The organism is Pantoea sp. RSPAM1 (genome assembly GCF_038816185.1).
In the GTDB taxonomy this organism is placed as follows: domain Bacteria; phylum Pseudomonadota; class Gammaproteobacteria; order Enterobacterales; family Enterobacteriaceae; genus Pantoea; species Pantoea ananatis.
Genome location: NZ_CP046137.1, coordinates 4,141,564 through 4,253,840, shown reverse-complemented (window position 1 = coordinate 4,253,840; position 112,277 = coordinate 4,141,564). Strand labels below are relative to the sequence as shown.

General features: G+C 53.0%; 117 protein-coding genes, 1 tRNA gene, 4 pseudogenes and 1 riboswitch (2 of these 123 only partly in view). Of the genes and pseudogenes, 85 read left to right on the top strand and 37 right to left on the bottom strand.

Annotated elements, in window-relative coordinates:
* A protein-coding gene (locus GKC68_RS20470) for a hypothetical protein (protein WP_033777875.1) crosses the window boundary here: on the bottom strand, positions 1-38 show its 5' portion. 211 nt of this gene lie to the left of the window's left edge; the window shows 38 of its 249 coding nt (coding positions 1-38); the start codon lies at positions 36-38; its stop codon lies beyond the left edge, outside the window.
* Positions 39-443: 405 nt separating this feature from the next.
* On the opposite strand from GKC68_RS20470, the gene GKC68_RS20465 reads away from it, so the two are divergent.
* A complete protein-coding gene (locus GKC68_RS20465; RefSeq protein ID WP_029990737.1) occupies positions 444-845 on the top strand; it encodes a VOC family protein in 402 nt (133 codons plus the stop codon).
* 112 nt (positions 846-957) lie between these two features.
* Here GKC68_RS20465 and GKC68_RS20460 read toward each other — a convergent pair whose 3' ends face one another.
* Together GKC68_RS20460 and GKC68_RS20455 are read right to left on the bottom strand one after the other, a co-directional pair.
* Positions 958-1,374, bottom strand: a complete 417-nt coding sequence (locus GKC68_RS20460; RefSeq protein WP_028722765.1) for a GNAT family N-acetyltransferase — start codon at positions 1,372-1,374, stop codon at positions 958-960.
* 678 nt (positions 1,375-2,052) lie between these two features.
* Positions 2,053-3,990: a methyl-accepting chemotaxis protein gene (locus GKC68_RS20455; protein WP_014606782.1), complete on the bottom strand. Its 1,938-nt coding sequence runs from the start codon at positions 3,988-3,990 to the stop codon at positions 2,053-2,055.
* A gap of 631 nt (positions 3,991-4,621) precedes the next feature.
* Here GKC68_RS20455 and GKC68_RS20450 point away from each other — a divergent pair.
* From GKC68_RS20450 to GKC68_RS20410, 9 genes and pseudogenes are all read left to right on the top strand, one after another.
* Positions 4,622-5,101: a hypothetical protein gene (locus GKC68_RS20450; RefSeq protein WP_028722759.1), complete on the top strand. Its 480-nt coding sequence runs from the start codon at positions 4,622-4,624 to the stop codon at positions 5,099-5,101.
* Between the two features lie 332 nt (positions 5,102-5,433).
* On the top strand, positions 5,434-5,904 hold the full coding sequence (gene tnpA / locus GKC68_RS20445; RefSeq protein WP_104933049.1) for an IS66-like element accessory protein TnpA: 471 nt from the start codon (positions 5,434-5,436) through the stop codon (positions 5,902-5,904).
* A gap of 21 nt (positions 5,905-5,925) precedes the next feature.
* Positions 5,926-6,060 (top strand): annotated as a pseudogene (locus GKC68_RS20440) (hypothetical protein); the annotation flags it as partial.
* 78 nt (positions 6,061-6,138) lie between these two features.
* On the top strand, positions 6,139-6,861 hold the full coding sequence (locus GKC68_RS20435) for a PFL_4669 family integrating conjugative element protein (RefSeq protein ID WP_028724190.1): 723 nt from the start codon (positions 6,139-6,141) through the stop codon (positions 6,859-6,861).
* 11 nt (positions 6,862-6,872) lie between these two features.
* Positions 6,873-8,891 (top strand): DNA topoisomerase III, encoded by a 2,019-nt coding sequence (locus GKC68_RS20430; protein ID WP_104933050.1) that lies wholly within the window; start codon positions 6,873-6,875, stop codon positions 8,889-8,891.
* A gap of 631 nt (positions 8,892-9,522) precedes the next feature.
* Complete coding sequence (locus tag GKC68_RS20425; protein WP_028724188.1) at positions 9,523-10,032, top strand: STY4534 family ICE replication protein; 510 nt, start codon at positions 9,523-9,525, stop codon at positions 10,030-10,032.
* Between the two features lie 75 nt (positions 10,033-10,107).
* Positions 10,108-10,662 carry a single-stranded DNA-binding protein gene (locus GKC68_RS20420; protein ID WP_028724187.1) on the top strand — a complete coding sequence of 185 codons (555 nt, stop codon included), beginning with the start codon at positions 10,108-10,110 and terminating at the stop codon, positions 10,660-10,662.
* Between the two features lie 90 nt (positions 10,663-10,752).
* On the top strand, positions 10,753-10,995 hold the full coding sequence (locus GKC68_RS20415) for a DUF4160 domain-containing protein (protein WP_024472137.1): 243 nt from the start codon (positions 10,753-10,755) through the stop codon (positions 10,993-10,995).
* Entirely contained in the window at positions 10,979-11,227 is a 249-nt protein-coding gene (locus GKC68_RS20410) for a DUF2442 domain-containing protein (protein WP_024472138.1), read from the top strand. The genes GKC68_RS20415 and GKC68_RS20410 overlap by 17 nt, the downstream gene beginning before the upstream one ends.
* Before the next feature lie 305 nt (positions 11,228-11,532).
* Here the strand turns inward: GKC68_RS20410 and iraP are convergent, their stop codons facing one another.
* Both iraP and GKC68_RS20400 read right to left on the bottom strand, forming a co-directional pair.
* On the bottom strand, positions 11,533-11,877 hold the full coding sequence (iraP, locus tag GKC68_RS20405) for an anti-adapter protein IraP (RefSeq protein WP_022622171.1): 345 nt from the start codon (positions 11,875-11,877) through the stop codon (positions 11,533-11,535).
* A 177-nt stretch (positions 11,878-12,054) separates the two neighbouring features.
* A complete protein-coding gene (locus GKC68_RS20400; protein WP_028724186.1) occupies positions 12,055-12,549 on the bottom strand; it encodes a MarR family transcriptional regulator in 495 nt (164 codons plus the stop codon).
* Between the two features lie 253 nt (positions 12,550-12,802).
* Here GKC68_RS20400 and GKC68_RS20395 point away from each other — a divergent pair, with 253 nt between their 5' ends.
* Together GKC68_RS20395 and GKC68_RS20390 are read left to right on the top strand one after the other, a co-directional pair.
* The gene (locus GKC68_RS20395) at positions 12,803-14,347 is read left to right on the top strand and encodes a methyl-accepting chemotaxis protein (RefSeq protein ID WP_028724185.1); all 1,545 of its coding nucleotides are present in this window, start codon (positions 12,803-12,805) and stop codon (positions 14,345-14,347) included.
* 35 nt (positions 14,348-14,382) lie between these two features.
* Complete coding sequence (locus GKC68_RS20390) at positions 14,383-14,613, top strand: hypothetical protein (protein WP_146109139.1); 231 nt, start codon at positions 14,383-14,385, stop codon at positions 14,611-14,613.
* 450 nt (positions 14,614-15,063) lie between these two features.
* Here GKC68_RS20390 and GKC68_RS20385 read toward each other — a convergent pair whose 3' ends face one another.
* Positions 15,064-15,585 carry a hypothetical protein gene (locus tag GKC68_RS20385; protein WP_239642699.1) on the bottom strand — a complete coding sequence of 174 codons (522 nt, stop codon included), beginning with the start codon at positions 15,583-15,585 and terminating at the stop codon, positions 15,064-15,066.
* Positions 15,586-15,893: 308 nt separating this feature from the next.
* Between GKC68_RS20385 and GKC68_RS20380 the strand changes: the two genes are divergently transcribed.
* Genes GKC68_RS20380 through pilV form a run of 11 tightly spaced genes read left to right on the top strand, consistent with a single transcriptional unit; the run spans position 15,894 to position 26,981 of the window.
* Positions 15,894-17,189 (top strand): TcpQ domain-containing protein, encoded by a 1,296-nt coding sequence (locus tag GKC68_RS20380; RefSeq protein ID WP_028724182.1) that lies wholly within the window; start codon positions 15,894-15,896, stop codon positions 17,187-17,189.
* Position 17,190: 1 nt separating this feature from the next.
* Positions 17,191-17,634 (top strand): type IV pilus biogenesis protein PilM, encoded by a 444-nt coding sequence (gene pilM / locus GKC68_RS20375; RefSeq protein ID WP_028724181.1) that lies wholly within the window; start codon positions 17,191-17,193, stop codon positions 17,632-17,634.
* A gap of 10 nt (positions 17,635-17,644) precedes the next feature.
* Positions 17,645-19,318, top strand: a complete 1,674-nt coding sequence (locus tag GKC68_RS20370) for a PilN family type IVB pilus formation outer membrane protein (protein WP_028724180.1) — start codon at positions 17,645-17,647, stop codon at positions 19,316-19,318.
* 2 nt (positions 19,319-19,320) lie between these two features.
* On the top strand, positions 19,321-20,610 hold the full coding sequence (gene pilO2 / locus GKC68_RS20365) for a type 4b pilus protein PilO2 (protein WP_028724179.1): 1,290 nt from the start codon (positions 19,321-19,323) through the stop codon (positions 20,608-20,610).
* Positions 20,597-21,100: a type IV pilus biogenesis protein PilP gene (gene pilP / locus GKC68_RS20360; protein ID WP_064372658.1), complete on the top strand. Its 504-nt coding sequence runs from the start codon at positions 20,597-20,599 to the stop codon at positions 21,098-21,100. Before pilO2 ends, pilP begins: the two co-directional genes overlap by 14 nt.
* A gap of 7 nt (positions 21,101-21,107) precedes the next feature.
* Positions 21,108-22,670, top strand: a complete 1,563-nt coding sequence (locus GKC68_RS20355) for an ATPase, T2SS/T4P/T4SS family (RefSeq protein ID WP_028724177.1) — start codon at positions 21,108-21,110, stop codon at positions 22,668-22,670.
* A complete protein-coding gene (locus GKC68_RS20350; RefSeq protein WP_028724176.1) occupies positions 22,660-23,775 on the top strand; it encodes a type II secretion system F family protein in 1,116 nt (371 codons plus the stop codon). The genes GKC68_RS20355 and GKC68_RS20350 overlap by 11 nt, the downstream gene beginning before the upstream one ends.
* A gap of 9 nt (positions 23,776-23,784) precedes the next feature.
* Positions 23,785-24,369 (top strand): type 4 pilus major pilin, encoded by a 585-nt coding sequence (locus tag GKC68_RS20345; protein WP_028724175.1) that lies wholly within the window; start codon positions 23,785-23,787, stop codon positions 24,367-24,369.
* A 4-nt stretch (positions 24,370-24,373) separates the two neighbouring features.
* On the top strand, positions 24,374-24,859 hold the full coding sequence (locus tag GKC68_RS20340; protein WP_028724174.1) for a lytic transglycosylase domain-containing protein: 486 nt from the start codon (positions 24,374-24,376) through the stop codon (positions 24,857-24,859).
* Positions 24,856-25,542, top strand: coding sequence for a potassium transporter TrkH (locus tag GKC68_RS20335; RefSeq protein WP_028724173.1), 687 nt, complete (start codon positions 24,856-24,858; stop codon positions 25,540-25,542). The genes GKC68_RS20340 and GKC68_RS20335 overlap by 4 nt, the downstream gene beginning before the upstream one ends.
* 5 nt (positions 25,543-25,547) lie before the next feature.
* The gene (gene pilV / locus GKC68_RS20330; protein ID WP_028724172.1) at positions 25,548-26,981 is read left to right on the top strand and encodes a shufflon system plasmid conjugative transfer pilus tip adhesin PilV; all 1,434 of its coding nucleotides are present in this window, start codon (positions 25,548-25,550) and stop codon (positions 26,979-26,981) included.
* Between the two features lie 55 nt (positions 26,982-27,036).
* On the opposite strand, the gene GKC68_RS20325 is transcribed toward pilV, so the two are convergent.
* Positions 27,037-27,234: a hypothetical protein gene (locus tag GKC68_RS20325; RefSeq protein WP_022622188.1), complete on the bottom strand. Its 198-nt coding sequence runs from the start codon at positions 27,232-27,234 to the stop codon at positions 27,037-27,039.
* 202 nt (positions 27,235-27,436) lie between these two features.
* Between GKC68_RS20325 and GKC68_RS20320 the strand changes: the two genes are divergently transcribed.
* The 10 genes from GKC68_RS20320 (at position 27,437) to GKC68_RS20275 (ending at position 36,117) form a co-directional block, all read left to right on the top strand.
* Positions 27,437-28,276, top strand: coding sequence for a hypothetical protein (locus GKC68_RS20320; protein ID WP_028724171.1), 840 nt, complete (start codon positions 27,437-27,439; stop codon positions 28,274-28,276).
* Between the two features lie 11 nt (positions 28,277-28,287).
* Positions 28,288-29,001, top strand: coding sequence for a TIGR03759 family integrating conjugative element protein (locus tag GKC68_RS20315; RefSeq protein WP_105091862.1), 714 nt, complete (start codon positions 28,288-28,290; stop codon positions 28,999-29,001).
* Positions 28,980-29,597 carry a transglycosylase SLT domain-containing protein gene (locus GKC68_RS20310; protein ID WP_105082903.1) on the top strand — a complete coding sequence of 206 codons (618 nt, stop codon included), beginning with the start codon at positions 28,980-28,982 and terminating at the stop codon, positions 29,595-29,597. The genes GKC68_RS20315 and GKC68_RS20310 overlap by 22 nt, the downstream gene beginning before the upstream one ends.
* A complete protein-coding gene (locus GKC68_RS20305; protein ID WP_110021569.1) occupies positions 29,594-30,124 on the top strand; it encodes an integrating conjugative element protein in 531 nt (176 codons plus the stop codon). Before GKC68_RS20310 ends, GKC68_RS20305 begins: the two co-directional genes overlap by 4 nt.
* Positions 30,124-30,756, top strand: a complete 633-nt coding sequence (locus GKC68_RS20300) for a restriction endonuclease (RefSeq protein WP_210499851.1) — start codon at positions 30,124-30,126, stop codon at positions 30,754-30,756. The genes GKC68_RS20305 and GKC68_RS20300 overlap by 1 nt, the downstream gene beginning before the upstream one ends.
* A gap of 11 nt (positions 30,757-30,767) precedes the next feature.
* The gene (locus GKC68_RS20295) at positions 30,768-31,232 is read left to right on the top strand and encodes a hypothetical protein (protein WP_028724166.1); all 465 of its coding nucleotides are present in this window, start codon (positions 30,768-30,770) and stop codon (positions 31,230-31,232) included.
* On the top strand, positions 31,229-32,023 hold the full coding sequence (locus GKC68_RS20290) for a hypothetical protein (protein WP_028724165.1): 795 nt from the start codon (positions 31,229-31,231) through the stop codon (positions 32,021-32,023). Before GKC68_RS20295 ends, GKC68_RS20290 begins: the two co-directional genes overlap by 4 nt.
* A complete protein-coding gene (traD, locus tag GKC68_RS20285) occupies positions 32,020-34,134 on the top strand; it encodes a type IV conjugative transfer system coupling protein TraD (protein WP_110021769.1) in 2,115 nt (704 codons plus the stop codon). The genes GKC68_RS20290 and traD overlap by 4 nt, the downstream gene beginning before the upstream one ends.
* Positions 34,121-34,882: a TIGR03747 family integrating conjugative element membrane protein gene (locus GKC68_RS20280; RefSeq protein WP_028724163.1), complete on the top strand. Its 762-nt coding sequence runs from the start codon at positions 34,121-34,123 to the stop codon at positions 34,880-34,882. The genes traD and GKC68_RS20280 overlap by 14 nt, the downstream gene beginning before the upstream one ends.
* Before the next feature lie 443 nt (positions 34,883-35,325).
* Entirely contained in the window at positions 35,326-36,117 is a 792-nt protein-coding gene (locus tag GKC68_RS20275) for a hypothetical protein (protein ID WP_146207570.1), read from the top strand.
* Between the two features lie 198 nt (positions 36,118-36,315).
* Here the strand turns inward: GKC68_RS20275 and GKC68_RS20270 are convergent, their stop codons facing one another.
* Entirely contained in the window at positions 36,316-36,648 is a 333-nt protein-coding gene (locus tag GKC68_RS20270; protein WP_239642698.1) for a DUF1493 family protein, read from the bottom strand.
* Entirely contained in the window at positions 36,633-37,094 is a 462-nt protein-coding gene (locus tag GKC68_RS20265; RefSeq protein ID WP_028724160.1) for a hypothetical protein, read from the bottom strand. The genes GKC68_RS20270 and GKC68_RS20265 overlap by 16 nt, the downstream gene beginning before the upstream one ends.
* A 173-nt stretch (positions 37,095-37,267) precedes the next feature.
* Between GKC68_RS20265 and GKC68_RS20260 the strand changes: the two genes are divergently transcribed.
* The 13 genes from GKC68_RS20260 (at position 37,268) to GKC68_RS20200 (ending at position 48,371) form a co-directional block, all read left to right on the top strand.
* Entirely contained in the window at positions 37,268-37,585 is a 318-nt protein-coding gene (locus GKC68_RS20260; protein WP_104933055.1) for an RAQPRD family integrative conjugative element protein, read from the top strand.
* Complete coding sequence (locus GKC68_RS20255; RefSeq protein ID WP_014606832.1) at positions 37,582-37,821, top strand: TIGR03758 family integrating conjugative element protein; 240 nt, start codon at positions 37,582-37,584, stop codon at positions 37,819-37,821. The genes GKC68_RS20260 and GKC68_RS20255 overlap by 4 nt, the downstream gene beginning before the upstream one ends.
* A 12-nt stretch (positions 37,822-37,833) precedes the next feature.
* Complete coding sequence (locus GKC68_RS20250; protein WP_104933056.1) at positions 37,834-38,199, top strand: TIGR03745 family integrating conjugative element membrane protein; 366 nt, start codon at positions 37,834-37,836, stop codon at positions 38,197-38,199.
* A gap of 9 nt (positions 38,200-38,208) precedes the next feature.
* Entirely contained in the window at positions 38,209-38,583 is a 375-nt protein-coding gene (locus GKC68_RS20245) for a TIGR03750 family conjugal transfer protein (RefSeq protein ID WP_104933057.1), read from the top strand.
* A complete protein-coding gene (locus GKC68_RS20240) occupies positions 38,580-39,239 on the top strand; it encodes a PFL_4703 family integrating conjugative element protein (RefSeq protein WP_014606829.1) in 660 nt (219 codons plus the stop codon). Before GKC68_RS20245 ends, GKC68_RS20240 begins: the two co-directional genes overlap by 4 nt.
* Positions 39,239-40,126 (top strand): TIGR03749 family integrating conjugative element protein, encoded by an 888-nt coding sequence (locus GKC68_RS20235; protein WP_104933058.1) that lies wholly within the window; start codon positions 39,239-39,241, stop codon positions 40,124-40,126. The genes GKC68_RS20240 and GKC68_RS20235 overlap by 1 nt, the downstream gene beginning before the upstream one ends.
* Positions 40,123-41,646: a TIGR03752 family integrating conjugative element protein gene (locus tag GKC68_RS20230; protein ID WP_210456540.1), complete on the top strand. Its 1,524-nt coding sequence runs from the start codon at positions 40,123-40,125 to the stop codon at positions 41,644-41,646. The genes GKC68_RS20235 and GKC68_RS20230 overlap by 4 nt, the downstream gene beginning before the upstream one ends.
* Entirely contained in the window at positions 41,646-41,918 is a 273-nt protein-coding gene (locus GKC68_RS20225) for a hypothetical protein (RefSeq protein ID WP_210456539.1), read from the top strand. The genes GKC68_RS20230 and GKC68_RS20225 overlap by 1 nt, the downstream gene beginning before the upstream one ends.
* The gene (locus tag GKC68_RS20220) at positions 41,908-42,321 is read left to right on the top strand and encodes a TIGR03751 family conjugal transfer lipoprotein (RefSeq protein ID WP_210456553.1); all 414 of its coding nucleotides are present in this window, start codon (positions 41,908-41,910) and stop codon (positions 42,319-42,321) included. Before GKC68_RS20225 ends, GKC68_RS20220 begins: the two co-directional genes overlap by 11 nt.
* Positions 42,322-45,138 carry a conjugative transfer ATPase gene (locus tag GKC68_RS20215; RefSeq protein ID WP_342656454.1) on the top strand — a complete coding sequence of 939 codons (2,817 nt, stop codon included), beginning with the start codon at positions 42,322-42,324 and terminating at the stop codon, positions 45,136-45,138.
* 11 nt (positions 45,139-45,149) lie between these two features.
* Complete coding sequence (locus GKC68_RS20210; RefSeq protein WP_342656453.1) at positions 45,150-45,554, top strand: hypothetical protein; 405 nt, start codon at positions 45,150-45,152, stop codon at positions 45,552-45,554.
* A 1,047-nt stretch (positions 45,555-46,601) separates the two neighbouring features.
* On the top strand, positions 46,602-47,708 hold the full coding sequence (locus tag GKC68_RS20205) for an AAA family ATPase (RefSeq protein ID WP_210456536.1): 1,107 nt from the start codon (positions 46,602-46,604) through the stop codon (positions 47,706-47,708).
* 6 nt (positions 47,709-47,714) lie between these two features.
* Positions 47,715-48,371 (top strand): RelA/SpoT domain-containing protein, encoded by a 657-nt coding sequence (locus tag GKC68_RS20200; RefSeq protein WP_210456535.1) that lies wholly within the window; start codon positions 47,715-47,717, stop codon positions 48,369-48,371.
* A 252-nt stretch (positions 48,372-48,623) separates the two neighbouring features.
* On the opposite strand, the gene GKC68_RS20195 is transcribed toward GKC68_RS20200, so the two are convergent.
* Positions 48,624-48,917 carry a PerC family transcriptional regulator gene (locus GKC68_RS20195; RefSeq protein ID WP_323176028.1) on the bottom strand — a complete coding sequence of 98 codons (294 nt, stop codon included), beginning with the start codon at positions 48,915-48,917 and terminating at the stop codon, positions 48,624-48,626.
* Positions 48,918-49,045: 128 nt separating this feature from the next.
* On the opposite strand from GKC68_RS20195, the pseudogene GKC68_RS20190 reads away from it, so the two are divergent.
* Positions 49,046-49,363, top strand: a pseudogene (locus tag GKC68_RS20190) (ATP-binding protein); the annotation flags it as partial.
* Positions 49,364-49,751: 388 nt separating this feature from the next.
* Complete coding sequence (locus GKC68_RS20185) at positions 49,752-50,003, top strand: CRISPR-associated endonuclease Cas2 (protein WP_210456534.1); 252 nt, start codon at positions 49,752-49,754, stop codon at positions 50,001-50,003.
* Between the two features lie 148 nt (positions 50,004-50,151).
* On the opposite strand, the gene GKC68_RS20180 is transcribed toward GKC68_RS20185, so the two are convergent.
* The gene (locus GKC68_RS20180; RefSeq protein ID WP_210456552.1) at positions 50,152-50,478 is read right to left on the bottom strand and encodes an NIPSNAP family protein; all 327 of its coding nucleotides are present in this window, start codon (positions 50,476-50,478) and stop codon (positions 50,152-50,154) included.
* A 300-nt stretch (positions 50,479-50,778) separates the two neighbouring features.
* Between GKC68_RS20180 and GKC68_RS20175 the strand changes: the two genes are divergently transcribed.
* The 7 genes from GKC68_RS20175 (at position 50,779) to GKC68_RS20145 (ending at position 60,545) form a co-directional block, all read left to right on the top strand.
* Entirely contained in the window at positions 50,779-53,214 is a 2,436-nt protein-coding gene (locus GKC68_RS20175) for an ATP-binding protein (protein WP_210456533.1), read from the top strand.
* Between the two features lie 306 nt (positions 53,215-53,520).
* Positions 53,521-55,506: an acyltransferase family protein gene (locus GKC68_RS20170; RefSeq protein ID WP_210456532.1), complete on the top strand. Its 1,986-nt coding sequence runs from the start codon at positions 53,521-53,523 to the stop codon at positions 55,504-55,506.
* A 335-nt stretch (positions 55,507-55,841) separates the two neighbouring features.
* Complete coding sequence (locus GKC68_RS20165) at positions 55,842-56,249, top strand: TIGR03757 family integrating conjugative element protein (protein ID WP_104933069.1); 408 nt, start codon at positions 55,842-55,844, stop codon at positions 56,247-56,249.
* Entirely contained in the window at positions 56,246-57,214 is a 969-nt protein-coding gene (locus GKC68_RS20160; protein WP_104933070.1) for a TIGR03756 family integrating conjugative element protein, read from the top strand. Before GKC68_RS20165 ends, GKC68_RS20160 begins: the two co-directional genes overlap by 4 nt.
* Before the next feature lie 14 nt (positions 57,215-57,228).
* A complete protein-coding gene (locus GKC68_RS20155) occupies positions 57,229-58,644 on the top strand; it encodes an integrating conjugative element protein (RefSeq protein WP_104933071.1) in 1,416 nt (471 codons plus the stop codon).
* A 1-nt stretch (position 58,645) separates the two neighbouring features.
* Positions 58,646-58,993, top strand: coding sequence for a hypothetical protein (locus GKC68_RS20150; RefSeq protein WP_104933072.1), 348 nt, complete (start codon positions 58,646-58,648; stop codon positions 58,991-58,993).
* 1 nt (position 58,994) lies between these two features.
* A complete protein-coding gene (locus GKC68_RS20145) occupies positions 58,995-60,545 on the top strand; it encodes a conjugal transfer protein TraG N-terminal domain-containing protein (RefSeq protein ID WP_323176027.1) in 1,551 nt (516 codons plus the stop codon).
* A 29-nt stretch (positions 60,546-60,574) separates the two neighbouring features.
* Here the strand turns inward: GKC68_RS20145 and GKC68_RS20140 are convergent, their stop codons facing one another.
* Complete coding sequence (locus GKC68_RS20140; protein WP_210456530.1) at positions 60,575-60,850, bottom strand: hypothetical protein; 276 nt, start codon at positions 60,848-60,850, stop codon at positions 60,575-60,577.
* 417 nt (positions 60,851-61,267) lie between these two features.
* Here GKC68_RS20140 and GKC68_RS20135 point away from each other — a divergent pair, with 417 nt between their 5' ends.
* Together GKC68_RS20135 and GKC68_RS20130 are read left to right on the top strand one after the other, a co-directional pair.
* Entirely contained in the window at positions 61,268-61,873 is a 606-nt protein-coding gene (locus GKC68_RS20135; protein WP_210456529.1) for an ATP-dependent Clp protease proteolytic subunit, read from the top strand.
* Between the two features lie 999 nt (positions 61,874-62,872).
* A complete protein-coding gene (locus GKC68_RS20130) occupies positions 62,873-63,757 on the top strand; it encodes an integrase domain-containing protein (RefSeq protein ID WP_323176026.1) in 885 nt (294 codons plus the stop codon).
* Positions 63,758-63,839: 82 nt separating this feature from the next.
* On the opposite strand, the gene GKC68_RS20125 is transcribed toward GKC68_RS20130, so the two are convergent.
* Positions 63,840-64,754: a toll/interleukin-1 receptor domain-containing protein gene (locus tag GKC68_RS20125; RefSeq protein ID WP_342656452.1), complete on the bottom strand. Its 915-nt coding sequence runs from the start codon at positions 64,752-64,754 to the stop codon at positions 63,840-63,842.
* A gap of 511 nt (positions 64,755-65,265) precedes the next feature.
* Here GKC68_RS20125 and GKC68_RS20120 point away from each other — a divergent pair.
* From GKC68_RS20120 to GKC68_RS20065, 12 genes and pseudogenes are all read left to right on the top strand, one after another.
* Positions 65,266-65,682, top strand: coding sequence for a hypothetical protein (locus tag GKC68_RS20120; RefSeq protein WP_323176024.1), 417 nt, complete (start codon positions 65,266-65,268; stop codon positions 65,680-65,682).
* Positions 65,683-65,770: 88 nt separating this feature from the next.
* Entirely contained in the window at positions 65,771-66,145 is a 375-nt protein-coding gene (locus GKC68_RS20115) for a hypothetical protein (RefSeq protein WP_323176023.1), read from the top strand.
* A gap of 81 nt (positions 66,146-66,226) precedes the next feature.
* Positions 66,227-66,541: a hypothetical protein gene (locus GKC68_RS20110; protein WP_323176148.1), complete on the top strand. Its 315-nt coding sequence runs from the start codon at positions 66,227-66,229 to the stop codon at positions 66,539-66,541.
* Between the two features lie 110 nt (positions 66,542-66,651).
* Entirely contained in the window at positions 66,652-66,960 is a 309-nt protein-coding gene (locus GKC68_RS20105) for a hypothetical protein (protein WP_323176022.1), read from the top strand.
* A 71-nt stretch (positions 66,961-67,031) separates the two neighbouring features.
* Complete coding sequence (locus GKC68_RS20100; protein WP_323176021.1) at positions 67,032-67,643, top strand: hypothetical protein; 612 nt, start codon at positions 67,032-67,034, stop codon at positions 67,641-67,643.
* A 132-nt stretch (positions 67,644-67,775) separates the two neighbouring features.
* Complete coding sequence (locus tag GKC68_RS20095) at positions 67,776-68,723, top strand: DUF1281 domain-containing protein (RefSeq protein WP_323176020.1); 948 nt, start codon at positions 67,776-67,778, stop codon at positions 68,721-68,723.
* 136 nt (positions 68,724-68,859) lie between these two features.
* A complete protein-coding gene (locus GKC68_RS20090) occupies positions 68,860-69,564 on the top strand; it encodes an SAM-dependent DNA methyltransferase (RefSeq protein ID WP_323176019.1) in 705 nt (234 codons plus the stop codon).
* A 768-nt stretch (positions 69,565-70,332) separates the two neighbouring features.
* Positions 70,333-70,758 carry a translesion error-prone DNA polymerase V autoproteolytic subunit gene (gene umuD, locus GKC68_RS20085; RefSeq protein ID WP_022622231.1) on the top strand — a complete coding sequence of 142 codons (426 nt, stop codon included), beginning with the start codon at positions 70,333-70,335 and terminating at the stop codon, positions 70,756-70,758.
* A pseudogene (locus tag GKC68_RS20080) lies at positions 70,758-70,982 on the top strand (DNA polymerase V subunit UmuC); the annotation flags it as partial. The gene umuD and the pseudogene GKC68_RS20080, both read left to right, overlap by 1 nt.
* A gap of 73 nt (positions 70,983-71,055) precedes the next feature.
* Positions 71,056-72,039: a tyrosine-type recombinase/integrase gene (locus GKC68_RS20075; protein WP_014594566.1), complete on the top strand. Its 984-nt coding sequence runs from the start codon at positions 71,056-71,058 to the stop codon at positions 72,037-72,039.
* Position 72,040: 1 nt separating this feature from the next.
* Positions 72,041-74,158 (top strand): tyrosine-type recombinase/integrase, encoded by a 2,118-nt coding sequence (locus tag GKC68_RS20070; RefSeq protein WP_014606796.1) that lies wholly within the window; start codon positions 72,041-72,043, stop codon positions 74,156-74,158.
* Between the two features lie 125 nt (positions 74,159-74,283).
* Entirely contained in the window at positions 74,284-74,685 is a 402-nt protein-coding gene (locus tag GKC68_RS20065) for a VOC family protein (protein WP_014606795.1), read from the top strand.
* Between the two features lie 166 nt (positions 74,686-74,851).
* Here GKC68_RS20065 and crcB read toward each other — a convergent pair whose 3' ends face one another.
* The 8 genes from crcB to GKC68_RS20025 all read right to left on the bottom strand — a co-directional run bounded on the left by crcB (position 74,852) and on the right by GKC68_RS20025 (position 81,719).
* On the bottom strand, positions 74,852-75,232 hold the full coding sequence (crcB, locus tag GKC68_RS20060) for a fluoride efflux transporter CrcB (RefSeq protein WP_014606794.1): 381 nt from the start codon (positions 75,230-75,232) through the stop codon (positions 74,852-74,854).
* Complete coding sequence (locus GKC68_RS20055; protein ID WP_019105545.1) at positions 75,229-75,936, bottom strand: 2,3-bisphosphoglycerate-dependent phosphoglycerate mutase; 708 nt, start codon at positions 75,934-75,936, stop codon at positions 75,229-75,231. Before GKC68_RS20055 ends, crcB begins: the two co-directional genes overlap by 4 nt.
* Before the next feature lie 43 nt (positions 75,937-75,979).
* Positions 75,980-77,269 (bottom strand): phosphopyruvate hydratase, encoded by a 1,290-nt coding sequence (gene eno, locus GKC68_RS20050; protein ID WP_014606792.1) that lies wholly within the window; start codon positions 77,267-77,269, stop codon positions 75,980-75,982.
* 15 nt (positions 77,270-77,284) lie between these two features.
* Positions 77,285-77,710 carry a universal stress protein gene (locus tag GKC68_RS20045; protein ID WP_014606791.1) on the bottom strand — a complete coding sequence of 142 codons (426 nt, stop codon included), beginning with the start codon at positions 77,708-77,710 and terminating at the stop codon, positions 77,285-77,287.
* Positions 77,707-78,615: a DHHA2 domain-containing protein gene (locus GKC68_RS20040; RefSeq protein ID WP_014606790.1), complete on the bottom strand. Its 909-nt coding sequence runs from the start codon at positions 78,613-78,615 to the stop codon at positions 77,707-77,709. Before GKC68_RS20040 ends, GKC68_RS20045 begins: the two co-directional genes overlap by 4 nt.
* 78 nt (positions 78,616-78,693) lie before the next feature.
* A riboswitch (Fluoride riboswitch) is annotated at positions 78,694-78,763 on the bottom strand.
* Positions 78,764-78,812: 49 nt separating this feature from the next.
* Positions 78,813-79,412 carry a uracil-DNA glycosylase family protein gene (locus tag GKC68_RS20035; protein WP_014606789.1) on the bottom strand — a complete coding sequence of 200 codons (600 nt, stop codon included), beginning with the start codon at positions 79,410-79,412 and terminating at the stop codon, positions 78,813-78,815.
* Positions 79,409-80,569 (bottom strand): TDT family transporter, encoded by a 1,161-nt coding sequence (locus tag GKC68_RS20030; protein ID WP_014606788.1) that lies wholly within the window; start codon positions 80,567-80,569, stop codon positions 79,409-79,411. The genes GKC68_RS20035 and GKC68_RS20030 overlap by 4 nt, the downstream gene beginning before the upstream one ends.
* Before the next feature lie 151 nt (positions 80,570-80,720).
* Positions 80,721-81,719 (bottom strand): beta-propeller fold lactonase family protein, encoded by a 999-nt coding sequence (locus GKC68_RS20025; RefSeq protein ID WP_014606787.1) that lies wholly within the window; start codon positions 81,717-81,719, stop codon positions 80,721-80,723.
* A gap of 246 nt (positions 81,720-81,965) precedes the next feature.
* Between GKC68_RS20025 and umuC the strand changes: the two are divergent.
* Both umuC and GKC68_RS20015 read left to right on the top strand, forming a co-directional pair.
* Positions 81,966-83,000: pseudogene (umuC, locus tag GKC68_RS20020) on the top strand (translesion error-prone DNA polymerase V subunit UmuC); the annotation flags it as partial.
* Between the two features lie 45 nt (positions 83,001-83,045).
* On the top strand, positions 83,046-84,209 hold the full coding sequence (locus tag GKC68_RS20015; RefSeq protein WP_323176017.1) for a lysogenic conversion protein: 1,164 nt from the start codon (positions 83,046-83,048) through the stop codon (positions 84,207-84,209).
* Positions 84,210-84,370: 161 nt separating this feature from the next.
* On the opposite strand, the gene GKC68_RS20010 is transcribed toward GKC68_RS20015, so the two are convergent.
* A complete protein-coding gene (locus GKC68_RS20010) occupies positions 84,371-84,613 on the bottom strand; it encodes a DNA polymerase III subunit theta (RefSeq protein ID WP_323176016.1) in 243 nt (80 codons plus the stop codon).
* A gap of 487 nt (positions 84,614-85,100) precedes the next feature.
* On the opposite strand from GKC68_RS20010, the gene GKC68_RS20005 reads away from it, so the two are divergent.
* Positions 85,101-86,402 (top strand): hypothetical protein, encoded by a 1,302-nt coding sequence (locus GKC68_RS20005; RefSeq protein ID WP_110015043.1) that lies wholly within the window; start codon positions 85,101-85,103, stop codon positions 86,400-86,402.
* A complete protein-coding gene (locus GKC68_RS20000; RefSeq protein ID WP_110015042.1) occupies positions 86,399-87,037 on the top strand; it encodes a LysE family transporter in 639 nt (212 codons plus the stop codon). Before GKC68_RS20005 ends, GKC68_RS20000 begins: the two co-directional genes overlap by 4 nt.
* Here GKC68_RS20000 and GKC68_RS19995 read toward each other — a convergent pair.
* Complete coding sequence (locus GKC68_RS19995; RefSeq protein ID WP_024471103.1) at positions 87,008-87,826, bottom strand: AraC family transcriptional regulator; 819 nt, start codon at positions 87,824-87,826, stop codon at positions 87,008-87,010. The genes GKC68_RS20000 and GKC68_RS19995 overlap by 30 nt on opposite strands.
* A gap of 484 nt (positions 87,827-88,310) precedes the next feature.
* Here GKC68_RS19995 and GKC68_RS19990 point away from each other — a divergent pair, with 484 nt between their 5' ends.
* Together GKC68_RS19990 and GKC68_RS19985 are read left to right on the top strand one after the other, a co-directional pair.
* A complete protein-coding gene (locus tag GKC68_RS19990) occupies positions 88,311-89,192 on the top strand; it encodes a hypothetical protein (protein WP_110021594.1) in 882 nt (293 codons plus the stop codon).
* 388 nt (positions 89,193-89,580) lie between these two features.
* On the top strand, positions 89,581-90,462 hold the full coding sequence (locus GKC68_RS19985) for a DUF6602 domain-containing protein (protein WP_110021593.1): 882 nt from the start codon (positions 89,581-89,583) through the stop codon (positions 90,460-90,462).
* A gap of 196 nt (positions 90,463-90,658) precedes the next feature.
* Here GKC68_RS19985 and GKC68_RS19980 read toward each other — a convergent pair whose 3' ends face one another.
* The 5 genes from GKC68_RS19980 to GKC68_RS19960 all read right to left on the bottom strand — a co-directional run bounded on the left by GKC68_RS19980 (position 90,659) and on the right by GKC68_RS19960 (position 95,744).
* On the bottom strand, positions 90,659-91,546 hold the full coding sequence (locus GKC68_RS19980; RefSeq protein WP_028722767.1) for a GNAT family N-acetyltransferase: 888 nt from the start codon (positions 91,544-91,546) through the stop codon (positions 90,659-90,661).
* Between the two features lie 578 nt (positions 91,547-92,124).
* Positions 92,125-92,679 (bottom strand): hypothetical protein, encoded by a 555-nt coding sequence (locus tag GKC68_RS19975; protein WP_323176015.1) that lies wholly within the window; start codon positions 92,677-92,679, stop codon positions 92,125-92,127.
* 53 nt (positions 92,680-92,732) lie between these two features.
* Positions 92,733-93,938 carry a conjugal transfer protein TraF gene (locus tag GKC68_RS19970; RefSeq protein WP_323176014.1) on the bottom strand — a complete coding sequence of 402 codons (1,206 nt, stop codon included), beginning with the start codon at positions 93,936-93,938 and terminating at the stop codon, positions 92,733-92,735.
* Between the two features lie 94 nt (positions 93,939-94,032).
* Positions 94,033-95,022, bottom strand: a complete 990-nt coding sequence (locus tag GKC68_RS19965; protein ID WP_323176013.1) for a conjugal transfer protein TraE — start codon at positions 95,020-95,022, stop codon at positions 94,033-94,035.
* A 173-nt stretch (positions 95,023-95,195) separates the two neighbouring features.
* Entirely contained in the window at positions 95,196-95,744 is a 549-nt protein-coding gene (locus tag GKC68_RS19960; protein WP_323176012.1) for a pili assembly chaperone, read from the bottom strand.
* 193 nt (positions 95,745-95,937) lie between these two features.
* On the opposite strand from GKC68_RS19960, the gene GKC68_RS19955 reads away from it, so the two are divergent.
* Positions 95,938-97,497: a TraI domain-containing protein gene (locus tag GKC68_RS19955; protein WP_342656451.1), complete on the top strand. Its 1,560-nt coding sequence runs from the start codon at positions 95,938-95,940 to the stop codon at positions 97,495-97,497.
* Positions 97,498-97,525: 28 nt separating this feature from the next.
* Positions 97,526-98,485, top strand: a complete 960-nt coding sequence (locus tag GKC68_RS19950) for a tyrosine-type recombinase/integrase (protein ID WP_323176010.1) — start codon at positions 97,526-97,528, stop codon at positions 98,483-98,485.
* Between the two features lie 283 nt (positions 98,486-98,768).
* Here GKC68_RS19950 and GKC68_RS19945 read toward each other — a convergent pair.
* The 6 genes from GKC68_RS19945 to aspA all read right to left on the bottom strand — a co-directional run bounded on the left by GKC68_RS19945 (position 98,769) and on the right by aspA (position 104,488).
* Positions 98,769-98,844 (bottom strand) — tRNA-Phe (locus GKC68_RS19945).
* 106 nt (positions 98,845-98,950) lie between these two features.
* Positions 98,951-99,529, bottom strand: a complete 579-nt coding sequence (locus GKC68_RS19940; protein ID WP_342656450.1) for a transcriptional regulator — start codon at positions 99,527-99,529, stop codon at positions 98,951-98,953.
* Positions 99,530-99,593: 64 nt separating this feature from the next.
* Positions 99,594-101,288 (bottom strand): protein-disulfide reductase DsbD, encoded by a 1,695-nt coding sequence (locus GKC68_RS19935; RefSeq protein ID WP_342656449.1) that lies wholly within the window; start codon positions 101,286-101,288, stop codon positions 99,594-99,596.
* Positions 101,264-101,587: a divalent cation tolerance protein CutA gene (gene cutA / locus GKC68_RS19930; RefSeq protein ID WP_230624314.1), complete on the bottom strand. Its 324-nt coding sequence runs from the start codon at positions 101,585-101,587 to the stop codon at positions 101,264-101,266. The genes GKC68_RS19935 and cutA overlap by 25 nt, the downstream gene beginning before the upstream one ends.
* 48 nt (positions 101,588-101,635) lie before the next feature.
* Positions 101,636-102,937, bottom strand: a complete 1,302-nt coding sequence (locus GKC68_RS19925; protein WP_272843963.1) for an anaerobic C4-dicarboxylate transporter — start codon at positions 102,935-102,937, stop codon at positions 101,636-101,638.
* A 114-nt stretch (positions 102,938-103,051) separates the two neighbouring features.
* A complete protein-coding gene (gene aspA / locus GKC68_RS19920; RefSeq protein WP_028723613.1) occupies positions 103,052-104,488 on the bottom strand; it encodes an aspartate ammonia-lyase in 1,437 nt (478 codons plus the stop codon).
* A 328-nt stretch (positions 104,489-104,816) separates the two neighbouring features.
* Between aspA and GKC68_RS19915 the strand changes: the two genes are divergently transcribed.
* The 4 genes from GKC68_RS19915 (at position 104,817) to GKC68_RS19900 (ending at position 108,042) form a co-directional block, all read left to right on the top strand.
* The gene (locus tag GKC68_RS19915) at positions 104,817-105,278 is read left to right on the top strand and encodes an FxsA family protein (protein WP_033778050.1); all 462 of its coding nucleotides are present in this window, start codon (positions 104,817-104,819) and stop codon (positions 105,276-105,278) included.
* A 229-nt stretch (positions 105,279-105,507) separates the two neighbouring features.
* Positions 105,508-105,801 (top strand): co-chaperone GroES, encoded by a 294-nt coding sequence (locus GKC68_RS19910; RefSeq protein WP_006121709.1) that lies wholly within the window; start codon positions 105,508-105,510, stop codon positions 105,799-105,801.
* Between the two features lie 48 nt (positions 105,802-105,849).
* Positions 105,850-107,499, top strand: a complete 1,650-nt coding sequence (gene groL, locus GKC68_RS19905; RefSeq protein WP_028723615.1) for a chaperonin GroEL — start codon at positions 105,850-105,852, stop codon at positions 107,497-107,499.
* Between the two features lie 192 nt (positions 107,500-107,691).
* On the top strand, positions 107,692-108,042 hold the full coding sequence (locus tag GKC68_RS19900) for a DUF4156 domain-containing protein (RefSeq protein WP_342656448.1): 351 nt from the start codon (positions 107,692-107,694) through the stop codon (positions 108,040-108,042).
* A 161-nt stretch (positions 108,043-108,203) separates the two neighbouring features.
* Here the strand turns inward: GKC68_RS19900 and epmB are convergent, their stop codons facing one another.
* Complete coding sequence (epmB, locus tag GKC68_RS19895; protein WP_028723616.1) at positions 108,204-109,232, bottom strand: EF-P beta-lysylation protein EpmB; 1,029 nt, start codon at positions 109,230-109,232, stop codon at positions 108,204-108,206.
* A gap of 40 nt (positions 109,233-109,272) precedes the next feature.
* On the opposite strand from epmB, the gene efp reads away from it, so the two are divergent.
* The 3 genes from efp to GKC68_RS19880 all read left to right on the top strand — a co-directional run bounded on the left by efp (position 109,273) and on the right by GKC68_RS19880 (position 110,264).
* Positions 109,273-109,839, top strand: coding sequence for an elongation factor P (gene efp, locus GKC68_RS19890; protein WP_047714758.1), 567 nt, complete (start codon positions 109,273-109,275; stop codon positions 109,837-109,839).
* Between the two features lie 52 nt (positions 109,840-109,891).
* The gene (locus GKC68_RS19885) at positions 109,892-110,023 is read left to right on the top strand and encodes an entericidin A/B family lipoprotein (RefSeq protein ID WP_006121714.1); all 132 of its coding nucleotides are present in this window, start codon (positions 109,892-109,894) and stop codon (positions 110,021-110,023) included.
* A gap of 106 nt (positions 110,024-110,129) precedes the next feature.
* On the top strand, positions 110,130-110,264 hold the full coding sequence (locus GKC68_RS19880; protein WP_006121715.1) for an entericidin A/B family lipoprotein: 135 nt from the start codon (positions 110,130-110,132) through the stop codon (positions 110,262-110,264).
* Between the two features lie 47 nt (positions 110,265-110,311).
* On the opposite strand, the gene GKC68_RS19875 is transcribed toward GKC68_RS19880, so the two are convergent.
* Positions 110,312-110,842 carry a lipocalin family protein gene (locus GKC68_RS19875; protein ID WP_064366285.1) on the bottom strand — a complete coding sequence of 177 codons (531 nt, stop codon included), beginning with the start codon at positions 110,840-110,842 and terminating at the stop codon, positions 110,312-110,314.
* 134 nt (positions 110,843-110,976) lie between these two features.
* Between GKC68_RS19875 and epmA the strand changes: the two genes are divergently transcribed.
* Positions 110,977-111,954 (top strand): elongation factor P--(R)-beta-lysine ligase, encoded by a 978-nt coding sequence (epmA, locus tag GKC68_RS19870; protein ID WP_028723619.1) that lies wholly within the window; start codon positions 110,977-110,979, stop codon positions 111,952-111,954.
* Between the two features lie 116 nt (positions 111,955-112,070).
* Here epmA and degS read toward each other — a convergent pair whose 3' ends face one another.
* On the bottom strand, positions 112,071-112,277 hold the 3' portion of the coding sequence (degS, locus tag GKC68_RS19865) for an outer membrane-stress sensor serine endopeptidase DegS (protein WP_247101236.1). 855 nt of this gene lie beyond the right edge of the window; only the last 207 of its 1,062 coding nucleotides appear in the window; the start codon falls outside the window, past its right edge — the gene reads right to left on this strand; it ends in the stop codon at positions 112,071-112,073.

Below are 112,277 nucleotides of genomic sequence, written 5' to 3'. Positions count from 1 at the left end.
GTATATTCGGCTGTAATTAGTTTTTGTAGTTTACGCATATGATCAATATACCTTTAGGGATGGATAGGATGGCAGAAGTTATAATATTTAATAATGCTTCCAAAAGAGGGCTAAGAGAATAGTCAAATACTTAACTTCCGCTTGTCGCTCATAGCGGACCCTGACCTGCCGTCAGTCCGCTTTGTGCCAGAAGCGGACGTTTCCAACATCTGCATGCACTAATCCCTAGAGTACAGATTTCACTGCATAACCATGCAGAAGCGCAGAAATCATCATGAGCGTTTTTCGGGGTTCCGGGCAGGGAAAAGTGACGGAAATGGCCCTCAGGCCGCAGAAGAGAGCATTGCATAGCGTTTTCCAGTAGCTGCACTCGGATCGCAACAGCACTTTTATGTTAAAAGAGAGTGTCCGGGCTGTTGTGCCTGAAACCTGACGGAGCAGAAATGAGAACGCAAAAGCGATGCATGGGATACGTGGCGATCGTGGTCGACGACTACGACCGCGCGATCGAGTACTACACCGACAAGCTGGGCTTTACCCTGGTTGAGGACACACCGCAGCCTGGCAAACGCTGGGTTGTAGTGACGCCGAACCCGGAAAGCGACTGTAATCTTCTCCTGGCCCGCGCTTCAAACGAGCGGCAGGAAGGCTTTATCGGCAACCAGTGTGGCGGGCGGGTATTCCTGTTCCTGCAGACCGACGACTTCTGGCGCGACTACAACGCCATGAAAGAAAAGGGCGTCCACTTCTGCCAGGAGCCGCGGGAGGAGGAGTACGGGATGGTGGTTGTGTTTGAGGACATCTACGGCAATCGCTGGGATCTCTACCAGAATGCGCAGCCCTGACAGCTATGAGGCTGCGCACGTCCGGTGCGTGGCCGAACTCTTATGTTAAATCAGAGTGCCCGGGCATTATTGATCGCAACCCTGTAAACGCCCAGGAACAGGCTCTTTGGTTTTATCGGAGAGGCTTTTTCATTGAAGGTGAAGTGTGAGCCGCAAAACCATTACGTTCATAAAATGGTATCGCCTGCTGTCGGGCATCGAGGAACACGAAGTTCATATCCCTGCTTTCTGATTCAGTGGTGGCAAAATCCAGCAGTTTTTTCCCTATACCCGCACTTCTTGATGCCTCATCTACGACCAAATCATCAATATGGAGATGTGATCCTCTAGCCAGAGTATGAACGGGGCGGAAGCCCATCAGGCCAAGCATTTTTTCATCGCCAAATGCGCCAACAAGCTCATAACCGTTCATGGTCTGAATTCTGACGCTTTCGATAAATTTCTCTTTGGAAATATTCCGTAGCTGTGAAATCAGACTGTAAGCATGATCCCATTCAACCGGCAGTAATTTTCTGATCGCGATGTCCATAGTGCTCTCATCTCCACATAGGTTTCTGATTTTATAAGCGTATGAGACATGATTCGCAACAGGGTTGTTATGTTTAATGTGGCAGAGCTTCCCTGTGACCACCATTTGATGTCCGCTCCTCGCTCATAGCGGACCTCATGCTCAGTCAGCCTGTCCGCTTTGTGCCAAAAGCGGACGTTGCTTGCATCATGGAATGTTAGTTTACCGGGAGCAGGTCAGCGCCTCTATGCAGCTAACCCCGCATCTAATGATTTTCTGCATATCGCCATTTTCAAATTTGAAGTCTGATTTATGAAACTGCGTAGTAAGAGATTTGACTGAATGGCCGGATGGCGCGGGTGCAGAACAGCGCCCCAGGGGGAAGGTGTAACGCGCCGTCCGGCACGAGAGGAATTATGAAGGCCATCTGCAATAGAAACAACTTTAAAGAGGAACGCGTTGCAGGTTGCATAACGGATGTTATGAGCGTAGCTCATATGGGCAATTGGGGGGTAATGCCAAATATTTCAACAGGCGTTTAATTAGTCCACCGGGCCTTTAAGTGCAAAAGTATAGCTTTATCATGGTTTTAAATGAGATAAGCCATCCCTGAAGATGGCTTATCAAATGCAAATACAGACGCAGTTTTGTAAAAATGTTGCCGCATTAAATGGCACACAACCAAAGTATTTGAACCAATTATACAGCGTTTGTGCGGAATACGCTGACAGCATCCCTCAGGCTTGCGGCCCGGCTTGCAAGTTCATCAGCAGATGATGCAGACTCTTCAACCAGTACGGCATTCTGCTGCGTAACCTGATCCATCTGTGTCACCGCAATATTTATCTGAGATATGCCCGCACTTTGTTCTTCAGAAGAAGATGCAATCTCTCTGACTAATTGAGATGTTTGCTCAATAGCTTCCACGCTTTGCTTAACTTTTTCACCGGCATCCCGGGCCATCGAAATTCCCTGTTCGGCATGCTCAACTGACTGCTCAATCAGTCCTTTGATCTCCTTCGCCGCTCCAGCCGATCGCTGTGCCAGTGCCCTGACTTCAGATGCAACAACAGCAAAGCCCTTGCCGTGCTCACCTGCCCGGGCAGCTTCAACGGCTGCATTTAAAGCAAGAATATTCGTCTGAAACGCTATCCCGTCAATAACGGAGATGATTTCTTTAATCTGCCCCGCACTGTTGCTTATTTTTTCCATTGAATCCAGTACTGACTCCATCGCCTCACCGCCTCTTAAGGCCGCACTGGTAGCGGAGTTGGCCATTTCAGCAGCATGGCGCGTGTTATCTGCATTATTGCCGATAATTGACGATAACTGCTCCATACTGGCCGCAGTCTCAGCCAGAGAGGCTGCCTGTTGTTCAGTTCGCGCAGAAAGATCACCATTTCCGCGAGCAATTTCTTCAGATGAGGTAGCGATAGTGGCAGCGTTGCTTTTGATGTTTTCAACCGTAAGTGTAAGTCTTTGACTCATTTGCAGTAATGCCTTGAGCAGCCCGGCAGTTTCATTACGTCCTGTCACCGTAAATGTTGACGTAAGGTCACCACCTGCGACTTCAAGCGCCAGCTTTGATGCTACATTGACAGGTCTGGTAACGGAGCGAATGATAACCAGAGCGAAAATTACTGCCAACAGGACGATAAAAACAAGAACGGTCAGTAGTGCATATTGTGCATACCGGTGTTCCTTAATCTGCCCATTCAGCATTTCATTCAGTTCATTACCTCCGGCAATGGCGTAGTCGCTGAATTTGTTAATAGCGTGCGTAAAGAGCGCTGCATAGTCCTTCGGGTTCTGATTCGTCATGCTCCGGTTAATGAAAATCGCTTCAGCGGTTTTGAGAGCACTTTTTGCCTCCTCAACGGCTGCATCTGCATTTGCGCTAAATTTTTGCTTAAGTGTGTTATCAGATAAAAATAGTTTTTCAGAATCCTGAGCAAATAAATTCAGGTTATACGAACCATTACTGATTAAAGACTCCATACGGACAGAGTCTGCTTCACTTATGGTTTCATTTCGGGCAAGAAGTGACGTGCCGAATGCACGTATTTTCCCAAGGCTTTCGGTTAGCTCAGGCAATGATGAAAAATTACTCGTAATTAAACGGTACGTGTTGATATCTGAATCAAGTGAAAGGCCGTAAAAATCCAGCACATCACGGTTCGCGTTCAAAAGGTTGCGGATGAGGAGGGCATGCGCATCAAGGCTGGCTGTCAGAGTCAGTTGTGAAGAATCGATTCTCTGCTGTAGCTGGCTCCACTGTGTGCGCACATCATTGATTTTGCTGATTATGGCAGCGCTGCCTTCTGTCTTGGCCATATCTTTGGTAATAACATCAGTGATGTTTTCAATTTCATCTCTGACCTGAACGCGGGACGGTGTTGCTGGATTTTTGGTTGCAATGGCAAGGGCGGTTTCTGCACGATGGCGCTGTATCAAATTGAGCAGGGCTAAAATCTTATTTTCTACGGGTACACCTGTTACCTCTCGTTGCTTATCCTGAATGTATTTATTACCTTCGGACACAAAAAGCATGGTAGGAACTGAGAACAGAACAAGGGAAAACAGGCCCAGAATGGCAAATTTGGCGGTAAGACTTATATTGTTTAGAATCTTATTCATTTATAATTCCTGGTGAATTAGTTCGTTATAGTGACAATTGCAAAAGATACATTTGCAAAGCACCTTAACCTTTTTATCGGTTATTCCTTCATTAACTTTATACCGCATTGTTGATTTACTGCTTTACGGAATAAACTTTTAGTAACGTTAAATAAAGCACTTAAGCTAAATAATCATTTTTTCTCGGGATGAAGTTCTGTTCGCAGCGGCATTAGCCATTGCTGGATTTTCATCTGAGAATTTTTACTGAGATTTGAATGAGTCGGCTGAACTAAATGCGGTTCGCGCACATGTATTATTAATATGTCGCCGAAGGACGTTGTCTCGGGGGTGTAAGGTGAAGCAAAACTATCTGACCTGGCAGGCGCTTTGATCGCTGCGAGTGACCTGCTCCCCGTTGATTCACTCATAACGCTATTAGCAATGTCCGCTTCTCGCTCATAGCGGACCTTCAGCGCCGTCCGTCCGCCTTGTGCCAGGAGCGGCCCTTTGGTAGTTGTCAGTAGGACGATATTTGAGCAGAATGAGACAACCTTTAAGTATGAACGTTTTTTATACAACCACACACTATTGAATCCAGGTCCAAAAGGGGCTACTGACCCACAAATGAAAGGATGCACGAGATCGAGCTATGCGTATTCATCAACAGAATAAGTCCCGTAAACTGTATCGCAGCGTCAATACGACTACGCGGCACCATTCTAATAATCCAGGTGCAGAGTATCGCTGGGAACGCAATCGTAAAAAAGTCGGAGATGAGCTACTGGTAAAACGCGAGACAATGCATGGCAGACAGAAGCGTGGCCGAGACTATACCCCATTGTTTTATTTTCTGATCAAGCAGATTGGCAAACCGTGGGATGAAATATTCAGCGAAGTATGTGGACGTCTTGATACCACCGAGCCTGTATTCTGGTTGGTCGCGCTACATGAGCATCAGCGAAGGGATTTAGTCTGCATTGGCGAAAGCAGTTTTTATCCGGGTTTATTTGTTGATGAGAATGGAATTCTGCAACAGGTAAACCCTTCAATTACGAGAAAGGACGTTAAAGTGACTTGCCGCTGCTGTACGCACACTTATATCGGTGAGCCTGTACCCTGGATAGATTGAGTGACACCACCTATCTTATCTTGGCTGCGGTCATTGTCAGCAGTAAGAGTGCTTGCAAACATCCGTTACTTACTGACTGCGGGCCGTTAGCCCTTCCGCTCTGTGCCAGAAGCGGACGTTATTATTCAGGCCTCATCTATGCAGTTAGTAGAGTTAGATTGTGTTAACTAGTTGTTTCAAAAAAGCCATACCTGAACCCTGATGAAGCAAAAATGAGAACGCAAGAACGATGCATGGGTTATGTGGCCAGTAAGCGTCTCATATAGACCGTCTGTCCGTTTCCCTCCGGCCCCGTGACAATAATGTCCATCATTTATAATGGACATTAGAGTATGAAACACCGGACCTGGCTACTTGCCCCCCTGCATCTGCACTTCGACGAGAATTTAGCCCGGGTCGAGGCCGGAGGCCGTCTGGGAATTTTCAAAACGACCGTTTGCGATCTTTTTGTTCGATTACGGAAAGCCGGGCTTTCATGGCCTTTGCCCCCCGCCTTGTCGGAGCAAAAACTGGATGAGTGTCTTTACCGCCCTCTCTCCAGCGCACCGCCAGTCCCTGTGGTTACCGTTACGGACGAAAAGCCGATCGCCAGAAAGCGCATCCGCAGACCAAACTGCCCGCGCGCGTTCAAAACCGCCCTGGTCGAGAAATCACTACAGCTAGGCACTAATGTGGCCCAGCTTGCACGCGAAAACGGCATTAACGATAACCTGCTCTTCAACTGGCGCTGCCTTTATCGGAAAGGCTTGTTGCTTCCACACAACAGTGAGCTGGCACTACTTCCTGTCATCCGCAATGCCTGACCGAATCTTAGATCACTCACACGTTGTACATATAAAAGGAGAAAGCTATCGACTGAAGCAAAAGCCAAAGCAGGACTAACAACTGGTCAAAAAATGCTCTTGCTGCGGGGCGCAGCAAGTTCAAAAATTGAACAACCTGTAATTAGAGAATCGTGATTATGAGTTTCAGGCTGTTGTGAAACCTGTGCTTTCCGGATGATGCCGGTTCATCTTAACTGAATGCAGGTATTAACGATGGCAGAGAAGAAAAACAGGGCCGGTGCGCTTCAGTCTGAACTACGAATTGAACTGCACACTAATTATGCGATTGGTTTATGGGAAGGCCGCAAAGCGGAGAAGCGTGAAGACGGTAAAAAGGGAAAGCAGCCTATTATGGGAATGCCCCAGTTTCTTCATCGTGCCACACAGATCAACCGAGATTCTCAGCAAAACGAACCCTGGGCTGATATGGCCATGCTGACCCTTGAAGAAAAGATTGAGCATGCCAGTCAGCAGATGAATGAACTTATCGCGTCCCTTGATAAGCAGATGAGTTTCGTGCCTGCTGGCGTCAGTATTACGGATGCACAGGCAGCTGAAACGCTGGATCTGACGGTATTCAGTGGCACCCCCCTTGGTTACCGGTGCGTATTTTTACTGATGGGTTTTGATCAGTATGCAAAAAGGGTTTTGCAGGCTGCCCATTACGGTGTCATCTCCCGAAGTCAGCGTTATGACATGCTGGGCAGCGGAAGCCGTCTGCTCAGAGAGATTTATGGTTCTGTTCTACGCTATCGCAAAGTAGGCGCAACCCGTCTTGACGCTGCTGAAGATAACGAGACATGGCGCACTGCATGTGAGGCGGCCGGTGAACCTGATCGCGCTGTCCTTCTCGGAGAAAAGCGCTCGGCGTTTTCCCCGCCGGTTAATGAAGCGAGCGTAAGCCTTCTGCGCCTCCGTTATAAAGCCGGTCAATAGCGGGGCCGGTGATGCGGTTATTTTTGTGTGAGAAGCCTTCTCAGGGTCGTGACCTCGCCGCTGTGCTGGGGGCGAGCCGGCGCGGTGACGGTTTTATGACGGGTAATGGCGTGACGGTCACCTGGGCGGTAGGCCATCTGCTGGAGACCGCACCGCCAGAGGTCTACGGCCAGCAGTACGGAAAGCCCTGGTCTCTGTCTGCACTGCCAATTCTCCCTTCAAGGTGGCAGGTTGTCGTTAAAAAGGACACGCAGGATCAGTTTAAGGTCATTGAGAAACTGCTCAGACAGGCTGATGAGGTGGTCATCGCCACCGACGCCGATCGTGAAGGTGAAGTCATCGCCCGCGAACTGCTGGACTACTGCGGCTGGGAGGGGAGGATTCTGCGCCTCTGGTTTTCGGCTTTGGACGAGCTCAGCGTCCGGGCTGCTCTGAGCGACCTGCGTCCGGGACAGGCTTCGGTCGGGATGTACCATGCCGGGCTGGGGCGTTCACGCGCGGACTGGTTGGTCGGCATGAACCTGTCCCGACTGTATACCCTCCGGGCGGCCGAAGCCGGTTTTGAGGGCGTGGTCTCAGTCGGGCGGGTACAGACGCCCACGCTGGCACTGGTTGTTCGTCGCGACCGCGAGATTGCCGCATTCGTGCCGAAGCCCTACTGGCAGGTTAAGGCTGTGCTCAGTGCTTCAGGTGTCAGTTTTCAGGCATCGTGGGTGCCTGCCGCCGTCTATGCTGATGTGGAAAAGCGCTGTATTCACCAGAATATTGCTCAGCAGGTGGCGCAGCTCTGCCGTCAGGCGGGTGTTGCAACCGTGACGGAGTACGAAACAAAACGGGAGAAAGAAGCCGCCCCGCTGGCCTTTTCACTGGGAACGCTGCAGCGGGCCTGTGGCAAGATGTGGAATATGTCGCCACAGCAGGTGCTGGACACTGCTCAGAGTCTGTATGAAAAGCACAAGGCCACGACCTATCCCCGCACAAACTGCGGCTGGCTGCCGGAGTCAATGCGGGAAGAAATCCCGGCCGTGTTTGATGCCATGGCGCGTACTGACCCCTCACCTGAGTTCGCATCTCTGCTTTCACAACTGGACAGAGGGTTTGCTTCCCGCATCTGGAACGATAAAGAAATCACGGCGCATCACGGCATTATCCCCACGCGCAACGCCGTTCAGCTGTCCAGCCTGACTGAGACAGAGCGCCAGGTCTACCTGCTTATCCGTCGCAACTACCTGGCCCAGTTCCTGCCGCTCTGCGAGTCAGATGCGACGCGCATTTCCTTTGACATTGGTGGCCAGTTGTTCCGCACAACTGGCCGAACTGAAGTCTTAAAGGGCTGGAAAGTGCTGTTTACGAAGGACGAAGAAGATAAGGACACTGCTGAGGAAGACAGCGCAGGTTCCCTGCCACCGCTCAACAAAGGGGCACAGTGCGGCGTTACTGGCGCAGAAGTTAAGCAACTGATGACCCAGCCGCCTGCACACTACACCTTTGACACGCTGATTGGTGCCATGATGAACGCCGCTGCGTACGTCACCGACCTTCAGCTGCGTAAAATCCTCAAAGAAAACGCCGGGCTCGGCACTGAAGCAACGCGGGCTGGCATCATCGAGCAGCTGCTGAGCCGCCGTTTCATCACGCTCAAAGGCAGTAAACTTCTGGCAACAGACCTGGGGGCGGACGTCATTGATGCCCTGCCACCGCAGCTGACCGACCCGGGTATGACTGCGCTCTGGGAGCAGGCGCTTGACGAAGTGGCTGCCGGCCGTATGAACCTGAGTGACTTTCTGCAGCGTCAGACCGCCTGGACCTCGACGCTGGTCAGCCAGGGAATGCAGCAGCGCATCAGCATCCGGGTGCCGCCTTCGCCTCCGTGCCCGCTCTGCGGCAGCAAAACCGCCCTGCGCAGGAGCCCTAAAGGAGAATTCCGCAGCTGTACTCGCTACCCGGAATGCAAAGGCATCATCAGTCTGGATACTGGCAGGCGTAAAAGCTCAGGCAGAGCTAAGTCGCCAAAAACAAAAAAGAATTAACCCGTGTTATCCGATTGCGGGCGGGTAGCGCCTTTGTTATTGTGACGCCGGCTCTGAAGCCGCACCCCGTGACTGCGGGCTCCGTCAGCATCTAATGCATGTGCTGCCGGAATACAGTCTGGCCGCCCCCTACTACCTGTGCGGGAGGCGGCAAGGCACGAAAACTCCGTGAAACCCGTGCCGGGAGCTGAACACGCCAGCGGAGCAACTGCCTCAGGCAGATTAACTTAAGGTCGATGGTGCAGACCCCGATGGCGGTGCCGAGAGGTGCCGCTTTTTATTATCCGCGCACTGATGAATTTTTATACGTAGCCAGATTGACAAGCGCTGCGTGTACGTGAAAGATAAAGAGGCTAAACGTTGTCCTTCCGACAACTGCCAATGTTCCGGTGATTTGAGAGGAACGCCTTCGGGTAATCACATGCCAATGCCATCATAACCTGAGAGATGGCGCTTTCGGGCGGTTCAAACCTGTTAACCTTTGCAAACAGGGACCTGTATACCAGGTTAAGGTCCACTTCACTAATACAGCCTGTCGGCAATTACTTGCTGACCCCATGCGGGAAACTCTCTCCCGCACGGGACTGATGTTTCTCCGCACCCTGTTTCGTGTTACTCCGGAGATCACATCATGACTGCAACTGCAAACACCCCTGCTTCAAACAACACTGACTCTGCTGGCTCTGCCACTACCGGCAACAACCAGAAAGAGTATTTCAACCTTAACGTCAGTGGTATCGGCTACCTCAGTTCGATTCGTCGTCTTGAGGGGCAAAAAGGTGAATTTACCTGCGCCGTTATCAATGCCCTGACCGGACCAACTGACAGTGCATCCTATACCCGCTTCGACATTACCGTTGCAGGTAAAGAGCAGACCTCACTTATTAACCGCTGTCAGAAAGCCGTTGATGAAGAGGAAAAAGTCCTGATTGGATTTGTACTCAGTGGTCTTAAAGCCGACGTTTTTACCCTGCAAAGCGGTGAGCATGCCGGTGAATCCCGCCCCTCACTGAAGGCTCGCCTGATAAAGGTTGAGTTCATCAAAAAGGGACAGGTCGTTGTTTACAAGGCTCCTAACGCTTCCCAGACGCCAGAAACCGGTCCAGCCGCTCAAAAGGCTTACGATCCGGAATCTTTCTAAGCGTCACGGACACACCGCCGGAACACATCCCGGCGGGTGTGTTCCTCTCAACACCATTTCTAAGAGGAATTCATTATGTCCGCACGCGGCGTCAACAAAGTTATCCTGGTCGGCAATCTCGGTCAGGACCCCGAAGTTCGTTACATGCCAAACGGAACTGCAGTGACCAGTCTTTCTCTGGCCACCTCAGAAACATGGCGTGACAAACAGACCGGTGAAAACCGGGAAAAAACCGAATGGCATCGCGTCGTGCTGTTTGGAAAGCTGGCTGAAATAGCCGGTGAATACCTGCGTAAGGGTTCACAGGTTTATATCGAAGGCAAACTCAGAACACGTGAATGGCAGGATAGCGAAGGTACTAAACGCTATACGACCGAAATCGTGGTTGATGTAAATGGAACGATGCAGATGCTGGGCGGGGCTAAAAACAGCACCAACACCAGTGGAAACAATAAGCCTTCAGGCCAGCAAGATGGATGGGGTAAGCCACAACAGCCTCAGCCTTCTCAGGCACAACAGTCGGCTCCGAGTAATCCGGCGAACGAGCCGCCAATGGACTTTGACGATGACATACCGTTCCTCGGACACGGTTATGGCGTCTGTCGTAAGGCCATTTACGCAATTTCGTAAAGGATTCATTAAGTTATACCATCAGGAGCGCCAGTTTGACTGGCGCTTTTTTATTCACCATAATCGAGCCATGCACGGGGTAAAACGTTTATGCCCGTTATACTCAGAGTACGCGGATTCAAATTTTTCTTTTATTCAAACGAAGGTAACCCCCTCGAACCTGCTCATATCCATGTTCGCAGTGCTGAGGGCGAAGCCAAATTCTGGACGCAGGGTGAAGTCCGGCTGAGCACTAATGATGGATTCGATTCCATAACGCTCAGAGAGTTAACAAAGCTGGTTAAAGTTAACCAGACGCTTTTTGTGGAGGCCTGGAATGACTATTTCAGCTAAAACGGTAAGGTTCGACGAAAGTACCATGTGGGTTGAGCTGAGCGATGGCAGAACGATGGGAGTGCCACTTGTCTGGTTTCCAAAACTTCTCAACGCATCAGAACGAGACAGAAACGACTTTGAGCTGAGTAAGCGTGGCATTCACTGGGATGTGCTCAATGAGGATATATCAGTGGATGGCCTGCTGGCTGGCCGGGGTGACGTAACCCATACCCCTCATCATGTTGCATAATAATTCAAAAACCAGAACGCCAGCTGATGCTGGCGTTTTAATTTAAGTCTTAAAACACAAATTCTTTTAAATTAGTTTAATGGCAGTCAGAAATAAAATACGCAGGCTGTTCCCCCTGAAATAAAACCATCCCGATGGCAGTAAAGTCTTTATGAATAAAAGGAGAAGTTTTATTTAGCATGACCCTCCGACTAAGGCCTGTGAATGTCAGCCCTTCTGAAAAGCATATTTTCACCCGAACCTCCGGTTTTCCGCTGGAGCTCAACATTTGCTTTGTGAGCAATCAGACCAGCGGACATGCATGCTTAATCAACAGGTTTAAATGCACGGTTAAGTTCAGCAATACCTTGATGATTAATTTCTTCATCTGCTTCATCAACAGCCCTCGAAATGGTCAGCAGGCTCTGAAATTCACTGAGCAGGAGCGCGGCATCAGACTTCAGCAGGTCATCGCATTCGGCAGAGTCAATAACCGTATTAATCGCCTTATTGGCGCTTTCAATCATTTCGGTCACGCCACCTTCTTTACTGACAGCAAGAACAAGCGCGCTAATGAGAAGAGACTGCGCCTCAACGCGGGCTGTTAACTGCTTCATACCTGCATCGATGTGCGATATTTTAGCCAGCATGCTGAGTACAACGTTTTTCATTATATCCTCCTTAAAGTGAAGATTAGCTTTTTAAAATGAGCTGTTCAGCACTCTGCTGTTCAGGCGAGACCGCCATGTTCAGTCCGCAATGACCAGTACAATCGGGCTGAACGCGTCAATTGAGTCTTTTTAACGGAAGCCCGACTGCCTCGATGCGCAGGAAACGGTCACAGAACATCAGGCTTTATGATTCCCCTGTGAGGGCAAAGCCTGAACGATTTTCTCCTGAACATGCCTTATACCGTCACGCAGACTGGCGAGCGTTTCAAACGGAATGCCCATTTCACAAATCATCGCAGCAGGCACCCCGGCGGCCCGGCTTTCCAGTTCACGGCCTGCTCCGGTCAGGCGGATAATCACCCTGCGTTCATCATGACCGGTGTCGCGCATGCGGCTGATGAAGCCTGCCTGTTCGAGTCGCTTCAGCAGGTGGCTTAGCGTACCCGTGTCCAGCTGCACGCGCTGACCTACCTCAGATACCGTGATACCGTCCTTTTCCCACAGTACCAGCAGCGCCAGATACTGCGGATAGGTCAATCCGAGGGGCTTCAGATGCGGCTGGTAAAGCTTTGTCATGGCCAGCGAGGCTGAGTAAAGCGCAAAGCAGAGAAACTGCTCCAGATTCTGGGGCTGAGTGTTATTACTTTCACTTTCGCCACTGAGGTTTGTCATGCCGGTGCTCCTGATGAGGTTGAAGTCCGGCAAGCGTTCGGTAAATCGTATGATGCGAAAGACGCAGGAAAGCCGGAAAAAAACAGAATATCACGGGCAGGTACCGGCACCTTAAACCGTTGCCAGACTAATCGTGACTGCAATATTATCGACATCAATTAAGTTGCGTTCAATTTATTTTGTAAAGCCTGTGGAGTCTACCCCTGTTGCAGCCGATAGAACCTGACAGTGACAATCACACCCAGGGAAAATAATGAAGGTTTCAACACGTCTTGCTACAGGCTTTGGTTTACTTGTTCTGCTTCTGGTTATCTGTACCGGGACCGCCCTGCACGCGCTGACCGAGGCGCAGCGCGGCATGAATGATGCGATAAACAATAAAATGAAACGGTTTGCGATTGTTCTGGATATGCGCGGCGACATTCGTGACATGGCGATTGCTGCGCGCAACCTCGCGCTGCTGACCGATGAGAAAGAATCCCGTCCGGAGTGGGAGCGCATGACGACCCAGCGGCAGAAATATATTCAGGAGCGTGAGCACCTTGTTGACAGCATGGCCCACAACGTCAGTGAGCAGGGCAAAAACGCGCTGGCTGAAATACTGGCGGCAGAAGATGCTGCTCTGCAGACGCTGATGACGGCCGGCAAAATGGGGCTGGAGAACCGTCAGCAGGAAGCGACCGCTTACCTGATGAAGACTGCGCGACCGGCGCAGCAGAAGTTACTGAAAGCCCTTAACCAGCTGACCGACATTCAGAGAACACTGACGGTAAATACGGTCAGTGAAACCAGCGAGACCGTGTCCCGGACCCGGGCGCTACTGGTTATTCTGACACTGCTGTCTGTACTGACCGCCGTGGCGGGTTGCCTGATTGTCAGCCGCAGCCTGATGCGACAGTTGGGCGGTGAGCCGGTTCAGGCTCAGGCGCTGGCCGCCGCTATCGCTGCCGGCGACCTGACAGGACCGGTTACGCTGCGCCGTAACGACACAACCAGCCTTCTGGCTTCACTGGATGGTATGCAGGCGAACCTTCGCGGCCTGGTGTCGCAGATTAAAGATTCGTCCGCCTCCGTGGCGCTGGCCGCCGATGAAATTTCACAGGGCAACACGGAGCTGTCATCACGCACTGAGCAACAGGCTGCCGCCCTGCAGGAAACGGCTGCCAGCATGGAGCAGCTCTCAGCTACTGTGAAAAGTAACGCGGCCGGCGCCCGGCAGACGGCAGATTCGGCCCGCGAGACCGCGCAACTGGCCCGCAGCGGCGAAACCGACGTGAAGCGCATGTCAGACACCATGCATGATATCTCAGTGAGTGCAGCGAAGGTGCGCGACATCACCTCCGTGATTGAGAGCATCGCGTTCCAGACCAATATTCTGGCCCTGAACGCCGCGGTCGAAGCGGCGCGTGCAGGTGAAGACGGACGCGGCTTTGCAGTGGTTGCCGGAGAGGTCAGGACGCTCGCGCAGCGCAGCGCTACGGCCGCGAAAGACATTAAAACCCTGATAGAGCAGGCCGTCACGCAGGTGGAGAGCGGCGTCACAGTGGCCTCGTCAACCGGGCAGAGCATCCTGAAAATTGTCGGTATGGTAGGCGAGCTGGCCGAATCCATGGATGAACTGTCGCTGGCGTCCTCGGAGCAGATGCAGGGTATCTCACAGGTCAGCATTGCCGTGAGCCAGATGGATGGCGTCACTCAGAATAACGCGGCGCTGGTCGAGGAGTCTTCTTCCGCTTCACAGTCCCTTTCAGAGCAGGCCCACACCCTGCGCAACATGGTGGAGACGTTTAAGGTATGAGTCACGGCACAGACAACGAACGGGAAGCCGTACAGATGTACGAGACACTTAGCGCCATGAAGGAGCGGGTGGACTTCATGGTAAACCAGCTTATTCGGGGAAATTACCTCACGTCGTCAACATTTGCCAACAACCTGCTTCACCTGAACCGGGCCTTTGAGCCGATACATGCCCAAATGGCGGTGCCGGGTGTTATGGAGCTACTCCTCCGGGAAGACGTCCTGCTTGCTGCTGACATGATTGCCACGGGCGCGCAATTGCGATGATGAATAATTTTCTCGTCTGCGTCACTGGTCAGGGTGGGGACGGACTGCCAGGCAAAACTAAAGTAATACTTTAAGCATTCCAGCCTTCCCGATTCAGCCTGCACAGGCTTTAACGCCAGAAACGGCCCGACAGGCACTGCCGGGCCATTTCGCTCAGGGTACTATACTTTAAGGACATTCGCTTTACGGAGGCTTCATGGGTTCCAGAGTGGATACTAGGGAAAAGGCATTTGAACTGACGGGCATCGTTACCTCGCAACTGCTCAGCATAAAAGTCGGCGTAATGAGAGAAGACATTATTTCCGCGCTGAACCGCCTCAGTCAGGAAACCAGTGACTGGGCGGTGCGGGCAGGCTGCGTAAAGGCCGTTAAGATGATGAGAAGCAGGGGGAACTGACTCATCCTGAAGCACCACCTGCAGTGTGTGTATGAGCGAAGGGTCTATCGTTATCAGTGGGAGATGAACAGTCCTGAGGTTCCTCTGCCATAAGCAGTTTTTCCTTTAACCGCGTCATATTGCCCGTCCCCCGCACTGTGCAGGAATCCCCCGGTCTGTCTGATTGCATCCTGAATGGCCTGCCGACGGGCATCGCTGGTTTCAGTTTTAAGCATCCTTTTTAGCTGAGCCGACAGCGTTTCTGTACTGACTTCAGCGTCATCATCAAGCAGTGCTAACAGGGCTTCTCCAATGACAATGTTGATGCTCTCTTCTTCAATTCTGAACATATAAACCTTCCTTTTTCCTGGCTGTAAAAGTCCATTTAGGCGGACAAGTGGCATTGCTGTGGAGCGGTATTTCTTTTGTTTGAATTTTAATCTACACCCCAGCTCCCGAAAGTTATAATTAAAAATGGCCCTGAATGTATCCAGAAATGCTGTTGAGTCGCTAAGACTCAAGGGTGATGGCATTGCACTAAGAATACTGGTTGGCTGTAATCCACTAATCAGCCTTAAACCCTCAGGTGATAACATTGTCCTGCCATGAAATTGCTGTTATGGCATTACGTAGCAGGCCGCAGAGATATATCAGTAAAGGGTGAAAACCGAATGTCCCAAAAAGATGCCTCAGGCGGTTGGTTCCCCTTTTACATTGTACAGAGCGCTCTTTGCGGAGAACGCCATTAACCTGGTTATTCTCACAAAGGTATGAAAGAGCAAGCGGCTAATCTCTCCCTCCGAAAATTTTTTGTTCAGTTCACGATCAGAGTTTTGAATTGTCCGGTTTCACGCTACGGCCAGAATAACAGTCCTGATTAAGACTATTCCTGGGGTGGAACCTGATGGCAGTACCTTCCGGACAGGCCGCTAAACGTGCCGGCATCATTGCCTGCACTGTGATGCTGGCAGGCTGTGTGAATACAGCCGCGACAGACACCGCGTCGGTGTATTCCCGCAGCCGCACGCCGGCCCGGTTTGATGATATCTACCGCAACCGCTCGCCTGAGGTGGTGCGCTACGATCGCTATACCCTTGTCAGCACCCGCCCTGCCGATGCGCAACTGGACCCGCTGAATCAGGTTGTCGATATCACTATGCCGGCGCAGCTGGTCAGCACGGTCGGTGAAGGATTCCGCTATCTGCTGCTGGAGTCAGGCTATTCACTGTGTTCAGCAACGAGCGCTGCGTTTTCCGAACTGCTCAGCCGTCCGCTGCCCGCTGTTCAGCGCACCATCGGCCCGCTGAAGCTCAGCGAAGCGCTTCAGGTTGTCGCGGGTCCCGCCTGGCGTCTGAAAGTGGACGAAGTAAACCGTGAGGTCTGCTTCGAACTGCGCGACCAGTACCGCAGTTTTTCAGCGCCGGCTGTCAGCCTTCCGGCCATTCGCCCAGCGGTCAGCGCCCCGGTATCTAAGTCCTATACAGCCCCGGTTATGCAGACTAAAGCCGTATCAGTTCCGACACCTGCATCCGGGCTTTCCAGAAACCCTTTCACCGGCGATGTGGTCACACCATCAGGGCTTAAACCGCAGAGCCTCAGCGTTCCCTCGCCGGTACTGCAGCAGAGTCAGTCGTCAGTAACCTCAGGCAGTTTACCGGCCTCTTCACAGAAGCCGGCCTCTTTAGCTTCAGGGGGAACCGCAGCTGCTGCGCATACCCCGGCTCAGCAGAATCACGGCGTCATCACGCCGGCAGCCGTTAAAACCAAAACTGCCCCCCTGACTACAGTGAATGCCACGCCGAAAGCGTCTTCAGTCGTGCATCAGCAGCCGTCCACGGCTGTCACACCGGCACCCGCTGCGGACAGCCGCATCGTACCCACTTATTCGACGGGCACGCCGGTAACGCCGCCTGCCACGGGGCAGACCTGGCGGGCTGAGCCGGGCACCACGCTTAAAGAAGCGCTCACCGCCTGGACGGCAAAAGCGCCCTGCGCCAATGGCGGCAACTGGGTCCTGATCTGGCCCGTCACTCTGGATTACCGCATCGATGCCCCTCTGGTGTTTCACGGCAATTTCGAGTCGGTTCTGGTGCAGGTATTTGACCTGTACCGCCAAGCTGAAAAGCCGCTGTTTGCCGAAGCCAACCGCATTCAGTGCCTGGTGTCCGTCAGCGACACCCCCACGCCCGGAGGGCGCTGAAATGGGTTTTGCCATGCCGGTTATCGCGCTGGCCATGTTCTTCTGGCTGATGGCCAGTGACGCCCAGCGCCGTAACTCTGACGTTGTCACGCAGTCAGTGACCGTGGCCGCGCCCGCCCGGCTTGCCACCGACATGCTGCGTACGGCTGATGCGGTGAACGACTGGCGGCATGGCCGCTCAGTGGGTGACGGACCGGTTTCGCCGGCAGCGACCGGCATGATGCCGCCCCCTGATTCACGGGTTCAGAGTGTCATCCAGAACGGCAGGCTGTGGGTGTGGGTCGCTGATACGCCGGGCGTTTATGCCGCGCTCCGTAATCAGTCGACATCCTCTGCGCTGGCGCTGACCGTTTCGGGAGGCCGTCTTCGTATGTATGACGGCACCGACATGAATCTTTCCCTTCCGTCCGGCGTGACGGAGGGGAGCATTGTTTACCTTAACTGAGGAGCAGCGGATGTCGCGCACCCCATTAAAAATGACGCTGCTGGCCATGGCCGTGCTGCTCTCTGCGTGCTCGGTCAGAGATGTGGCCACCATTGAAAAAGACAACAATACGCAGGGCGACACGGCGCAGCGGATACTGCAGAGCCGCCTGGATATGTCGCAGCCGGCTGTCGTGTGGGCGGACAAGCCCTGGGTGAACCTGAAACCCATACAGTCAGCTATCGCGGCGCCGGACGACGTCAGAATGCCACCCTGTCCGGTGTATTTTAACAGTCCCGAAGGGCTGACGCTGCCGCAGATAGCCAGCCGCATTAATGCCCTCTGTGGCTTCCGGGTTTACATCTCGCCGGAGGTGTCCGCTGCGCTGCTGCAGTCCGCCGGTGGCAGCGTCGTCACGTCACAGATGAGCGGCCGCCTCCCGGCACCGGACGACAACGGTCGGGTGCCGCTGTCACAGATGGGTATGCCGGCGCAGCCCGCTGTCATGTCAACGTCTGAACCTGTCCTGTTCCAGGGAACGCGGTTTCAGGGCGATGCGCAGGAAGCCCTGAACATTGCCGCCAGTACGCTGGGCCTCTCCGTTCGCCGCACAACGGGGCGTGTGGATTTCTTTATTCAGGACACGCGCACCTTTCAGCTCGCCATACTCAATACCAAAGTCGACAGCTCCGCGTCTATCACCTCCGGGGCGGGTGCTCAGCTGGGCAACCAGAGCGGAACAGGCGGCACCAAAGGCGACGTCAGTTCGAATCAGAAAACCAACTACGGCATGAACAGCGACCTCTATAACGATATCCGCAAAACGGTCGAGCAGATACTCACGCCAAAAAGCGGCCGCTACTGGCTGTCTGACGCTACCGGCACGCTCAGCGTGACTGACACGCCTGACGTACTGGACAGGGTCGGCCGTTACATTGATTACCAGAATCAGGTCCTGCACCGTCAGGTACAGCTGACACTGCAGATAGTCCGTTTCACCCAGACCAAAAATGTCGACAGGGGGCTGGACTGGGGGCTGGTTGCCAGAACGGTTTCCGGCCTGGGCGCGAGTATCGGCAGCACCTTTACCGGTGCCCCGGCCAATGCGGGGAGCTTTGGTCTGTCCATCCTGAACAGCGCAACCGGCGGGGCTGAGAAATTTTCCGGCTCACAACTCATGATCAGAGCGCTTGAGCAGCAGGGTACGGTCACGATGGCCCTTAACCAGACCGACCCGACGGCTAACCTGACACCGGTGGCCTACCAGTTATCCAACAATACCGGGATGCTCAACAGCTCAAGCTCCACGGCGGTGGCCAACGTAGGGGTGACGTCCAGTCAGAGCGTATCCAGTATTACCACCGGCCTCTTCATTACCATGCTGCCTTTTGTGCAGGCAAATGGCGATATCCAGCTGCAGTTCGCCTACAGCTACACCACGCCGCCCGATATCAAGAGTTTTATCAGCAAGGACGGCAATACCCGTAACGACGTCGCCAATACCGCAACCGAAGGACTTGCGCGCAAGGTCAACCTTCGAGCGGGTCAGACGCTGGTACTTACCGGCTCAGATCAACAGAACGCATCCTCAGATAAGCAGGGCACCTTTTCGCCTGAAAATTATCTTCTGGGCGGCGGTCAGAGCGGCGCGAAGAGCCGTTCCACGCTCATCATTATGATTACGCCGGTTTTGCTGGGACAATAACGATGAAAATCAAAAAGAAAGTGTCAATTCATCTCAGATCCGGCGTAACGGTCAGAGACAGAAAAAACCGCCGCGAATGGGTGGCCGGCATGGAGTGGGAGGAGGCACAGTCCGGTATTCAGTGGCTTCGCCACGGCAGCCGTGCTGCGGACACGCACTACCGGATTCAGGGAGCTCGTCCGCATGCTCTGGTGGGTAATGTTTCCCCGGGCCGGACCCGTAGCGGCCTGTACTCTCTGGCTCTGGCGTTTCAGCTAAAAGAAAGCGGCAATGCCTGGGGCATATACCGGCTGAGCCGTGAGCATGACAGCTGGGTGTTTCTTGCCATAAGCAACGGACATCTTTCGGTCATGGGCGACTTCACAGGCACCCGTGCTGATGCAGAGTCCGCCGCCAGAAACTTCCTGCATTTTAACGATTCCGAATCGGGTGAATTCCGTTGTGTTGCAGCAGCGGATGAGAATACTGATGTTCTGTCTGTTACCTCAGGCCTCACACGCGCTCAGCTTAAACGCTGCCGTCTCCGCCGTCGCCTGAGCCCGGCGGAAGTCGCACTCCCTTCACTGTTGCTGATGGTGTTGCTTTATGCCGGCTGGTATGCCAAAGACACCCTCAGCGAACGGGCGAGACAGGCCGCCGATGAAGCCGCGTTCCGCGCAAGGATGGCCATGACGCCGGCAAAACCTGTGCTGCCTGCCTCAGCGCCGCATCCGTGGGCGCATCAGCTGCCGGTGCCTGTGATGCTCAGCTTCTGCTGGCTGACGCGTGAACCGCTGTACGCCTCTGTTGCCGGCTGGCGCGTTTCAGATGCGGAATGCATTCCGAAGGGCATCCGCCTGCGCTACACCGCCACGCCGGGCGCCACGGTGAGCGATTTTGCCAGACGCGTCAAGGAGTTGTTCGGCCTTGATGCGGTTTTCAACCTTCAGGAAGGCGGCAAAAACGGGGATGTGTTTATCCCTGCCAGGGTTAGCCCTGCGGAGTTTGAAGACGAAAAGCTGCCGGGTACTGATGTGCTTCTGATGCGCTTCATCTCTCACCTGCAGCGGCGAAACATTGATGTGAAGTTTGATGAAGTTAAGCCGCCTGTTCTCGCCCCCGGGCAGGAAATGAAAACAGCACCGCAGGACTGGCGGGAATTCACCTTCATCATTAACTCCCGCCTGCAGCCCGAGCTGCTGTTTCAGGGGCTGGATGCGACGGGGATTCGTCTGACGAGCGTGGCCATCACCATGAACGAGCAGGCGAAGTTCAATTACACCATTAAGGGGAGCGTTTATGCGCAGAAATAGCCCTGCCGTTATCTGTCTGCTGCTGTCATGGACGCTGATGCATCACGCTCAGGCAGCAGACAGCGGCTCTCTTCCGCCCAACGTCACACTGGGTGAGCTGGAATCCGCTCAGGCGCAAAACCTGCTGCTTGAGCAGAGGGTTCAGACGGCGCGACTGCAGCAGCAACTGCGGGAGAGCCAGACGCCCGTCGCGTCTGCGCCAGCGCTGTCAGCCGTCGTTCCGCCGCTCTCCTCTTATCCGCAGGCGGGGCAGATGCCGTCATCATCCTCACAGGTAAAAGAGAGCAGCTCAGCGAACACTAAGTCTGCCGGCATCCGGCTGGTCGAGATTTACGGCAAGCCCGGCCAGCTCCGCGCCCGCCTGCTGTTGCCGAGCGGCGGTATCGCCGAGGTGGTGAAGGGCGACCAGATCCCCGGTACGGCAAAGCGTGTCACGGCCGTGACCGAAACGCTCGTGCGTCTCAGTGACGACACCGAACTTTCATTCTGAGGTGACCATGAAACCGGCTAAAGAAATTGCTGACTTTGTGTTTGCAGAACAACACCCGATCCAGGGCGTCACACTGCTGATTGATAAAAACCGCCGTCAGGACCCGGCCATACAGCGCTGGGCCATGGATATGGCTAAACAGCACCCCGGGGCAAAAACGGAATTCGTTACACTCAGTGAACTCAGCCAGCGCCGTGAAAGCGCCGTTGCTCAGGGGCTGGTTGTCACTGAAAACGACCTCGACAAAAAAGACGTGAGTCGCTCCCAGGATAAGGTGCTGAGTTATTTCAGCCTCGCGTATGAACTTCATTCCTCAGATATTCATTTTGAGATTAGTGCAGACCGCAAACTCACCATTATCAGGATGCGCATCCACGGTGAGCTTGAGGTGATTGATGAGCTCACCGATGAGGAAGGAATTACCCTCGTCTCAACGGTATACATTTCCATGTGCGATGTCCGCGAACAGTCTTTTTACATGGGGCGTGAGCAGTCGGGCCGTGTTGACGCGAAGTTTGCACGTCAGGCCGGGTTATACGGGGCACGTTATGAGCATCGCGCCACGCCTGACGGGCTGTTTGTCGTCATGCGTATGATCCCAGATGACAGCAAAAATATGCCAACGCTGCCTCAGCTTGGCTTCCTGCCCGGGCAAATCGGGATTGTAATGCAGATGCTCCGCCTGCCCTCGGGTATGGTGCTTCTTACGGGGCCAACCGGCTCAGGCAAGAGTGCCAGCATGCGCTCGTTCTGTGATCTGTGGATGAAACTGACGGGCGGCAAAAAGCTGCTGCTCACTCTTGAGAACCCGACCGAAGGCCTGATGCCCGGCGCCATTCAGACGCAGGTTATGCCCGATGACAATAGTCCCGAAGCCATCAGCCGGGCGTGGAATAACGGCAATGCCTCTTCGCTCCGACTCGATCCGGATGCGCTGGGAACGGGTGAAATGCGTGACCTCTATTCCATCCTTGCAGCAATTTATGCCTGCGAGACAGGCCACCTTTTTTTCTCAACGCTGCATACCAAAACCCCAATCGGTGCCCTCCGGCGCATGGAGCTCTTCGGCATTGATCGCCGTCTTCTGGCTGACCCTTCCCTCATCGTCGGGCTGATAGGTCAGCGACTGGTGCCCCTGCTCTGCGAGAACTGCAAAATCTCCTGGTCCGATAAAATGCCTGAGCTCAACATGGAGACCCGTGAGCGACTGAAGAAATACTGCAACGTTGAAGGCGTCTGCACGGCACAGCAGCTTTTCTTTCGTAACCCTGAAGGTTGTGAATGCTGCAGAAAGGTCATTCCGTTCAATGGCCGGGTGGTCAGTAAAGGTGTAACCGGGCGCGCCGCAGTGGCAGAGGTCATGCGCACTGATGCCAGAATGATGAAAATCTGGCTGTCAGACGGGCCTGATGCCGCGCGTCTGGACTGGATCAAACGGGGGGGAATCTCACGCCTGATGCACCTCATGCGCTACCTTGCCGAAGGCAGGGTCGATCCGCTGGAAGCTGACCTGATTTGCCCCCTGGATGAAGACGAACACCTGCACAGCGAGGCGTCTCATGTCGCGTAATCTGCGTTTCAGGACAGAGCGGGGCATGTCCCTTTTTGAACGATGCCGTTATCACGCCGTGAGACTGACCTTCACCGGCGCACACCGTCAGGTGTTTTACGAGAACATGCGTTTTCTGCTGGAAAACCGCAAGCCGCTGGATATTTCCCTGAAAATGATTGGCGATGTACACACCAGTTTTGGTGAGAAGTGGCATCCCTATCGGGAACTGATCGAAGACTGTCTCGAAGGGCTCAGCGATAACACCCCGGGGCGGTCGCTCAGCGACGTGCTGGCCATATGGGTGCCTTACGAAGAAGCCGCGCTAATCACTGCGGGAATACGGACAGGGAGGATTCCTGTCTCCCTGTTACAGGCAGACAAACTCATCAGAGCCCGCCAGCGCATCCTTAATCAGGTGGTTTTTGCTTCTGTCTATCCGCTGGTCCTGGTTGTACTGGGTGGCAGTCTGCTGGGCGTCAATAACCTCGCGCTTGTTCCGATGCTGAGTAACATCAGCGACCCGGCAGGCTGGACGGGGGCTCTGGGCTTCATGAAAGATCTTTCGGACTGGACAGCTCAGTGGGGACCTGCAGCGGCATTTTCCACTGCCGCTTTGCTTGTGGCCAGCCTGTGGTCCCTTCCCCGTTGGCGCGGCAGACTGCGCCGCATCGCCGATAACTTTCTGCCCTGGTCTTTGTATAAGGATCTTCAGGGAGCGGTGTTTCTGATGAACACCGGTGCGCTTCTGGGTGCCGGGGTCCCTGAGCTTGAGGCACTGGAGCTTCTCAACGGTTTTGCTCCCCCCTGGCTGCAGGAACGCATAGAGGCCGCCATGGACGCCATGAGCGAAGGGAATTCTCTCGGCATGGCGCTGCGTGAGTGCGGCTATGACTTCCCGAGCCGTGAGGCTGTTAACTACCTGTCACTGCTTGATGACGGCAAGGGTTCGGCCGAAATGATCAGCAACTATGCCGACCGCTGGCTTGAGCAGACACTGAAACGCGTCGCCCGCAGGGCCAACACCATCAAATTTTTATCAATGCTCATGATTCTGGGGTTCTTTGCACTCATCATTCTGATGATTATGCAACTTCAGGATACAGGCTCTTTCAACCTTCGCTGAGGACATGCCATGTCTGTTTCAAACAATACCGTAAAAGTTCACCCGGACCGGGGCTGGGGGTTCGGTGAACAGGGTTATATCGTAATGGGGACTCTCCTCGTTCTTGCCATTGTGGTCGTAGCCGGCTGGAAACTAATGCACAGAAAAGACACCGCCGTTGAGGTCACCAGCCTGCAGACCATGCTGAGCAACGGCGTGGCCCTTAAAGGACGTAACGGATACGATTATTCCAGCGGTGCCTCCATGACAGGCATTCTTATTCAGAGAGATGGCGCACCGTCCGGTTATACCGTTCACGGCACGCCATCGTCTGGTACTGCCACCCTGACAAACAGTTACGGTGGTCAGGTCGTCATCGCCCCGGTTGCGGTCAATGGCTACAACAATGCGTTTTCAGTCACAACCCAGAGCCTCCCGCAGTCAGCCTGTATTGATGTTGCAACCGCTATGAACTCATCCGGCACCTCCAACACGCTGACCATCAACAGCACGGATCTCAGTAATGGTGCCAGCTCTGAGGCAATCGCACAGGCCTGTACCGCAGACAGCGGTCGCACCGGCAACAACACGATTGTCGTGACCCATAACGGCTGATGTGATGTCCCGCCCGGTGCTGGTTGTGATGATGTTTATGACGCTGTTTTGTGCCCGTGCGCAGGCATTCTGCTTTGACGCAGCGGGCGCTAAATACCATATCGATCCGCTTCTGATTAAGGCGATCGCGACAGGTGAGAGCAGCCTGCACGCGGCTATTACACACATTAATCGTGATGTGCGCACCGGGCGGGCACTCAGCACGGATTACGGACTGATGCAGGTGAACTCTTCGCATATTCCGTCGCTTGTGGCGCAGGGCTTTATCAGCAGCCCGCAGGATCTGCTGACGAAACCCTGCCTCAACGTACAGATAGGCACCTGGATACTGGCCTCGCATTTTCAGGTCTGTGGCATCAACTGGAACTGCCTGGGGTCGTACAACGCCGGATTTCGAAAAGACCGGCACGAAACCCGCGAGTCCTACGCCAACCGCGTTTATGCCATTTATAAAAAACTGCTGTTAAAAGAGCGGGGAATAAAACTGTGACACTGCTGACCCTGAGTATGCCCTGGCAGTTTACTGCCGCGCTGTTTCCTGTGTTTCTCTCACTGCTGAGCCTTATGGCCAGACACGTCCGTAAAAGCATCGGCCTGTATTACCTCCCCCGTAACCGGGGTGAAAATGAGGTCACCGCCGCTGCCGTCTGCTGGCTGTTTGCAGCGGCTGCCACGGCGGTCATCCTCTCTCCGCTTTCACAGCGACTGCCTGCGTTTTTTTTCATCCTGTTTCTCTTCAGGCTGACGCTGACCGATGCCCTGACGGGGTTGCTGCCGCGACACATGACCGTCAGTTGTCTGCTGGCCGGGCTGGCGGGCTCACTCTGGAAGCCCGTCAGTGAAGGTTCCGGCGCCGCGTTGTCTGTCCTGGCGGGTCACGCAGCTGCCTGCCTGGTGGTCCTCGTCATGGTCGGTGCCTTACGGCAGTTCAGTATTATGCGCGACGGCAGAGAAAACCCGGCGCTGGGCGACGTGTGGCTGGCTGGCGCTGTCACGGCCTGGCTTGGCTTTTCAGACGGCTGCTGGGCGATCGGAACAGGCGTTGTCATGTTTACACTCTGGCAGGCGCCGAAACGCCACACGGGCAAAGGCGGTCCGCTGGGGCCATGGCTGTCAGCGGGCGCCGTGACAGTGACCCTGATTCAGCTCTATCAACCCATTGTGGTCTGGTGAATAACATGCCTGCTCAAAAATCTCACGATCGTGGCTGGGCCATAGTCAGCACCGGGATTGCACTCATGGTTGTGCTTTATATGTCCGTCTGGGGCGGTTCACTGGTTCGCGACTGGAATGCGAGGCAGAACTGGCTCAGGAGCGCCACGCAGGTATCGCGGTTCACGCAGGCCGTGAAAAGCTACACGGGTCGCTACTACGATACGCTGTTGTCGACCGCGCCCGTTACGGTGACGCCGGCCATGCTGAAAAACACGGGTTTTCTGGAGCCGGGATTCACAGAAACCAACGATTATGGTCAGCAGTATCTGGCCACGGTGGTGCGTAATCCGTCCCAGAATAACCAGCTGCAGGCGCTGGTTTACACGCAGAACGGGAATCCGCTGCCCTTTATGGCCATGGATCAGATTGCCGTCAGTATTAACGCGGGGATGGGCGGCTACATCGATACAGCGGGCACCGTCACCGGCGCCCGGGGCGGCTGGTCGGCACCTCTTCAGACGTTTAACGCCAGCACCACGCCCGGCCATATTGCGGCGCTTCTGACTACGGACGACCTGGGCGCATCCCGTGCCGAAAGCGATCGGTTATACCGGTTTGCGGTAAACGGCAAACCGGACCTCAACACCATGCATACCAGTATCGATATGGGCGGAAATGACCTGAACAATACGGGCAATGTGAACGCGGCAAACGGCAATTTCAGCAGCAACGTCACGGCGAACGGCACCGTAACGGGTCAGGACGTTAATGCACGCGGCAACATGTCTGCCGGCAGCAACATCACGGCGAACGGCGATATTCGCAGTAACAGCGGTTGGCTCATCACCCGCGACGGTAAAGGCTGGCTGGATGAAGCGCACGGTGGCGGTTTTTACATGTCGGATAACGACTGGGTTCGCGCCGTTAACGATAAGAGCATTTACACCGGTGGCCAGCTTCAGGGCGGAACGGTCAGGTCAAACGGCCGGCTCTCCACGGGGGATGTCCTTCAGCTTGACGGGGTAAGCAGTCCCGGTGCGGGATGTGGGCCAAACGGTCTGGTCAGCCGCGACTGGAGTGGCGGCATACTCTCCTGCAAAGATGGTAAATGGGTGGGTATGAAATCAACCGGCCAGTACGCTGACCTGGGTTATATCACGGGGCAGTATAATGGCTATAACGGTCAGCCTTATACCATTACCGTTTATGCTTCAGGCGGCTCCCCGACTGTCCACAAAGAAGTGGGGGATGGTGGTGACTGCACTAACACTTACGATCTTACTGGCTACTCCGGAGGTAAGTATGTTGCACAGGCGCACGATAATAATCCGGGCTGGGCAAAAATGGGGTTTATCAGTTTTGAGGTGCCGGCTAATACCAGCTTCAGCATCGTTTCCAACCCCTTACCTGAATACGGATGTTCACCGGGCGCCTTCAGCGGCTTCATTTACCAGTGATGTCCGTATACAGAACGGGCGTGCAATAAAAGACCGCCCTCTGGCGGTCTGAGTTTCATACTGCTGACCGGGATACCCGGGGTTGCTCTTCTCTGATGTGTTCGTCGGGTGTTTCTGCCGTGTCGGCTATACCCGAATGGCCGGTATAGCCGCTGCGGTGCCAGGGCAGCGGCTTTACATGCGGAATGTCTCTGGCCATTGCGGCAAAGGTGACGAACATACACAGAGCTGCAAAACGGAATCCCGCTTTCATGTGCTTTCCTCCTCGCTGTTGAACAACCGGAACTATCCTGCAAAAAATTCCGTAAAGCTGCGTCAGTCAGATTTAAATCTCCTGAGTAGCCTGTAACGGATTCATAAATCTTTGAAAGCGGCTGATGAGTTAATCATCGCCAGTGCTGCGTTAATTTTGCACCTTATGGCTGCTCTGCTGTGCAGCCATAAGGAATTCACCGATGTCACTTTCCCATGCCTCACCTGATGAACTGGTTGCGCCCGTATCGGGTGCCAGCGTCACAACAGATGAGCCCGTTGTTTCTTTGCCAGCCCCTGAAAAACGCCCGCCCGACATACGGCGACTGTTGCGTCAGGGCGGTGCGGCCTTTGTGGTTATCGCTCTCCTCGCCACCCTGACGGCTTCAGCGGTCCTGCTTGTACGCGTGTCAAACCTGACTATCCGGGTTAATACCCTGGATGCCGCTTTCCGCAGCGGCGAGATTGGCCAGCTGTCTTCGAACGTTACCATCATGCAGGAAAAGCTGAAAACGCTGGAAAAACAGGTGTCAGCGCTTGCACCGGTGCAGGACAGAATCACCTCGCTGTCGACTGAACAGCTGAAACTCAGCACCCGCGTGAGTCAGCTCAGCGATGCCGGCCTCAGCGATCAGCAGTCTGTACAGCAGCTGCAGCAGCAGCTGGGTCAGCTCAGCCAGACGGTTCAGACGTCGGCTTCGGTCATTGAGGTGCTGAAACAGCAGGCCGAGGCGGCACCCAAAGCACCTGAGCCTGAAAAGGCATCACCGCAGCCGTCTCAGAAGGCGGCCCACTCCCCAAAAAAGGCTAAACGGTCAGTCCGGCACGCGGTGATGCCGGCTGCACCGTTTGAGCTGACCGGCATCGAACGTCGCGGCGGCCAGACCTTCGCCGTCGTCATTCCCCGTGGCGTCACCGTGATTTCCTCAATGCGCCTGCTCTCACCCGGGGACGGCTTTATGGGCTGGACCCTGCGTGCGCTTGAGGGCAACGCGGCGCTGTTCAGCGTTAACGGCAGTGCCGTTCGTCTTCAGGTTCAGTAAAAGGACAACTCATGAAAAAAACACTGACTGCAACACTCTTATTACTGCCTTTCTGGGCGCTGGCATCCACCGCGCAGACGCCGGCAGTGAACAGCCGTGTGGCGCCGCTTCAGGAAAACACCTCTTCCAGTCTGAGCACTCAGCAGCAGGCCGGGCAGTGGGGGTTGTCTGACAGTGACTGGAGTCGTTATCAGACGCTGATGAAGGGCGAGCGCGGGATCATGTCACCGGGACTGGACCCGCTCACGGCGCTCGGTGTGGAAACCGATAACAGCGCGGAACGTCGCCGCCTGGCTGAGTTATGGGTAAAACACGAATATCAGCGAACCGAGAAGGAGCTGGCTTTTCAGCGTGATGTTAACGCGGCCTGGCTTCGCCTCTATCCGGAAACGCTGGCGGTAAACATGGGCGCCAACGCGGCCGGCATTGCGCACGACACGCAGGGTCGCCTGGCGCTGTTCCTGAAGGAGAACTGCTCACGCTGTGATGCGCGCCTTGCCGCCGTTCTGGCTGATAACCGCCCCGTCGACCTGTATCTGGTCGGCATCGACAGCGATGACGGCCTGCGTGCCTGGGCCGTTAAGCACAACATTCCGGTAGAAAAAGTCCGCAGTCGTCAGATAACGCTTAATCACGACAATGGCCTGTGGTTCAGGTACGGCATGGGGCAGATGCCGGTCATTCTGCAGCAGGGGGAGACCGGATGGCAGGTCGCGGCGTACTGAAACGGGCCGCTGCCGTGCTCTGCCTGGTGAGCTGCGCCAGCAGTGCGGCTGACAGGCGACAGGTCATTCCGGATGCCTACCGGCAGATAGCGGCAGCAGAACGCGTGCCGGCGGAGTCGCTGTATTCGCTGGCTATGGCAGAGAGCACCCGCAAAACCGCCTGGGGTGCAAAACCCTGGCCGTGGACCATCAACGTTGCCGGCCGGGGTTATCACTATGAAACGCGTGAAGCGGCCTTCACCGCGCTGCTGGGGTTCATGCAGCGCTGGCCGCTGAAGAACATCGATGTTGGCGTGGCGCAGGTCAACCTTGGCTGGAACGGGCATTTTTTTCCGACCTACCGCGATGCCTTTGACCCGTATCTCAACCTCCGTGCCGCCGCCCGCATACTCCGGGCCTGTTATGAAGCCCGTCCCGGCAGCTGGTTAAACGCGGCTGGCTGTTATCACCATCCGGCCGGCGGTAAAGAGGCGCAGACCTACATTGCTATCGTCCGCCGCAAGCTTGGCCAGATTGCCCCGGTGTCATCCGGTACACAGTCTGTCACGCCGGTCGAGCTCGCCAGTAACACCCTTACCTGGATCGAACCGAAATGATGAAACGCAACTGCTTTATCCGGAATGCTCTGTTCAGCGCGTGCCTGCTCTCCGTCGTCACGGGGGCCAGCGCGGCGCTGGTTGTGGTTGGTGACCTGGGTGGTGAGCCCACAGCGCCGTACTTTGATGCCATCAACGCCGATAAAGATGCTGTTGCCGGGGCATCTTCTGTGCCGGCTGCGCCGCCTGAATCGCTGTCCATTTCCGACATGCTGCCCGTCAGCACGCCGGAATTGAGCCCGGGGCCAGTAACCCCTCAGCCGCTTGAGCTTTCAGGCATGCCGCCGGTGTTTGTTGTGGGCGATGACAGCCTGTCCAGACAGTGGCTTTCACAGCATGCGGCAGCGCTCGGTCAGATGCATGCCACAGGCATGGTCGTGAGCGTGAAAGACACGGCTGCTCTGAGCGCGCTTCGTGCGCTGGCGCCGTCAACTGAAATGGTGCCGGTCAGCGGCGGTGACCTTGCCCGCCGTCTGCACCTGGTCCATTACCCCGTGCTGATTACTGAAAAGGGGCTGTCACAGTGATTCCTGTGTCTGTTATTGCAGAGCTGATAAGGGCGAATCCTGTTCAGGTCGGGGTTGCTGTGGCGCTGGCACTTGTTCTGGTGTGTCTGCTTTCGCCTTTCTGTCTGAGGAGCGCGAGTGAGCGTCGCCATCGCCGCTATCAGAAACGCGCCGCATCAGCACTCTCCCGACTGCCACAGCTGCGTGACGACGCTGCCCGCATGGTCTGGCTGCGCAAAATGAATCCCTATGTGTTTGAGGAGATGTTGCTGACGGCATTATCCCGCCAGGGGTTTCGTATCAAACGTAATGCCCGCTACAGCGGCGACGGCGGCCTGGACGGTCAGGTCTGGATAGCCGGCCAGCGCTGGCTGATTCAGGCTAAGCGCTACGGCGCCACCATCAATGCACAGCACGTTGCCGCCTTCGGCCTGCTGGCAGTTCAGGAACAGTCCCGGGGGCTGTTTATTCATACCGGTCGCACCGGCCTGAGCAGCCATGATGCTTTCAGCCGCTGCCCGTTAGTCATTCTCATCAGCGGCCAGCGCCTGCTTCAGCTGCTTGCCGGCGACCGCCGCTGGCTGGATTTTCATGACAACTTTCATCACCTGAAGCTGCAGTCCGGTTTCAGCGCCCCTTCATCCCGCCACTGAGGTCATCTGTTATGCGTATTTTCTTCAGAACCGTGCCGGTCGCTGCCATTAACCTGCTGCAGTCACTGAACGCAGGCCGTGCATTCAAATCCCTGTTCCTCCTTTTGCTCAGCCTGCTGAATTATATGTTACTGCTGTTTATGTACCTGCTGAAGCCCGTGTTCCTCTGGCCATTGATGTTCCTGTCCGCTGTCCTGACCCTCCTCATGATGGCGGTTCCGGTTCTTTTGTTTGCCAGTCCGGTTTTTACCCTGAGTAGCGCCTGCAGCGGGCTGTTAAAGGTAATCCATCAGTTTCCTGAGATGTGGCCGGTGTTAATCCTGCTGAGTCTCCAGGCCGACATGCTGCTGTTTTTGCGTCGCGAATATAACCGCGAATTTACGAGAATGCGCGATCGTATATACGGACGGGAAATCGTTCATGCCGGGTCGGGTTGCGGTGGTGATTTAACACATAAGCAAAGAGGCGAGTCATGAGCGGATTCCTGTCGAAAATTGACGCAAATCCGCCACACTGGGCAGGCGAGCTTATCGACGCCTGGGATGACACACTGCTTTATCAGTACGCTGGTTTTCTCACACGGCATCACTGGACGGAATCCGGCACGATCAACGTCTTCTGCATCAAAGGCACATCGCATCCGGATTATCAGGGCCTCAGCTGGTCTGAGTTTCTGCACCAGGGCAAACATATGGCAAGTAACCTTGCCCTCATTGAGAGCAATCAGGCTTACTATGAGTGCTACACGTCTTACTATTGTGAGATAGCAGCCAAACAGCCCGCTATGTGTTTTAACAGCTACAACGGCATAGACTGGTATGTTGGCGCAGACGGCAATCACCGTGCCGCCCTGGCACGATTTTTGTTTCACTACCTGGGAAAGTCTTATCTGCACGGAGTGCAACTGAATCATTATGAGTTCAATGTGCCGCTTCTTGACGTGTTTCTCGCCCTTAGGGAAGAGCTGAGTCTGCACACGGCGCAGGGTTTTTTTATGGACCTGAGCGTGAATCGCGTTCACCGCTGCAGAGAGAGTAATCCTGGCTGGAAAACAGACATTTACTCCACCTCCCTTTATTTCAGCACCGGCTCGTGGAGCCGGCGTTATGAGCAAAATCCGGCTGTCAGAGCTGTCAGCGAAGCCCGTGAAATTACTGCTCCTGCTGAGGGCATTGAGCTGCTGGTTGCGCTCAGGCTCTGGCGTGAACGGCGCATGGCTGAGCGTAAGGGTGTTTTCAGCTGGCTGTCTGGCAGGAGAGATGCATGAGCGATCGCTATGTCATGGAGTCGCTGCTCCGCCCCGCCGTCGAGATGTATTCAGCAACCGTTGCCGGCAGCGCCACGTTTATCTGCCTGACCGCCCCCTGGTCAGTTGCGCTGGCGCCCTCGGTAAGCTGGGTGACTGCTGCGGGCTTTGGCGTGCTGGCGCTGAAGCGCACTTCTCAGGGATTAAAAATACTGCGCTACCGGCGCAATATTCGTCGCCTTTCCCGCTATGCGCTGACCAGCGATCAGATACCCGTCAGTCGACGGCACCTGTTCCTCGGCAAAGGTTTTCAGTGGTCGCCCCGGCACACGCAGCGGCTGATGGAGGCCCGCCGCCCGGAGTGCGAAATCTACGTCCAGCCCTCCGTCATGTACCGCATGGCCCGGGAGCTGGAAAAAAAGATGGAGTACAGCCTGCCGTGGCTGTGCCGGTTGACGTCGGCCGACTCCGCCATCAATCCGTTCCGGCCGCTGCCGCCGGTCGGCGGAAGTTCCGTTTATCACGGGGTTGAGCCTGATGAGGTCAACGTTATGTCTGACCTGGGCGAGCGCGTGGGCCATATGCTGGTCATGGGCACCACCCGCGTTGGCAAAACCCGCCTGGCGGAGCTGATGATCACCCAGGACATCCGCAGGCGCAACGCTGCCGGCGAATTTGAGGTGGTTATTGCTTTCGACCCCAAAGGTGATGCTGACCTGCTGCGGCGCATGTATGCCGAATCGCACCGTGCCGGACGTCAGAACAATTTCTGGGTGTTTCATCTGGGCTGGCCCGACATCAGCGCCCGCTATAACGCCGTGGGCCGCTTCAGCCGTATCTCCGAGGTGGCGTCGCGCGTCGCGGGTCAGCTCTCCGGCGAGGGTAACTCTGCCGCCTTCCGTGAGTTTGCCTGGCGGTTCGTTAACATTATTACCCGTGCGCTGGTCGCCCTTGGCCAGCGTCCGGATTACAGCCTGATCCTGCGTTACGTCACCAACATCGGCGAATTGTATGAGACCTATGTCGATAATCTGCTGAGCGAAAAGGCTCCAGAGCTGGTCGCTTCGATGCAGGCTAAGATAGCGCTCCCGTTAGCGGACAGAGATCTGCCCCGACACCTCCAGGGGCGGGAGAACGGCAAGAAAATCTGGGCATCTGAGCAGGTGCTCGGCAGTCCTGAGGGTAAAAAGCTCTGGGACCCGGTCCTCGATGGCCTGCGCAGTGCGGTGCAGTATGACCGGACGTACTTCGATAAAATCGTGGCGTCGCTGCTGCCGCTGCTGGAAAAGCTCACTACGGGCAAGACGGCCGCGCTTCTGGCACCTGATTACACCGACCTCAGCGACCCACGTCCGATACTCGACTGGCACAACATCATCAAGTCACGCGGCGTGGTTTATGTCGGCCTCGATGCACTGTCTGACCCGGTAGTGGCCGCCGCCGTGGGTAACAGCATGTTTGCCGACTTGGTCTCTGAAGGTGGCCATATCTATAAGTTTGGTCTGGGCGATGAGGGCGACAAAAAAGCCGGTAAGGCCGTCATCAACCTGCACTGCGACGAGTTTAACGAGCTGATGGGGGATGAGTTTATTCCGCTCATCAACAAGGGCGGCGGTGCCGGCTTCCAGGTCACGGCCTATACGCAGACGCTGTCCGACATTGAGGCCCGTATCGGGAATGCGGCCAAAGCCAGCCAGGTCATCGGTAACTTCAACTCCCTGGTGATGCTCCGTGTGAAAGAGAAAAACACGGCCATGTTGCTGACCGATCAGTTGCCTGAGGTGGGGGTGTATCAGAAAACCCTGACGTCAGGCGTAACCGACGTCTCCCGCCCGGGCGAAGGTACGGACTTCAACAGCAACGTCAGCGATCAGGTGACGCTTGTCAAAGTGCCTATGATAAGCCCCTCTGACATCATCAACCTGCCGAAAGGCCAGGCCTTTGCCCTGCTGGAAGGCGGACGGCTGTGGAAAATCCGTATGCCGCTGCAGGTCAGCGATGACAGTGACCGCTTTATGCCGGCGAGCCTGAAACAGCTGGCTGACGCGATGGAGAAAAACTACCACAGCGGCGAATCCTGGTGGACGGGTGGCGACGCCTGTATTCCGGGAGGCCTTCATGTCCCAGAATGACGGCGGGAATACCCGGCAGAGCGCTCCCGCTAAACACAGACACCCGGGTCCTTTTACGCTACTGCTGTGGGACCTGCCGCTGAGCCTCATCGGCATCCTGATTGGTTCGCTGTTCGTCAGCCTTGGCGTGGAGTACGCCTGTATCACATTCCTGTGGCCGGACGAGGGGGCGGCGCACAGCTATCAGGTGATGCTGGCCGAAAGCCACTGGCTTTCTTCGGGGTATACCCGAAGCCTGCTGATGGCCACGCCGGTGGACACCATCACCCGATGGGTTCAGGCCGCCTGGCACTGGCTGTTTGTGGACAGCGGATTCAGTCACTGGCTGGCCTCTTTCAGGGAAACGGGCCGGAAAGGGAGCGGTTTCATTCCGTCCCTGAACGGCTTCGGCGCATCCCTCATCAGCTGGCTGGGAGAGTACCTGCAGGCCACGCTCTGGGTGACGCTGATTTTCTTTATCCGGGTGATGATCCTGTTTCTCAGCATCCCGCTGTTCGGGCTGGTCATCATCACCGGCATCGTTGAGGGGCTGGTCAGGCGCGACCTGCGTCGCTACGGGGCGGGCTACGAATCGAGCTTTGTCTATCACCATGCCAAACGGTTCGTTAAGCCGGCGCTGTACGGCCCCTGCATGCTGTATCTGGCCTGGCCGACAGCTGTCTGGCCGAATCTTTTTTTGCTGCCTTCTGCGCTGCTGGCTGGCGGTGTGCTGGCCGTCGTGACGGCATCGTTTAAAAAATACCTCTGATGTGATGTGTGATTACGGGAACATGCCCGAAGGCCTGCGCTGCTGCAGGCTTTTTTTTAGTCAGATGATGCTGTTAGCTAAAATAAGAAATGAAGAAAATTACATCCAATAGATAATCTTGCTTTTAATTTAACTTAAGAAATTCTTTGTGTTATTGGAGGTTGATTATAAAAAATTTTTCTCTAACACGATAAAATATATGATTACCAAGTGTAGCAGACGTCAACTTTACCTTTTCTGAAGTTAGTAATCATTGTAAATTTATTGTAAAGGTAGTGAGTGAAGATAATGTTCTGTCCCAGAAAAAAAGGTGATTTCAGGAGAAGATGGTGGGTGATAAAGATTATTCAAGACTTTCCAAAGTTCTATGGCAGTAAAGCTCCCGGACTCTGGGGTGATTTGCTAATTATTAAATTTTGAATGTGAATACGAAGAGATGAAGAATGAATAAACTATTAATAACATCAGTTGTTTTATTTTTGAGCGGCTGCTCGGCTTCATTTAATCACCCCGCGCCTACCAAATATCGAGATGCAAGTGATTTTGCAGATGCTGTCTTGGGTGGTAGCGGCTGCATGGGGGTAGGTAATTACGCTTACAGCCCTGGACGTATTACGGTCAGTCCCCATGGAGTTAAAGAATTTTCGGTTAGTCATTATTTTACCGATGTATCCAGATGTAGTTTAGGCAGCTTTAAAAAAGAGCTGGAAAGATTTTGTCAGTTTCATGGTGGTGAGTTTGAAACAGATGATACTAGTGGGGACTGGTGTGTAAAAAATAACAGACCATTATTTTATTCTTATAAATATGGTGTTAAAGAAAAGTCCGATGTTCTTACTGACAATCAGTGGGATAGTTTGGCACGTTCAGAGTTGGGCTTCATTACTAAGAAAGAATATGAATCTCAAGTTGAAAATGAAGTCTCACGTAAGCATGTAAAACAGGTGGCATTGGAGTTGCAGAAAAAAATGAGAATGAATGAATCTGTTAATGCTTCGGTAGGCGATTTTATCTGTACTGAAGATTTAGAACATCAAAATGAGTACTATCAGGGGCCTGTTTACTTTGGCGGTTACGTTGAAGCCAAAGCTAACAAAAAATTAAAAGTCAGGGTTGTGTGGCATGGAAGAAGAGACCTGAACATTGTAAACGGCAACAATCCCGACCCAATTATTTGGACATCTCCAAAAGGATGGTTCCATTGTGATAAAGAGGTCATTGGCAAACTACCGTAAGTTACTTTTGCCTAAAAATGCAATGGATTGCCTTAATAGTAAAGACATTAATTCTCTACTGAAACTTCAGCGCCCGTCTTCAGCCGACTGAATGTGAATTTCTACGATAAGAAGAACGGGTTCCTGAAGATCGATTCACATGTATTGTGGTAGTAAGGATTTTGATGGAGTTCCTTACCACGCCAGCGTTCGTCATCATTATGTGTAAAGCCAGTGGCCAGCCCGGGCCGAATCAATGAGCATGCTGACCGTAAGCGGCTTATGAGGGTCCGGAATCTCCCCTGTTCCTGGCAGTTCCGGATGGACGTAATTTCTGATATCAAAACCCAGACTTTCGACGTTCCAGCGCTCAAAATACTCATGCATCAATGCTCCTGCCGTCTCTATAGTCAGCTTCAGGTCGTCCCGGAGGCTGGTTTCTGCCGTAACAGGCAGACGTTCGCCCCAGAAGATAAAGCGACGGCGGGCATAGTTATCTCTCACAAAGGTAATGATTTCTTCACTCAGGCTGTCCATTAAAAATAGGTCCATTGAATACGGTGTTCCGGCCGGGCAACCCGGTTGTAGGTGTTGCGGATATCGTTAAAGATGTTGTAGACCGTGGTAAACGTCATTATCCAGCCCAGCCACGGGACATTCCGGCCAACGAACGCCCCCAGATGGTTGGTCCAGCTCACGTGCAGTTGACTGATGGTTTTGCCGTTGAGCGTCGGCAGTAACATGCCTTTTGGAAAACGGTAATTCAGCAGATATCGGGAAGCCAGAGAGGCGACTGACGTGCCTTTGGTTGCGCTACCGGGTTTTGCGCGGGTGGGAATAAGAGGCTGTCCTGCCAGAACCAGTGCCGCGTCGGTGGCCGCCAGACCGAGATGCTCACTCACCACCTGTACGCCTACAAGCCAGAACAACTGGACGTGGGTAACATTGCTGTATCCGCCATAGAAATACGTGCCATTAAGCTCTTCGGTCGTGTCCATGTGCCTTCAGCTCCGGATATGAATGCATTATTTGATTAATCATCGCCCAGCCGGTGCGGTTTTCGCCAGAAACAATCTGCTTTTATTTTCAGAAATCCATAAAGATTTTACTGCTGTCAGGCGGTGGCGGTTGCGGCACTCTCACCCTCATCTGATACCCGGGAGAGCCGTACATGCGCCGTTTACCCCCTTTCATTGCACTCCTCGTCTGCGTCATGCCGGCCGTGGCGTGTCATGCCTCCGAAAAGGACGAGCTCGCGCTGGTGATGCGCCAGTTGGATCAGGTCCAGGCGGGCCTTGACCGCGCCCGCGTGGTGGCGAACCAGAATCAGGATGCCCGCTTTTACTTCGACTATCAGCAGGCCACCCGCGATATCGCCACCATGAAGCAGGGCATTTCCACCTACCTCGAGCCGTCCCGGGCACAGCCTAACACCGGCTCAGCCCCGGTGACCGGGCAGTACCGGGCACAGGAGCAGGCCTGGCGATGAACGGCGCACAGACCTCCGGCTGGGCGGCGGGCACCGGCGGCAGCCTAACGCCTTCACAGCTGAATATCCTCATCCTGAGCGCGCTCGCCATCGTCATCCTGCTGTTCTCTGCCTGGGCGTTGGTCCAGGCGTACCGGGGCCTTGCGTCTAAAACGGTGACGTTTCGGCAGTTTACCGAGACGTTTATCCGTCTGGCGCTTCTGTGGCTGCTGACCCTGTTTTTCTTCTTTAACTGAAAGGACACCACCATGAAATTTCGTTTTATCAGGCTCTGCCGTGCCGCACGACTTCGCGCCACGCTGCTGATTCTGCCACTGTTTCTGGCTGCCGGTCAGGCCCGGGCAGGCCTTCCGCCCGTACAGCCGCCCCCCGGTGGCGGAGGTGGAGGAGCCTGGAACACCTGGATGGCCTACTTAAAAATGGGCGCACTGGGTCTTGGTCTTCTTGTCACTGTCGCAGCATTCCTGGCCGTTGCGCACGCCGTCATTACTTCGTTTCACGATGTCCGTAAAGGCAAAGGCACCTGGACCGAATTTGTTCTTTACTGCGTCGTGGGCATCATCCTCATCCTCGTGGTGATTTATCTCGCAACCCAGGCAGCAGACGTTCTCTGAGGAGCAGTGATGGCCGTTATCGACTTTCTCCCCGACCGGCTCAATTACCCGCCCGTGGTGTACCGGGGATTTACCGCCGGCGAGTTTCTGCTTGCTGCAGGCACGGGCAGTATCGCGGGGATACCGCTGGGCATACCGCTTTGTCTGGTGCCGCACGTCGGCTGGCTGGCATTTCCGACCTGCATGCTGCTGATGCCGATTCTGACTGTTTTTTTCGGCGGAAGCTGGATTGCTGCCTATAAGCGCGGCAAGCCTGAGAACTATATCTGGCAAAGGCTGGAGCAAATACGCTGCCAGTTGGGCCTGTCGCGCTCGATGATTCTGGCCAGCCGCGCCTGGGAGCTGCAGCGCACGTCCGCACGCGCTATGAGGAGGTCCACATGAGCCGGTTTCGTAACGGTATCACGGCGCGTGATAACCACATCTTTTCCCTGCGGATTTTCTGCGTGCTCTTTTTCGCCGGCATGCTGGTCACCTCAGTCGGCTGGATGCGTGCGCCCTCGGATATGACTATCCATATCCCGCCCGACCTGCGCTCGGGCAGCACGCAGAAATGGTGGGTTATTCCGCCTTACACGGTGTACGCCTTTGCGTTCTACATCTTCCAGCAGCTTAACGCCTGGCCGACCAACGGTGAGGTGGACTATTCGGCGAAGATTGCCCAGCTCAGCCCTTACCTGACGCCGTCCTGCCAGGATTTCCTGAACAGGGACTATGAGTTTCGTAAAAACAGCGGCGAGCTAAAGGACCGCGTGCGCGTGGTGTATGAAATTCCCCGTCGCGGCTACAGCGACAGCAGCGTCGACATCCTGAGTGACGATCGCTGGGTGGTCCGGCTCGACCTGATAGCTGACGAGTACTACCACGCCGAGAAGGTCAAGCGGGCTCTTGTTCGTTATCCCCTCAAAGTCGTGCGCTGGGAAGGTGATCCGGCGCGCAACCCGTTTGGCATGGCGCTTGACTGCTATGCCTCCACGCCGCAGCAGCTCGAAGCCATGCCGCAGGTTGAGCCAGAGAAAAAATCAGGAGTCTTCCAGTGATGATACGTCCTCTGATACTACTGTGCCTGCTGCTGGTCTCTGGCCTGACGCAGGCGGTTGAGCTCATGAAGTGGGAGCGTATTCCGCTGCAGATACCGCTCACCGTCGGCCAGGAGCGCATCGTGTTCGTGAATAAAAACGTGCGAGTGGGGTTCCCGCCAGCCCTCAACGGAAAAGTGCGTATTCAGAGCACCGGCGGCGCGGTGTACTTCGATGCCAGAGAGGCCTTTCCGGTGACGCGCATTGAGCTGCAGAGCAAGGAAAACGGCGAAGTCATCCTGCTTGACGTCAGCGCCGTGCCCGGCAAGGTGACGCGTGAACCGGTGAAGCTGGTTTATGACGGTGAAGTGGCTACGGCAACGGCCAGTGACAGGCAGTCGGTGAGCGGCGATGCCGGCAGCAGCAGTAAAAACACTTCTTCGGCGTCGGGTACTGACACTGCGCCGGCACGCAAACCACCAAAACTCAGCGCTCCGCTGCCGGTGGTTCTGACCCGCTATGCCGCACAGAGCCTCTACGGGCCGGTCCGCACCGTGGAGCCGGTGCCGGGCATCAGCCCCGTGTCACTGAAGCTGCCATCGTCCATTACGACGCTTATGCCCGGCGAGCCCGTGTCGGTCACGCCGATGGCTGCCTGGAGCCTGCTGGGCGACAGCGTGGTGGCGCTGCAGGTGCGTAACCGCTCGGCCGGTAAGGTGGTCCTCGACCCGCGTGAGCTGCAGGGCCAGTTCGAGACGGCGACCTTTCAGCACCGCTGGCTGGGCCGTGCCGGCACGCCGGAAGACACAACTGTCGTGTACCTGGTCATTCAGGGACGCCCTGAAGGCGCGTTTATCGTTGAACCCGTCTCAGTCATGCCCAAAACGGCGCGGAGGGCGAAGAAATGAGCCAGCCCGGCACAAACCTGATAGTGAAAATTGCGGTGCCTGTGGTACTGACCGTCGCCATCGTCGTGGGCGTCAAATCCTGCTCGGATTCAAAGGAAAAAACGACGTCGACGCAAAAAAACACCAATGCAGCGCTGAAAGACCTGACGCCTGATGAGCTCAAGGCGCTGGGCGTAGAAGGCGACACGCCGCAGGATACCCTGCGCACGATAGTGGGCAATTTTCGCCGCGTTCAGGACCGCCTCGATACGCTCGCCAGTGACAACAAAAAGCTGAACGAAGAAAACACGGAGCTGAAAAAGACCAACAGTAACGTGGATGCACAAATCAACGAGGCGGTGACAAACGCCCGGGCTGACGAGGCCGAGAAGCGGGCCAAACTCAGCGCACAGGTTTCCGACCTCAGTTCGCAGGTCGGTCAGATGCTTGAGCAGCTTAAAAACGGGAATTCGGGCTCGCCGGCTAAGCCCACTTCAACCGGCAGCGACATCCCGATTGGTCTGGGCTATGACAACGGCACCAGCGGCAGCGTCGCGATGTCAGCCCCTGCCTCAGACGGTCTGCAGTGGGTCGAACCCAAAGACGGACTCCCGGTGGATGCCAGCGGCAAACCCGTTACCGACAGCAATAAAAACAGCGCGACCGGCTTCTCGTTTGCCTCGTCGTTCAGTGAAGCGGGTGACGCCGGTAAGCAGGCCGGCGCAGCGGTTTCCACAGCTGTCAGTCAGGCCGTGCCGGATGCGGTGAAGCCCGTCGATCCGGTGTTTACGCTGCCGGAAAACTCCACGCTGGTCGGCAGTCGCGCCATGACGGCACTGCTCGGCCGCGTTCCCATTGACGGCAAAGTCACTGATCCGTACCCGTTCAAGGTCATGTTAGGCAAAGACAACCTGACGGCCAACGGCATCGAGCTGCCGGACGTTCAGGGTGCCATCGTGTCCGGCACGGCGACCGGTGACTGGACGCTGTCCTGCGTGCGCGGGTCCATTACCAGCATCACGTTTGTGTTCGCGGACGGCACGGTGCGTACGCTGCCGTCGCCGGACAGTCAGAACGCCAGCGGTAATAACCAGAATTCACAGAACAGCAGCGGAAACGGCAATAACAGTATCGGCTGGCTGTCGGATGACAACGGCATTCCCTGCATCTCCGGCACCCGTAAAAGCAACGCCTCTACCTATCTGCCGACTATCAGCCTGCTGGCCGGCGCTGCCGCTGCCGGCGATGCCCTTTCACAGAACCAGATGACGGGCCAGACCAACGCCATGGGCGGCGTGACGCAGACCCTGACCGGTGATGCGGGACAGGCCGTGCTGGGTAAATCGCTGTCCGGGAGCATGAAAGAAACCGTGGACTGGGTAAAACAGCGTTATGGCCAGACGTTTGACGCGATATACGTGCCGCCGGGTCAGACCGTGGCGCTGCACATTACCCGCCAGCTGGCGATCGACTATGAAGAAAAAGGCCGTAAGGTGAAGTATGACTTCAGCCTGGCAGGCTCAGGTACGGGGATGGACTGATGAACAGCCAAAGTAAAGACAGCAGTGAGCTTGAGTACCGTGTGGGTTATACCCCGCTAAGTGGCCGACTGTATGCCGGCTTCGTCCGGCGAGATACAGGCAAGTGGGAAGCTGAACCGCAGGACGTGACGGACTGGGCCATGCTGGCCGTCGCGCAGAAGCTGGTTCGTGAAGATACTGATGTTCTGCTCAGGCAGGCGGACGGCCGCATCCTGCGCCTTTCAGCAGTCATTTCTGAGATGCACACGCTGGAGGCTGATGATGAAGAATAATGCCTTAATTTTGCTCATTCTGAGCGGGACAGTTGCCCTGATGCTGAGCGGCTGCAGCACCTCCAAAGATGAAATGCTGCCGCCGGGCGACAGCACCATGCTGGAGCTCTGGAACAACGGCGCCTCAACAACCCACGCCACCGCTGAAAGCCGCGCCACGCTGCGCCGGCCAGTCTCAGACAGTGAGCGTACGATCGGACAGCAGACCCGGGACAGCTACAGCCGCACCCAGGAAAATGAAATTCAGCAGACGTTTCCGCGCCTGCCCAATCCGGACATGGTGATGTATGTGTTTCCGCATCTGGCCGACGGCAACACGCCGGTGCCGGGCTACAGCACCGTGTTCCCGTTCTACAGTCAGGTGCAGTATGCGCTGCCCGGCGAACGCACGGAGGCGCTGTAAATGGCCTTTAGTCTTTTTCGCCGCAGCCGTGAAGCGCAGACTGAACATCAGTACGGTCACGGACCGTTCTCGGTTGAGGGCCATGAGCCGATCACCCGTGACGGCCGGCTGACGCACACCGATGAATCAGGTCTTTATGCCACCGGTCCCTCCATTATTGACCACGTTCCCTGGGGGGAATACCTGCCGGAACACCAGTGCATCCTTCTCGACGACGGCGTTTCTGTGGGGGCTGTATATGAGATCAATCCCGTCGGCACCGAAGGTCGTCCCGAATGGCGTCTGGAGGAAATCCGCAACGTGGTGGAAAACGCCCTGCAGGACAGCATTCCCGAGCTGGACTCACATCAGTGGGTGGTGCAGTTCTTCTGTCAGGACGACACCGATCTGTCGGCTTACATGGATTCCTTACGGGCCTATGTAAAACCCCACGCACAGGGGACGGCGTTTACCGAGGCCTGGCTGAACGAGCAGGAGAGGCATCTCAAAAACGTTGCCACTGAAAAAGGTCTCTTCGTGGATGAAACCGTGACCGGTGCGCCCTGGCGCGGGCAGATACGTCGTACGCGCATGGTTGTATACCGCTGGGTGGAAAAGCCTTACCGCGATCCGATGGCGCCGGAAGTTTTACTGAATCAGGTCTGCGACCGTCTGACCTCCGCATTCAAAGGTGCCGGCATCCTTTCTGTGCGCCAGAACGGCGAACAGATACACAGCTGGCTGCTGCGCTGGTTCAACCCGGCCCCTCAGTGGACGGACAAAGCCACGCTTTACCGCTGCGCCCGCCACCGCGACGACGCGCCCGGCGACCTGCCGCTGCTCAATGACTTCAGCGAAAGCCTGTGGTTCACCCGGCCTCGCAGCGATGCAGACAAGGGCATCTGGTGGTTTGATAACGTCGCCCACAAAGCGGTGCCGGTAGCCCGACTCCGTAAAAGTCCTCAGACCGGACACCTCACGGGTGAAGTTAAACGTGGCGAAAAGATTAACGCCATTATGGACCTGCTGCCGGAAGGCACCGTGCTGGCCATGACGCTCGTCGTACAACCCCAGGACAGGCTTGAGAAGGATTTTTCCCGTCTCAGTAAGAGCTCAATGGGAGAAAACGTCGATTCCATGCGGGCCCGCGAGGATGCCGCCACGGCCCGCACGTATCTGGGTAACAAACACAAGATGTACCGGGCGGCCATTACCCTGCTCATAAAAGGTCAGGATGAGGCCGCACTGAGCGAACGCTACCTTGAACTCAGCAGTGAGCTGCTGAACTGTGGACTGGAGCCGGTTAATCCGGAACACGATATCGGCCCGCTCAGCACGTACATGCGGGCGCTGCCGATGTGCTTTAACCCGCAGCACGACCGCCAGAACTGGTACACGCGCCTGATGTTTGTTCAGCACTTCGCCTGTATGGTGCCGTTTTACGGGCGCGATACCGGCACAGGCCATCACGGCCTGTCCTTTTTTAACCGGGGCGGCGGTCCTCTGTCAGTTGATCCGCTCAATAAAGCGGACCGCACCCAGAACGCGCATCTTATATTGTTTGGTCCGACCGGTGCCGGCAAGTCTGCCACGGTGGTGGACAAGATGACGCAAATGGCGGCCATCTACCGGCCTCGCATTGTCCTGGTCGAAGCAGGCAACAGTTTCGGCCTTTTCGGTGACTACTGTGCGTCGCTGGGCCTCAGCGTTCACCGTGTCAGCATTAAGCCCGGTAAAGCCGTATCGCTGGCACCCTTTGCTGACTCACACCTGTTGCTGGAAGTGGAGCCCGAAAAGCTGCTCATCCACGAGGAGGATTTACCGGAAATAGACGCTGACGTTGTGGATGAAGATGAGGATGATGAAGACGGTGAACGTGATGTTCTGGGAGAAATGGAAATTGCCGCCCGCCTGATGATTACCGGTGGAGAAGCCGCAGAAGAATCCAGACTGTCGCGTGCCGACCGGGGAATGATCCGCGAAGCTATCATGAATGCCGCCCGTAAGGCTTATGCTGAGTCCCGTCAGATGCTGCCCGAGGACCTGATGTTTGCGCTGCAGGACATCGCTCATGATGCCAGCCAGGGCGCTGACGGCCGGGAGAAACGCACGCCGGCCCGACGCGCACGCGCCGAGGAGATGTCAGAGGCGCTGCGTATGTTCACGGAAGGCTTTGAGGGTGACCTGTTCAACAAGCCAGGCACGCCCTGGCCTGAGGCCGACGTCACCATCGTTGACCTTGCCACGCTTGCCCGGGAGGGCTATGAGGCCCAGCGAGCCGTGGCGGTGATTTCCCTGCTGAACACCATTAATAACATCGCCGAGCGCGATCAGTATCTGGAAAGGCAGATTATCGTGGCCATTGATGAGGGGCACATCGTCACTACCAACCCGCTGCTCGGACCCTATGCCACGAAAATCGCCAAAATGTGGCGTAAGTTAGGTGCCTGGTTGTGGATTTTTACCCAGAACCTTGAAGACTTTCCGGACACGGCCAAAAAAATGCTCAACATGGCAGAGTGGTGGATTTGTCTGGTCATGCCCCCGGCAGAGGTTGAGCAGATTGCACGCTTCAAGACGCTTAAAGATGAGCAAAAGTCCATGCTGCTTTCGGCCAAAAAACTTCCCCAGAAGTATACCGAGGGCGTCATTCTTTCCGTTAACACGCAGGCCTTGTTTCGGGCCGTACCGCCGAGCCTCTACCTGGCGCTGGGCATGACGGAAAAAGAAGAGAAAGCAGAACGCCGGGCCATCATGAATGAATTTAAATGTACGGAACTTGAGGCCGTTTACCATGTTGCACGTCGTCTTGACGAGAGCCGTGGTCTTATTCACTGACAGGGGATTTTATGAAAAAACTGACCATGGCGCCGCCACTGGTTGTCGAGGACAAGGCTTTAATCGCCACTGTCATTTTTACCGTCCCGCCGCAGGGGCAGGCATCGGTCGGTGAGACGGATAACCGTGCCATCGTGCAGCTCCGGGAGGAGATAGGTCAGCGCCTTGAACATCCCTTACTGGTATCGGTTTATCCGCATCGCGTCGGGCGCCGCAGCTGCACGGCCGTGCATCTCTCCGGTGCCAATAACAGGGCTCTGGATATTCTCATTACCGTCACGGGCAATACGCTATGGCCAACCGAGGGGGATTACAGGACCGGCATCCGCTGGAATATTTGCGTGCCAGATGCGACAGATATGCTCTGGGTGCTAAAGGAGATAGACCGCGCGACTGAAGCTGATATGTGTCATTAAACAGACCCTCCGTTATCGCCCGGCACCGGTGTGTGGTGTCGGGCGGGAACGGAGGCTGCGGGTGCGGGCGGCACAGAGCCCGCGAATATTACGATTCACACTAACGCTGCTTTTTTTAGGTTTTAACGAATGGCTTTCATGTGAAATCTACATACATCGCTCACAAATTTGTGATTTTAATAGATTAGACAGATTAACTTGCTTGATTATTTTTCCAGCATCTAATATATCATTTTATAAGTTTGTGACTTCATAGCGAAAGGATGAATTATGAGTCTAAAACTTGGTCCTAAATGAATTGCTGATTCGACAGGGAAACCTGATCAGCTTCAAAGAAAGAATAAAAAACTCCCGGTAATAATCCGGAAGTTAAGCCCAGTAAACCTAAAGGTAGATAGTGTCTTAAAGGCATGTCAAATCGATGTCCTTTTTTAAATTCTTACGTAAGGTGCATTAGCGTCAACCTTGTAATTAGAAGGAGTACATTCACAATAACCATGATTAAAAATCACGCAATGTGATTATTACCTTTCTTGACTAATTATTTGTCACCTACGGTGTAAATTAATAAAATTCTATCAGAGTGACTTAATATTTAGTCAATTCAGATAGTTGTTAATCAATCCTATTCGATTTGAAAAAATCTAATTTAGTGCAATTGCATTTCCCGTTTCACTAAGTAGATGTAGTTTAAAACTCTATAACTGCTTTATCCCAAGAGCAGACTTCGCTTGCATAATGACCCTGTGCTGAAGTATATGAATAAAGATGGTTGTTTCACTGTTAATGACTTGGAAATTATTTTTTATCAATGAGTTGCTATTACAATGGTCTCTCACCATCTAATTGCGGTGATATGCTCTTGCAAATTAGTTAATTCCAAAGTCATTTATTGGAATCTATAGGAAGCATTAGGATGAATGTTTATTTAATCTTATAAAATTTCTTGCTAACTTAAAGAGTATTTGTTTATATAAACCAAGCTTTGGAATTTAAATTTCCGTGGCCGATTTTTTTGATTAAGGTTACCTTTGAGATGATAAATAGATGAAAACAATATCTGTATTTAATAATAAAGGTGGTGTGGGAAAAACCACATTAACTTATCATATAGCTCATTCCATATCTGAAATGGGCTTCAAAGTTTTAATGATCGATGCTGACCCACAGTGTAATTTAACAATATACTCTTTAAAACAAGAGTTTATTCATGATTTATGGGCTGAGGAAGACACTTTTATTGATGAGGGATTCGAATATGCTCATAATGCACTATCTTCTAAACAATATGACAAAATTATCTCGAAACCAAGAAGTTTACACTTCCTTCTTAAACCCACAGAAGAAGGTACTGGAGATCATAATAAACTTCCTCCGCCAGCAACACTAACAGATAATTTAGACATTATACCGGGAAGACTGACGCTACATCTTTATGAGGAGAAAGTTGCTGGGCGCTGGACCGATCTTTACCGTGGAGATCCATTAGCAATAAGAACCATAACGAAGATTAGAAATATAGCTGAAGAGTACACAAAATTATATAATTACGACTATGTTATTATTGATACATCCCCAAGTCTTGGTTCATTAAATAAGGTTATAATATCCACTGTAGATGGATTCTTTGTTCCTGCTCTGCCTGATTTATTTAGCCTTTATGGAATTAAAAATATTGGCAAATCTTTAGCAGCTTGGAAGGACGAGTTTGATACGATCTACAAACTTATTTCAAATGAAAAAAGGCATGTTTTTCCTGAGAGATTCGTACGTTTCTTAGGGTATACTATTTACAATGCTAAAAAATACACAGGCACAGAAACCAAATGGAATTTAGCACGAGCACATCTCAATTACGCAGAAAAGATTCCACAAACAATACACGATAACATCAGTGCATCCTTGAGAGATAATATACCAGAGAAGCTACTCGAAGTTCCGATAGGTGATACAGCTATTATGCATACTCATAATACTTTTCCCTCGATGGCACAACACTACAACGTTCCTATGTGGTTAGTTCCAGACTTAGGTAATATCGAGCCTGAACATATTGATACCTTACGTGGATCGCGAAAAAAATATATTGATACTCAAGTTGGATATCATGATTTTACAAAAGAGCTCTTAGAAAGAATAAAACTATTAGGGTGAGCGCATATGAAAATTGATAAAATCATAGAGAATTACGCCGCTGAAGAACATCTTTTTAAAATATTCATGACCACTGTAGTGAATATGTTCCAACACGAACCAAGTCTCAATCAATATGGCACTCCAATTATCCATACTATAAAAAGTAGGTTAAAGGACAAAGATCACCTTAGAGATAAAATATTAAGAAAACAGAGTGATGAAAATCCAATTACAGAAGAAAATTTTTTCGAGCGCGTAACTGACCTTGCGGGTGTGAGGGTTTTACATCTCTATCAAGATCAATTTATAAATATACATAATTTCATTGAGCGTCAAATCGAAAAAGGGGAATGGTACTATAGGGAACTTCCCGTTGCGTATACATGGGACCCAGAGTGTAGAGAATACTTTACCAATTTAGGTTTAGAAACAAAAATTAGAGAATCATATTATACAAGCATACATTATCTTATCAAACCAAAAGAAGACTCTTTGTTAACATGTGAGGTCCAAATAAGAACTCTCTTTGAAGAAATATGGGGAGAGATCGATCACACAATTAACTATCCCAAAAAGACTGAAAACGTTTCTTGTCGGGAGCAGTTGAGAGTTCTTTCAAAATTAGTTTCTACAGGAACTAGATTAGCAGACTCTATTTTCAGGACACATAGTCAAGAATAGTTAAACCCCATGAGTTAAAACACTCATGGGGTTTAAAATCTAATATGTATTTAATTGTAAATATATTACTTTTTAACCTTATTTAGATTAAAGCGATTTTTATTTTAAAATTTCAATTAAGGAAAATGAAATGCATTTAAAAAAATCCTCCTAACCCTTGGGGTTGTACCAATGCTGTCAGAATTTAAATAGCGTTATCAAGATTTTTCTGAAATTTTTGATATCCACGCTGTTCTCTAAAAGAAAAAATCACTAGTTGAAAACTACACCTATAAAGCGATCCTTTTTTTCATAAAAATTTTCGCTTAAAAAACAATCTATCTTTAGGAGATCGCCAATAAAGCGCTGAATATTTTTGAATCTGTAACCTTCATTGTAGCGCTGTCGCGCCTTATACAGTCGTCTCGACTCAGCGCGCCGCCCGGCGATCAATTCTCTTTCTGCATCGTTTTTGGATCCATCCATCACTGCCAGCCAGCGTCGTGCGGCACGGTGCCAGAGGCCGCGTTCTTCAAGTGATTCAGCAATGCTGTCTTCCAGTTTCATTGATTTTTTGCTCGTATTAATCAGCCTGATCGTATCCGCTATTCTTCCTGGCTCCCGTTATGACTTCTTCATTTAACCCTTAATCAGCATCAGGAAAATGGCTCTGAAAACACTACAGGAGCATTCTGATGCGACATCCCTTCGAACTCGACCCCGAAATCATTCACCACATCATACACAGCCAGGCCGGCTCCGTGGCCAAAGCCCTTATCGAACTCATCATGAACAGCATCGATTCCGGCGCGGGTGCGGTCATTCTGGAGATTCCCCCGGAGGGCTTCGCCTGCCGTGACGACGGTCATGGTTTTGCTTCACATGACGATGTGAAACGCTATTTTGGCCGGTTCGGTAAGCCACACCGCGAAGGCGATGCCACCTATGGAGGCTTTCGCCTCGGGCGTGGCCAGATTATGGAGCATGCCCGGACTGTCTGGCGATCGCAGCGCAGGCATATGTATGTTCGTTCCGTGTCAGAAGCGCAAGCTCTTAATATCGTCTAATATCATTCTCCTGAAGGTAGATCAGAGTAATTTTCTATTCGCTCCTGTTTCTCTGTATCAATACATGCCTATTAGATTGTTAAGTTCGTAATCTTGAGTAGCATTTACATACCCCTAGTCTAATTTAGGCATTCATCTCCCCCTTTATTCTTGTACATGAATCAGCAACGGTCCCTAGCCAAAACCAAACAAGAATTGATAGGTGATATTGTTAACTGTCTGATTTAGAACAACTAAATATGGATTGGCATGTTATCAATTACGCTTTATATTGTGATCAGAGTTAACCTGAACACTTCTGGGCTCGTTTAAAAAACACAAAGAGAGGAACGTTATGGCACTATATTTTGTTAGTTACGATTTAGTTAAAAACAAAGATTACTCAAAAATTATTGACGAATTAAAAAGATTAGGTGCTCGGCGCATGCTAGAGTCCTATTGGTGTTTAACTCGCCCTACATCAGGTGAATCAAAAAATCTACGAGATCATTTTAAGCAATTCATTGATAACGACGATCGCCTCGTTGTATCAGAGGTAACTGATTGGGCTGGGTTTAATATGATGGATAATCCTAATAACCTTTGATGATAGAATGCATGGCTGGTAAGAACCCAGCCATCATATTTAAATATCTAGCCAGCCACTCAATGTTGTTAGGAAAACTTTAGCAGATATTTTTGATAGCTCAATTTGATTGACAATCACCCTTGATTTTCATAGAATAGTTCTAGGATTATATTCGTATTCCATTCACACTTACCGATGGTAGGTTCACCACTGTTTTAATACTGTTTTCGATACAAAGAATTATGTTTTCGCGTGGGCCATTGCTCCACTCAGAGCTTGTATAAAAGGCATCAAGAACCTTAGCCATACTTTTTTCGCTGTTAAAGGCGCGAATCAGATAGTAGTAATCCGGGTCATGCAGCGAGTTACCGAACGCAACAACATCGATCCCGTAGCTTTGATGAAGGGGAACACTAATTTCCTGCATAATAAGGTGAAAAACGGCCCCTTTACCTTTATGTAATTTGTATTGCATTATTTCAACTGTTTTTATCACCGTTCCCCCTACATTGGCTTAACGAAAAATACTATTTTCAAACTTTATCATCACCTACTAAAAATAACTATCAGAACAAGTTTTATTTAATTTAATCCTATGCACATAAGAAATTTATTCATATTTCCTGATTATTCATTTTTTTAGCAGAAAAATTTCCAGTTTCACTGTATCTTCTGTCTTTCATGTCTGTCCTGATCTTGCCCGTTATTCTTTCACATCCGCATTATGACTTCTTCATTTAACCCTGATTCCGCGTCGGGAAAATGGCCCTGAACCCACAACAGGAGCATTCTGATGCGACACCTCTTCGAACTCGACCCTGAAATCATTCACCACATCATCTACAGCCAGGCCGGCTCCGTAGCCAAAGCCCTCATCGAGCTCATCATGAACAGCGTTGATGCCGGCGCGGGGGCGGCCATCCTGGATATTACCCCGGAGGGCTTCACCTGCCGTGACGACGGTCATGGTTTTGCTTCACATGACGATGTGAAACGTTATTTTGGCCGGTTCGGCACGCCACACCGTGAAGACGATGCCACCTACGGTCGTTTTCGCCTCGGCCGTGGCCAGATTATGGCGCATGCCCGGACCGTCTGGCGCTCGCAGCGCTGGCAAATGGAGGTCGACACGCGGGTAATGGGTTATGAATATGAACTGACAGAACCCGGAGAGATTCAGGAGGGGTGTGCCATCAGTGGTGACTGGTATGAGCCGATGTCCACTCAGGAGCGTATGTCCTGCATGCAGGAAATTCGTGATCTGGTGCGTTACACGCCCGTCTCGGTCAGCCTCAACGGCAAGGTGATTACGCGTAAACCGGAGCTGGAAAAATGGGACGCTGAGGATGACGCAGCCTGGTATCGGCTGCGGGAAGAAGGCGCTGTGTCCATTTATAATCAGGGCGTGCTTGTCAGGCATGACCCGGGCCATAACTGGGGCGTTGGCGGCCTTATCGTGAGTAAAAAAGCCATTGCGCTAAACGTGTCGCGCACTGAGATTCTGCGCAAGAGCTGCACGGTCTGGAAGCAGATAGCAGCAAAATTCAGCGGGCTGGCTCAGGCCTTTTCTGACAACACCGGCAGCCACCGCAAAACCGAGTCACGCCGTGAGAAAACCGCCCGGGCGCTGCTTGCCGGTGAGGGAGACCTGCAGACGCTGGTTAACGGCGAAGAGGTGATTACGCTGCTCCCGGGCAAACAGCACGTTACCCTGGAGCACTTCCTGCGCAAATGCCGCTACTATCCCTCTGCCGTCGATAAAAACTGTTTTACTGTGGCTGAGTATGCACGGGACGTCCCGCGCGGGGAGCTTATTGCGCGTGCCGGCATCGCGCCGGTCATTCACCCGGTGACGCTGACGCGCTTTAACTGTGACGGCACGGACGATTTTATGGACTGCATGCGTCGCGTGCGCGACAACCTCATCGCGTACCGCGCACAGCTGCCGTCTTCCGGCCGCTGGGGAATGCCGTTCAGCTCAGAGCTGCAGCTTATTGATTTTGACACGCTCAGCGCGAATTTTGTTGACCGCACGCAGATGGTGAGTGAAACGACGCTGGATAAGGAAACCCGCAGGGCCTGGACGGCGCTGCGCTACTGCCTGGCCCAGTATGCCCGGGTGTGTTCGGGCGGCGAGCGCGGGAGCACCTCCCGGGCTTACGGCGGCGTGCGGTTCCAGATTCTGCTGGGCGAGTCGACGTCGGCCGACGCCTGGACGGATGGTGAGACGTACATCGCGTATAACACTGATATCGTGCGTCAGCTTAAAACCGACGCGCTCAGAACGGCCAGTCGCCTCTTCAGCCTGACGGAGCACGAGGTGGCACATGAAGGTGACAGCATGGACTGCGGCCACGATGAGGGATTTTATCAGCGGTTTCACGATATCAGCACAGCGTGTGCAACTGATCGTCAGCATTTTATGCACGTCTGGCTGATGAAATACACGACCAGCCTTGAAGGTGCCGGTAAACGCGCGAAAGGCCAGGCGTGGAGTGAGCGTTACCTGACTGAACGCGCCAGCACCGGTCGTGAAAGGAACGGCCTGCCCGGGATTATCAGTGCTGACAGCCTGGCTGATGATGTCGGGGCGGCTGTCGAACCGGAGGACGGTAACCTTCTGACCTTCCTTAATCAACAGCTCGGAGTAGCGGGTACGCAGTCACCTGAATCCGGCGACTGGGCTGACGTCGTGGCTGCGGGGATCGAGGAGGCCGGCGTCGCCCGCGAACGCAGGGCTGAGGAGAGAAGAATTCACGAGGAGGAGTTGGAAGCTTACAAAGCATCGCCCGAATACCTGCAGCTTATAAAAGAACAGACCGAGTATTTTGGTGCCTCTGAGCAGGAAGAGCGAGAGTTCATGGCGTCCAGCCGTCTTCGTTTACTTGAGTCTCTTCCCGGCGCAACCCCTGAAAACCTCACGCAGGAAATTTTAGAATATCTTGTCTACATCACAGATACAGATGAAGAGGAGCTGGATGCCTGGCAGCGAAAAACATGGGAACAGCCCGGCGGATACCGACCTCTGCCCACAGCAGACGACACCGCTTCAGCTGTTCAAAAGTCAGATACCCGACCAAAAGACAGCCTCCCGGAATCATGGCTGCCGTACGTTAATGAGGGTGAGACACGCGAAACGATTGAGCGCAATGCGGCCGCTGCAGGATTTTACTGGGAGCTTGATTATCTTGAATGGCGGCATTCAAACGAGACTGGCAGACTGAATTAATAAATAAAAAAAGGGGCCAGTAAGGCCCCTAAACGCGTTTGTCTCAGTCATCGAATTTTTAATTAATGGGTTATCACAACTTGCCACTCTGTTATCGACACTGCCAACGTTATCTTTAGCTGTTTACGTTGATGATATGAATGAAAATCAATATTTACTTTCTTATTTAAGAATGATTTCAGCTTTGAATAAAAACATTAACACGGGAGTGTTGTGTTAATGTTCTGTTTAACTTCCAGCTTAAGCAACGCTGTATAATCATAAACTTACCAGTCATAAATGCCTTCTTCGATTTCAGAGGTAAAAATGAAGTACCGTAGCGACATTGACGGCCTGCGTGCTGTGGCCGTCACTCTTGTTATACTTTTCCATGCAGGGCTCAGTGTAATAGCTTCAGGTTTTATCGGTGTAGATATCTTTTTCGTTATTTCAGGATTTTTAATAACCAGAATAATACTCGACAGTTATTCAGAAGGTAAATTTAGCTTAAGTGCGTTTTATAACCGACGGATATGGAGGCTACAGCCCTCCCTGCTGGTAGTGGTATTTTTCGCAGCGATACTTGGCAGTATTTTCTACCTGCCCGATGACTACAATACGTTTTTACACAGCATTAAAAACCTGCTGTATTTTTCCTCAAACCGTTACTTCTCAGATGTCACCACGACCTATGCATCCGAAGACGCTAACTACCTTATTCTCCTTCATACGTGGTCACTGTCCGTCGAATGGCAGTGGTATCTGTGCTTCCCCGTTCTCTTGTTGATAGCGCTGAAGTATGCCGGCAATTCCGGTGCCTTTTACATAAACTGTGCGGCAACCCTCTTTCTGACGTCATACGCGCTTAATGTTTCTGCGACCTCACATACCGACCACTACTATGATTTGCTGTCACGGTGTTTTGAGCTTCAGGCGGGCAGTTGCCTGGCGTTTGGCAGGTTAAAGCTCAGGGGAAGATGGGCAGGAGTAACCGGTATCGGGTCTCTGGCTGTGTTAATAGCAATCGCCCTAAAAGATAACGTGCTTCCTGCTTACCCTAATGTATTCACTGTTTTTGTAGTTCTGGCCACGGGCGCAGTTATCCTGTCCGGCGAAACCACGTTGACTGCATCTTCACGATTACTTTCGTCGCGGGTTATGGTGTGGGCGGGAAAACGTTCGTATTCGTTTTATCTGTGGCACTGGCCCGGCATTGCCGTTCTGCATTATATGAAGCTCTTCGATAATAAAATGCTGGTTGCCGGCGTGCTGGGTTCGTCACTTTTGCTTGCCTGCCTTTCATACCGTTTTATTGAAATGCCATTCAGGCGTAATCAGAAACCGCTGCGGGCAACGTTTGGCTGGCTGATGATATTGCCCCTCCTGATAAGTCTGGGTCTCTATGCTGCTGCCAGAAAAGATGAGTTTTTCCCCTGGCGGTTTGGCAGCGCGTATGCGCATGCAACAGCGCTTCAGCTGGAATACAAAAACCTTTCCGGCCACCGTTCTGACTGCCTTACTGATGATGTTGAAGGGAAGTATCCGGATGACTACTGTACATTCGGGCCGGCTGACGCAAAAAACAGAGCTTTCTTTATCGGTGACTCCAATGCCAACCACTACTGGATGTTCCTCGATGTTCTGGCTAAGAATGCCGGCCTCAAGATTACCGCGCGCAGCACGGCCACCTGTCTGACATTACCCGGCCTGTACCAGTACGACTGGTGGTTTAAGAGCCGCAACACGACTTACGATCAGTGTCATGTCAATACGCAGAAATATTACCAGGATATTAAGTCAGGAAAATACAAATACGTCATCATTGGTGAGCTGTGGCCAATGTACGTCAGCGATAAAATTCTGAACCATCCGGGCGATCCCCGCAGCCTTGAACTTGCAAAAGCGAGACTGGATAAAGCTCTGAGAGAGGCCTTTGACATTATCGTTAAGTCCGGCGCACGGCCCGTTATTATGAAGGAAATTTACACGAGGCCTGAAGGTTATGAAGCCTGTGTTAAAGACCATCTGATGCGTCGAGAAAGCATACTGGACGGCTCCTGTGACATTCCCAAAGTCACCAGTCCGCCGCGTTCATGGTTCGACGGGGAGTTTACCTCGCTGAAGAAGGATTACCCCTCGTTGATCATCATCGATATCAAGGATGCACAGTGCGCACATAACTTATGCCTGACCGAGGTTCAGGGCTCTCCCATTTACCGTGATGTCGGGCATCTTAACGATTATGCGGCGCACGTTTTCGGGGAAGAATACCTGAGAATGAAAGGCAATCCTTTTAAAGATAATCACCAGTAAAAGAGATAACCACGGCCCTTTTATTGGGAGTATAAGCGCGACAGTGAGCAGGCAGAAAAAAGCTGAGGTCTACTCAGATGATAAAAAAGGGGCCGGGGGGCCCCTAACTGAATTGCTAATTCGTTGTCTAAATGCACAGCACACCTTATCGGGTGCTACTTCAATATCGGCACATGCCTTCTTTTCTTTATAGTATGACTCAGCAGTTTTTATCCCCCCGCCACAATCCTGTTGCCTGCAGCCAGAATTATGATTTCTGAGTTAAGAGTTAACGGCTGACCTTCCTACACTAAAAACGCACCCTGACTGCACTATCCACACAGGGAGCGTTATCCATGAAAATCCCCCTCTGCTGCCTTGCCTTACTGTTCCTTAGCACAGGTGCCCATGCTGGCATCGTGATTTATACCGACCATGCGCATCCCGTTACCGGTGAGCTGAGCCCAGACATCACCGTCACCGAGCTAGACGCGCCCGATCGCCTTTTGGCGCAGCAATTCGGCCCGCTCTCCGCTGCCCCCGCGCAGGCTGAGCAGCAGGCCCGGTCGGTCATCGCCTCGCCGGCGTTCCGTCAGAATCAGCAGGCCTTAGCGGCGAGCTATGCCGGCGTCGCCCACGCCTGGTCACTCGGGCTGGAAAAGTATCCCGCCGTTGTGTTCGACGATAAATGGGTGGTGTACGGCACAACCGACGTCGCCGCAGCCCGGGCGAAACTCGATGCCTGGCGGGAGAAACAGCCGTGAACATGCGCCTGTCCCGTCCGCGCCGGCTGATGCTGGCCACGCTGTTTACCTGTACCGGCACGCTCGCAAGCGTGAACACCGCGAGCCTGGTCTCCAGCGCCATGAGCCCGGACTGTATCAGCTGGCGCATCAGCGGCATCTGCTACTGGCTGCTCTGCACCCCCTTTGGCTGCACGGTCAAAACCTCGGTCAAAGTCACCCACTACATTCCGGAAGCGGTGGTCTCTGCCTACCTTAACCCGGGCGACAACCCGTGGACCGAAATGTCAGCAGTGAGCGCCACGGCAGGCGGCGCTGAAAGCCTGGTATCCGGCAGTCTCGCCGGCGTGCCAGCTGGCGGTGGCCGTCAGGAGATGAAGGCTCCGGGCATGCGCAAGCAGAACCTGCATTTCTACTACGGCGATGCGTATGGCCACCCGGCAACGTCGCTCATCGGCGGGATGGTGCCGGGCTACTCCTGCCGTTCAGCCGCCACGCCGTTCGTGCCGTATTTTGTCAGCGCCATGGACGCACTGGCCTGGCGAACGGGCATTCCTGAATCGTTCTATCCGGAAGCGCTGATACCCGGAAAGCGTGAAATCGGGAATACGTTTGCCGGCGAGATGTGGGGCAACGTTTATCCCCGCAGCGGTTTCGTGACGCAGACCGACAGCTACAAGTCAGCGGCCGTCGTGGTTCAGCGTGTCGCCGACATCATCACCCGAGAGGGACAGCTGCACGTCTATAACCCACTGGTTGGCCAGCGGTCTCCGGGCTACTGGCCCCCTGACCCCGTTACCGAAAACACCGGCACAAAAAACCACAAGTGGCAGCGGCTTTCGCCTCAGCTGTCGCAGAGCTGCGCGGTCTTTCCTGATACGGGTGGCCAGACGGCGGAAAGCGGCGACTACGCCTGGGCGCTCTGGCAGCCTTACAGCTGCTGTAAGCGACGTGGCCAGACCTTCCTTTACAGCACCGATTTTTAATAAGGACACACAGCATGAAGAATTTCAGCGTTAAAAAACTGCGCGTGGCCATGGGCGCATTAATCCTTTCCCTGACGATGCCGGCACTGGCCATCGATACCACGCTTTCCTCTCAGGGTGCCGGCGTCAGCGGCGCCATTAACGACGGGCTGTTCTATTCCATCGGCGGCGGCTCGGTCATTTCGCCGCCCTCAACGCGCAGTAACATGTCACGGCTCGGCCTGGACGGAGGCTGGAGCAGCGATTTGATGTGCGGCAACTTTGACCTGAAAACCACGGTCGGTAACCAGCTGAACGGCATCACCAGCGGATTTAAGGACCTCATGGGCAACGTCATTCAGGGTGCGACCGGCGCGGTGATGAGCATGCCGGCAATGGCCATTCAGCGTGCCAACCCGGGTCTGTATGAAATGCTGACCAATGGCGTGCTTCAGGCGGGCCTGAACTTCGATAAGGCCCAGATGAACTGTCAGAACATGTCGAAAAAGCTGGCCGACTACACCCTGGGCAGTAAGTGGCAGCAGGCGGCCGTGTCCGAAGAGTATAAAGACATCGTGGCATCGAGCGGCGGTGATGCGGTATCGAGCGACCAGAAACTGCAGAAGGCCACGGGCGAAGAAGGTGTGACCTGGGTCGGTGGCCAGAAACGCGGCGGCAAGGGACAGCCGGCGATCCAGCCCACGCGCGACCTGGCAAAAGCCGGCTACAACATGATGAACAGCCTGCCGGTGACCAGCAAAAGCAGTGTCGGGTCAGCCAGCTGTAACGGTACGGTCTGCCAGCGCTACAAATCCTCCGATGAAGCCGCTGCGGCCGTAGTGAAGGTGCTCGGTGACCGCTCTATCCGCACCTGCCGCGAAACCAGCGAATGCACCAGCGGCGGCGCGGATAACCAGCCGGGCAGCACCGTTGCCGGCACCGGCTTCTCGCCGGTTCTGGAGGACGCCACCAAAACCAACCTGGAGCAGCTCAGCAAACTGGTTAACGGTCAGCTGCAGCCCACGGCCGATAATCTGGCCGCGCTCAAAACCGGCAGCCTTGTCGTCACGCGCGGCGTGATTCAGGCGCTGCGTGATGACCCGGACAGGGCCGCACTGGTGCAGCGACTGGCGGGTGAGCTGGCAATGGCTGACACGGTTGAAGCGGCACTCACCATGCGCCGCATGCTGACGACCGGTGAGTCTGAACCGAACGCGGCCGAACAGCCTGAGGCCATCGCCGAAGGTGACCGCCGCATTGATGCGCTCGACCGCGAGCTGAACGCGCTGCGTAACGAGATGGAGCTGCGCAAGTCCATCAGCAGCAACAGCCTGCTGACCACGCTTGAGCGCCAGGGCGAACGCAATCAGGACAACCAGCTGCAGCAGAAAGCCGGCAATCAGGACCAGGGCTTCAGCCAGATGGGCCAGCCCCAGCCAGGAGGCAACTGACATGAAGCGCAGATTCATGAGCGGCCTCACCGGCCGCATTTTGCAGATATTCCTCAGTACCGTTGTGGCCATGGCCGCGCTTTTTGGCCTGGCGTCGGTGTTCATGGCGTACGACCCCGACGGGCACCTTATTCAGAAGTGGCTCTACGACAGCCGCTGGGCCATGTTTGCCTGGCGACTGTGCATGTATGGTTTCATCGGCTGCGTCTGGATTATGAAGGTGCGACCGCGCCTGCTGAAGCGCTGGCCGGACGCCGCCGGAGGCCTGCCGCGCCTGGAGCGACTTGCCATCATTTATCTTCTGGCCACGGAGTACGTGGCCTGGTCAAACGCGGTTCAGGGAGGCTGAGATGACGGCGAACAGTTACCTGGAATACTTCCTCATCCTGTTTGGCTGGGTGCTTAATAACTCGATGTGGGGCATCCTCAGCAGCACCGGTCTGTTCGCGCTGCCGCTGGTTTTTAAGGTTCTCGGCGTGTGGCTGAAGGTGCGGGAGGAAGGGGCCGATGAGGGAAACAAAGGTGTACTCGCACTGCCGCGCATCGAGCACGCCATCTATGTCTCATTTCTGGTCATGCTGGTCTGCTGCATTCCGCTGCTGCCGGTGGATATCAGCACGATAAAGTTTGACGACGCGCGGGCAAAACAGTGTGGCTTCAGCGTACCGACGCCGCAGAACTCCGGCTATAAAGGGCTGGTAAATGACTTCGACGGCCGCACGGCTGAGGTGCCGGTGTGGTGGTATCTGCTGCATATGATGTCGAAGGGCACCACGCAGGCAATGATAGCGTCCATTCCCTGCGGCACGCAGCTGCGACAACTGCGCTTTGACGTTCAGAACACTAAACTGCGCGACCCGGTGGTGCTGCAGGAGGTTCAGGACTTCGCAAACCAGTGCTACTCCCGGGCCTATTTCAAGCTGAAAAACAGCAACAGCCAGCTGAGCGACGCCACCATCAACTCAGTCGGCTGGATTGGCAGCGACTATTTTCTCAATACCCCGGGCTATTACGACTATTACACGGCCATGACGCCCCGCAGCCAGTGGCCTTACAGCAGCAGTCGTGACAGCGGCTATCCGGATACGGGCCAGGGGGGCTATCCGACGTGCAAAACCTGGTGGTCTGACGGCAGCAACGGACTGCGCAAGCGTGTTCTGGCCAGCATCAGTGACGGCACGCGTATTGAGCTGCAGCGCCAGTTCCCGGGCAGTCAGTGGGAAGAGCCCGCTCTGCGCTGGCTGGTCAGCCCCCGCAATGCCGGATTGTCCGGTGACGGCACGACTTACGCCATTGGCAGCGCAGATAATACCAGCGGCGTGGTTGGTAACCTGACCCGGCTGACGTCGACAATTGGGCTGGGTCTGAAGCAGGCCGAAGCACTGCCGGGCTTTGATGCGCTCAAGCAGGCACTGCCGATGATACAGGCGCTGCTTCAGATGATGATCATCATCGTCATCCCCGTGCTGATGATGTTCAGTGCCTATGACCCTAAAACAGTAGTGACGATTTCGTTTGCGCTGTTTGCGCTTCAGTTCATCACGTTCTGGTGGGCGCTGGCGGGCTGGCTGGATGACCGGCTTATCACCATTCTTTATAGCAATATGGCCGACCAGGGACTCACCAGCTCGGTGCCTTTTGCCAATTTCATGAGTTCAACCAACGACGGCTGGATCATGAACCTGGTGCTGGGAATGATGTACTTAGTTTTTCCTGCCTTCTGGGTGGGAATGCTAGGCTGGGCTGGAGCTAAAATTGGGTCAATGGCAAGCAACTTGGCTGATGGAGCTAAAATGCCAATGCAAGCAGGTTCTGAGGCTGGAAAGCAAGCTCAAGGGATGGTAACTGGTGCAGCAACTGGCGGAATTAAAGCTGGTGCCAGTCAAGCTTTTAAACGATAAGCATAAAAAACGGTGGCTTTTCCACCGTTTTATTCAAAATCCTCTCTACGCTCCCAACTGTACCAAAGCCATTCCCTGTTTTTTCTAAACTTCTTATCATCAATATTTTTATGCTGGTTAGAAAGAGAAGATGCTAAACCTGACAATACAGTACCTCCTAAGGCATCTGTAGCGCTGGTAAGAATGACTGGCTCTTCAACTTTACGCTTCAGCTTTGATACATCGTGAACAAATTTTTGGCCCTTACTCGCGAAACGAGCCAGGGTACTATCAAAATCATCCTTATCGAATCCGTCATCAATCATAAGGTCTCCCATAGCTATCGTTACGTGATCAACTTTATCGTATAAAAAGCGTAAGTTCACATTACTAAAAAAAGGGATGACTGGCAAATTTTTGTACAACTGACTATTTACAATAAGTGTCGGTCAATAAATAAGTAAATCAATGTGTTAATTAATATGAGAGCACGATGTGGGGAAGGGAATTCCGTGGTTCAAGGTACAAATACAGGATGTTTGGAATCTGAACGGTGCTCCCAAAACGGCTTAAAGCGTATACTTCTATTTAAACTCAGGGAACGCTATCAAGAGAAATAGGACTCAGTAAAAGAAATACATTTTTCATATTGTCATGGCAGGGATAACCCTATGATATAATTACAAGGTTTCTGTTCGTCATACAGATCTATAACATCAATATGGTAAACCGGAGGAATCAAAATGCTTATGAGTGATAAAGAAGTTGATAAGGATAATGAAGCAACAGAATCACAAGGCTCGGCATTTTTGCAAAACAAGCTTCTCTCATCGCGCTCAATAATTATCTCAGGGGAAGTTAACCAAACTCTGGCTGAAAAAGTTGTCACTCAACTAGTACTTTTGCAAAGCATCAGTCATGACCCTATCCGACTGTATATTAATAGCCAGGGTGGTCATGTCGAATCGGGTGATACTATTCATGACTTCATAAAATTTATAAAGCCTGATGTGCATATAATCGGTACAGGGTGGGTGGCAAGCGCAGGAATCACAATTTTCTTAGCTGCTAAAAAAGAACATCGTTATTCATTGCCAAATACGCGCTTTATGATTCATCAGCCGATGGGTGGAGTAAGAGGTCCTGCTTCTGATATCGAAATTGAAGCTAAAGAGATAATCAGAATGCATGATCGCATAAACAAACTTATCTCAGAGGCTACTGGCCAGGCACTTGAAAAAGTTAAAAAAGACACGGACCGTAATTACTGGATGTCACCAAATGAAGCCCTCGACTATGGAATAGTCAATAAAGTAATAACCAGTTATGATGATTTGCCAGTGAAATAAATCAATTTAAAAAATAATGCCAGATTTTGTTGCTTTGATCTGGCATTAGAAAATGCTTTGTAGGATGGATTATCAATACTTTTTGGGTAGCACATGAATTATGACCACTGATAAAACTTGAAAATGGATCGCATAACGATCTAACATTTCTGCTGTTGTACCGTTGCTTTAGCAACACGCCAATGTCCCGGCAATCTGAGAGGGACGCCTTCGGGTGATTGCACTGCCAAAACCGTCATGACCTGAGAGACGGAGCCTTCGGGCGGTAAACCCGTCAGCCTTTGAAAATGGGGATCGCGACAAGCGCGATAAAGGATCTACTTTCACCTTCGTCTGATTCGTCAGCACTTCTTTCAGGCCCTTCAGCCTGTTTTATTACGTTTCCTCACGTCTGATGACGTCTGCATCCGTTGCGAACTTTGCGTTGTGGGTATGACCATTTGGAACATTTGGGCATCTTCCACAACCGCATTGAAAGCAGAGGAGCGCGGCGTCACTTGCGTTCGAGTGAAACGAGTACCAAGTGACGCGCGCAGCGCATAACGGTCAGTGCTTACGCACTGTACCTTTAACGTCAGGTTTACCAACTGACCAACACGTATTAAAGGATTTCTGACGTCACAAAGACGTTTTTCCTCTCATCACTGATTCACTTTCAACCTATCGTTCATTCACTTTTTGAAGCGTTGAACGCTACTTAAATAAGGAGAAATCGGCACGACATCGATGGCGACACCAGACAGCTGGTGTGTGGAGGCAGACTGATTCATTTCAGCCCGGCAAAAGCCGCGAACAGGTCAGAGACCTGGGGAGCCTTGCAATAACTCAACATTTCGCCGCCCCGATGCACAGATGTCTGTCGAGACGCAGGAAGCGCAAAATGAACCGTGCCGTCGGGGTGAAATTTCATCGTCTGTAATCGTTGTGCAGCCGGTGACAGAACTTTTCCGTTCACACAGACGGAAAAGCTCTGTCACCTCATTGAATGGAGAGTGATCTGTGGCAAAGCTGAATAAAAATTTAAAAACCCTTGCCCGCCAGGCGGGCGGAAGTTTTAAAACTGTATCTGACCGTACAAAAATTGCTGACCGGTTTGCTGACAGAATGATCAGTCTTAACATTCAAATTCGGGACATTAAAAACATAAAGACAAATCATATAGAAATTTATATTAGAAGTCGCCTGGCAGAAAATATATCCAAACGTACGCTACAAAATGAAATGGCGGCGATACGTGCAATACTGCGCGTATCGGGTAAAACCTTCATGGCTGATCCAGCTCATCCGAAGTTGAATAATGACGCTCTGAATATCTCTGGAACCAGCCGCGACGGAACTAAGGTTGCAATAACTGATGACTATTTCAAGCAAGTATTAGCATCAGTTAGTGAAAAGGATGAGGGCGTCGCCTACGCAATGAAACTTTCACGGCTTTTAGGTTTGCGAACAGAAGAAACCGTTCAGTCTGTTAAATCACTTCATACATGGAAAAAAGCACTGCAGAATGGAGATGAAAAAGTTCGCGTTGTTTTTGGTACGAAAGGAGGACGGCCGAGAGATACCACAATAATAAACCGGACTGAAACTATTGAAGCCATTAACAGAGCAATAATTTATTCTGCTAAAAATAATGGAAAACTTATCGATAAACCTTCCATTCATCTGGCAATCGAACGATACAGGAATATCGTACGTGAGGCGGGACTTGTTGGCGAGTTTGCCCCCCATAGTTTGAGATACGCTTATACTAATGACGCCCTTAAACTCCATAAGGACAAAGGTTTTAGTCAAAAAGAAGCAGAGGCGCTCACCTCGATGGATTTAGGCCATGGTGACGGAAGAGGACATTATGTTGCACGGGTTTATAACAAACTGAAGGTATAATCATTGGGCAATCTTTAATAACCCCTTAAAATTTAAATGAGTTTAAGGGGAGATGTTTACAGGTTCTTGATTAAGACCTTTTTTACTTATCGTGATGTATCTTATACGAGAATGTTACGTGTTCCTTCACGTAATTTTCACCTTCAACTTCAGGCTGTATTTCGTCAATGGTTACTTCGCAAAGCATTCCACTATTGTTTAACAGCATTGCTTTCTGCCCAACCATCAGACGTACCGAACGTGTTGGCCTCATTACAGGCCTGAAATCTAATGGGTTTGAATTAGCTCCATGAAGCTTCCATACAGCTTTTAGGTCATAATCTTTATAGATTCTGACTGTTTCGCTGTTCGCTTGGTCGAACATGATATCGAATTTATGTTCACCGTAACCGACGCTATAGAAACTATGATCTCTATGATTGAATGTTACGCATCCGTTAAGAGCTGGATTAGTGTAATTCGCAGGATCAAGTAGAGTATCGGCATGCTCTAGTCTTGCGCAGCGCTCCCTGTATGTCGCAATTGAAACCGCATTGTTTTTGTCGGCTGGCAAACCCGCGATCCAGCGCCATATCGCTTCAATTTGGCTGGCTCCAGGATATTCCGTCCGGTCTTTAGGATAATTGAAATCAAAACCTTTAGATTTGTGTGGACTTAGCCAGTCTGGCAGTTCGAAATCAGGATTGTCAACAAACATAACTGACAGCCACGTCTCTGGCTTGGTGTCCAGAACATCTCTTATCCACCTGTTTTCAATTCCGACTCCTGTAAGTGGCATATTATTCGCACGTTCAACGTAGTTAGGGTCTACAATCATAAGCACATGTGCACAATCCGTCATCTCACGCATAAACCCGCTCAAGCTACTTCCGTAATCAACTCTTTCATCGATTTTAACGATGAAACCTGCCATATGAAGATGAGAAGCAAAGAGGTGAACCCACTTACAATGCTCTGCTGACGTCCATGCGTAAGAAATAAATAAATCGGTTTTCATTCTTAATTTCCCTTTTGGCAATAATCTATTAATGACGAATCTGTCTATAGGTGAACTGAGCTACTGCATAATGACTAATTAGATTACCTTAATTAATAATTAAATTTTATGATAAAGCTCGAATTTATGAGCTTTGTCTCAGTTGAAACCAGAATTTGATGAGGCTTAAAATTGAAAAAATTTTCTAGATACTTGCCGGGTTAAAAATCCTGCAGTACGATACTTCTGCTATCTGTTGTCTTACGACAACTGCCAATGTTCCGGTGATTTGAGAGGAACGCCTTAGGGCAATCACATGCCAATGTCATCACTACCTGAGAGATGACGCTTTCGGGCGGTAACAAATCTGTTAACCTTTGAAAACAGAGACCCCTGCGGTTAAGGTCCTTTTCTACTTCGCAATACACTCCCATACACCTGTTTTACTCATCTGGCATTTTGTGCCTGATTCTCACTCCTGAGGGGTACTTTCCCTCCGGGACGGTTCCCTTTTTATCAAGGAATCGTACCCATGCATTACACCAGAATGATCAACCCTCTCACGTTACTGAATTGTGACTCGCCAGCTTCAGCAAAAATCATGGTGGATTACGTAAAAACTCAGCTTAACGTGCGCCTGGATTACAGACTCATGGTCGATGCAGATCCACAGGTTCCTGCTGACGGCCTTCCGGACTACCTTACTTTTCTGAGACATGTCGCACTCGCAGTTGGTTTTGCGACTGAACATGGATACATCAGACATGCCTTTACCGAACAGGCAGTGAACGAACTTACTCTTTTGGGGACAAGTGTTCACAGTCTTCACTGGAATGCGGCTTTTTATGAGGGCGCTACCCGGTCCCGAGAGGACAAAGCGCTGGACAACGCTACAGAGCAACTGCGTGCAATGTTTTATCAGAGCGCTGATGCTTCTGACATCGTCTGACCGCCTTATTAACCGAACCGTTTCTCACCCTAACGGGACTTCTGTCCCCGTCAGGGGCAGGGTTCCCCAATGATTTAAGGAATCCTTTATGAACGCATTAACTCTTAACGAAGATTTTCAAATCAGTGCCGGCGAACGTGACGCTTACAAAGTTGCACTGGCCAAAGCAGAAGGTGACCTGCTGATTATTGCAGCGCATCGTCGCCTTGGTCTTAACACCGATACCGATGAAGACGGTTTTCCATACTATGTCTGGGAAATGGCTGACGTTGCCCGGGACCTGGCCGAGCTGTCTGTACGCGAACTCGTGCCGGCATCATGGCAGTCTTTTTTTGAAAACCTCTGCCAGATGGCCAGAAACATTGATGAAGCAGCCTGGACGTTTTTTTTCGGCAGTGCCGTTAAGGACGAAGAAGGGCTTATGTACGAAGAACGCGAATATCTGCGTTATGGCGAATGCTGAACAGACTGATATCAGGTTTTCCCTTGCGGGGATTTTCTCCCTGCGGAGATAAATCCTCCTTTAATTAAAGAGGATTTGTCGATGAACACTCCGGCTTCTGAATCATCACTGCTGGTTAAGCACAACAGCGAAGAGTGGCACCGTATGTGGAACAGGCTTGCGGAGCACCCTTTTAACCGTTCTCTCACCGCTCCCGGGCAGACTTACCACGGCGGCGAAGACTGGGAGTGCGTTGAAACACTGGAGCCACCATCCAGCGGAGCTGAAAGATGTTATCTCCATCACTTCAGACACCGCTGTCACCCTGTGGCAGGGAATGTGAGTGTTAACATTTCTGCCAGCCGGCGCTTTACCCCGCAGGATTCGCGTAACGCTTACTACCACGATTTTGGTTAGTGATTAACCATTGGCCTGCGTCATTTTCTGACAAAGGCTTTAACCCGCGCGGGGACAACTTCCCCGCAACAGCGGCGGTGGTTTTCTCCGCGCTTAATCAGGAGAAAACCATGAGCGGTATAATGCTTTCACTTATCACCCGCCTTTCAGGCGCACTCAACCGGCTTGCCGGCAACCTGCAGCATCAGCAGGCAGAGTGGTTTACCAACCGCAGCGGCCGCTGCAGCTTTAAGGCAGACGTCGTGCCGACAGAGAACGGGTTCACGCCCGTCATCTCCCGTCGCATCGGCTTTACTCAGCGTGACTGGCGTATAGACCAGCTGCCTGGGGCCGGTACATACGCAACAGCCCGTAAGGCCCTCAGGGCCGGTCGGCTGATGGCGCAGCAGATGGCGGAACTACGCTACCGCTTTGACTGATGTTAACTGAATGACACTTCCCGGAGGGACCTTCCCTCCCGGGGAGGTCACCTCCTTTTTAAGGAGCGCTTATGATCCGTTTTACATCAACTGAACTTCGTCCTCTGCTGACACAGAACCAGGGCAAAGGGCGCCCGCTGATCCTTGAAAAGAATCTTGGAATTTATGTCCGCGTGCCGGATGACAATGGCTGTGCGGAATGGCTGAAAGCCTGGGCTGCCGGCTGCAATCCTGCCAGAGATGCTGACTGGTCAGCACTGTGTGATGCCTTGATACCCGAGCCGGAGTTTTCTTTCAGCACCTTCCTGGACCAGAGTATTTACGATGCCGTGCTGAATGAACATCACGATTTATACATGCAACCTGGCATAAATCAGTTTGCTAAATCGCTGACCATTTATACAGAGACACAGCCGCCTCTGAAGGAATACTTACCGGTTGCGGATTACCGCGATCAGATTCAGTGGCTTTATGACCAGTCCCGCCAGCATCTTCGCGCCTGCGTGAACAATGCTGAGCGACTCAGCTGGCGTTCGAAGACGCTTCATGTGCTCGACAGGGTTATCCGCGTTGATTCTAAGCGGGCTAAACCTGAAGACCGTAAGAAGTTTGAAAGCGCCGTAAGTCGCGTCAAATCCGATATCGAATCGCTGAAGTCAGACGGCTCTTACCGCCGTTACTGATGCCACTCCGGGTTTAACACGGAGCAAGGCGGAGAGAAATTACACCTGGCGACGTCAGTCGCCATCATCCCCCTGAGGGCACTCTCACCGGGGAGATGCCCTCTTTTTTAAACGTAAAAAAGGAGTAAAACTATGTTTTCATGGTGCAAAAACCGTCTGGAAATCACCGGTAAGTCTGCCGACATCGACGTTATGCAGTCGTGGATTGCCGGAACCGAAGTACCGCTTTACCGCCACGCCATACGGCAGGCCATAAAGCTGTTTCTCGCCGGCTGTGCCGGTATGCTCAAACCCGTCAAGGCAACGAAATACCGTGCTTATCCGGAGCTGGTTTCATCAGGCACCGGAGGCAGCACGTCACCAAACCTGGCGTTTCAGCATTTCCTGGAGCTGCTTGACAGGGATGCCTTGCTTGACGACGCAACGCTCTCGAAAATGGACAAAATCTGGCTCCAGTCCGGTATCGGTGACGTGAAATGGGAGGCAATCCCTTTTGCTGCCCGCCAAACCATCACCCGGCTTATGTCTGTTCACTACGCCGACTGGTTTGGCGTCGCCTCTGCGGGCGGTCAGTTTGACCCGCAGGAGCGCTGGGAATGGCTCAGTATAATGCCGGACTCGACCTGTGCGTGTGACATGCTGATGGTGATGCCGTCATGTCTGGCCACCGAGCTCAACGGGGAAAGTGGTCTCTTCTGTGGCCTCAGCACAACGTCAGGACTCTATACCCAGCTTTACGGGACGGAGTTTCCGGCGGGGCACCGGCTGGAGTGGAGTCGTGACGATATCGGTTCACTGAAGCTGACGTTCTCTTCGCCCCGGTTTCCGCCGTCGGCGGAAGTCATGGGGCACATGTCGGAGAAGTTTGACTGTGAAATCCGTCATTACTGGCTTTCTCCGGATGCCGGCACGTCGGGTTACAACTGTTTTGATCGCGGTGACCACGTCGACAGCGGCCCTTATCCGGAGGATGAGGTGCAGTATCCGGTGAGTGAAGGTGCCCGTCTGTATCAGTTCAGTGCTGAAGCAGGCGCACCTGCCACTCCGGCCGTTGCACACTACGCCGGCGTTCGGGCATGACGTTACCAACCGACAGACCGGCATCTCAGGTCTGTCAGACAATGGCCACAGCATATGCTGTGGCCGCTTTTCACCCGAAGGGGGAACACCGTTTCCCTTACGGGGCGTGTTCCCCTTTTTTACTGAGGAAACACGCATGAGCGTCCGCATCGACAATGAGAAAGAATTCATCTCCCTTTTCAACTCTATCGCCCGAGGCATCCGGCGTATTCAGGTATTTACCGACTTCATCAGTTGCAGCGTCATTGCGATTCAGAATGGCCTGCAGTTCTGTGAGAAACGTGAACAGAAGTACATGGCCATCGTGGCCAGATACAAAAAAGAGGACGTTTCATCAATGGCCAGACTGCTGGCATGCGTGGTGAACGGCCTGGAAGAAAAACCCTGTGACTTTCTCGGGCGCATTTACATGCTGCTGGAGCTGGGTGACAAAGGCAAAGACCAGTATTTCACGCCGTGGAGCGTGGCGCTGATGATGGCGCAGATGCAGCTCGGCAGGCCCGAAGAGCTGTTCAGGGACAAGCCGTTTATCACGTTTGCTGAGCCTGCCTGCGGTGCCGGTGCCATGACGCTCGCATTTGCCTGTGTGCTCCGACAGGCCGGTTATTCTCCGCACCGCCATATATGGGTATCGGTGACTGACATTGATCCGCTGGCGGCGGGCATGGCCTATATCCAGCTGTCACTCTGCGGCATACCCGGTGAAGTTGTTATCGGGAACGCCTTGTGTGACGAACGGCGACGGGTTCTGCTTACCCCTGTACATTACTGGGAGGGATGGTCAGGACGACTGCAGAAGCATGTTAAAAAACCCGAAGAGCGAAGTGAAGAGGCTGCTTGAGCAGAAACAAACGCCAGTCTGGTAATCACCTAAGAGGCTTTTAATTATAGATAAAAGGGGGCATTTGCCCCCCTTTTTACTATCTGATAAAACGATCCAGAAGCCATTTAAACAGCGAGCTTAAGGCGATTTTGCTGATCCAAATCAGCGGGATAAGATAGGGTCTCGCATTTCCTTTCTTATCAAAAATCAGACTTTGCAGAGTCATATTGATTCCTCATGACTGCTTTACATGGAGCCGAATCTGCCTCTACAATGAAGTTGCTAAACATTCAGTTGTGCAGTTCGACAATGAATTTCACTTCTGATTAAAAACACCTCCTGGTGTGCGAAAGGCTGAAAGCATTGGCGTGCTTTCGGCCTTTTTTATTGTGTATGTACTACTCGCAAGGTCACATCTCTATATTGGGGTTATGGGGAATACACAACATGAGAGCTATATGTATTTTAGGTAGTTGACGGCGCTTAACAAGAGGAAAAAATCGAGCAAAAAATGGATTGAATTTTTTTTTGCTGGCTCAAGCCGCGCCGCATAAGGCCCCAACTCCTGTCAACAAGCCTAGAGAATTTTTTAGATTTATAAACAACCGCTGATTTTTCAAACATTCCCTATCTGTTTAAAAGTTGTTCTGTCACTTTTGTCACCGTCTCGCTATTTTTTTTCGCATTTCATGAGCATACAAAAATCATACCTGAGCTTCGTTGACTGTCGAGTAGCTACTCGACAATACTGTATATATAAACAGTAAAAACAGGAGGTGCCATGACATGCTCACTTTATACAAATACCCGCTATCCCCGATCTCGATAGCTGCACCACTTTTCCTCGAAACCTGTCAGGCAGGTTTTCCCAGCCCTGCTCAGGATTACGTTGAGCGCGAGTTAGACCTCAACGAATATTGTGTCATGCGCCCAGCTGCCACGTTTTTTGTCCGCGCCTCCGGACAGTCTATGACAGACATTGGTCTCAACAGCGGTGATTTGATGGTGGTCGATAAGGCCGAATCTCCCCGGCACGGTGACATAGTCATTGCAGAGATTGAGGGTGAGTTTACCGTTAAACGCCTGCTGCTCCGGCCCAGGCTGACGCTTCAGCCCATGAATCCTTCCTTTCCTCCCATATACCCCGATCCGGAAACGCTCCAGATTTTCGGGGTGGTCACCTCGTTTATTCATAAAACCCGGGGTGAGTGATGTTCGCCATTGTGGACGTCAACAGCTTTTATGCGAGCTGTGAAAAAGTCTTCAGACCTGATTTGCGTAACCAGGCTGTCGTCGTTCTGAGTAACAACGATGGTTGCGTCATCGCCCGTAGTGCTGAAAGTAAAAAATATGTACGAATGGGCGAACCCTGGTTTAAGATTAAAAATGAAAACTTCCCTGTTAAAATTCATGCATTTAGCTCTAATTATGCGTTGTAGTAAGTTAAGTGGAATGCAACATTGATCGTATAGACTTTGAACAGCAACGCTGACCTCAGAGGTAAACGCAATGACGACTCCACTAAACAACAGTGCCATTTTACTGGCGGAACGCTGGCTGAAGCTGCTGTCCGACCTGGGGCGGGCACCCGCCACCCTGACCGCCTACCGCGCAGCCCTCTGTCATTATTTTGCGTTCTGCAGCCGGAACAGGATTGAACCTGAAAAGGTCAGGTTTGATGACATGGCTGCCTACATCCGTCCTCAGTTACCCGGTATGCCTTTCCCGGCCGCAAGCGCCACGCTCCAGCTGCGCCTGTCGGCTGTCCGTCTCTGGTACGACTTCCTGATGTATCTTGACCTGTGTAAGGTAAATCCGCTGCCCCGTTCCGGCACGCCGGGCATGCTGTGTTCCGCACGGGGGCTGGTTCCCCGTATCGTAAAGCTGCCGCGTATTCCTGACGATGCACAGTGGCAGCTTTTTCAGGCTCATGCCGCGGATTCTCCGCTTCGTGACCGGCTGATGCTGGCGTTAACCTACTGCGGTGCGCTGCGACGATCGGAAGTCACCGCGCTGAGTACTGATGACCTTGACTTTGCCCACCGCCTCATCCGCGTCCGGGCTGAAACCACCAAGAACCGTCATGAACGGATCGTCTGTTACAGTCCCGCCCTGACGCCGGTGCTGGCGGCTCATCTTTTACAGATGAAGCTGTCGGGGATGGTAAAAGGAGCCCTGTTCCGCTCTGAGTCCGATCGTAATCAGGGGGCACCGCTCTCTTACTGGAGCTGGAGCAAAACGGTACGGAAATGGGCGCTTGAGTCAGGGCTGCCCGACATTTCAACCCATACTTTCCGCCACCTGCGGTTGACGCATCTGGCCCGTGCGGGCTGGAAACTGCACGAACTTGCCACCTACGCAGGTCACCGTGATCCGCGCACCACTCAGATTTATATTCACCTTTCCGGCAGGGATCTTGCCGCCCGGATGGCAGGAGCAATTGAAACGGCAGATATCAGGATGGCGAACCTCATTTTCGGCACGGAGGAATAATATGGCAGCGTCTGAACAGCCTGAGAATGTGTGGCTTCCCTTCGATCTCTCCGCTTACAGGCTTGATGCTTTACTGACTGAGCCTGAAAAGGCCGCACTGGCCACCTCTCACAGCCGGGGCAGGCTGCTGCGGATGAAACCTGCTCCTGAGTTTATCAGGCCGCTGAAAGACATCGCAGCAGAAAGCGGATGCAGCCGCGAGGTTGCTGACCTGATAATACTGGACCTCCTGCGTGAGATGCACCTTTCGGGTATACCGTACTGGCGATGGCCGCAGGAACGCTGGCAGACATTCAGCCGGACGGACGGAAAAGGACGGCCGCTGATGGCCGCCTTTGCATGGCATTTCGCCGGACGGTATGATCCCCTCAGCCTGCCAGACATCAGAAAACCTGCCCTGTATACCTGTGCCATTTTTGGTCAGGCTATTTACTTCCGGGAGCTTCACCGCCTGACTGAAACCCTGAAATCGCTGGGCTATGCTGCGGGTAGTCAGGTCACGCATCTGTCGGGCATACTGGCCACGCTGATGGTCATGAACAGAGATCCCCGTCTTGAAACCTTTACGCCTGAACTGCTGTGGGAAGCCCAGAACAACACAGATAGCGGGACATCCCGGTACATTGGCCGGATTTCACACGGCCTTGCTGCGCTGGGCATCTTCAGCGCCCCGATGAGGATGCGTAATTATACCCGATGGTATGAAAAACCCGTAGACGGGATCGATCCGGCCTGGGTCAGGTGGTGCCGGCGCTGGCGGGAAACGTCTGTGCTGAGGCCTCGCACCCGTGAAGGCCAGTACAGTTTTATACTGCGCTGCGGCCTCTGGCTGGCAAAGGCGCATCCGGAGGTGCGTGAACCGTCAGACTGGAGCATGGAAATCTGCGCCAGCTTTATCGCTGCGGTCGGCCGGATGAACGTGGATGAGCTACAGTTGGGCACGGAAAGGGGCACCCGAAAATCGGTGCGATCCGGTGAGCCTATGATGCCGCATTCAAGGGCGCATTTTATCTACTCACTGCGCCGTTTTATGGTCGACTACGAAAACTGGGGCTGGGGTCGCCTGCGCTTCAGCCCTGCCCGTCATCTTTCCACACCGGATACCACCCTGTTTCGGCGCGACGTCAATCCCCGTGTTATCGACGATCCGGTCTGGCTCAAGCTCATCTGGGCCAGCCTCAATCTGCGTCAGGAAGACCTGCTTACTGAAATACATTATCCGCTGGCCATGCTGCAGGCGATGGCCGTCATCTGGACCCATGCGGGGCTGAGGAAAAATGAGCTGCTCCGCCTGACTACCGGTTGCATCGCGCCGCAGGCAGATGAAATAACGAAAGATGACGGCAGCGTCATCCCGGCCGGAACCCTTTGTTACCTGCATGTCCCCGCCGGAAAAACATCAAAAGCCTTTGTTAAACCCGTGGCGACAGTGGTAAAAAAATATGTCGACATCTGGCTGGCCGAACGCCCGGCAGAACAGGCCATGCTGGCTGATGAGCGGACCGGTGAGAAGGTCCGGCTGCTGTTTCAGTACCGGGGGAAGCCTGCCGGCAGCGCTATCCTCAACCGCACGGTGATACCGATGCTCTGCGCAAGAGCGGGCGTTCCTTCTGAAGACAGCGGCGGAGTGATAACCAGCCATCGGGGACGCGCCTCAGCCGTGACCGCACTGGCCAGCGTACCGCAGGGCATGTCACTGTATGAACTGATGCAGTGGGCTGGTCACTCAACGCCCCAGTCCACCATGCATTATCTCCGTATCCGCCCGACACAGCTGGCCGCCTCGTTTGTAAAAGCAGACAGAGTCGCGCACATGATCAGCGTACTGATTGATCGCGACCCTGACGCCGCCAGCCTGACCGGACCTGCAACGTATTATGATTTAGGTGATTCATACTGCACAAATCCGTTCTGGAGCAGCTGCCCGCACCGGATGGCCTGCATCGGCTGCGATTTTAACCTGCTGAAGGACAGCGCGCGCGGGCTTATTCTGGAGAGTAAAGCATCCATCCGGCGTTATCTCGAAGAGGTCCCGCTCACTCCCGATGAGAAAGCCGTACTGGAGCAGGATGCTGAAAAGGTTGAGCAGGCTCTTACAAAATTGGGCCCAAAATCCTGAGTGCTCAAATGCTTTCAATGTCCGGTCTGAGGGTGTCAGTTCAGAGTCAGTACAGACGACCGAACGTCGTATTTGATATGAATCTGATTATAGCGGGCGTTATGACGTAACTGATGGAACAGCAGATGAGAAAACAGAAGCGATGTATGGGGTATGTGGCTGTCGTGGTCGATGACTACGATCGTGCAATTGAGTATTACACCGATAAGCTGGGCTTTACCCTGATTGAGGACACGCCGCAGCCGGGTAAGCGCTGGGTCGTGGTGACGCCGGACCCTGACAGCGACTGTGCTATTCTTCTTGCCCGCGCGTCGAACGACCGGCAGGAAGGCTTTATCGGCAACCAGTGCGGCGGACGGGTTTTTCTGTTCCTGCAGACCGACGACTTCTGGCGCGACTACAATGCTATGAAGGCAAAAGGCGTCCACTTCTGTCAGGAGCCGCGCGAGGAAGAATACGGAATGGTTGTCGTGTTTGAGGACATCTATGGCAATCGCTGGGACCTTTACCAGAACAGGCAGACCTGAAACTCTGTCACGACAGTGTCCCGGATTTAGGGGAAGCCTTACAGGCGTAAACCCTGTCGGATCAGGCCCGCAGAGAGCGCTTCTGAACAATATACTGAACTGTCTGACCTCAGTGCAGCGGTCGCTGCACTGAGGTCTCCCCTGGATAGAGGCCGTACGGTCCGGGTTAACCACACAGCGTCATGATATAAAATCCGGCCGCCGTCATGGCCAGCGAACCCAGCACGTGTATCAGCACCGAGGCGGCTGCCCAGGCATAGCTGCCTGACTGCAGCAGGGCAAAAACCTCAGTTGAGAATGTGGAGAAGGTCGTCATTCCGCCACACAGCCCGGTGGTAATGAGCAGCCGCCAGGCCGGATCGAGGCCGGGATGGCGCAGAAAATACGCCAGCGCCGCCCCGATGATAAATCCACCCAGCAGGTTGACCAGCAGCGTCCCCGGCGGCAGGTCCGGAAAAAGCGCGTTCAGGCGTGCGCCCAGTTGCCAGCGGATAACACACCCTAAAGCACCGCCGGTGATGACGGCAAAAAGCTGATTCACGTTCATTCCTTTTTTTTAATATTCAGAACATAACGGCACACGACCTGTGCGGCCGTATCCATTTCATATACAACCGGCACGCCGGTCGGGATGTGCAGCTGTGCCACGCTGTCGTGGGGCATGCCGTTCAGAAAGGCGGTCAGGGCGCGCAGCGTGTTGCCGTGCGCCACAATCAGAACGGTACTTCCGCAGCGCAGCTGTGGCACCACAACGTGGTGCCAGTATGGCATGACGCGACGCAGGGTCATTTCCAGGCTTTCCGTTGCAGGCAGGTCGGCCAGCGCAACGCGGCGATAGCGCAGATCCCGACGCAGCTGCGCCGGAGCCTCCGCGTCTGCGGGCGGAATGCCGCTGAAGCTTTTGCGCCATAGCCGGACGGTCTCTTCCCCCATCATCCGGGCAGCGTCGTCCTTGTTCAGCCCCTGCAGCGCACCGTAGTGGCGCTCGTTCAGTCGCCAGCTCTTTTCCACGGGCGTCCAGCTTCGGTCAAGACGGTCCAGCACCCGCCAGACCGTGTGAACGCAGCGTGTCATCACCGAGGTGAAGACACGGTCGGGCATAAGGCCCACTGCCCGCAGCGCGTCACCGGCTCGGTCGGCCTCCTGCCGCCCCCTGACCGTCAGCGGCACGTCCGTCCAGCCGGTAAAACGGTTTTCCCGGTTCCACTGGCTTTCGCCGTGCCGCAGGAGGATCAGCGTTGCAGGGGCCACAGGCATTCCTTCTTTGCCGGACGGGGACCGTCCGGCGGATGTGTTACGTGCGGCGCACAAACGCATGAAGCCCCGCGTAGTGCGCGTCCTCACCCAGCGCCTGCTCAATGCGCATCAGCTGGTTGTACTTTTCCACGCGTTCGCCGCGGCACGGCGCGCCGGTTTTCAGGTGTCCCGCGCGCAGGGCCACCGTCAGATCGGCAAGGAACGTGTCCGTGGTTTCCCCGCTGCGGTGAGACATGAACGCACCCCAGCCGTGCCGCTGGCAGAGAGCCACGGCGTCCAGCGTTTCGCTGAGCGAGCCTATCTGATTGAGCTTGATCAGCGCGGCGCTGGCGAGGTTTTCGTCAATGCCGCGCTGGATGTACTTCACGTTGGTTACAAACAGGTCGTCACCAACCAGCTCGGCCCTGCCCGCAAGCTGCTGGTGCAGATGCTTCCAGCCCGCCCAGTCGTCCTCGGCCAGGCCGTCTTCCAGCAGGATGACCGGAAACTGGTCCATCAGCTCGCCGTAGTATGCCGTCATTTCCGCCGCGCTCAGCGCGCTGCCCTCGGTGCGCAGATGATACTGACCGTCAGCGAAAAACTCACTTGAGGCAGGGTCCATGCAGATGCTGATGTCCTCTCCGGGCCTGTATCCCGCCTTCTCAATCGCCTGTACGATAAACGCCAGCGGGTCACGGTTCGACGACACGGCGGGCGCAAAACCGCCTTCGTCGCCCACTGCCGCTGAGAGTTTTTTGTCCAGCAGGATCTGGCGCAGCGCCTGGTAGACCTCGCTGCCCTGACGCACGGCCTCGCGCAGCGTGGGTGCCCCGTGTGGCGCTATCATGAACTCCTGGAAGTCCGCGCCCTGACCGCGGGCGTGCACGCCGCCGTTGATGATGTTCATGCACGGCACGGGCAGCAGATTCGCCTGCAGGCCCCCCAGGTAGCGCCACAGCGGCTCGTGCGAGGCCTGTGCCGCCAGCCGGGCCACCGCCAGCGATACGCCCAGAATGGCATTGGCACCCAGGCGACTCTTGTTCTCCGTGCCGTCCAGCATCAGCATGATGTTGTCCAGCTGCCGCTGCTCGCGCACGTCCAGGCCGCGCACGGCTTCGCAGATTTCCGTATTAACCGCCCTGACGGCATCCAGCACGCCTTTGCCGCCAAAACGTTGTGCGTCACCGTCGCGGCGCTCTGCGGCCTCGCGCGACCCGGTGCTGGCCCCGGAAGGCACCGAGGCGCGTGCCATCATCCCGTCCGGGGTCCGGGCCTCAACTTCAACGGTGGGGTTGCCGCGAGAGTCAAGAATTTCCCGGGCGGTCACGTTATCCAGTGTAAAGTGCATAGCGTTTCTCCCGGTTTAGTCATTCAGGTGAGTAATAAGCACATCCACCGTGAGGTGGTTGATGTATTCCGCCGAGCGGGACGTCAGCATTCCCATAAAGCGGTTGCGGTGCCCGGCAAGCACGAGGTCCACGCCCAGCTCATTGATGCACTTCTCCACGTCCTCAAAGCGGCGCATGGTCACCAGCTCCCGCGTGTCTACCGCCTCAGGCACGGAGGCCGCCAGCTCGCTCATAAACGCTTTGGCTTTCAGCACCTCTTCCGACACGACGTCGTCCATCAGGCTGTCGGACACGTAGTTCATTTCCCGGTAGTCGTCGCTGATGTGGGCCAGGGTGATTTTCATGCCGAGCGGCTGCGCCAGCGCGACCGCCCGTTTCAGCAGGAGGGTGCCGTCGTCTTTGTCGTTCACAAGTATCAGTGCGTGGGTGTAGCAGGTCATAATGAACTCCCGTTCTGGTTAAGGCGGGACTCAAGCCACGGCAGAAGCTGTTTTTTGCGGCTGAGCATGCCCGGTACGGAGCAGGAGGCCGCGTTAACGCTCTCCCGCCCGGCGAAGTAAAGCGTTGAAAACCCGGCGCGAATGTCGGTCAACATCAGCACCGTCAGCCCGGCACCCGACTGGTCCGCCAGATACGCCAGGGCAGCGAGCAGGTCGTCCATCACGGGGGCAACCTGTGTCGGTGAGCTGACCTCAATCTGGGCAATGCGCACGTCGGTGCCGGCAATGACGAAGGCCTTGAGATCCCTGCCCAGCAGCTGCTGGGCGCTGAGGCCGCTGACGTCCGTTTTGGCGGTGAGGAGGTCACGGGCGAAGGCTCTGCGGTTTACGCCGGACAGCACGCCCAGTTCGGTCGCCGAACGGATATCGTCTTCGGTGGTGGTCGGCGAGCGAAGATTCACGGTGTCACTCAGGAGTGCGCCCAGCAGAAGCACGGCGAGCGTCGGGGGCAGCGTGCGGCGCGCTTCAGCGTCCATCAGCAGCCAGAGCAGCGTGGCGCTGCTGCCAACCGGGCGGATATGCACCTCCGGCGGCAGTTGCGTTATCAGCCCGCCCAGCCGGTGGTGGTCAGTGATGCCCACGACGTTGCTCCGGAGCAGGTCGTCAGGCCCCTGCGCCGGCTCGGTGAAATCGACCAGCCACACCCGTTCATCCTGCAGCGGAATAGCGAGCAGCGGCGGCAGCGTAAGACCGGCGGTGTCAAAGATAAAGCGGGTTTCCCGGTTAGCCTCGCCGAGACGCCATGCGCGGGCGTCCATGCCGCGCCCGGTCAGCCAGTGAGCGGTGACGACCGCCGTGCAGATGGCGTCGCTGTCAGGATTGATGTGGCCAAAAACGTGTATCAAGGGTCTCTCCCCGTAAAGGGAAGTACGCAGGCCGGGAGGAAAGTAAGGACGGCCTGACGTACCTCCTGAAAATCAAGAGTCACATCAGGCGTCATTAGCTCCGGAACGGAGCGGTTGGGAAAGGTGGAACGCCATCACCCTGTACTCTGAGTATAGAGCCAGACGGAAAGCCTGTCAGTATTATTCTGCTGGCACCCTCAGCCCGCCAGCGCAGCGCGTGCCTCGCGGAGCACCCGGCGGATGTTTTCCGGCACCGCCGGGCTTGTGCAAAGTGAAAGCGGACTGGGGTGAGGCATCTTCAGCACCGTGACGCCGGGGCACTGATGACTGACCGTCCCGCGGGCCTGAGCCGCTACGGCACCGGCCAGCACCACCACGCGCAGCGCGGGCAGATACGCCAGCACGTCCTCAAGCCAGGCGCAGCCGCTGCGGATGTCCGCCGCTGAGGGCCGTTTCTGCGGCCCGTCGCTGACCCAGGGCACCGTATTCCACAGCACGCTGTCCCGGCGCGCAATACCGGCTTCCGCCAGAAACCGCCCCAGGTTCTGCTGGGCCGGCCCCGGGTTATCCCGCGACACAAACCGGGGTGACGGGCTGCTGCGCGCCGGCGACTGCAGCAGGACGAGCAGTCCGGCCCCGGTCCCGCCGTCGGCCGGATCAAACCACGGCAGCTCCACGCCGTGCTGACGCAGCCCGCTGACCCAGCGATTCAGCGCGGCCACGTGCGGCGCGGTGACTGCCGCGAGGCGTTCCTCGCGTAAAAACGGGTCCAGCAGCGACGTGCAGGTTTCACTCACGGCTTCCGGTCCAGGCCTGCCAGACAGGGGGAAACAAACAGTTTCCCGCTCCATGCCCCGCGCACCGTCTTCACCGCGACCAGCAGCCACATGGCGGCCAGCATGACGACAAGAAGCGCACCGAAGCCTTTAAAGAACGCCAGGTCAACGAGGGTGGACAGCTTCAGCGTGGCGACCGTGTACACGCCCAGCGGGAAGGTAAAGCCCCACCATCCCAGATTGAACGGAATGCCTTCACGGAAGTATCGCACGGTTATCAGCGTGGCCAGCAGCATCCACCACAGGCCGCAGCCCCAGAAGAGAATGCCGGCAACGAACCCCACGCCTTGCGCGATATGACCGATTTCCGGCATGCCCGCCGCGGCAAACACCCCGGGCGCATCTCCGCCGATGACCAGCATCCCCAGCGAGCCGGTACCAATCGGCCCCAGTGCCAGCCAGCTTGAGGCCGCCATGCTTTCGTGTGGTAGCTTGTGCAGCGCCATACGCAGCAGCAGGATGGCGAGGATGCTCAGCGCCACCGGCACCGAGTACGCCCACAGCACGTAGCTGGTAATAATGATGCCGAGCTGCGCGTGGGGGTCGGCAATGTGCGGTGCCAGCAGGCCGCCACTGACTGCCGCAACCTCGGCGGCCACGACCGGCAGTAACCAGACGGCGGTCATCTGGTCAATGCTGTGCTGCTGCCGGGTAAACATCATGTAGGGAATACACACGCCACACAGCAGCGACATCGCCACGTCCAGCCACCACAGGGCGTGCGCTACGGGAATGACGTCAGCCCCCCACCGGGGGAGGCCAAACGCCAGCAGCCCGTTGATGATGGTGGCCATGCCCATCGGGATGGTGCCGAAGAACATGGACACCGTTGAATGGCCAAAGATGCGCTTTGCCTCACCGAAGTACATCACCCAGCGGGCCAGATACATCACGGCAAAGACGCTGAACAGGAAGATGTTAAACATCCAGAGTCCCTCGGCGACGAGGCGTAATCCCGGAACCGGCCAGGGGAACTGCGCCAGAGACAGAGACAGGATACCGGTCCCCATGGTCGCGGCGAACCAGTTAGGCGTGAACTGACGTATAGCCTCTTTCGGGCTGCTCAGCGCGCTCAGCGGGCGCGCTCCGTTATGCAGGGTAAATATTTTATCGTTCATGCCGTAATCTCCTGAGTAGACAGAAAGAGTATAGGCACGTCGGGTTAAATCTTTAAAATAGGTTATTCAGTTAAAATAAACCAGTAAAAGTGGTTAGACTCTCCCACTCCGGGAAGGACCGTCACACCGCCGGAGTGAGGGAAGGACTGAATCAGGCCTGCGGCGGGCTTTTAATCGTGGCCGTGACGCGGTTCTGTTTCAGGTCAACGACCGCAATGCTGAGGTCTTTATTCAGCACCCACGCGCGGGCACCGTCTTTGCTGAAAACGATGGCCTGACGGGGCGCATCCAGTCCGGTAACGGTGGAGACCACCTTACCGGCGGCGGTATCAATAACGGAGAGGCTGTTGTCGCCCAGGTTGCCGCTGTAAACATAGCGGTTATCCGGCGTCAGGGCGGCACCGTAAGGATCCTGCCCCACGGGAATGGTTGCCGTAATGGCGAGCTTCTGCGTGTCAACCACGGCGATGGTGTTGCTGCCGCTGTTAGCCGCGTACAGTGTGCGGCCGTCGGCGCTGACTGAAATGGCGCGCAGCTTGCTGAAGCCTGTTATCTCGCCGCGAATCTCGCCCGTTACGGCGTCAACCAGGGTAATTTTATCGCCCTTAAAGTTAGTGACGTAGACGGTTTTGCCGTCCGGGCTGATTTTTATGCCCTGACGGGGCTGGGCAAAACCCGTCACGACCGCAACGGGCCGGTTGTGCGTCAGGTCATACACCGAGAGCGTGCTGGCGGCCTCGTTATTCACATACAGGCGCTGACCGTCACGGCTGATAGCTGTGCCGAATGCCCCGGGCCCCAGCGGCAGCGAGGTCTCCACGTCAAGCGTCCCGGTGCTGATTTTTCTGACCACGCCGAGGCTGCTGTCTGAAAGATATACGGCCTTCCCGTCGGGGGAGAAAAGCGCATTGCGGGGCGTGACGTATCCCTTAAGCACCTTTCTGACTTTCCCGGCAGCCAGGTCGTAGACCACCACCTCAGAGCGCTCACTGTAGGACGCCACCGCCGTTTTCTCATCGGGACTGACAGCAAGGGAATTGTTGTGGATATCGCCGTCAAACGTCCAGCGTTCCTCTGCGGCACCGGCGAGGGTGCTGATAAGAAGAAACGCCACCGCGGTCAGTCCCGGGATCCTGTATTTTTTTATCATCATTTTTCCTGCATTGGGGTGGGTAAGGGATAAGACTCATTGCCCGATTGAGGGCTTCAGAGTAAGCGTGGCAGATTAAATCCTGGCGGGGAAATCGATTTTCCGACTATGTCTTACCACCCTCAACCTTCCCCCCTGTCAGTAAGCATACTGAGGTAGTTCAAGGCTGAATAATTCCTGTTCAGAAAATAAACTTCAGAGGAATGGTAACTGATTTTTTTTGTTTAAATTGCATTCCACATAAACGCCTCGATGTCGAACAGGGTAATGAGCGTTTTAGAGGCTCTGTCACCTCGCGTGGAACAGTATTCGATTGATGAGATGTTTCTGGACGTACGCGGAATCGATTTTTGCATGGGCTTCGAGACGTTTGGCCGCGAAGTCCGGCGCAGTGTGCGTGAACATACAGGTCTTACGGTTGGGGTCGGTATTGGCAAAACCAAAACGCTTGCAAAATCAGCCCAGTGGAGCAGCAAGGAGTGGCCCCAGTTTGGTGGTGTGCTGGCCATCACGTCGCACGTCCGTGCAGAGAAAATGCTGGCCCGCCAGCCTGTTGAGGAGGTATGGGGAGTCGGCAGACGCATTGCCAAAAAACTGAACAGCTTGGGAATTACAACTGCACTGGAGCTCTCCCGCGCGAATCCTGCAATGATCCGTAAACACTTCAGCGTGGTACTGGAGCGAACGGTGCGCGAGCTGAACGGCGAGAGCTGTATCAGTCTGGAAGAGGCACCGCCGGCGAAGCAGCAGATCGTGTGCTCCCGTTCGTTTGGCGAAAGGGTCACCGAGTATGAACACATGAGGCAGGCAATCTGTCAGCATGCAGAACGGGCGGCCGTTAAATTGAGAGGGGAAAAGCAATACTGCAGACAGGTTTGTGCATTCATCAAAACCTCACCTTTTTCGCCCGGGGAGACTTACTACGGTAACGTGGCTTCAGAGACACTTATGTCGCCCAGTCAGGATTCCAGAGACATTATAGAGGCTGCAATGAGAGCACTTGATCGGGTGTGGATAAGCGGCCATCGCTATGCCAAAGCAGGCGTTATGCTGAACGACTTCACTCCCTCAGGTGTTGCACAGCTCAACCTCTTTGACGAAGTTCAACCCAGAGCGAACAGTCAGCCTCTGATGCAGGTGATTGACCATATAAATCAGACCGGGATGGGAAATATCTGGTTTGCCGGAAGGGGCATAGCGCCGGCATGGCAAATGAAGCGGGAGATGCTTTCACCAGCCTATACTACGCGCTGGAGTGATATTCCTGTCGCCAGACTCTAGACAATCCATATATGATGATTATTCGCAAACTTCTATGGAATGAATATGATGACCAATCCTTTAAGCTGGGAGAGCTGGAACGAGGTTTATTTAAACAAGAAAAAAAATAAAAGAGCCTCACTTGAACGGTGGGGGCTACGAAATCTTCATTCTGTGGAAAATCTTGATCACATTGTATCTGAGGTTAAAAAGACATACTTAAATAACAACCCTAATGTCAAAGTCAGCGCAAACTCAGTTTGGATTGATGGGACACCTCAGGCAGAATTCACAGTAAGCCATTACAAGCGTGTGTATAACAATTCATCTACAATCAGCGGCAATGCTACACAGCCAAACTTTAAATTTTGCAAGAATGAAGTCCTGAATTGTGAGCTGGCAGACCTTTTGTTTATTTTCAATGAATTCAACAGCCAAAATAGTTCTAAAAGGGTACGTGCCGTTTTGTTACAGGGTAAGTGCTCAGATAAAGATAATTTGTTACCCAATGGGCCTTCAACAGAGAAAGAAAGGAAGCTACTTGAATCAGTTAACCGGAATGAAAAACTGACATTATATCCTGGTACAAAAGCGTCTGGTAAGGATATAGGGTCTTACACGTTGGGGGGCAATGCGCCAGGACTGGCTGATTGCGCTAAGTACCTAATGATGCCGAAATATGAAACGTGGAGCTATAACACGCCCGATTATGTCGATCCCTACGTAATAGGCTGGCCAGTAAACTCATCAAATAAAAGCCTGGGTACTACAACAAATTACCTAGAGGCAATCATCAAAGAAATGCTCAAACATGGGACGATGGGCAGGGATGTTCAGATTCGAAATGGCGCCATAGACAGGAGCTGCTCATGGTCAAGGATGATTGATGATTTGCTGACAAGTTACGATGGAGTAACAATGAAAGGCTACGAGAATCAAAAAAGGGTGTATACATCATCCGGACATGCACCTGACTACATTAACAGTCTTGGCTTGACGATAAATCATCGACAATGGCTTACGTATATGTCCCAACATGAACTCGATTTTTTAAAAATGAATGATACTGACTTTGACACTTTTGAGTGGATTGAACGTCAGCATAATTTCTACATGAGACGCTTGAATTATCGCATTAGGAATAATAAACCTTTTTGGTGGTCCGGCCCTGTCATTTCTACGATAACAGTAAATATTGACCATCATGAAGGTGAATTTGTACGAGATTAATTTAGCATCTGGGAGAAAATAATAACCCCGTATCTATGGGGTTTCGCGTTTATCCTGTTCAGGTGCCCATTCGAGTCCGCATTTATCGCAGGACCATTTTCCGTTTGGATTTTTCCTGATGCCATAGAAATTGCAAAAGGGACATGTTTTTGGCTTATACACTATTTTCCATCCTCTTTCTGGTAAACAGGGTCAGTGCCACGCGGAAACTTCAAGGCTTCATTTCTGAAGTGCTGAAGCCTTTGTCTGAAGTATTCCTGAAGCTCGTCCGGTTGCTGTCTCTCGACTTCCGAAGGAATCACCGGCAGATTCATACGATCTTTATAAGCTACCCCTGATGCGGCCAGATCCACGTTGACCTTATCCCGCTCTTCTTTGCTTTTTGCTGCTATGTTGTGTGACATATGAAGCCCTCCCTGACAAAAGTATATCAGCTACCGTATTAAGGTTCCGCATCCATCGCTGAAAGCGTTTATGAACATCCCCCCTAAGCGTCAGCAGCAAGCTGTCTACGCCAAGGCCCCGAAAATCACGCCCTTCACTTCGCAGGCACTGTGAAGCCCACTCACTGGGTTTAAAAAGGAAGCCAGCAGTTAAAATGCCGGCTCCAACTTTCATGATCAGTATTCAGGCCAAACGTCTGCTTAGTGCCAGAAGCGGACAGTTGTTGTCACGAAGCCTGTTGATTTATGTGATGCAGGGCATTTCTCGCGTAAACCCCCCCCTTGTCCCACTTTATCTCGCGCCCTTTAATTTACTGATAAGCAAAGTAGTCGATTATGGTTATGAAGGGCACCGTTCTCCCTAACCCCTTCGCGCAATTCCTTCCAATACCAATTACAGATGCAATGGTTAAGTAAACCTCTCGTTACTTCAATGGAAGGGAATTTCATGTTTACGACACCGTTCTGGCCCGCTGCTGACTCATACCATATCCACATGATGGATATCCCTCTGCCAGACTCACTTTCGCCCGCGGCCCTGGACCTTATCCACCAGGCTACTCGTCTTGCTGAGGCGGCCGGTCATATTCACCCGGTTTCCACACGGACCGGGAGTACGTTGCTTCAGTCTGTTGAAGAAAAGCTCAGCATTATCTGCTTCAAGCTTGCTCAGGAATTTGATGATCCGGATACCTGCAAAGCGTTGCTGTTACGTGCAGAAATCCTGTCTGACGCCAGTACAGCAAAAGAGCTTCTCCCGCAGATAGCGGGGCTGGATGAACAGGAGCTAGTGCAGGGAATAGGTTACATGTCAACATGGGTTGGTAAGTCTCGCATGCAGCATTATTCCGCCTGGTTTGGGTTACCCGAACGCAGGCTACAGGAAGTTTCAGATGTGATGGATGAGCTCTTTCCGGACAACCTGTACTGGCTGCAAAATCATATCGACCAGCGGCTGGTTGCGCTGCCTGGATGCCGCTACAAAATTGTCGATCTGTTTGCCATTGCTGGCGAAGCTAACAGCTATCCCAAGCATTTCGCCTATTTCTTTCCTGAAGATGAAGGGGTGAAATACTCAGCCCAGAAGCGCACCATTGTGTTTGCAAATACCTATTTAAACCTGTTTGAACGCTTTGCCCGCTCCCAGGCTTCCCTGCTTGGCTGGCAGCATGAAGCTATCCCGGACAGCGCTCTCTGTGCCCGCCACCTGATCGCCTGGTTCCGCGGCCATGATCTGGGACATTCTGTTGTCCTTGAAAAGATGATGTTTGGCAAATTAAGTAAACAGGATAGATGGGGATCAATGGTTGTGCAGGAAGCACTGGCGGATGTGTTTGGGCTGCTGATGTGCCTGACAGAGCCTTCCCGGGAGGCCCTACAACTGAACGAGACGTTACAGTTAAAAATTTTCCTGCTGGAAATGCTGAGATATTTGCGCCGCGGCCCATGTGATTATCCTGATGCAGGGGCGGCCTATATACAACTCAAGTGGCTAACTGAACGCCGGTGTCTGAACTGGAATGGGGCGCATTATGTCGTGGACCTCAGCGCTGTGAAGCCGGCTATGACGGCACTGGCAACAGCAATGACAGGCTCTGTTTTACAGGGTAATACAGAGACGGCCCTGGCGTTCCTGCAAGGCTATTCACCTCATTATCAGCGTGAAGAGGCGGATCAGCTTCTAAACAGGCTGGGTAAAACTGTCGACATGATCGAGTACGATCAGAAGATTAAAGGCTTTACGTTATGATCGAGTTTTCAAACGGTTTCTTACTGAGTCTTTCGCTTTGTCTTGATATCGGGATTGCCAACATCGCCATGATTACCCTGGCTATGCAACGCGGATACTTTCATGGTTTCTGGCTGGGAATGGGGACTTGTGTGGGTGACCTAGCATATGCATTACTGGCGCTGGCGGGAATGGCCGTACTGCTTCAGTATGAAGCAGTACGCTGGATGCTCTGGATTGGCGGTGGAGCAATGCTTCTGTTTTTCGCCGTCAAAATGCTGATTGCCGCTTTCAGGAAGGTTTCGGAACTTAACGTGAGCGAAACTCATCAGTGTCGCCCACTGCTACGTGAATTTGGACGGGGCGTGGTGCTTGCCATGTCCTCCCCCACGGCGATTCTGTGGTTTGCGACAGTAGGTGGTGCGCTGATATCCCGGATGGGCCAACACAGCGTTACAGCAACGTCCTGGTTTCTGAGTGGCTTTTTCATCGCGGGAATGTTCTGGACCTGTGTCTTGTGCCTGGTTGGAAGTTTTGGCGGCAGACTGCTTGGTCAACGCCTGCTTAAATATTCCTACATAGCTTCAGCGATCATATTCAGCTATTTTGCGCTTTATGTAATTGTGTCAGGGTACCGGGAGTTTATGGTGGCCTGATCTGACCTGCGAAGCATAGTGATGGGGAGTTGTTCCCATCACTTTGCGAAATGCATTAATGAAATGACTCTGATCGTAAAATCCCAGCATTATCGCCGCATCGAGAGGATGCACGTTTCTGCGAAGCAAGTCGCGGGCATGGTGCAGACGAAGCTGCATATGGTACTGCAGAGGCGGCATACCCGTATGCCGGGTGAAGAAGCGAACCAGATGATATTTGCTCATCCCCGCCAGTTGCGCGAGCAGCTCCAACTGCGGTTTTATGCTGAGGTGCTCCCGCAAGTACTCAATAACAATATTGATTTTCTGTTCGTCAGATCTCTCAAGCAGAGCTGGCGTCTCGAGCAGCTCACCACAAAGCAGAATCAATTCCTGCTCCTCATCCATGCCCCGCTCCAGTCGGGCTGATGTTGCAAAACGGTACAGCGCGTCAAACAGGCGAGTGTTATCGATTATGCCTTCTCGCAGAACAGGGGCTTCATGAGCGCTAGTGAGATTGTCCTCATCTGCAAGCATTTTTATCACTGTCTGAGGTATGTGCACGCTAATGAATTCCACGGCTTGAGTCTCAAAACGCGAAGCCTGAATGGTTCCCGGATTATATAAGGTAACCTGACCACTTTTAACATAGGCCATTTTCCCTGCGAGCCAGATTTCTTCTACCCCTGTCAGGTTTGCACTGATGACATATTCATCGTGCAGATGTTTCGGAAAGCGCGAATTACGGGCTCTGACCCGCGAACACTCTATGCCATTTCGGCTAAACCATTCTGCAGACTCTAGTGACAACGTATCTGACCTCATGCAGCAATAGTGCATAATTATTAATGAATTATATAACCATTTATTGAACATTTTTTCAACTGGTCGCCTTTGAGCGCCAGCGAATAAATTACTCTCAGGGTGCAGTCTGTCAGTAACCGGGCATGTCACTCCCTGACCAGATCGTGTCCGAGCGGCTTGGTAAAGTTAGCTGGCTTTGTCGGAAAGTTCACAAGAACTCACGGACTGGCAATGCAGGAAAGGGACACAAGAGTTGTTCCAGATGTCCGCCTTGTGCCAGAAGCCGACGTTGTTAACTTCCCAAGCTATTCATTGCGAGTAGATTATGTATCTTATGAGGATACGGTTAACATTAATACCTTAAAAGAATATAATATGACTCCATTATTTTTATCATTACAGCTATTAATGGTATGGTTCTAAATGCAATTAAAATTAGAATTGCGCATGCAAAATTATGTCTATATGAATTCTTTGTTAAGAGGTTTTTATGGCCCATATTCCAACTGAAAATGTAACAAGCTATAGTGATTTTGATCACAAAGATTATTGGCATGCCATAGAGTGGCTAAAATCGCAAGGGTTAAATGTTAATAACTCTAGGTATGTATCTATAATGCGCGATCTTGGGGAGTTTTCCGTTGGAGAATACTCATCGGAATTGATTTGGGGGATGTCAGAAGTTGATACGCTTTACCGTGTATATCTGGATATCCTGAGGCATGGTTATTTTGATAGTGAGAGCTTAAGGAAATTATTAAATGGTTCAAAGTTTCTTAATGATGAAAAGTTAGGAGGGTCAGAAAACAGTAGGAATTATTTGTTTGAATTGATTATAGCCGGCGTTTTTGCAAAAAGCGGCGCAAAAATAGACTTCAATACTATCGCAGATTTCGGATTCAAATTACCCCGGGAGTCCACTGGTTATGTTGAATGTAAACGAATAGCAAGTCATGCCCAATTAAAAAAACGGATCATCGAAGCTTATGAACAAATTCAGTTACGTTGTGCGGAGAATGATGTAGGTATTGTCGGAATAGATTTTAGCAGGTTAATGTGGGAGCATTTTAATGGGAAGTTAGTTTGCTCTAAACTTCAGGATATTGAGCCTTTCCTAAAGACTGCATTTAATAAAATCACTGAGAATATAAACAGTATGTATGAAAGCAATAACACCATAATGATAATAGGTTACTACTGTGTACCATTTATAAATTTTGATGATAGTAATATATTATTTTATAGAGGAATGGAGATTGATTTAAAATATCATGAAAGGCATTTACACCCCCCATTCAATCAAATATTTATGCATCGAGCTGGGCTTGCCTTGTGGATAAAGGAACATATAAGATTATCTTTAGGTAATTGACCCTTCCCGCCACGAAAAATGTAGGTAATTGGATATTATTAATAATAAGTAAATACTTGACTAAAGGATAATGATTTTTATGACCTCCAAACAATTACAATTTCCGTCCATTTCTTGCCCACGAACGATGTTCAGATTCATTTGTTCGTCCGCGGTGTGTCAAAAAATGGATGTTATTTGTATATGTGAACGAATACACAGTGTGGTTTTTCCTCACCATAAGACATGTGCGCTTTGAGCAAATCAACAGGAAATTTATTAGTTGATGAAAAAGGTAAAACGTTATAATTTGTATGCTTAGTGTGGGCCAATCTAAAAAATAAGTTCTGGAAGATTTCATAGCGCATTATATAAGAATTATGCACAATAATAGAAACCTGGAGAATATATGGACGGAAAGAGACTTCAAGATTATTGGTCACAAGAGGTAGATGCACTTATTGCAACGTACAGACAATTTGAAACTCTTATTCCTTCTCAAGAGCATAAAGGGTCGGCACATAATGGTGAAGATGGTCGATTCGTTGAGGACTTATTGCGAGAGTATTTATCAAAATATCTTCCTAAGGGTTTAGAGATTCTTACTGGGTTTATTCTTAGGCCTGCCGTGAAAACTGGCACTACAGGAAAAGAGCGGAAGTATGACCTTGATAAAAATTCATCTCAGTTAGACATAATTGTCTACGACTCTGAAAGATATCCAGTATTCCAAAAGTTTGGAAATAGTGCAATTGTTCCTCCAGAAGGGATTGTAGCTATAATCTCCGTGAAAAAGCACCTTAACGATGGGGATATTGTAAAAGAGTGCCAGGCTTTATGGCATGCTTCAACCTTATGTAAAACACAATATTCTAATAACCAAGACGACAAAGTAAGGGGGCCCTACCTTGCTTTAGTAACCATGGAGTCAAAAATCGATAAAAAACGTGTGGAAAACCTAGACTGGATATTTAATAACATAGTTGAAGCATATAGATGCGGTGATAAACCTACGTTTGATGACTTAATTGGTTATATTGGTTCTCTTAGTGAGTGGAGCCTGTTTAAGCGAAGACCATCCGGTAAAAATGTAACTAAAGCGAAATTTATTAGTTTGGTTCACGCTGAAGGTGAGTCTCACCTGGGATTACAATTCATTCTCACGGGCATTCTTTCGGTTTTTTACGATGAAAGCAGACGAAATATAAGACGCCCAGGGTTTACAGCATTTCCTTCCGGACGAGATATTGAGAAGTACCTTGGGAAAATAGATTGTAATGGTGAACGCTAGCTCTACCAAAGCGCCGCTAGAGACAGACCTTCGCCCTTCGATACATTTTGGACTCCCTTGGAGCAAAGTGTTACATTTACCTTATACTTCAAGATAATGCGTTATGTCCTCAACTCGCTCATAGCGGACCTTCAGCGCCTTCAGTCCGCTTTGTGCCAAGAGCGGACGTTGGCGCATCATGGCAATGTATCTCTAATCAAAAAATCACGGGCAAAAACTCATATCTGAGAACACAGGTACGCCCTGCTTTTTCAGCTGTTTTTATAGACGGAAAATTTTGCGGAATAATGGTTCCTGCAATCAGGCAATCCTCCCGGCTAAAGTGCGAAAGATGGTTACGAAGCAAACACTGTGCCCGGGAAGCCAGAGAGCGTCCGCGAAACGCGGGTAGTATCACTTCTTCCGAAATTTGGTAACCCTTTAAGAATGCAACTTTCTCTTTCTCGCAAATAATTAGTCCGACCCGGACGCCTTTTTCCTGAACAATATACGTATGGCCTTTAGAGATATGGTTACCAAGCTCTTCGTTATCTACAGAGCACAGGCTGCCTGATAAGGCAGGAATTGTAGACCATGAATGCTGATAGGCCTCCAGCAGAGCATTTCGGCACCAGTCAAAATCAGCGCTTGAGGCGGGTTTCAAAGTAAGGCCATCGTCATGATACTTTGGTTGACTAAACAGGCAGGATGCATATACAAGCTGGTCAGTCATACCCTGGACGGGATTGTTACCGGGCGCAAGCTGGCGAATGTGTTGTGGTTTTAAATCCGCCCATTCCCGGCTGATAGATTTGAGCACGGAATCATTAATGTCAGCGCTCCAAGCCACAATATCAACGAAAGGGCGGTTAATATCGCCCCCTCTGTAACGTGGGCCTGTCAAAAAATATTGACCATCGATACAAAGCTTCCGTTGTAAGAAATAGGACTGGGGTAGACCCGTTTCTTTCCACGGAAACCCTGCCGCAAAAGCATTGTCTGCGCATCTTTCTGTCTGTTCACTAATCCATTTCTGAAGCCAGCTGTGTAGGGTTTTCTGAGGCAACGGTAGTTCTGCATAGTGGGAAAGCATAAACTTAAGCATCTTATCCATCTGATATCGACCCCTTAAGCAAATCAATCCCACTAATTTCCCTTTTTTTATTTTTACAGCAAGCGGCATATGAAGCTTTAACGTCCGCTTTTCGCTCAGAGCGGACCTTCATCTCAGTCAGCCTGTCCGCTTTGTGCCATAAGCAGACAGTGACAGCATCGACATGTACACATATGCGGGAGGCAGATTATCTGCTGAGCGCCCGGCCCGGCATGTCTTAAGCCGGGAATTTACGATGTCGTGTGGTCTGGTCGCGGTTGCGATTTACTAGATAAGCAGAGAGGCTAAGCCATGAGCGAGTTTCTGGCCAGACTAAATATAAATCCGCCGCAATGGGCAGGGGAGACGATTGGTGCCTGGACAGCCGGCTGCGGCTGCACGGCAGATTTCTTAAACGCCATTACAGGGCTAACCCCTCCCGATGCTCCCCTGAGCCATTAGTAAATAAAGTCGCGTTTGATAAACGGATCACCGTATGAATATGAATCTCATCCGTGCAAAACACCTCATAGACAGCATGCTCTTTCATGGTTCTTAGGCACCGGATAGTCCGGTGCCAGCTGACAGCCTTACTCCGCTTCACCGCGTGCTCCCGCATGAATCTGGCTGAAGAGACGTTTCACCCAGGCGTCAGTAACGTGCTTCGGATCGGATGAGATATACGTTGATACAACAAAGCTCCCGGCTTTGTTGCCGGAGGCCCCCGTGCCTTTGAACGTACGGCTAACCTCAATCGTCAGTCTGTCATTTCCGGCCCAGTTCCTGGACATTCGGTAATACCTGCCGGGCTCTGCCGACCAGCTGGTGCCCTCTGAAATGGCTGAGGCTGACCAGCCCGCATTCCCCTGGCCGCTGTTGTGTGCGGCAGCCACATCCCCGTCTGATACGAAGCCAAACTTTTCTTTCAGACGCATCGCCACGGTATCGGCCGGTATGGCAATGGGGCCGTAGGCATCACTCACCTGATTACGTTTTTGCGCTATTGTCTGGCCTTTTACGTCTGAAGGCACTGGATGGCCGTCATTAAGCGAACCAAACTGGCCGATACCGCTCATGAAGCTGCTGCAACCTGTAAGCGTGGTCGCCAACACAATGGCAGAGAGAGTAAGAGCTTTTTTTGACATGCTATTCTCCGGTTAACAGGCGGGCTGCACCCGGCAGCCCGCGTTGTTCATAATCAGAAAGTGAAAGAAAGCTGCGCGGCTGCGCCATAGCTGCGGTCTGTACCGGCCATGCCGGTCAGGTCGAGATGCACGACGTTGAAGGGTGAAATCCCCACACCGGCGGTAAACATGCTGCGATCGCTGTTGCGCATGTCTGCGCGGTAACCGGCACGCAGCTGCGCCCAGTTCCAGGCATTCAGCTCGGCGCCCACGCCGGCATACTGTGCTTTTTCATCCGAGGCAAAACCGCTGGCCGGTGTCAGGTCAACGTCTGTGGCCAGCGTGACAAAACCGTTGCTCCACGCCGTGCCGGCAGTCGCCTGCGGGCGGATCTGGAACGTGTCCGTGATGCCGTTGATTTCACGCGTACTGATGTTACGCGCCACAAGGTTCTGTCCTGTCAGTCCGACGGTCCACTCAGGTGTCAGCTGAGCCGCAAAGCCGACATCGACGTTTGCGCCGCTTTCAGAACGCTTCCAGTCACCGCTGCGAAAATCTGACGCGCTGTAGTTACCGACGGAAACGTTGTAGTTCCAGGTATCCACGCGCTGGACCTTTGGCGTGATACCGACAGAAACCGGCGTGTCGCCCAGGATAAACTGATGCGCTGCGGCGATACCGTATTCCGTGACCAGTGCGGCAACGCCCTGCGCCCGGGAGGTCATCTGGTCAATATCCGTCTGAGTCGGCGAGAAAATGCCGCTCTGTGCCGCATCGAGATACGCCAGGTCACGCTGTGTGATATCGGTGCGGACCTTCGCCTGTCCCCAGCCTTTGGCCACAAAGGCGAAAGGGAGGGTGTCATTGGGAATGGCAATCACCGCAGAAAGCCCGGCACTGGCATGCCCGCTGTCGCCGTCGACGGCCTGCAGTGCCTGTTTCAGCGCTGCCGCCTGTCGTGAGCTGTTGCCGGTGCCCGCTGAATCGCGGAAGTCGTCAAAGGTGCTTTTTACCAGGTCCAGGCCGTCACGCAGGTTATCCGGATCGCTGATTTGTGCCCCAACGCCCGGCAGTATGAGCCCGACGTCGTCACCGGCATCGTGGCGGGTCATCAGCGCGGGGTTGGCCAGTGCAGCGGCAAGATAACCGGAAGAGGCCACGCCGGTTCCCCCCATGGCGTCGTTACGCGCTTCGGTCCAGGTTGTTGCAGCATTCACTGACGGTACGGCTGAAGCCAGTAATGCCAGAATGATGCTGCGGGTTAACAGTTTTGCTTTCATCTTTTATTTCCTTTTCTTGTTTTTGACAAAGGGTTTCCCTGGTGCTGACGCACCAATAAAATAAACAGCCCGGTTTTTTGTTATTTAAATACGGTTAACCAAAACTTATGACTTCTTTCAGATAATCCTCCCATTCAGGCGTAATATGAAAAGCCGGGTTTATGAAAGGTATCCGTTCCTCCTCACTCCACATGAAATTTTGCCCTGGTCTGAGCTTACCCATAATACTTTCATCAGTGACGAATGAGATCGAAAACGGCAACTCAGATCCCTCTCTAAGACTGTCAAATAACCTGACCGGTAATTTTCGAAAAGAAATTTGAGCAACCCTTCCTTTTAACCGCAGTAATTCACAGAAAGAAAGAAAGGCGTTTGTCTCTGATTCATTGCTGAGCGTAAGAGGAACCACGCCGGTTAAATAATTACTTTCAAAGGACACGCCATTAATATATTTATCCCGGGTCGCTGTGATTACCATCTCGTGGCTGAAATTCAGTTCTGGCTCACCTGTGTAATGCTGACGTCTGTAAAAACGTAAGGACTTAATCACGGTATCTTTATGCGGCAGAAGGCATTCAGCTGCCTTCCAGAAGTCACGCAGTATCACGGTCGGAACCGGAAGAGTATCTTCTCCGGCGAGCCAGCCGGACTGAACACAGAACCATGACGCAAGCTGTTCCAGCACAGGCAGGGTAAGGTGATCAAGCGTGCGCTCGCGGTTTTCAAGCACACTCATGCCGATGTTCAGCTCAGAGAGTATTGTGGCCACCTGCACCACATCAAGGCTGTGGCGGTCCATCAGGTGCCAGAAGCGCTCATAAACGCGGTTTACCGAGGCTTTGAGGGGTGCTGTGGTCCCTGTCATGACGCCCTCAACAATCACATTGACCAGCTCTGAAACGGAGATGCCGAGTTTATGTGATACCTGATTCACAAATTCCCGTGATGCCGGCCGGAAACGAATGGTTACTGGCGGACTTACGGTTTTCTTCCCTTCCGCAAACTGCTCAAGCAGCTGCCTCTGCTCATCGGTCTGCTCTAAGGCGACGCGGGACAGGATTTCTGTCAGGTTCATGCGTTTCATAAAGGCCCTGGTGTTGGCTAAATGAGAAAATAATTTGTTAATCTTTTCTGTATTCGGTGTGAATACAGTACCTGGCGAAACCGCGTGTTGTATAACGCGATATTTCGATCGTTCAGATCGAATACATGTGTGTAATCAGTGTGAACATTGCCTTCGTGACTTAACACCCGAAATTATTTTTCCGGTTCAGAAGTTTTTTTCAGCAGCATCACCGGCCACCGGGTCCGGGACGGACAGCGCCAGTGCCACTGCCGGAAGAGGATTTCCAGTTGCATCAGCGCGCGGGCTGAATCCCGGAAAGGGATGCTGGTCAGCCTGCTCCGGTAAGACCAGCCCCGCACCTTCAGGTATGTCCTGAGCCTGGCGGCACGGGCAGGCGTCAGCAGATGCGAAGCAACAACAACGGTTTTTCCCCCGGCTAAGGCCGCTTCAGTTGACTCAAACACCCCCGACCAGAACCAGCTCACGCGCTCAGGCGTGAGTCCGACGGTTGGCTGACAGGGTGACAGATGAACGGTGATGCGCTTTCTGCGGCTCAGCATGCAGGGCTTCCTGAGCAGCTGACGGGTCAGCCAGTCGAGGGGTCTGAGCAGAAACGGAGAGAGTGCCGTAAGCAGCCACATAAAAAAGAATGCGTCACAGCCGGATGAAATAAAAAGGCTGATGCTGCCGGACAGAGTCAGCCACAGCAGAAGGTACAGCGCTACCAGACGTTGCTGCATAAGTGTTCAGTTTAATTAAAGGAAGGTTGCGCAAGAAAAGCACGGGACGTTAAAGCCGTCCGCCGTTAATCCTGAATCCGTTCCCGAAAATTAACGCAAGCAGAATATCTCTCTGCGCTGAATCCAGGTTTAACGTTGCAAATGACACCCCGTCTCTTAGCGTTACGTCATTTCAGATAAAGAGCGGGTATCGATGGAACGGGTGATGAAGTGGCTGACGGGGCGGGGAAACAACAGGTCTGCAGGTCAACCGGCGAGTACGGTCGTCAGGGAGGTGGCGTTTCGCCCGGTTCTGGAGGGCAGCACGCTTATGCAGACGGAGGAGCGACGCAGGCTTGTCAGAATGCTGGCAGATAACAGTCCTCTTTCGCAGTCCGTTACCGGGGCATGGTGGCTGATGCCTGCGCAGACGATGCTTGAGCGTGTGCAGGACTGCCCGGCCGCCTGGAGCGGTGCATATTCGTCACCTGGGGGATTTGGTGACCTGAGCCTCGGCGTGGCCGTCCGGGCGGTCAGGCTCGTCAGGGGAATGATGCTGCCGCCCGGCGCCACACCTGAAGAGCAGTCGGCACAGGCCCCGGGCTGGGTCTGCGCGGTGTTCTGGGCAGGCCTGTTCCATCATCTGCCCTGGCTGACGCAGGTGGAAGGCGCGACGCAGTCCGGAAAAATCTGGTATCCGGGGCTGCACAAGCCGGACGGACCGTGGCGGATCAGGCCGGCAAAGAATGCCCGGGCTCCGGCCCTGACAGGTCAGTACATGGCGGCAAAGCTGCTGCCTGAGACCGGCATGCTGTGGCTTCACCAGTGGCCGGAAGCGTCACGCTGCCTTCTCCAGTTTCTGTCGGGTGAGCGTGCCGGTGCCGGTGCCGGTGTGATTTACAGCATCATCATGCAGGCGCGGGAGGGGGCGGGTCTGGAAACCGGTGGTCTTTCAGATATTACTGGCACGTCTTCTGTAAACCCGACGCCGGGAATGCAACATGCTGATAATTCCCCAAAATTAGCAGATAACGCACCTGTCCTTTTGTCGAGTCACATCATTTCAGCAAATGTTTCAGAGCCAATTGAAAGCGAAGCGGTAACGTATACTTCCACACAGGCAGCCGGTGAGGAGGCCAGTCCCGGAACAGAAAAACCTGAATTACCGGTACTGAGCTCCGCACTGCAGTCTGCCCTCAGCGTGAGCGAAGCCACTGAGTATGGTTCAGATAGTGAAAATGAAAAGGAAGATTCAGAAATTAAACAGAGAGTGGATTTACTTTCGGTACTGGACCTGATGGCTAAAGGGGAGGCACCCGTCTTATCAGCCGTACAAACTGCTGAGTCAACGAAGCAGGAGCAAACGGAAGACGGTAAGCCGGTGGGCGACAGTGAACCCTCTGAGGGCACCGTTTTTCTGGACTGGCTGCGGGAGAGTGTGGAGGCCGGAAAAATTACCGTCAATGAGTCCGACAGTCTTCTGCATGTACTGTCCGGTTTTATTTTTATGATATCGCCCGATGTGTTTTTCCGGTTTATTTCCTCGCAGCCAGAAAATAAATACGAAAAAAACAAGCTGCAGAAAAACTTTGAATCACTGGGCCTTCATCACTCACGAAATGGTAAGGGTCTTTACTCTTACCATAAATATGACTCGCCGGATAAAAGCGGTCATTTCACCAAACTGTCGGGCTATATGATTAAGTCTGACATTATTTTAAATAAAGGAAACTGTCTTTCAGACAGTAAATGGCTCTTTCCCAAAAAAGAGTAATTACAGGGTTAATAAAAACGAGGTTACCATGTCTGATAACATAACATTCGATGATTTACTGAATGATTATTTCTTCAGTAAATCACTCCGTGAGGCTACAGAATGGAGTTACCGCAAAGTCGTAAAAACATTCGTTCAGTTTGCAGGGCCGGATATAGTTCCTGAAACGGTTACGAATCATATGGTACTGACCTGGAGAAGGAAAGTTATCGCGGATGAGAAACTGTCCAAAATAACCTGGAATAATAAACTGACCCATATGCGGGCAATTTTCAATTTTGCCATTCATAAGGGGTATATCTCTCCCCGTGAAAATCCGTTTAACGGGGCCATTGCCAGACCCGATGTTAAGCGGAAAAAAACGCTGACAGATGCCCAGATAAAAAAAATCTATCTCATCATGGAGGCCCGTGAACAGGATGAATTCATTGGCGTAGGTCAGGTACGTAAAAATGCTCTCCGTCCATGCTGGTTCTGGCTGACAGTGCTGGATGCGTTACGCCGGACAGGCATGCGTCAGAACCAACTTCTGCACATCAGGCTGTGCGATGTGAATCTCACTCATAACTGGATCAGCCTCAGGCCAGAAGGTGCAAAAAATCATCGCGAGCACAGGGTTCCGGTAACCAGCCAGCTGCGCCCACGCCTCGAAAGGCTGTATAACCTTTCACTTGAAAGGGGTGCCAAAATGGAAGATCAGCTTTTCAACCTCTCACGGTTTGACGGCCGGAGAAATGAGGTCAGTGAGAACATGGACAATCCGCCACTCCGTGCTTTTTTCAGGCGACTTTCTAAAGAGTGCGGTTTTGTGGTCAGCCCGCACCGCTTCCGGCACACGATAGCGACGAACCTGATGAGGCTTCCCGATCGCAACCTCAAGATGGCACAGGATCTTCTGGGTCATTCGACACCGGCGGTAACGCTGCAGTACGTGGAAAGTGATATTGAGAGGGTAAGAAGCGTGATTGAGGAGCTGGATGTGGCGTAAGATTAATCTTAAGTCAAATCTAACTGACTGATTTGAAATATGGAAAAAATACGAAGTATTTATTTACATTATCTTGACAGAGAGGCTGAAGAACAGGTAAATACGTTGCTGAAGTGTTTTTAATGGATGTGAGAAGTCCAGAGGATGGTGGAACATCCTCCGGACTTTAAAGTCCCGTTTTCAACAAAGGTTCGGTAAGGCATATTTACCAACTTTTGGCTGAAGGGGACCCTCTGTCTTGCCCGTTAAGGATCTCATCTCTTAACGAACAGGCTCTGAAGAGTGGTGCCCGAACCCGGAATCGAACCAGGGACACGGGGATTTTCAATCCCCTGCTCTACCGACTGAGCTATTCGGGCAACGGGGCGCATTAAACCGTAAAGGCCGCAGGCCGTCAACGGCTTTGATAAAAAAACCACGCAAAACGTGACTGATTGCCTGAATTTCAGTCAAAGACGATGAAACTCAGGCCAGTGCGCCGTCTTTACGGCAGAGGGCAATACTCAATACGTCTTCCGCCAGGCGTTTCGCCACGTCAACGTCCTGCACGTTGCGTTTAACCAGCAGTTTGCTCAGGCAGCCTTCCAGTATCAGTTCCATTTGATCGGCAACCATACTGGGATTATCCAGACCAAGCGAGGTTAAAATAGTATGGGTAAATTGCCATGATGCGCGCTTCTGCTTTTCTGCCATCTGATGGATGGGCTGATCGGGCTGGGGATAAAAACTGCAAGCGGCGATAAACAGGCAACCGGGAAAGCGGCCCTTGTTGACCTGCTCGTTCAATCCTTCATAGCGTGCCATCAGCTTCTGATCAGGACGCAGAGCGTCGTTCTGCAGAATGTCATGGCGCCACTCTTCAATCTGCCGGGCGTGAAACTGTAATGCATCGTAGAGCAGCGCGTCACGATCGGGCCAAAACTGTTCAAGCTGTGCCAGGCTGAGCTGCATATCATCGGCCAGGATTGCCAGCGATGAGGTCGCCGCCAGACCGTTTTGTTCCAGTACGTTTAACGCATGGTCAAGTATCTGTTCACGTTGCAAATCGTTCTCCTCTGGTGTGCAAGCCTGTTTTGTTCAGCAGACTGTGTCCTGGTTCCAGTGTTGTTTACTCATGCAATTTCTGCAAATGCGCGCGAAAATCATTCGCCTTCAGGAAGCCGGTAATACGCGATCCGGGAATCTCTTTTCCTGTCGCATCAAAGAACAAAATCGTGGGTAACCCGAGCACGTTAAGATGCTGAAGTAGCGCATTATCGCTGGCATTGTTCGCCGTAACGTTAGCCTGCAACAGCTGCACATTGTTCAGGCTGTCACGTACTGCGCCGTCGCTAAAGGTATATTTTTCAAACTCTTTACACGCTACGCACCAGTCCGCATAGAGATCTACCATGGTGATACGGCCCTGAGCCTGAATCAAGGCCTGGTCTAGCTGTTCAACGGTTTGAACAGGCTGAAAGGGAAGGTGCGCGATGTTCTGCTGCTGCGCACCGCTGCCAAAGGCCCAGTCCTGCAACGGGCGGGCGCTGATCAGGGCGGCGGCCAGCATCATAATTTGCATCACGCGCCACTTGCCGCCGCTGGCGCGTAAGCTCGCGCTGAATCCCCACGCAAAGAACGCCACGGCCAAAAGGCTCCACAATCGCAGGCCCCACAGATCGCCCAGTATCCGCTCCAGCAGGAAGACCGGCAGCGCGAGAATAACAAAACCAAATCCTTCTTTGACGGTCTGCATCCAGGGGCCGCTTTTAGGGAGAAAGCGGTTGCCAAACAGGGTAACGGCAATCAGCGGCAATCCCATACCGACGGCATAGAGCCACAGCGTACCGGCACCGGCCAGCAGGTTCCCGCTTTGCGCGATATACAGCAGAATCGCACTAAGTGGCGCCGTTGTGCAGGGCGAACAGATTAAGCCTGCCAGCGCACCCATTAAAAAAACGCCTGGCAGTGAGCCGCCCTGCTGACGGTTGCTCCACAGGGTCAGACGCGTTTGCACGCTGGCGGGAAGCTGCAGCGAGAACAGGCCAAACATCGACAGGGCCAACAGGATAAACAGCGCCGATAAGCCAATAAGCACGTAAGGATGCTGCAACGCCGCCTGAAAGCGCAGGCCCGCCGCCGCCACAATCACGCCCAGTAAGGTATAAGTAAGCGCCATTCCTTGTACATAGACCATGGCCAGCGCAAACAGCCTTCCCAGGGAATAGTTACGCTTACCGCCGAGGATAATGCCGGAGATCAGCGGGTACATCGGTAATACACATGGCGTGAAGGCCACGCCGATGCCAATCAGCAGCGCCCACAACGGCGAAAAGGGCAGAGGGTTGGCGCTGGCAGGCGCAACGGCTGGCGGGGATATTGTGGCGGCTACCGGGGAAAGGGGGATACTGCGGGTTTCCGGTGGATAACAGAAGCCGGCGGCGGCACAGCCTTGATAACTTACGCTAAGGGTCGCTCCTTTGGCGGCCTGCTGCAGCATGACGGGCACGCTGAGATCCTGCGGGTAAATCTCGCTTTTACCAAAAAATTCATCTTCATGCAGCTGGCCCGCAGGCAGGGCTAACGGCGCAATACCTGCATCATGGGGTACGACCTTAATCTGTTGGCGGTAAAGGTAGTAGCCCTCTTTGACTTTCCAGTGCAGGTTGAGCTGCGAGCCTTGCTGATCGAAATCAAAGGCAAAAGCCTGGTCAACGGGCAAAAAGCGGCTGGTGGTGTTGGGGGAAAATAAGGCAGCCTGCGCCTGCAGGCAGATAAACAGCGCCAGTACGAGTGTGATTAAGCGAGAGATGCGTGCAGCCATGACAAGTATTCACTGTCTCCATGTTGAACCGGAAGTACCAGCAGTTCTGGTACATCGTAAGGATGCGCGAGCTTAAGCAGTTCGATCAAGGCCTGCTGATGGGCTGTGTCGCATTTGAGTAACATCTGAACTTCGCTGGACTGCGTCAGTTGGCCCTGCCAGACATAATATGACGTTGCACCCGGCAAGAGGGTGACACAGGCGGCCAGCCTGGCCTGCAGCGCCTGTGCGGCAAGCTGCTGCGCACAGGCCTGGTCTGGCGCAGTGCAGAGGATGATAACGGCGTTCATCGTAACAATCCTGTTGAAAATAACGCCGATAGTAGCACGTTCCCTGCCCGGCTGGGGTTACAGCAACAGCCCACCAAAAATAAAGCCGAACATGACAGCCAAGGTGATAGCCAGGACGCCAGGAATAATAAAGGCATGGTTGAAGACAAACTTACCGATTCGGGTTGAACCCGTATCGTCCATCTCCACGGCGGCTAACAGGGTGGGATAGGTCGGTAAAACAAACAGCGCCGACACGGCGGCAAATGAAGCGATGGCTGTCAGTGGCGTTACGCCAAGGGCTAGCGCGGCAGGCAGCAGGGCTTTGGCGGTGGCGGCCTGGGAATAAAGCAGCATGGAAGAGAAGAACAGCACCAGCGCCAGCATCCACGGATAGGTTTTTAAAGTATCGCCCGCCAGCATCTGGATATCAGCCAGATGGGCTTTTACAAAGGTGTCGCCCAGCCAGGCCACGCCCATCACACAGATGCAGGCGCTCATGCCAGACTTGAATGTGCTGGCGCTGAGAATAGCACCGGTATCAATTTTGCAGGTCAGACTGATCAGCGTGGCAATAGTGAGCATAAACACAACGATCGCCTCATTGCGCGGCAGCGGTGGGTTAGCGATCAGGTTGACGCTTTCGCTGGTGGCGGTGGCGTAAATCACCACTGCGGCAATACCGGCCAGAAACAGCAGTACCGATTTTTTAGCGCCGGGTTGAGTCTGATAAACCGTCTCGCCGCGTAGCGTCACTTCACCTTTCGCCAGCCGTGCCTGGTAAACCTCATCATCTTTTAGCTCTTTACCCAAGAAATTGGTCACCAGGGCGGCAAGAAACAGCCCCACCATGGTGGCCGGAATGGCAATCGCCAGCAGCATAATATAGCTCACCCCACGCGGTTCCAGCAGCGTGGCAAAGAACACCACTGCCGCCGAAATGGGAGAAGCGGTAATGGCGACCTGAGAGGCGACAACCGCAATCGATAACGGACGGGAAGGCCGGACGCCTTGCTCTTTCGCCACTTCAGCAATGACCGGCAAGGTGGAGAAGGCGGTGTGGCCGGTACCCGCCAGCAGGGTCATCATGTAGGTCACCAGCGGCGCAAGGAAAGTGACATAACGGGGATGACGACGCAGCAAACGCTCGGCAAGGCTGACCAGATAATCCATGCCGCCCGCCACCTGCATGGCGGCAATCGCGGCGATCACGGCCATGATGATTTCGATGACATCAAAAGGGATCGCACCAGGCTTCATGCCAAAGCCCAGCGTCAGGATCAGGACGCCCATGCCGCCTGCGAAACCTATGCCGATGCCGCCCAGGCGTGCGCCCAGCCAGATCGCCATCAACACGATAAACAGCTCAATCAAGAACATCTGTCACTTCCTCAAACAGGATTAGCCGGTAAGCAAACTCATCCTTTTAACAAACAAAAAGGCACATCGTTTTGATTACGATGTGCCTTTTACATCAGTAAGTACAATAAAGCCTTACTGTTCGTTTTCGTCGGTGTAACGTTTGGCTTTGTAAACCGGATACATCAGGTTTTGCACAGAGAAAATATCGTCCAGCTCGCTTTCGGTGAGCAGGCCGCGCTCCAGTACCACCTCGCGAACGCTTTTACCGGTTTCGGCACAAATTTTACCGACGATATCGCCATTATGGTGCCCAATGTAGGGGTTCAGGTAAGTGACGATGCCAATAGAGTTAAACACATACGCTTCACAGACAGCTTTATTGGCGGTGATGCCGTTAACGCATTTTTCCAGCAGGTTGTAGCAAGCGTTAGTCAGGATGCTGACCGACTCAAACAGCGCCTGGCCAATCACCGGTTCCATAACGTTAAGCTGCAGCTGCCCGGCTTCGGACGCCATGGTGACCGTGGTATCGTTGCCAATCACTTTGAAGCACACCTGGTTTACCACCTCAGGCACCACCGGATTCACTTTGGCAGGCATGATTGAGGAGCCGGCCTGCAATTCTGGCAGGTTAATTTCGTTCAGGCCGGCACGGGGACCTGAAGAGAGCAGGCGAAGGTCGTTACAAATTTTAGAAAGCTTCACGGCCAGACGCTTCAGCGAAGAGTGCACCATCACGTAGGCGCCGCAGTCGGAGGTGGCCTCGATCAGATCTTCGGCTGGCACCACCGCCAGGTTACTGACTTCTGCCAGTTTCTGAACGGCTAAGTGTTGGTAGCCATCCGGCGTATTCAGGCGAGTACCAATAGCGGTCGCGCCCAGGTTAACTTCCAGCAGCAGTTCGCCGGTGCGCAAAATGCTTTTTGTCTCTTCATTGAGCAGCACGCTAAACGCATGAAATTCCTGACCCAACGTCATCGGCACCGCATCCTGTAGCTGAGTACGGCCCATTTTTAAAATCGTCTGGAATTCGTCAGCTTTACGCTGGAAACCTTCGGCTAACTGACTAATGCCGTCGAGCAGTTTCAGCAGTGAGCTGTAAACGGCGATGCGAAAGCCGGTTGGGTAAGCATCGTTGGTGGACTGGCATTTATTCACGTGGTCGTTGGGATTCAGATACTGGTATTCGCCTTTCTGATGCCCCATCAGCTCCAGACCAATATTGGCCAGCACCTCATTGGTATTCATGTTGACCGAGGTGCCCGCGCCGCCTTGATACACATCGACCGGGAACTGATCCATGCAGCGACCTTTGTTCAGCACTTCATCGCAGGCCTGAATAATGGTATTGGCGATGTCACGTGGCAACGTCTTCAGCTCTTTATTGGCCATCGCTGCCGCTTTTTTTACCATCACCATGCCGCGCACAAACTCAGGAATATCACTGATTTTGCTGTTGCTGATGTAAAAGTTTTCAATCGCACGCAAAGTATGAACGCCATAATAAGCATCCGCCGGAACTTCGCGCATGCCTAACAGGTCTTCTTCGATACGAATGTTGTTCGCCATGATAACCTTCTTGTTGTCACTGCTAACCATCGCAGATGATGTGTTTGTTTTGTGGGGAAGCGCCAGAACCGCTATTTTATCCGTATTCAGGCGGGTGAGCACGATCCTATTCTGACCTGGACGTAAAGCGCGAACGGAGATCACCAATCTGGCCGCGTTGCGTTAACAATATGTGAAATTGCTCACAAAAATAACCCTCGTGTAAATATTTGCCAGGTAAGGTTGAAATTGGTCGTCCGAATAACCATCTCTGTTTTTTACGTTTTTCTACATCCTATTCCACGCTGTCGGGTTATCAACCGGGCAGCCTGACTCACAGGAGAATCCGGTGCGCTGGTTACCGTTAGTGATTTTTTTCGTACTGGCCTGGATTGAGATCTCGCTTTTCATTCAGGTTGCACACGTCCTGGGCGTGCTGCTCACCATGCTGCTGGTGGTTTTCACCTCCTGCATTGGCGTGTCTTTGGTTAAAAATCAGGGCATGAAAAACTTTATGCTGATGCAGGAGAAGCTGGCGCGCAATGAAAGCCCGGCACAAGAAATGATCAAAAGCGTCTCGCTGATCATTGCCGGTTTCCTGCTGCTGTTGCCGGGTTTCTTTACCGACATGCTGGGGCTGTTGTTACTTTTGCCACCGGTGCAAAAACATCTGACGCTGAAACTGATGCCGCATCTGCGCGTCTGGCGCGGGCCGGGAGCGGGTCCGGACAGTGGTTACACGATGGATGGCGAGTACGAACGTAAAGATACCGATCGTCTCGAACACCATGACGATCACAAAGATCGTTAACTCACGTCAACGCGCGACTTCAGGTCGCGCGTTTTGTTTATTTACCCGCCTGTAAGCCCGTTTGTTTAAAAATTCATCAGTCGCATCATCAGCTAAAAAAAATTTGTAGGTTGCCCCCTTGAAAGCGGAAGAGCACGGCCCTATCTCTCTGGTCACGAGGCCGGAAGCCACACAGCCCGGTATTCAACCCAAAAATGAATGATTGGACTTCTCAAAGGAGAGCTATCAAATGAAAATTCGTCCATTACACGATCGCGTTATCGTGAAGCGTAAAGAAGTTGAAGCTAAGTCAGCGGGTGGCATCGTGCTGACCGGTTCTGCAGCAGGCAAATCCACCCGTGGTGAAGTCCTGGCTGTGGGCAAAGGCCGTATCCTTGAGAGTGGCGAAGTGAAGCCGCTGGATGTGAAAGTGGGTGACGTCGTGATTTTCAGCGAAGGCTACGGTGCCAAGACGGAGAAAATCGACAACGAAGAAGTCCTGATCATCTCTGAAAGCGACATTCTGGCAATTGTTGAAGCGTAAGTTTTACGCGTAATTCACTGAACGAAACGAATTTAAGGGAAATTTGAAATGGCAGCTAAAGACGTAAAATTCGGTAATGACGCACGCGTAAAAATGTTGCGTGGCGTTAACGTACTGGCAGATGCAGTAAAAGTTACCCTGGGCCCGAAAGGCCGTAACGTTGTTCTGGATAAATCTTTTGGTGCACCGACCATCACGAAAGATGGTGTTTCTGTTGCGCGTGAAATCGAGCTGGAAGACAAGTTCGAAAACATGGGCGCGCAGATGGTAAAAGAAGTTGCCTCTAAAGCGAACGACGCGGCGGGTGACGGTACTACCACGGCAACCGTGCTGGCACAGTCCATCATCACCGAAGGCCTGAAAGCCGTTGCAGCGGGCATGAACCCAATGGATCTGAAGCGCGGTATCGACCAGGCGGTGGTTGCTGCAGTTGAAGAACTGAAAAAACTGTCTGTGCCGTGCTCAGACTCTAAAGCGATTGCGCAGGTGGGTACCATCTCTGCAAACTCTGATGAAACCGTCGGTACCCTGATCGCGCAGGCGATGGAAAAAGTGGGTAAAGAAGGCGTCATCACCGTTGAAGAAGGCACCGGCCTGCAGGACGAGCTGGACGTGGTTGAAGGTATGCAGTTCGACCGCGGTTATCTGTCTCCTTACTTCATCAACAAACCAGAAACAGGCGCGGTAGAGCTGGAATCACCGTTCATCCTGCTGGCTGACAAGAAGATTTCCAACATCCGTGAAATGCTGCCAGTGCTGGAAGCCGTTGCGAAAGCAGGCAAACCACTGCTGATCATCGCGGAAGACGTCGAAGGCGAAGCGCTGGCGACCCTGGTGGTGAACACCATGCGCGGCATCGTGAAAGTGGCTGCGGTTAAAGCACCGGGCTTCGGCGACCGCCGTAAAGCCATGCTGCAGGATATCGCTATCCTGACTGGCGGTACCGTGATCTCTGAAGAGATCGGTATGGAGCTGGAAAAAGCGGCGCTGGAAGATCTGGGTCAGGCGAAGCGTGTCGTGATCAACAAAGACACCACCACCATCATCGATGGCGTGGGTGAAGAAACCACTATTCAGGGTCGTGTCACTCAGATTCGTCAGCAGATCGAAGAAGCCACCTCTGACTACGACAAAGAAAAACTGCAGGAGCGCGTAGCGAAACTGGCAGGTGGTGTTGCCGTTCTGAAAGTGGGCGCAGCAACTGAAGTTGAAATGAAAGAGAAAAAAGCACGCGTTGAAGATGCCCTGCACGCAACCCGTGCTGCGGTTGAAGAAGGCGTGGTTGCCGGTGGTGGTGTGGCGCTGGTTCGCGTTGCAGCACAGCTGACCGAACTGCGTGGTCAGAACGAAGACCAGAACGTGGGTATCAAAGTTGCGCTGCGCGCAATGGAAGCGCCACTGCGTCAGATCGTTTCTAACGCCGGCGAAGAGCCTTCTGTTGTGGCGAACAACGTGAAAGCAGGCGACGGTAACTACGGTTACAACGCGCAGACTGAAGAATACGGCAACATGATCGACTTCGGTATTCTGGACCCAACCAAAGTGACCCGTTCTGCTCTGCAGTACGCGGCATCGGTTGCTGGCCTGATGATCACCACCGAATGTATGGTCACTGACCTGCCGAAAAGCGATGCGCCAGACTTAGGTGCAGGCGCTGGCGGTATGGGTGGCATGGGCGGTATGGGCGGCATGATGTAATTGTCCCTGACGCTTGTGTCATAAGAACCCCCGATCGGAAACGGTCGGGGGTTTTTCTTTTGCGGAGGAAAGGGTATAAGTAGGGGCGCAACGGTGACGTTGGCACGGATTAGGGCAATGAATGTTCAGAAAAAATGCGTGTTTTTCTGCTACGCTGCCATCCGACACTGATGATAATAAATGGGGATTATAATGCGTATTAACCTCTTGCTCGGTCTTACGGCTGGTGCGTTATTGCTTGTAGGCTGCAGCAGCTCAACCGACCTGACTTCTGCTGGACAGCGCGTCACCTTTACCGATCAGCAGCCTGGCAAACAATGTCAGCTTCTGGGCAGCCTGACCGGCTCACAAAGTAACTGGTTAAGCGGAGCCGGTGGCGAAACCAGCGCACTGCGCGGTGCGGCTAACGACCTGCGGAACCGCGCTGCCGAAATGGGCGGAAACGTCATTTATGGCGCAACCAGTCCTACACAAAACCTGCTTTCAGCCTTTGCACCACTCGACAGCAAGATGACCGGCCAGGTCTATAAATGCCCTAACTGATCCTGCGCTGAACAGGCAACATTTTTTTGAGACGACCGGCCAATGTGCCGGTCGTTTTTTAGCGTTTATCATTGGTTTTTAGCCGCCAGTGCCACGGGTTGGCAGCCCGCTGTTCGGCGGAAATAAGGCTTACGGCTACCGGGCTGTGTGCCGCCCGTGATTTATTCCTGCCGAAGTTGCAGATCCAGCGGGGTTTTACTGGGTTCTCCGCCAATCTCACGTGCCAGCTTCGGCACCAGATAACCGGACACCCGCGGCAGCAGATCGCGTATTAATGCACGGGCGTCTTCATCAGAAACGAAGAAATGCGCTGCGCCCTGCACTTTGTCCAGCACATGCAGGTAGTAGGGCAGAATGCCGGCATCAAACAGCGCATTGCTGAGTGCCGCCAGGGTTTGTGCATCATCATTCACGCCGCGCAGCAGTACGCTCTGATTGAGGAGCGTCACGCCAGCGCGTTTCAGGCGCAGCATGGCATCGCAGAGCGCCTCGTCAATCTCACGGGCGTGATTGATATGGGTTACCATCAAGACCTGAAGCCGCGTTTCCGCCAGCGCCTGACACAGCGCCTCGGTAATGCGATCCGGAATCACGACCGGCAGGCGACTATGAATACGTAGCCGTTTCAGATGCGGGATAGTGCCCAGCGCGTCAATGAGCCAGGCCAGCTCATGATCTTTTGCCATTAACGGATCGCCACCCGAAAAGATGATCTCATCCAGTTCGGGATGGGCGGCAATATAATCCAGCGCGGCCTGCCAGTTACGCTTGTTGCCCTGATTATCCTGATAGGGAAAATGACGGCGGAAGCAGTAGCGGCAGTTCACCGCGCAGCCGCCCTTGACCAGCAGCAATGCACGGTTTTTATATTTATGCAGTAATCCCGGCACGACGCTATTTTGTTCGTCCAGCGGATCGGTGCTATAACCGGGCGCGTCGACAAACTCCTGACGGCTGGTCAGAACCTGAAGTAGAAGGGGATCCTGCGCATCGCCTTTTTTCATGCGCCGGATAAAGGCGCGCGGCACGCGCAGGGCAAAAAGTCGGCGTGCGTCGCCGCCAGCAGCCAGATCCGGATGATGGTCGAGCGCTAAAAGTTGCAGTAATTCATGAGGATCAGTGACAACATCAGCAAGTTGCTGCAACCAATCTTCTCTGGAAGGGGAATTTAGGGTTACAATGTGTGCCATTTTTTTGGCTATTACCAGTTAATATCTACAGAGGGCCTTTATGGCGACTTATCTTAGCAACGATTTCCGTCCCGGTCTTAAAATCATGTTCGAAGGCGAACCTTATGCCATCGAATCAAGCGAGTTCGTTAAGCCGGGTAAAGGTCAGGCGTTTGCACGTGTAAAAATGCGTCGTCTGCTGACCGGTTCACGCGTTGAGAAAACCTTCAAATCGACTGACTCTGCCGAAGGCGCAGACGTGAAGGATATGACGCTGCAGTACTCATACAACGACGGCGATTTCTACTACTTCATGCACCCGGAAAGCTTTGAGCAGTACCAGGTTGAAGCCAAAGTGCTGGATGAAGTGCAGAAGTGGTTGCAGGACAACGCGGAGTGTATCGTAACCTTGTGGAACGATAAACCGATTGCGGTTCAGCCACCAAACTTTGTTGAAGCGGAAGTCGTTGAAACTGACCCAGGCCTGAAAGGTGATACTGCCGGTACGGGCGGTAAGCCTGCTACGCTGTCTACGGGCGCAGTCATTAAAGTGCCATTGTTCGTGCAGATTGGCGAGGTGGTGAAAGTTGACACCCGCTCTGGCGAATACGTTTCACGCGTAAAATAATCCTGAGAGGCGCATCCTGTGATGCGCCTTTTTTCTTAAGTGAGTTTCAACAATGAAAAAACTGGCAAAACTTATCGCGTTGGCGTTGCTGGTCTCTTCTGGTCTGAGCGCCTGTAACACGTTTCATGGTTTTGGCGAAGATGTCTCTCACCTTGGCGGAGCGATTTCTCGCGCCGCGAAGTAACACGGCAGAATTTCCTTTTTTCAGCGGGTTAGCCTCGCAGCGTGGCGTAATCGGTCTATGCTTTAAAAGCTGTACTTTTAATGCAACGTAAAAAAGGAATAGGCTTATGTTAAAGAAAAGTATTGTTGCGATTTTCTCTGTGGTGATGTTATCAGCACTGCTTTCTGGCTGTAATACCACACGTGGCGTTGGCGAAGACGTTGAAGCGGGCGGTCAGGCGATTCAACGTAGCGCGCAGTAAGCTTTAAAAAAACCGGTACGACCTTTTTTCGTACCGGCTTTTTCTCTTCACTTCTCTCCCTGTTTGACCCAAATCAGCTCATCCACCGGAAATCCGGCCTGACGTGCCTGCTGTACCAGCGTTTGTTTCACGCCTTCATCCAACTGCGGCGTCCGTGACAGAATCCATAAATAGTGGCGATTAGGCCCACAGACCAGGGCGTAGCGGTAGTCAGGATCCAGCGCTATCACGTTATAGCCACCGTAGAAGGGCCCAAAGAACGAGACCTTGAGTGCCGCACGCTGTTTATCGCCGGTGAAGTAGGCTTTACCCACGCTCTCCTGCCAGCGCTGCTTTTTTACGTTATAGCCGCGATTAACGACTTTCAGGCCGCCATCCTCACGTGGGCTGTAATTTGCCGTAACCTGTTCGAGGCCGCGTTCAAAGCCATGATCCAGCCGGGCTATCTCGTACCACTGACCGAGGTAACGCTGACTGTCGAAGTTTTCAACGACGGTAACGTTTTTTGGCGGTGTGGTCGTGCAGGCGACGGACAGGAAGGCACTCAGGCTGGCGACCAATGTTTTCCATGGAGACATAAAAAGATTCCTTTGTTATTTAACCTGTTAATTATAGAAGCCGCTCAGTTTATTGGACAGGCTTGCGCCACGATTGTTTGCCACTGACATTACGAGTAGACTTCCCTCCCTTATTTGTATCAGGAGCCGTCACCATGAGTGAAACGACAAGCTGGCAACCTGGCGCTTCGATTGCCAGTTTAATTAAACGCGCAGCCATTATTGCTGAAGTGCGTCGTTTCTTCGCCGATCGCGGCGTACTGGAAGTCGACACGCCCGCGATGAGTCAGGCCACAATTACCGACATTCATTTGGTGCCGTTCCAGACGCGCTTTGTCGGTCCTGGCCTGTCTGAAGGCCGCGATCTCTGGCTGATGACCAGCCCGGAATACCACATGAAACGCCTGCTGGCGGCCGGAAGTGGCCCGATCTATCAAATGGGCCGCAGCTTTCGCAATGAAGAGGCCGGGCGCTACCACAACCCGGAATTCACCATGCTGGAGTGGTATCGCCCCCATTATGATATGTACCGCCTGATGAATGAGGTTGACGATCTGCTGCAGCAGGTGCTGGAGTGCGACAGCGCGGAGTCGCTCTCTTATCAGCAGGCCTTTATTCGTCACCTTGAGCTGGACCCGCTCTCTGCCGACAAAGCACAGCTGCGTGAGGCGGCGGAAAAACTAGGTGAGGGCGAGCTGGCCAGTCGGGAAGAGGATCGCGATACCTTACTGATGCTGCTGTTTATGCTGGGCGTGGAACCGAAGATTGGCCAGGACAGGCCCTGTTTTATCTACCACTTTCCGGCCAGCCAGGCGGCATTAGCGGAGATCAGTACGGAAGATCATCGGGTGGCAGAGCGGTTTGAGGTGTATTACAAGGGGATTGAGCTGGCGAATGGCTTCCGCGAACTTACCGACAGCCGTGAACAGCGCCAACGCTTTGAGCAGGATAACCGCCGGCGTGCGGCGCGAGGGTTGCCGCAACATCCGATTGATCACTACCTGCTGGCTGCGCTGGAGCACGGCATGCCGGCCTGTTCGGGCGTTGCACTGGGCGTGGACAGGTTGATTATGCTGGCGCTGAAGGCGGAGTCGCTGAGTGACGTTATCGCTTTCCCGGTAGACCGCTGCTAGGCCAATTTCATGCCCGCTTCCACCCCGGGCGTGAACCGGATAAAGACCAGGCCGCCAGCCTGGCCTTAACTGTTTATCACGGCGGGACGCACCACGTTGCCGCCAGTATGCCCGGCCTACTGACTGCTGTCCGGAAACTCCTGAATCGTCACCGGGAAGGTCAGCTTCTTGTCATTACGCAGCACCTGCACATTTACCACCGAACCGGGACGAATCTCCGCAACCTGATCCATGGTTTCCTGTGCGGAGAGCGCCGGTTTACCGTCTACGCTCAGCAGCACATCATTGGCCTGGATACCGGCTTTCTCAGCCGGGCCGCCCGG

Excerpts from the sequence above, each read along its gene's own strand:
- GKC68_RS20135 (WP_210456529.1), top strand. The coding sequence starts at position 61,268 with ATGCTTATGAGTGATAAAGAAGTTGATAAGGATAATGAAGCAACAGAA.
- GKC68_RS20250 (WP_104933056.1), top strand. The coding sequence starts at position 37,834 with ATGAAATTTCGTTTTATCAGGCTCTGCCGTGCCGCACGACTTCGCGCC.
- GKC68_RS19925 (WP_272843963.1), bottom strand. The coding sequence starts at position 102,937 with ATGTTCTTGATTGAGCTGTTTATCGTGTTGATGGCGATCTGGCTGGGC.
- GKC68_RS20100 (WP_323176021.1), top strand. The coding sequence starts at position 67,032 with ATGATCCGTTTTACATCAACTGAACTTCGTCCTCTGCTGACACAGAAC.
- GKC68_RS20350 (WP_028724176.1), top strand. The coding sequence starts at position 22,660 with ATGTCGCGTAATCTGCGTTTCAGGACAGAGCGGGGCATGTCCCTTTTT.
- GKC68_RS20465 (WP_029990737.1), top strand. The coding sequence starts at position 444 with ATGAGAACGCAAAAGCGATGCATGGGATACGTGGCGATCGTGGTCGAC.
- GKC68_RS20015 (WP_323176017.1), top strand. The coding sequence starts at position 83,046 with ATGATGACCAATCCTTTAAGCTGGGAGAGCTGGAACGAGGTTTATTTA.
- GKC68_RS20245 (WP_104933057.1), top strand. The coding sequence starts at position 38,209 with ATGGCCGTTATCGACTTTCTCCCCGACCGGCTCAATTACCCGCCCGTG.
- GKC68_RS20000 (WP_110015042.1), top strand. The coding sequence starts at position 86,399 with ATGATCGAGTTTTCAAACGGTTTCTTACTGAGTCTTTCGCTTTGTCTT.
- GKC68_RS20265 (WP_028724160.1), bottom strand. The coding sequence starts at position 37,094 with ATGGACACGACCGAAGAGCTTAATGGCACGTATTTCTATGGCGGATAC.
- GKC68_RS20270 (WP_239642698.1), bottom strand. The coding sequence starts at position 36,648 with ATGGACCTATTTTTAATGGACAGCCTGAGTGAAGAAATCATTACCTTT.
- GKC68_RS20340 (WP_028724174.1), top strand. The coding sequence starts at position 24,374 with ATGTCCCGCCCGGTGCTGGTTGTGATGATGTTTATGACGCTGTTTTGT.
- GKC68_RS20325 (WP_022622188.1), bottom strand. The coding sequence starts at position 27,234 with ATGAAAGCGGGATTCCGTTTTGCAGCTCTGTGTATGTTCGTCACCTTT.
- GKC68_RS20385 (WP_239642699.1), bottom strand. The coding sequence starts at position 15,585 with ATGTTATCACCTGAGGGTTTAAGGCTGATTAGTGGATTACAGCCAACC.
- GKC68_RS20075 (WP_014594566.1), top strand. The coding sequence starts at position 71,056 with ATGACGACTCCACTAAACAACAGTGCCATTTTACTGGCGGAACGCTGG.
- GKC68_RS19965 (WP_323176013.1), bottom strand. The coding sequence starts at position 95,022 with ATGAAACGCATGAACCTGACAGAAATCCTGTCCCGCGTCGCCTTAGAG.
- GKC68_RS20120 (WP_323176024.1), top strand. The coding sequence starts at position 65,266 with ATGCATTACACCAGAATGATCAACCCTCTCACGTTACTGAATTGTGAC.
- GKC68_RS19875 (WP_064366285.1), bottom strand. The coding sequence starts at position 110,842 with ATGTCTCCATGGAAAACATTGGTCGCCAGCCTGAGTGCCTTCCTGTCC.
- GKC68_RS20295 (WP_028724166.1), top strand. The coding sequence starts at position 30,768 with ATGCGTATTTTCTTCAGAACCGTGCCGGTCGCTGCCATTAACCTGCTG.
- GKC68_RS20315 (WP_105091862.1), top strand. The coding sequence starts at position 28,288 with ATGAAAAAAACACTGACTGCAACACTCTTATTACTGCCTTTCTGGGCG.
- GKC68_RS20200 (WP_210456535.1), top strand. The coding sequence starts at position 47,715 with ATGAAAATTGATAAAATCATAGAGAATTACGCCGCTGAAGAACATCTT.
- GKC68_RS19885 (WP_006121714.1), top strand. The coding sequence starts at position 109,892 with ATGAAAAAACTGGCAAAACTTATCGCGTTGGCGTTGCTGGTCTCTTCT.
- GKC68_RS20115 (WP_323176023.1), top strand. The coding sequence starts at position 65,771 with ATGAACGCATTAACTCTTAACGAAGATTTTCAAATCAGTGCCGGCGAA.
- GKC68_RS19910 (WP_006121709.1), top strand. The coding sequence starts at position 105,508 with ATGAAAATTCGTCCATTACACGATCGCGTTATCGTGAAGCGTAAAGAA.
- crcB (WP_014606794.1), bottom strand. The coding sequence starts at position 75,232 with ATGAACGTGAATCAGCTTTTTGCCGTCATCACCGGCGGTGCTTTAGGG.
- GKC68_RS19935 (WP_342656449.1), bottom strand. The coding sequence starts at position 101,288 with ATGGCTGCACGCATCTCTCGCTTAATCACACTCGTACTGGCGCTGTTT.
- GKC68_RS20290 (WP_028724165.1), top strand. The coding sequence starts at position 31,229 with ATGAGCGGATTCCTGTCGAAAATTGACGCAAATCCGCCACACTGGGCA.
- GKC68_RS20220 (WP_210456553.1), top strand. The coding sequence starts at position 41,908 with ATGAAGAATAATGCCTTAATTTTGCTCATTCTGAGCGGGACAGTTGCC.
- GKC68_RS20310 (WP_105082903.1), top strand. The coding sequence starts at position 28,980 with ATGGCAGGTCGCGGCGTACTGAAACGGGCCGCTGCCGTGCTCTGCCTG.
- GKC68_RS20450 (WP_028722759.1), top strand. The coding sequence starts at position 4,622 with ATGCGTATTCATCAACAGAATAAGTCCCGTAAACTGTATCGCAGCGTC.
- pilO2 (WP_028724179.1), top strand. The coding sequence starts at position 19,321 with ATGAAAATCAAAAAGAAAGTGTCAATTCATCTCAGATCCGGCGTAACG.
- GKC68_RS20235 (WP_104933058.1), top strand. The coding sequence starts at position 39,239 with ATGATACGTCCTCTGATACTACTGTGCCTGCTGCTGGTCTCTGGCCTG.
- pilM (WP_028724181.1), top strand. The coding sequence starts at position 17,191 with ATGGGTTTTGCCATGCCGGTTATCGCGCTGGCCATGTTCTTCTGGCTG.
- GKC68_RS20320 (WP_028724171.1), top strand. The coding sequence starts at position 27,437 with ATGTCACTTTCCCATGCCTCACCTGATGAACTGGTTGCGCCCGTATCG.
- epmA (WP_028723619.1), top strand. The coding sequence starts at position 110,977 with ATGAGTGAAACGACAAGCTGGCAACCTGGCGCTTCGATTGCCAGTTTA.
- GKC68_RS19900 (WP_342656448.1), top strand. The coding sequence starts at position 107,692 with ATGCGTATTAACCTCTTGCTCGGTCTTACGGCTGGTGCGTTATTGCTT.
- GKC68_RS20065 (WP_014606795.1), top strand. The coding sequence starts at position 74,284 with ATGAGAAAACAGAAGCGATGTATGGGGTATGTGGCTGTCGTGGTCGAT.
- GKC68_RS20240 (WP_014606829.1), top strand. The coding sequence starts at position 38,580 with ATGAGCCGGTTTCGTAACGGTATCACGGCGCGTGATAACCACATCTTT.
- GKC68_RS20090 (WP_323176019.1), top strand. The coding sequence starts at position 68,860 with ATGAGCGTCCGCATCGACAATGAGAAAGAATTCATCTCCCTTTTCAAC.
- GKC68_RS19980 (WP_028722767.1), bottom strand. The coding sequence starts at position 91,546 with ATGCTTAAGTTTATGCTTTCCCACTATGCAGAACTACCGTTGCCTCAG.
- GKC68_RS20150 (WP_104933072.1), top strand. The coding sequence starts at position 58,646 with ATGAAGCGCAGATTCATGAGCGGCCTCACCGGCCGCATTTTGCAGATA.
- eno (WP_014606792.1), bottom strand. The coding sequence starts at position 77,269 with ATGCACTTTACACTGGATAACGTGACCGCCCGGGAAATTCTTGACTCT.
- GKC68_RS20430 (WP_104933050.1), top strand. The coding sequence starts at position 6,873 with ATGCGGTTATTTTTGTGTGAGAAGCCTTCTCAGGGTCGTGACCTCGCC.
- GKC68_RS19955 (WP_342656451.1), top strand. The coding sequence starts at position 95,938 with ATGGAACGGGTGATGAAGTGGCTGACGGGGCGGGGAAACAACAGGTCT.
- GKC68_RS20460 (WP_028722765.1), bottom strand. The coding sequence starts at position 1,374 with ATGGACATCGCGATCAGAAAATTACTGCCGGTTGAATGGGATCATGCT.
- GKC68_RS20345 (WP_028724175.1), top strand. The coding sequence starts at position 23,785 with ATGTCTGTTTCAAACAATACCGTAAAAGTTCACCCGGACCGGGGCTGG.
- pilV (WP_028724172.1), top strand. The coding sequence starts at position 25,548 with ATGCCTGCTCAAAAATCTCACGATCGTGGCTGGGCCATAGTCAGCACC.
- GKC68_RS19950 (WP_323176010.1), top strand. The coding sequence starts at position 97,526 with ATGTCTGATAACATAACATTCGATGATTTACTGAATGATTATTTCTTC.
- iraP (WP_022622171.1), bottom strand. The coding sequence starts at position 11,877 with ATGAAAAACGTTGTACTCAGCATGCTGGCTAAAATATCGCACATCGAT.
- GKC68_RS20010 (WP_323176016.1), bottom strand. The coding sequence starts at position 84,613 with ATGTCACACAACATAGCAGCAAAAAGCAAAGAAGAGCGGGATAAGGTC.
- GKC68_RS19970 (WP_323176014.1), bottom strand. The coding sequence starts at position 93,938 with ATGAAAGCAAAACTGTTAACCCGCAGCATCATTCTGGCATTACTGGCT.
- GKC68_RS20105 (WP_323176022.1), top strand. The coding sequence starts at position 66,652 with ATGAGCGGTATAATGCTTTCACTTATCACCCGCCTTTCAGGCGCACTC.
- traD (WP_110021769.1), top strand. The coding sequence starts at position 32,020 with ATGAGCGATCGCTATGTCATGGAGTCGCTGCTCCGCCCCGCCGTCGAG.
- GKC68_RS20230 (WP_210456540.1), top strand. The coding sequence starts at position 40,123 with ATGAGCCAGCCCGGCACAAACCTGATAGTGAAAATTGCGGTGCCTGTG.
- GKC68_RS20370 (WP_028724180.1), top strand. The coding sequence starts at position 17,645 with ATGTCGCGCACCCCATTAAAAATGACGCTGCTGGCCATGGCCGTGCTG.
- GKC68_RS20280 (WP_028724163.1), top strand. The coding sequence starts at position 34,121 with ATGTCCCAGAATGACGGCGGGAATACCCGGCAGAGCGCTCCCGCTAAA.
- GKC68_RS20155 (WP_104933071.1), top strand. The coding sequence starts at position 57,229 with ATGAAGAATTTCAGCGTTAAAAAACTGCGCGTGGCCATGGGCGCATTA.
- GKC68_RS19975 (WP_323176015.1), bottom strand. The coding sequence starts at position 92,679 with ATGTCAAAAAAAGCTCTTACTCTCTCTGCCATTGTGTTGGCGACCACG.
- GKC68_RS20170 (WP_210456532.1), top strand. The coding sequence starts at position 53,521 with ATGAAGTACCGTAGCGACATTGACGGCCTGCGTGCTGTGGCCGTCACT.
- umuD (WP_022622231.1), top strand. The coding sequence starts at position 70,333 with ATGCTCACTTTATACAAATACCCGCTATCCCCGATCTCGATAGCTGCA.
- GKC68_RS20140 (WP_210456530.1), bottom strand. The coding sequence starts at position 60,850 with ATGATTGATGACGGATTCGATAAGGATGATTTTGATAGTACCCTGGCT.
- groL (WP_028723615.1), top strand. The coding sequence starts at position 105,850 with ATGGCAGCTAAAGACGTAAAATTCGGTAATGACGCACGCGTAAAAATG.
- GKC68_RS20225 (WP_210456539.1), top strand. The coding sequence starts at position 41,646 with ATGAACAGCCAAAGTAAAGACAGCAGTGAGCTTGAGTACCGTGTGGGT.
- epmB (WP_028723616.1), bottom strand. The coding sequence starts at position 109,232 with ATGGCACACATTGTAACCCTAAATTCCCCTTCCAGAGAAGATTGGTTG.
- GKC68_RS20205 (WP_210456536.1), top strand. The coding sequence starts at position 46,602 with ATGAAAACAATATCTGTATTTAATAATAAAGGTGGTGTGGGAAAAACC.
- GKC68_RS20255 (WP_014606832.1), top strand. The coding sequence starts at position 37,582 with ATGAACGGCGCACAGACCTCCGGCTGGGCGGCGGGCACCGGCGGCAGC.
- GKC68_RS20275 (WP_146207570.1), top strand. The coding sequence starts at position 35,326 with ATGAATAAACTATTAATAACATCAGTTGTTTTATTTTTGAGCGGCTGC.
- GKC68_RS19880 (WP_006121715.1), top strand. The coding sequence starts at position 110,130 with ATGTTAAAGAAAAGTATTGTTGCGATTTTCTCTGTGGTGATGTTATCA.
- GKC68_RS20380 (WP_028724182.1), top strand. The coding sequence starts at position 15,894 with ATGGCAGTACCTTCCGGACAGGCCGCTAAACGTGCCGGCATCATTGCC.
- GKC68_RS20125 (WP_342656452.1), bottom strand. The coding sequence starts at position 64,754 with ATGAAAACCGATTTATTTATTTCTTACGCATGGACGTCAGCAGAGCAT.
- GKC68_RS20185 (WP_210456534.1), top strand. The coding sequence starts at position 49,752 with ATGGCACTATATTTTGTTAGTTACGATTTAGTTAAAAACAAAGATTAC.
- GKC68_RS20110 (WP_323176148.1), top strand. The coding sequence starts at position 66,227 with ATGAACACTCCGGCTTCTGAATCATCACTGCTGGTTAAGCACAACAGC.
- GKC68_RS20175 (WP_210456533.1), top strand. The coding sequence starts at position 50,779 with ATGCGACACCTCTTCGAACTCGACCCTGAAATCATTCACCACATCATC.
- GKC68_RS20435 (WP_028724190.1), top strand. The coding sequence starts at position 6,139 with ATGGCAGAGAAGAAAAACAGGGCCGGTGCGCTTCAGTCTGAACTACGA.
- GKC68_RS20420 (WP_028724187.1), top strand. The coding sequence starts at position 10,108 with ATGTCCGCACGCGGCGTCAACAAAGTTATCCTGGTCGGCAATCTCGGT.
- GKC68_RS20260 (WP_104933055.1), top strand. The coding sequence starts at position 37,268 with ATGCGCCGTTTACCCCCTTTCATTGCACTCCTCGTCTGCGTCATGCCG.
- aspA (WP_028723613.1), bottom strand. The coding sequence starts at position 104,488 with ATGGCGAACAACATTCGTATCGAAGAAGACCTGTTAGGCATGCGCGAA.
- GKC68_RS19960 (WP_323176012.1), bottom strand. The coding sequence starts at position 95,744 with ATGCAGCAACGTCTGGTAGCGCTGTACCTTCTGCTGTGGCTGACTCTG.
- GKC68_RS20095 (WP_323176020.1), top strand. The coding sequence starts at position 67,776 with ATGTTTTCATGGTGCAAAAACCGTCTGGAAATCACCGGTAAGTCTGCC.
- GKC68_RS19990 (WP_110021594.1), top strand. The coding sequence starts at position 88,311 with ATGGCCCATATTCCAACTGAAAATGTAACAAGCTATAGTGATTTTGAT.
- GKC68_RS20165 (WP_104933069.1), top strand. The coding sequence starts at position 55,842 with ATGAAAATCCCCCTCTGCTGCCTTGCCTTACTGTTCCTTAGCACAGGT.
- GKC68_RS20425 (WP_028724188.1), top strand. The coding sequence starts at position 9,523 with ATGACTGCAACTGCAAACACCCCTGCTTCAAACAACACTGACTCTGCT.
- GKC68_RS20415 (WP_024472137.1), top strand. The coding sequence starts at position 10,753 with ATGCCCGTTATACTCAGAGTACGCGGATTCAAATTTTTCTTTTATTCA.
- pilP (WP_064372658.1), top strand. The coding sequence starts at position 20,597 with ATGCGCAGAAATAGCCCTGCCGTTATCTGTCTGCTGCTGTCATGGACG.
- GKC68_RS20215 (WP_342656454.1), top strand. The coding sequence starts at position 42,322 with ATGGCCTTTAGTCTTTTTCGCCGCAGCCGTGAAGCGCAGACTGAACAT.
- efp (WP_047714758.1), top strand. The coding sequence starts at position 109,273 with ATGGCGACTTATCTTAGCAACGATTTCCGTCCCGGTCTTAAAATCATG.
- GKC68_RS20025 (WP_014606787.1), bottom strand. The coding sequence starts at position 81,719 with ATGATAAAAAAATACAGGATCCCGGGACTGACCGCGGTGGCGTTTCTT.
- GKC68_RS20195 (WP_323176028.1), bottom strand. The coding sequence starts at position 48,917 with ATGAAACTGGAAGACAGCATTGCTGAATCACTTGAAGAACGCGGCCTC.
- GKC68_RS20145 (WP_323176027.1), top strand. The coding sequence starts at position 58,995 with ATGACGGCGAACAGTTACCTGGAATACTTCCTCATCCTGTTTGGCTGG.
- GKC68_RS20305 (WP_110021569.1), top strand. The coding sequence starts at position 29,594 with ATGATGAAACGCAACTGCTTTATCCGGAATGCTCTGTTCAGCGCGTGC.
- GKC68_RS20355 (WP_028724177.1), top strand. The coding sequence starts at position 21,108 with ATGAAACCGGCTAAAGAAATTGCTGACTTTGTGTTTGCAGAACAACAC.
- GKC68_RS20070 (WP_014606796.1), top strand. The coding sequence starts at position 72,041 with ATGGCAGCGTCTGAACAGCCTGAGAATGTGTGGCTTCCCTTCGATCTC.
- GKC68_RS20005 (WP_110015043.1), top strand. The coding sequence starts at position 85,101 with ATGTTTACGACACCGTTCTGGCCCGCTGCTGACTCATACCATATCCAC.
- GKC68_RS20395 (WP_028724185.1), top strand. The coding sequence starts at position 12,803 with ATGAAGGTTTCAACACGTCTTGCTACAGGCTTTGGTTTACTTGTTCTG.
- tnpA (WP_104933049.1), top strand. The coding sequence starts at position 5,434 with ATGAAACACCGGACCTGGCTACTTGCCCCCCTGCATCTGCACTTCGAC.
- GKC68_RS20030 (WP_014606788.1), bottom strand. The coding sequence starts at position 80,569 with ATGAACGATAAAATATTTACCCTGCATAACGGAGCGCGCCCGCTGAGC.
- GKC68_RS19985 (WP_110021593.1), top strand. The coding sequence starts at position 89,581 with ATGGACGGAAAGAGACTTCAAGATTATTGGTCACAAGAGGTAGATGCA.
- GKC68_RS20045 (WP_014606791.1), bottom strand. The coding sequence starts at position 77,710 with ATGACCTGCTACACCCACGCACTGATACTTGTGAACGACAAAGACGAC.
- GKC68_RS20455 (WP_014606782.1), bottom strand. The coding sequence starts at position 3,990 with ATGAATAAGATTCTAAACAATATAAGTCTTACCGCCAAATTTGCCATT.
- GKC68_RS20410 (WP_024472138.1), top strand. The coding sequence starts at position 10,979 with ATGACTATTTCAGCTAAAACGGTAAGGTTCGACGAAAGTACCATGTGG.
- GKC68_RS20400 (WP_028724186.1), bottom strand. The coding sequence starts at position 12,549 with ATGACAAACCTCAGTGGCGAAAGTGAAAGTAATAACACTCAGCCCCAG.
- GKC68_RS20390 (WP_146109139.1), top strand. The coding sequence starts at position 14,383 with ATGTACGAGACACTTAGCGCCATGAAGGAGCGGGTGGACTTCATGGTA.
- GKC68_RS20210 (WP_342656453.1), top strand. The coding sequence starts at position 45,150 with ATGAAAAAACTGACCATGGCGCCGCCACTGGTTGTCGAGGACAAGGCT.